The organism is Hymenobacter sp. 5516J-16 (assembly GCF_022919335.1).
Lineage (GTDB): Bacteria > Bacteroidota > Bacteroidia > Cytophagales > Hymenobacteraceae > Hymenobacter > Hymenobacter sublimis.
This window is the reverse complement of sequence record NZ_CP095058.1, coordinates 2,089,050-2,202,475: the sequence shown is the minus strand read 5'-3', so window position 1 is coordinate 2,202,475 and position 113,426 is coordinate 2,089,050. Positions and strand designations below refer to the sequence as shown.

The 113,426-nt window shown below is 59.5% G+C and carries 107 protein-coding genes, 1 tRNA gene, 12 pseudogenes and 1 riboswitch (1 of these 121 only partly in view); of the genes and pseudogenes, 53 read left to right on the top strand and 67 right to left on the bottom strand.

Features of this window, described 5'->3' with window-relative positions:
* Window positions 1-211 precede the first annotated feature (211 nt).
* From MUN84_RS10965 to MUN84_RS10950, 4 genes are all read left to right on the top strand, one after another.
* Window positions 212-652, top strand: coding sequence for a hypothetical protein (locus tag MUN84_RS10965; protein WP_244698422.1), 441 nt, complete (start codon window positions 212-214; stop codon window positions 650-652).
* A 530-nt stretch (window positions 653-1,182) separates the two neighbouring features.
* The gene (locus MUN84_RS10960) at window positions 1,183-1,509 is read left to right on the top strand and encodes a hypothetical protein (protein ID WP_244698420.1); all 327 of its coding nucleotides are present in this window, start codon (window positions 1,183-1,185) and stop codon (window positions 1,507-1,509) included.
* A 165-nt stretch (window positions 1,510-1,674) separates the two neighbouring features.
* Entirely contained in the window at window positions 1,675-2,076 is a 402-nt protein-coding gene (locus MUN84_RS10955; protein ID WP_244698417.1) for a nuclear transport factor 2 family protein, read from the top strand.
* Window positions 2,077-2,234: 158 nt separating this feature from the next.
* Window positions 2,235-2,498 carry a hypothetical protein gene (locus MUN84_RS10950; RefSeq protein WP_244698414.1) on the top strand — a complete coding sequence of 88 codons (264 nt, stop codon included), beginning with the start codon at window positions 2,235-2,237 and terminating at the stop codon, window positions 2,496-2,498.
* A gap of 117 nt (window positions 2,499-2,615) precedes the next feature.
* Here the strand turns inward: MUN84_RS10950 and MUN84_RS10945 are convergent, their stop codons facing one another.
* From MUN84_RS10945 to MUN84_RS10915, 7 genes are all read right to left on the bottom strand, one after another.
* Window positions 2,616-3,308: a haloacid dehalogenase type II gene (locus tag MUN84_RS10945; protein ID WP_244698403.1), complete on the bottom strand. Its 693-nt coding sequence runs from the start codon at window positions 3,306-3,308 to the stop codon at window positions 2,616-2,618.
* A gap of 214 nt (window positions 3,309-3,522) precedes the next feature.
* The gene (locus tag MUN84_RS10940) at window positions 3,523-3,840 is read right to left on the bottom strand and encodes a hypothetical protein (protein WP_244698400.1); all 318 of its coding nucleotides are present in this window, start codon (window positions 3,838-3,840) and stop codon (window positions 3,523-3,525) included.
* A gap of 32 nt (window positions 3,841-3,872) precedes the next feature.
* Window positions 3,873-4,082, bottom strand: coding sequence for a hypothetical protein (locus MUN84_RS10935; RefSeq protein ID WP_244698399.1), 210 nt, complete (start codon window positions 4,080-4,082; stop codon window positions 3,873-3,875).
* A gap of 221 nt (window positions 4,083-4,303) precedes the next feature.
* Window positions 4,304-4,906, bottom strand: a complete 603-nt coding sequence (locus MUN84_RS10930) for a hypothetical protein (RefSeq protein ID WP_244698396.1) — start codon at window positions 4,904-4,906, stop codon at window positions 4,304-4,306.
* Between the two features lie 1,167 nt (window positions 4,907-6,073).
* Entirely contained in the window at window positions 6,074-8,455 is a 2,382-nt protein-coding gene (locus MUN84_RS10925) for a ribonucleoside-diphosphate reductase subunit alpha (RefSeq protein WP_244698393.1), read from the bottom strand.
* A gap of 412 nt (window positions 8,456-8,867) precedes the next feature.
* Window positions 8,868-9,797, bottom strand: coding sequence for a DUF6624 domain-containing protein (locus tag MUN84_RS10920; RefSeq protein WP_244698390.1), 930 nt, complete (start codon window positions 9,795-9,797; stop codon window positions 8,868-8,870).
* 150 nt (window positions 9,798-9,947) lie between these two features.
* Window positions 9,948-10,910, bottom strand: coding sequence for a ribonucleoside-diphosphate reductase small subunit (locus tag MUN84_RS10915; protein WP_244698387.1), 963 nt, complete (start codon window positions 10,908-10,910; stop codon window positions 9,948-9,950).
* 466 nt (window positions 10,911-11,376) lie between these two features.
* On the opposite strand from MUN84_RS10915, the gene rplU reads away from it, so the two are divergent.
* Window positions 11,377-11,682: a 50S ribosomal protein L21 gene (rplU, locus tag MUN84_RS10910; protein ID WP_244698385.1), complete on the top strand. Its 306-nt coding sequence runs from the start codon at window positions 11,377-11,379 to the stop codon at window positions 11,680-11,682.
* A gap of 116 nt (window positions 11,683-11,798) precedes the next feature.
* Complete coding sequence (rpmA, locus tag MUN84_RS10905) at window positions 11,799-12,116, top strand: 50S ribosomal protein L27 (protein ID WP_244698374.1); 318 nt, start codon at window positions 11,799-11,801, stop codon at window positions 12,114-12,116.
* A 432-nt stretch (window positions 12,117-12,548) separates the two neighbouring features.
* Here the strand turns inward: rpmA and MUN84_RS10900 are convergent.
* A tRNA-Met gene (locus MUN84_RS10900) sits at window positions 12,549-12,621 on the bottom strand.
* A gap of 430 nt (window positions 12,622-13,051) precedes the next feature.
* Here MUN84_RS10900 and MUN84_RS10895 point away from each other — a divergent pair.
* Window positions 13,052-13,336 carry a hypothetical protein gene (locus MUN84_RS10895; RefSeq protein ID WP_244698372.1) on the top strand — a complete coding sequence of 95 codons (285 nt, stop codon included), beginning with the start codon at window positions 13,052-13,054 and terminating at the stop codon, window positions 13,334-13,336.
* Entirely contained in the window at window positions 13,303-14,001 is a 699-nt protein-coding gene (locus MUN84_RS10890; protein WP_244698370.1) for an alpha/beta hydrolase, read from the top strand. Before MUN84_RS10895 ends, MUN84_RS10890 begins: the two co-directional genes overlap by 34 nt.
* 159 nt (window positions 14,002-14,160) lie before the next feature.
* Here the strand turns inward: MUN84_RS10890 and MUN84_RS10885 are convergent, their stop codons facing one another.
* A complete protein-coding gene (locus MUN84_RS10885; protein ID WP_244698367.1) occupies window positions 14,161-15,840 on the bottom strand; it encodes a BamA/TamA family outer membrane protein in 1,680 nt (559 codons plus the stop codon).
* A 553-nt stretch (window positions 15,841-16,393) separates the two neighbouring features.
* On the opposite strand from MUN84_RS10885, the gene MUN84_RS23780 reads away from it, so the two are divergent.
* From MUN84_RS23780 to MUN84_RS10860, 7 genes are all read left to right on the top strand, one after another.
* On the top strand, window positions 16,394-16,615 hold the full coding sequence (locus tag MUN84_RS23780) for a hypothetical protein (protein WP_317239181.1): 222 nt from the start codon (window positions 16,394-16,396) through the stop codon (window positions 16,613-16,615).
* Window positions 16,567-17,151, top strand: coding sequence for a radical SAM protein (locus tag MUN84_RS23775; protein WP_317239180.1), 585 nt, complete (start codon window positions 16,567-16,569; stop codon window positions 17,149-17,151). Before MUN84_RS23780 ends, MUN84_RS23775 begins: the two co-directional genes overlap by 49 nt.
* A 92-nt stretch (window positions 17,152-17,243) precedes the next feature.
* Window positions 17,244-17,447, top strand: coding sequence for a hypothetical protein (locus tag MUN84_RS23770; protein WP_317239179.1), 204 nt, complete (start codon window positions 17,244-17,246; stop codon window positions 17,445-17,447).
* Window positions 17,448-17,630: 183 nt separating this feature from the next.
* Window positions 17,631-18,122: a hypothetical protein gene (locus tag MUN84_RS10875; RefSeq protein WP_244698364.1), complete on the top strand. Its 492-nt coding sequence runs from the start codon at window positions 17,631-17,633 to the stop codon at window positions 18,120-18,122.
* A gap of 160 nt (window positions 18,123-18,282) precedes the next feature.
* Complete coding sequence (locus tag MUN84_RS10870; RefSeq protein ID WP_244698359.1) at window positions 18,283-18,540, top strand: hypothetical protein; 258 nt, start codon at window positions 18,283-18,285, stop codon at window positions 18,538-18,540.
* A gap of 14 nt (window positions 18,541-18,554) precedes the next feature.
* The gene (locus MUN84_RS10865; protein ID WP_244698356.1) at window positions 18,555-18,938 is read left to right on the top strand and encodes a hypothetical protein; all 384 of its coding nucleotides are present in this window, start codon (window positions 18,555-18,557) and stop codon (window positions 18,936-18,938) included.
* A 320-nt stretch (window positions 18,939-19,258) separates the two neighbouring features.
* Window positions 19,259-19,864, top strand: coding sequence for a cyclase family protein (locus MUN84_RS10860; protein WP_244698353.1), 606 nt, complete (start codon window positions 19,259-19,261; stop codon window positions 19,862-19,864).
* Between the two features lie 255 nt (window positions 19,865-20,119).
* On the opposite strand, the gene MUN84_RS10855 is transcribed toward MUN84_RS10860, so the two are convergent.
* The 20 genes and pseudogenes from MUN84_RS10855 to MUN84_RS10765 all read right to left on the bottom strand — a co-directional run bounded on the left by MUN84_RS10855 (window position 20,120) and on the right by MUN84_RS10765 (window position 39,762).
* Window positions 20,120-20,395 (bottom strand): hypothetical protein, encoded by a 276-nt coding sequence (locus tag MUN84_RS10855; RefSeq protein WP_244698351.1) that lies wholly within the window; start codon window positions 20,393-20,395, stop codon window positions 20,120-20,122.
* Window positions 20,396-20,835: 440 nt separating this feature from the next.
* Window positions 20,836-21,012: a hypothetical protein gene (locus MUN84_RS10850; RefSeq protein WP_244698348.1), complete on the bottom strand. Its 177-nt coding sequence runs from the start codon at window positions 21,010-21,012 to the stop codon at window positions 20,836-20,838.
* Window positions 21,009-21,251, bottom strand: a complete 243-nt coding sequence (locus tag MUN84_RS10845; protein WP_244698332.1) for a hypothetical protein — start codon at window positions 21,249-21,251, stop codon at window positions 21,009-21,011. The genes MUN84_RS10850 and MUN84_RS10845 overlap by 4 nt, the downstream gene beginning before the upstream one ends.
* A 26-nt stretch (window positions 21,252-21,277) precedes the next feature.
* The gene (locus MUN84_RS10840) at window positions 21,278-22,003 is read right to left on the bottom strand and encodes a galactokinase (protein ID WP_244698329.1); all 726 of its coding nucleotides are present in this window, start codon (window positions 22,001-22,003) and stop codon (window positions 21,278-21,280) included.
* A gap of 183 nt (window positions 22,004-22,186) precedes the next feature.
* The gene (locus tag MUN84_RS10835; protein WP_244698327.1) at window positions 22,187-22,342 is read right to left on the bottom strand and encodes a hypothetical protein; all 156 of its coding nucleotides are present in this window, start codon (window positions 22,340-22,342) and stop codon (window positions 22,187-22,189) included.
* Entirely contained in the window at window positions 22,339-22,743 is a 405-nt protein-coding gene (locus MUN84_RS10830; RefSeq protein ID WP_244698828.1) for a DUF5686 family protein, read from the bottom strand. Before MUN84_RS10830 ends, MUN84_RS10835 begins: the two co-directional genes overlap by 4 nt.
* A 965-nt stretch (window positions 22,744-23,708) precedes the next feature.
* Window positions 23,709-24,296, bottom strand: coding sequence for a DUF5686 family protein (locus tag MUN84_RS10825; protein ID WP_244698324.1), 588 nt, complete (start codon window positions 24,294-24,296; stop codon window positions 23,709-23,711).
* Between the two features lie 50 nt (window positions 24,297-24,346).
* Window positions 24,347-24,670: pseudogene (locus tag MUN84_RS10820) on the bottom strand (carboxypeptidase-like regulatory domain-containing protein); the annotation flags it as partial.
* Window positions 24,671-24,901: 231 nt separating this feature from the next.
* Window positions 24,902-25,774 carry an NAD(P)/FAD-dependent oxidoreductase gene (locus MUN84_RS10815; protein WP_244698322.1) on the bottom strand — a complete coding sequence of 291 codons (873 nt, stop codon included), beginning with the start codon at window positions 25,772-25,774 and terminating at the stop codon, window positions 24,902-24,904.
* 209 nt (window positions 25,775-25,983) lie between these two features.
* Window positions 25,984-26,346, bottom strand: coding sequence for a T9SS type A sorting domain-containing protein (locus MUN84_RS10810; protein WP_244698319.1), 363 nt, complete (start codon window positions 26,344-26,346; stop codon window positions 25,984-25,986).
* 178 nt (window positions 26,347-26,524) lie between these two features.
* The gene (locus MUN84_RS10805; RefSeq protein ID WP_244698316.1) at window positions 26,525-28,990 is read right to left on the bottom strand and encodes a beta strand repeat-containing protein; all 2,466 of its coding nucleotides are present in this window, start codon (window positions 28,988-28,990) and stop codon (window positions 26,525-26,527) included.
* Window positions 28,991-29,548: 558 nt separating this feature from the next.
* Window positions 29,549-29,914: a T9SS type A sorting domain-containing protein gene (locus MUN84_RS10800; RefSeq protein ID WP_244698313.1), complete on the bottom strand. Its 366-nt coding sequence runs from the start codon at window positions 29,912-29,914 to the stop codon at window positions 29,549-29,551.
* A complete protein-coding gene (locus MUN84_RS10795) occupies window positions 29,899-32,124 on the bottom strand; it encodes a beta strand repeat-containing protein (RefSeq protein ID WP_244698310.1) in 2,226 nt (741 codons plus the stop codon). The genes MUN84_RS10800 and MUN84_RS10795 overlap by 16 nt, the downstream gene beginning before the upstream one ends.
* 104 nt (window positions 32,125-32,228) lie before the next feature.
* The gene (locus tag MUN84_RS10790) at window positions 32,229-32,402 is read right to left on the bottom strand and encodes a hypothetical protein (RefSeq protein WP_244698307.1); all 174 of its coding nucleotides are present in this window, start codon (window positions 32,400-32,402) and stop codon (window positions 32,229-32,231) included.
* A 121-nt stretch (window positions 32,403-32,523) separates the two neighbouring features.
* Entirely contained in the window at window positions 32,524-33,636 is a 1,113-nt protein-coding gene (locus tag MUN84_RS10785; protein ID WP_244698306.1) for a hypothetical protein, read from the bottom strand.
* On the bottom strand, window positions 33,630-35,351 hold the full coding sequence (locus MUN84_RS10780; RefSeq protein ID WP_244698303.1) for a beta strand repeat-containing protein: 1,722 nt from the start codon (window positions 35,349-35,351) through the stop codon (window positions 33,630-33,632). Before MUN84_RS10780 ends, MUN84_RS10785 begins: the two co-directional genes overlap by 7 nt.
* A gap of 1,023 nt (window positions 35,352-36,374) precedes the next feature.
* Complete coding sequence (locus tag MUN84_RS10775; RefSeq protein WP_244698302.1) at window positions 36,375-36,587, bottom strand: hypothetical protein; 213 nt, start codon at window positions 36,585-36,587, stop codon at window positions 36,375-36,377.
* A pseudogene (locus MUN84_RS22960) lies at window positions 36,551-37,878 on the bottom strand (4-alpha-glucanotransferase). The gene MUN84_RS10775 and the pseudogene MUN84_RS22960 overlap by 37 nt, the downstream one beginning before the upstream one ends.
* Complete coding sequence (locus MUN84_RS22955; RefSeq protein ID WP_262920689.1) at window positions 37,845-39,107, bottom strand: 4-alpha-glucanotransferase; 1,263 nt, start codon at window positions 39,105-39,107, stop codon at window positions 37,845-37,847. The pseudogene MUN84_RS22960 and the gene MUN84_RS22955 overlap by 34 nt, the downstream one beginning before the upstream one ends.
* A gap of 289 nt (window positions 39,108-39,396) precedes the next feature.
* Window positions 39,397-39,762 carry a carboxypeptidase-like regulatory domain-containing protein gene (locus MUN84_RS10765; protein ID WP_244698299.1) on the bottom strand — a complete coding sequence of 122 codons (366 nt, stop codon included), beginning with the start codon at window positions 39,760-39,762 and terminating at the stop codon, window positions 39,397-39,399.
* Between the two features lie 209 nt (window positions 39,763-39,971).
* Between MUN84_RS10765 and MUN84_RS10760 the strand changes: the two genes are divergently transcribed.
* The 5 genes from MUN84_RS10760 (at window position 39,972) to MUN84_RS10740 (ending at window position 47,985) form a co-directional block, all read left to right on the top strand.
* Window positions 39,972-43,511, top strand: coding sequence for a hypothetical protein (locus tag MUN84_RS10760; protein WP_244698297.1), 3,540 nt, complete (start codon window positions 39,972-39,974; stop codon window positions 43,509-43,511).
* 26 nt (window positions 43,512-43,537) lie between these two features.
* Window positions 43,538-45,469, top strand: coding sequence for a translocation/assembly module TamB domain-containing protein (locus MUN84_RS10755; protein ID WP_244698295.1), 1,932 nt, complete (start codon window positions 43,538-43,540; stop codon window positions 45,467-45,469).
* A 64-nt stretch (window positions 45,470-45,533) separates the two neighbouring features.
* Window positions 45,534-46,787, top strand: coding sequence for a hypothetical protein (locus tag MUN84_RS10750; protein WP_244698294.1), 1,254 nt, complete (start codon window positions 45,534-45,536; stop codon window positions 46,785-46,787).
* A complete protein-coding gene (locus MUN84_RS10745; protein ID WP_244698293.1) occupies window positions 46,760-46,972 on the top strand; it encodes a hypothetical protein in 213 nt (70 codons plus the stop codon). Before MUN84_RS10750 ends, MUN84_RS10745 begins: the two co-directional genes overlap by 28 nt.
* Entirely contained in the window at window positions 46,969-47,985 is a 1,017-nt protein-coding gene (locus MUN84_RS10740; RefSeq protein WP_244698292.1) for a BamA/TamA family outer membrane protein, read from the top strand. The genes MUN84_RS10745 and MUN84_RS10740 overlap by 4 nt, the downstream gene beginning before the upstream one ends.
* 95 nt (window positions 47,986-48,080) lie before the next feature.
* Here the strand turns inward: MUN84_RS10740 and MUN84_RS24545 are convergent.
* The 8 genes and pseudogenes from MUN84_RS24545 to fdhD form a co-directional block, all read right to left on the bottom strand.
* Window positions 48,081-50,636: pseudogene (locus MUN84_RS24545) on the bottom strand (FdhF/YdeP family oxidoreductase).
* 230 nt (window positions 50,637-50,866) lie between these two features.
* Window positions 50,867-51,259 (bottom strand): molybdopterin dinucleotide binding domain-containing protein, encoded by a 393-nt coding sequence (locus MUN84_RS23755; protein WP_317239213.1) that lies wholly within the window; start codon window positions 51,257-51,259, stop codon window positions 50,867-50,869.
* A complete protein-coding gene (locus MUN84_RS23750) occupies window positions 51,259-52,383 on the bottom strand; it encodes a molybdopterin-dependent oxidoreductase (protein ID WP_317239175.1) in 1,125 nt (374 codons plus the stop codon). Before MUN84_RS23750 ends, MUN84_RS23755 begins: the two co-directional genes overlap by 1 nt.
* A gap of 11 nt (window positions 52,384-52,394) precedes the next feature.
* Complete coding sequence (locus MUN84_RS23745; protein ID WP_317239174.1) at window positions 52,395-53,138, bottom strand: molybdopterin-dependent oxidoreductase; 744 nt, start codon at window positions 53,136-53,138, stop codon at window positions 52,395-52,397.
* A 17-nt stretch (window positions 53,139-53,155) separates the two neighbouring features.
* The gene (locus MUN84_RS23740) at window positions 53,156-53,422 is read right to left on the bottom strand and encodes a hypothetical protein (protein ID WP_317239173.1); all 267 of its coding nucleotides are present in this window, start codon (window positions 53,420-53,422) and stop codon (window positions 53,156-53,158) included.
* Between the two features lie 44 nt (window positions 53,423-53,466).
* Window positions 53,467-53,631 (bottom strand): DUF7009 family protein, encoded by a 165-nt coding sequence (locus MUN84_RS22950; RefSeq protein ID WP_410780098.1) that lies wholly within the window; start codon window positions 53,629-53,631, stop codon window positions 53,467-53,469.
* On the bottom strand, window positions 53,622-53,789 hold the full coding sequence (locus MUN84_RS10720; RefSeq protein WP_244698288.1) for a DUF7009 family protein: 168 nt from the start codon (window positions 53,787-53,789) through the stop codon (window positions 53,622-53,624). Before MUN84_RS10720 ends, MUN84_RS22950 begins: the two co-directional genes overlap by 10 nt.
* A gap of 234 nt (window positions 53,790-54,023) precedes the next feature.
* A complete protein-coding gene (fdhD, locus tag MUN84_RS10715; protein ID WP_244698285.1) occupies window positions 54,024-54,899 on the bottom strand; it encodes a formate dehydrogenase accessory sulfurtransferase FdhD in 876 nt (291 codons plus the stop codon).
* A gap of 175 nt (window positions 54,900-55,074) precedes the next feature.
* Between fdhD and moeB the strand changes: the two genes are divergently transcribed.
* Genes moeB through MUN84_RS10690 form a run of 5 tightly spaced genes read left to right on the top strand, consistent with a single transcriptional unit; the run spans window position 55,075 to window position 58,412 of the window.
* The gene (moeB, locus tag MUN84_RS10710; protein WP_244698284.1) at window positions 55,075-56,190 is read left to right on the top strand and encodes a molybdopterin-synthase adenylyltransferase MoeB; all 1,116 of its coding nucleotides are present in this window, start codon (window positions 55,075-55,077) and stop codon (window positions 56,188-56,190) included.
* A gap of 35 nt (window positions 56,191-56,225) precedes the next feature.
* Window positions 56,226-56,864, top strand: coding sequence for a hypothetical protein (locus tag MUN84_RS10705; RefSeq protein WP_244698281.1), 639 nt, complete (start codon window positions 56,226-56,228; stop codon window positions 56,862-56,864).
* 40 nt (window positions 56,865-56,904) lie between these two features.
* The gene (locus MUN84_RS10700; RefSeq protein ID WP_244698278.1) at window positions 56,905-57,186 is read left to right on the top strand and encodes a putative sulfate/molybdate transporter; all 282 of its coding nucleotides are present in this window, start codon (window positions 56,905-56,907) and stop codon (window positions 57,184-57,186) included.
* Between the two features lie 14 nt (window positions 57,187-57,200).
* Window positions 57,201-58,067, top strand: coding sequence for a putative sulfate/molybdate transporter (locus MUN84_RS10695; protein WP_244698277.1), 867 nt, complete (start codon window positions 57,201-57,203; stop codon window positions 58,065-58,067).
* A gap of 6 nt (window positions 58,068-58,073) precedes the next feature.
* Window positions 58,074-58,412: a hypothetical protein gene (locus tag MUN84_RS10690; RefSeq protein ID WP_244698274.1), complete on the top strand. Its 339-nt coding sequence runs from the start codon at window positions 58,074-58,076 to the stop codon at window positions 58,410-58,412.
* Here MUN84_RS10690 and MUN84_RS10685 read toward each other — a convergent pair.
* From MUN84_RS10685 to MUN84_RS10675, 3 genes are all read right to left on the bottom strand, one after another.
* Window positions 58,409-58,918: a DUF2490 domain-containing protein gene (locus tag MUN84_RS10685; protein ID WP_244698272.1), complete on the bottom strand. Its 510-nt coding sequence runs from the start codon at window positions 58,916-58,918 to the stop codon at window positions 58,409-58,411. The genes MUN84_RS10690 and MUN84_RS10685 overlap by 4 nt on opposite strands.
* Window positions 58,870-59,226, bottom strand: a complete 357-nt coding sequence (locus MUN84_RS10680) for a DUF2490 domain-containing protein (RefSeq protein ID WP_244698269.1) — start codon at window positions 59,224-59,226, stop codon at window positions 58,870-58,872. Before MUN84_RS10680 ends, MUN84_RS10685 begins: the two co-directional genes overlap by 49 nt.
* A gap of 80 nt (window positions 59,227-59,306) precedes the next feature.
* Window positions 59,307-60,290, bottom strand: a complete 984-nt coding sequence (locus MUN84_RS10675; RefSeq protein WP_244698266.1) for a glycoside hydrolase family 88 protein — start codon at window positions 60,288-60,290, stop codon at window positions 59,307-59,309.
* A gap of 53 nt (window positions 60,291-60,343) precedes the next feature.
* On the opposite strand from MUN84_RS10675, the gene MUN84_RS10670 reads away from it, so the two are divergent.
* A complete protein-coding gene (locus MUN84_RS10670; RefSeq protein ID WP_244698264.1) occupies window positions 60,344-60,505 on the top strand; it encodes a hypothetical protein in 162 nt (53 codons plus the stop codon).
* 78 nt (window positions 60,506-60,583) lie between these two features.
* Here the strand turns inward: MUN84_RS10670 and MUN84_RS10665 are convergent, their stop codons facing one another.
* The 5 genes and pseudogenes from MUN84_RS10665 to moaA all read right to left on the bottom strand — a co-directional run bounded on the left by MUN84_RS10665 (window position 60,584) and on the right by moaA (window position 64,662).
* Complete coding sequence (locus MUN84_RS10665; protein WP_244698261.1) at window positions 60,584-61,282, bottom strand: ClpP family protease; 699 nt, start codon at window positions 61,280-61,282, stop codon at window positions 60,584-60,586.
* Between the two features lie 97 nt (window positions 61,283-61,379).
* Window positions 61,380-61,673 carry a hypothetical protein gene (locus MUN84_RS10660; protein WP_244698258.1) on the bottom strand — a complete coding sequence of 98 codons (294 nt, stop codon included), beginning with the start codon at window positions 61,671-61,673 and terminating at the stop codon, window positions 61,380-61,382.
* A 3-nt stretch (window positions 61,674-61,676) separates the two neighbouring features.
* Window positions 61,677-62,231, bottom strand: a complete 555-nt coding sequence (locus MUN84_RS10655) for an RNA polymerase sigma factor (RefSeq protein ID WP_244698256.1) — start codon at window positions 62,229-62,231, stop codon at window positions 61,677-61,679.
* Between the two features lie 104 nt (window positions 62,232-62,335).
* A complete protein-coding gene (locus tag MUN84_RS10650) occupies window positions 62,336-63,142 on the bottom strand; it encodes an alpha/beta hydrolase (protein ID WP_244698253.1) in 807 nt (268 codons plus the stop codon).
* A gap of 515 nt (window positions 63,143-63,657) precedes the next feature.
* A pseudogene (gene moaA / locus MUN84_RS24540) lies at window positions 63,658-64,662 on the bottom strand (GTP 3',8-cyclase MoaA).
* Window positions 64,663-64,823: 161 nt separating this feature from the next.
* Between moaA and moaD the strand changes: the two are divergent.
* Window positions 64,824-65,066: a molybdopterin converting factor subunit 1 gene (moaD, locus tag MUN84_RS10635; RefSeq protein ID WP_244698247.1), complete on the top strand. Its 243-nt coding sequence runs from the start codon at window positions 64,824-64,826 to the stop codon at window positions 65,064-65,066.
* 195 nt (window positions 65,067-65,261) lie between these two features.
* Window positions 65,262-65,681 (top strand): molybdenum cofactor biosynthesis protein MoaE, encoded by a 420-nt coding sequence (locus MUN84_RS10630; RefSeq protein ID WP_244698244.1) that lies wholly within the window; start codon window positions 65,262-65,264, stop codon window positions 65,679-65,681.
* 7 nt (window positions 65,682-65,688) lie between these two features.
* Here the strand turns inward: MUN84_RS10630 and MUN84_RS10625 are convergent, their stop codons facing one another.
* On the bottom strand, window positions 65,689-66,450 hold the full coding sequence (locus MUN84_RS10625; RefSeq protein WP_244698242.1) for a S41 family peptidase: 762 nt from the start codon (window positions 66,448-66,450) through the stop codon (window positions 65,689-65,691).
* Complete coding sequence (locus MUN84_RS10620; RefSeq protein WP_244698239.1) at window positions 66,402-67,445, bottom strand: hypothetical protein; 1,044 nt, start codon at window positions 67,443-67,445, stop codon at window positions 66,402-66,404. The genes MUN84_RS10625 and MUN84_RS10620 overlap by 49 nt, the downstream gene beginning before the upstream one ends.
* 95 nt (window positions 67,446-67,540) lie before the next feature.
* Between MUN84_RS10620 and MUN84_RS10615 the strand changes: the two genes are divergently transcribed.
* Entirely contained in the window at window positions 67,541-67,870 is a 330-nt protein-coding gene (locus MUN84_RS10615) for a hypothetical protein (protein ID WP_244698236.1), read from the top strand.
* 155 nt (window positions 67,871-68,025) lie between these two features.
* On the opposite strand, the gene MUN84_RS10610 is transcribed toward MUN84_RS10615, so the two are convergent.
* Together MUN84_RS10610 and moaC are read right to left on the bottom strand one after the other, a co-directional pair.
* Window positions 68,026-69,225, bottom strand: coding sequence for an NTP transferase domain-containing protein (locus MUN84_RS10610; protein ID WP_244698233.1), 1,200 nt, complete (start codon window positions 69,223-69,225; stop codon window positions 68,026-68,028).
* A complete protein-coding gene (gene moaC, locus MUN84_RS10605) occupies window positions 69,215-69,703 on the bottom strand; it encodes a cyclic pyranopterin monophosphate synthase MoaC (protein ID WP_244698230.1) in 489 nt (162 codons plus the stop codon). Before moaC ends, MUN84_RS10610 begins: the two co-directional genes overlap by 11 nt.
* A gap of 227 nt (window positions 69,704-69,930) precedes the next feature.
* Between moaC and MUN84_RS10600 the strand changes: the two genes are divergently transcribed.
* The 4 genes from MUN84_RS10600 (at window position 69,931) to MUN84_RS10585 (ending at window position 71,170) form a co-directional block, all read left to right on the top strand.
* Window positions 69,931-70,413, top strand: a complete 483-nt coding sequence (locus MUN84_RS10600; RefSeq protein ID WP_244698227.1) for a hypothetical protein — start codon at window positions 69,931-69,933, stop codon at window positions 70,411-70,413.
* Window positions 70,377-70,736 carry a molybdopterin-binding protein gene (locus tag MUN84_RS10595; RefSeq protein WP_244698213.1) on the top strand — a complete coding sequence of 120 codons (360 nt, stop codon included), beginning with the start codon at window positions 70,377-70,379 and terminating at the stop codon, window positions 70,734-70,736. Before MUN84_RS10600 ends, MUN84_RS10595 begins: the two co-directional genes overlap by 37 nt.
* A 207-nt stretch (window positions 70,737-70,943) precedes the next feature.
* Window positions 70,944-71,087 (top strand): hypothetical protein, encoded by a 144-nt coding sequence (locus tag MUN84_RS10590; protein ID WP_244698210.1) that lies wholly within the window; start codon window positions 70,944-70,946, stop codon window positions 71,085-71,087.
* The gene (locus MUN84_RS10585) at window positions 71,072-71,170 is read left to right on the top strand and encodes a hypothetical protein (RefSeq protein ID WP_244698208.1); all 99 of its coding nucleotides are present in this window, start codon (window positions 71,072-71,074) and stop codon (window positions 71,168-71,170) included. Before MUN84_RS10590 ends, MUN84_RS10585 begins: the two co-directional genes overlap by 16 nt.
* Before the next feature lie 83 nt (window positions 71,171-71,253).
* On the opposite strand, the gene MUN84_RS10580 is transcribed toward MUN84_RS10585, so the two are convergent.
* Complete coding sequence (locus MUN84_RS10580; protein ID WP_244698206.1) at window positions 71,254-72,339, bottom strand: response regulator; 1,086 nt, start codon at window positions 72,337-72,339, stop codon at window positions 71,254-71,256.
* Window positions 72,318-73,847 (bottom strand): PAS domain-containing protein, encoded by a 1,530-nt coding sequence (locus tag MUN84_RS10575; protein WP_244698203.1) that lies wholly within the window; start codon window positions 73,845-73,847, stop codon window positions 72,318-72,320. The genes MUN84_RS10580 and MUN84_RS10575 overlap by 22 nt, the downstream gene beginning before the upstream one ends.
* A gap of 503 nt (window positions 73,848-74,350) precedes the next feature.
* Between MUN84_RS10575 and MUN84_RS23735 the strand changes: the two genes are divergently transcribed.
* Together MUN84_RS23735 and MUN84_RS10570 are read left to right on the top strand one after the other, a co-directional pair.
* Window positions 74,351-74,776: a hypothetical protein gene (locus MUN84_RS23735; protein ID WP_317239171.1), complete on the top strand. Its 426-nt coding sequence runs from the start codon at window positions 74,351-74,353 to the stop codon at window positions 74,774-74,776.
* A complete protein-coding gene (locus tag MUN84_RS10570; protein WP_317239170.1) occupies window positions 74,725-75,432 on the top strand; it encodes an acyl-CoA desaturase in 708 nt (235 codons plus the stop codon). The genes MUN84_RS23735 and MUN84_RS10570 overlap by 52 nt, the downstream gene beginning before the upstream one ends.
* 222 nt (window positions 75,433-75,654) lie before the next feature.
* Here MUN84_RS10570 and MUN84_RS10565 read toward each other — a convergent pair whose 3' ends face one another.
* The 9 genes and pseudogenes from MUN84_RS10565 to metH all read right to left on the bottom strand — a co-directional run bounded on the left by MUN84_RS10565 (window position 75,655) and on the right by metH (window position 87,044).
* Entirely contained in the window at window positions 75,655-75,960 is a 306-nt protein-coding gene (locus MUN84_RS10565; RefSeq protein ID WP_244698200.1) for a DUF2007 domain-containing protein, read from the bottom strand.
* A 288-nt stretch (window positions 75,961-76,248) separates the two neighbouring features.
* Window positions 76,249-77,648, bottom strand: a pseudogene (locus MUN84_RS10560) (OFA family MFS transporter).
* A 265-nt stretch (window positions 77,649-77,913) separates the two neighbouring features.
* Entirely contained in the window at window positions 77,914-79,461 is a 1,548-nt protein-coding gene (locus MUN84_RS10555) for an N-acetylmuramoyl-L-alanine amidase (RefSeq protein ID WP_244698197.1), read from the bottom strand.
* Window positions 79,462-79,597: 136 nt separating this feature from the next.
* Window positions 79,598-80,125 (bottom strand): hypothetical protein, encoded by a 528-nt coding sequence (locus tag MUN84_RS10550; RefSeq protein WP_244698194.1) that lies wholly within the window; start codon window positions 80,123-80,125, stop codon window positions 79,598-79,600.
* A 130-nt stretch (window positions 80,126-80,255) separates the two neighbouring features.
* The gene (locus MUN84_RS10545) at window positions 80,256-80,825 is read right to left on the bottom strand and encodes an energy transducer TonB (protein ID WP_244698192.1); all 570 of its coding nucleotides are present in this window, start codon (window positions 80,823-80,825) and stop codon (window positions 80,256-80,258) included.
* A 311-nt stretch (window positions 80,826-81,136) separates the two neighbouring features.
* Complete coding sequence (locus MUN84_RS10540) at window positions 81,137-81,607, bottom strand: tetratricopeptide repeat protein (protein ID WP_244698190.1); 471 nt, start codon at window positions 81,605-81,607, stop codon at window positions 81,137-81,139.
* A 107-nt stretch (window positions 81,608-81,714) separates the two neighbouring features.
* Window positions 81,715-82,669: pseudogene (gene metF, locus MUN84_RS10535) on the bottom strand (methylenetetrahydrofolate reductase [NAD(P)H]).
* A gap of 103 nt (window positions 82,670-82,772) precedes the next feature.
* Window positions 82,773-83,144 (bottom strand): endonuclease domain-containing protein, encoded by a 372-nt coding sequence (locus MUN84_RS10530; RefSeq protein WP_262920710.1) that lies wholly within the window; start codon window positions 83,142-83,144, stop codon window positions 82,773-82,775.
* Window positions 83,145-83,313: 169 nt separating this feature from the next.
* Window positions 83,314-87,044 (bottom strand): annotated as a pseudogene (metH, locus tag MUN84_RS10525) (methionine synthase).
* A 150-nt stretch (window positions 87,045-87,194) separates the two neighbouring features.
* Window positions 87,195-87,308, bottom strand: a riboswitch (SAM riboswitch).
* A 363-nt stretch (window positions 87,309-87,671) separates the two neighbouring features.
* On the opposite strand from metH, the gene MUN84_RS10520 reads away from it, so the two are divergent.
* From MUN84_RS10520 to MUN84_RS10445, 16 genes and pseudogenes are all read left to right on the top strand, one after another.
* Window positions 87,672-88,784, top strand: a complete 1,113-nt coding sequence (locus MUN84_RS10520) for an OmpA family protein (protein ID WP_244698187.1) — start codon at window positions 87,672-87,674, stop codon at window positions 88,782-88,784.
* Between the two features lie 164 nt (window positions 88,785-88,948).
* Window positions 88,949-90,132: pseudogene (locus tag MUN84_RS10515) on the top strand (alkene reductase).
* Window positions 90,133-90,745: 613 nt separating this feature from the next.
* Window positions 90,746-91,590: pseudogene (locus MUN84_RS10510) on the top strand (SDR family oxidoreductase).
* A gap of 460 nt (window positions 91,591-92,050) precedes the next feature.
* A complete protein-coding gene (locus tag MUN84_RS10505) occupies window positions 92,051-92,401 on the top strand; it encodes a gluconate 2-dehydrogenase subunit 3 family protein (RefSeq protein WP_317239212.1) in 351 nt (116 codons plus the stop codon).
* A 132-nt stretch (window positions 92,402-92,533) separates the two neighbouring features.
* Window positions 92,534-94,224: pseudogene (locus MUN84_RS10500) on the top strand (GMC family oxidoreductase).
* A gap of 93 nt (window positions 94,225-94,317) precedes the next feature.
* Window positions 94,318-95,655, top strand: a complete 1,338-nt coding sequence (locus MUN84_RS10495; protein WP_244698185.1) for a family 1 glycosylhydrolase — start codon at window positions 94,318-94,320, stop codon at window positions 95,653-95,655.
* Between the two features lie 266 nt (window positions 95,656-95,921).
* A complete protein-coding gene (locus tag MUN84_RS10490; RefSeq protein ID WP_244698172.1) occupies window positions 95,922-96,071 on the top strand; it encodes a hypothetical protein in 150 nt (49 codons plus the stop codon).
* A pseudogene (locus MUN84_RS10485) lies at window positions 96,068-96,421 on the top strand (M16 family metallopeptidase); the annotation flags it as partial. The gene MUN84_RS10490 and the pseudogene MUN84_RS10485, both read left to right, overlap by 4 nt.
* Window positions 96,422-96,648: 227 nt before the next feature.
* On the top strand, window positions 96,649-96,957 hold the full coding sequence (locus tag MUN84_RS10480) for an insulinase family protein (protein WP_244698822.1): 309 nt from the start codon (window positions 96,649-96,651) through the stop codon (window positions 96,955-96,957).
* The gene (locus tag MUN84_RS10475; RefSeq protein ID WP_317239211.1) at window positions 96,870-97,361 is read left to right on the top strand and encodes a M16 family metallopeptidase; all 492 of its coding nucleotides are present in this window, start codon (window positions 96,870-96,872) and stop codon (window positions 97,359-97,361) included. The genes MUN84_RS10480 and MUN84_RS10475 overlap by 88 nt, the downstream gene beginning before the upstream one ends.
* An 8-nt stretch (window positions 97,362-97,369) precedes the next feature.
* Window positions 97,370-98,554, top strand: a complete 1,185-nt coding sequence (locus tag MUN84_RS10470; RefSeq protein ID WP_244698170.1) for a M16 family metallopeptidase — start codon at window positions 97,370-97,372, stop codon at window positions 98,552-98,554.
* 26 nt (window positions 98,555-98,580) lie between these two features.
* Window positions 98,581-98,832: a hypothetical protein gene (locus MUN84_RS10465; protein WP_244698168.1), complete on the top strand. Its 252-nt coding sequence runs from the start codon at window positions 98,581-98,583 to the stop codon at window positions 98,830-98,832.
* Window positions 98,833-99,141: 309 nt separating this feature from the next.
* Window positions 99,142-99,693 (top strand): TlpA family protein disulfide reductase, encoded by a 552-nt coding sequence (locus tag MUN84_RS10460; protein ID WP_244698165.1) that lies wholly within the window; start codon window positions 99,142-99,144, stop codon window positions 99,691-99,693.
* An 83-nt stretch (window positions 99,694-99,776) separates the two neighbouring features.
* Window positions 99,777-100,520, top strand: coding sequence for an alpha/beta fold hydrolase (locus MUN84_RS10455; RefSeq protein WP_244698163.1), 744 nt, complete (start codon window positions 99,777-99,779; stop codon window positions 100,518-100,520).
* Window positions 100,521-100,570: 50 nt separating this feature from the next.
* A complete protein-coding gene (gene pulA / locus MUN84_RS10450) occupies window positions 100,571-102,580 on the top strand; it encodes a type I pullulanase (RefSeq protein WP_244698153.1) in 2,010 nt (669 codons plus the stop codon).
* Between the two features lie 87 nt (window positions 102,581-102,667).
* Window positions 102,668-103,516 (top strand): MIP/aquaporin family protein, encoded by an 849-nt coding sequence (locus MUN84_RS10445; RefSeq protein WP_244698152.1) that lies wholly within the window; start codon window positions 102,668-102,670, stop codon window positions 103,514-103,516.
* Between the two features lie 206 nt (window positions 103,517-103,722).
* On the opposite strand, the gene MUN84_RS10440 is transcribed toward MUN84_RS10445, so the two are convergent.
* The 6 genes and pseudogenes from MUN84_RS10440 to ruvX all read right to left on the bottom strand — a co-directional run bounded on the left by MUN84_RS10440 (window position 103,723) and on the right by ruvX (window position 109,061).
* Window positions 103,723-106,059: a patatin-like phospholipase family protein gene (locus MUN84_RS10440; RefSeq protein ID WP_244698149.1), complete on the bottom strand. Its 2,337-nt coding sequence runs from the start codon at window positions 106,057-106,059 to the stop codon at window positions 103,723-103,725.
* Between the two features lie 203 nt (window positions 106,060-106,262).
* A complete protein-coding gene (locus MUN84_RS10435; protein WP_244698146.1) occupies window positions 106,263-106,634 on the bottom strand; it encodes a DMT family protein in 372 nt (123 codons plus the stop codon).
* 256 nt (window positions 106,635-106,890) lie between these two features.
* Window positions 106,891-107,250 (bottom strand): hypothetical protein, encoded by a 360-nt coding sequence (locus MUN84_RS10430; protein WP_244698144.1) that lies wholly within the window; start codon window positions 107,248-107,250, stop codon window positions 106,891-106,893.
* The gene (locus MUN84_RS10425) at window positions 107,196-107,882 is read right to left on the bottom strand and encodes a zinc dependent phospholipase C family protein (RefSeq protein WP_244698141.1); all 687 of its coding nucleotides are present in this window, start codon (window positions 107,880-107,882) and stop codon (window positions 107,196-107,198) included. The genes MUN84_RS10430 and MUN84_RS10425 overlap by 55 nt, the downstream gene beginning before the upstream one ends.
* Window positions 107,883-108,055: 173 nt before the next feature.
* Window positions 108,056-108,655 carry a peptide deformylase gene (gene def / locus MUN84_RS10420; RefSeq protein WP_244698139.1) on the bottom strand — a complete coding sequence of 200 codons (600 nt, stop codon included), beginning with the start codon at window positions 108,653-108,655 and terminating at the stop codon, window positions 108,056-108,058.
* Window positions 108,652-109,061, bottom strand: a pseudogene (gene ruvX / locus MUN84_RS10415) (Holliday junction resolvase RuvX). Before ruvX ends, def begins: the two are co-directional and overlap by 4 nt.
* A gap of 422 nt (window positions 109,062-109,483) precedes the next feature.
* Here ruvX and MUN84_RS10410 point away from each other — a divergent pair.
* Window positions 109,484-111,166, top strand: a complete 1,683-nt coding sequence (locus MUN84_RS10410) for a S41 family peptidase (RefSeq protein WP_244698137.1) — start codon at window positions 109,484-109,486, stop codon at window positions 111,164-111,166.
* Window positions 111,167-111,338: 172 nt separating this feature from the next.
* Here the strand turns inward: MUN84_RS10410 and MUN84_RS10405 are convergent, their stop codons facing one another.
* Window positions 111,339-112,319: a transglutaminase-like domain-containing protein gene (locus MUN84_RS10405; protein WP_244698134.1), complete on the bottom strand. Its 981-nt coding sequence runs from the start codon at window positions 112,317-112,319 to the stop codon at window positions 111,339-111,341.
* Window positions 112,320-112,559: 240 nt separating this feature from the next.
* Between MUN84_RS10405 and MUN84_RS10400 the strand changes: the two genes are divergently transcribed.
* Window positions 112,560-113,426 carry the 5' portion of a homogentisate 1,2-dioxygenase gene (locus tag MUN84_RS10400; protein WP_244698131.1) on the top strand. 342 nt of this gene lie beyond the right edge of the window, so the window shows 867 of its 1,209 coding nt (coding positions 1-867); it begins with the start codon at window positions 112,560-112,562; its stop codon lies beyond the right edge, outside the window.

The following is a 113,426-nucleotide window of genomic DNA, read 5'->3' as shown; positions in this document are numbered from 1 at the left end:
CCAGCATGCCGGCTTCGTGTGTTACATTTCCTGGAAAAGGAACGATTCGCCGCTTCGCCGCCGCTGCCGGGCAGGTAGGCACTGTCGGTGTAATAATGGGCAATATGGGCCTTGCTACCCAAGCAGGGCGGTTCTGGTTCTGAATGTCACTTCATATAGAAACCGTGCTTGGCTGCTAGCAGACCCGGCGTAAAGGCGTACTTTAGGCCCAATGAAACCCACCGAGCAGCAGCCCTTGGTATATTTTGAGAATGCAGCGGGCCGCCTGCTAGAGGATCCGGCTGGTTTCATTCGGGCCAATTGGAGCGGCAGTACCTACGGCTTGGCCGATGTGCGCGGCTTGTTCACCCACATGATGCTGGGCTTGCAGCGGCGGGGCTGGAGCCGGATCCTAATCAACCAGCTTACCATGCGCCCGTTCACGCATCAGGAGCAGGAATGGATAGCGCAGAAATGGCTGCCGCAGGCCGTAAGTGAGGGCGGCTACCGCCACGGCGCCGTGGTAGTTTCGCCGGAAGTAATGGTGCGTCTGGCTACGGCTTACATCACCACCCAAAGCCAGAGCCTCGCCATCACCTACCGTTCTTTCGAAACCGACGCCGCCGCGCAAGCCTGGCTCTTGCAACAGCCCAGCTCCCCGCTGAAATATTAGCCTGACGAGCCTGGCCCCACGCCCCTAGCTAAATGCGCCAGCAAGCGAGAGGCCGTTCCAACCCCTGCACGTTGCCCCGCTGGAAGCACCAAATGGTATGTGTTGTAGCAAGTATTGTAGAGAATAAATTAAATGCTACTTACTTGTGTCATAAGTCGTAGAAGTATTAAAATACGACACAGCGAAGGTGCATCCTGATTTTCCCCAGCTGGCTCTACCTGCCTACCCAAGGAAAGTGCGGGGAGTAGCGTGGCGTTAGTCAGCGTGGTGCTGTTGAAAGTCAGGTAATGATACTGAGACGCGGGTGAGGACGCCAGTGGCAAAAAGCGTAAGTCTAGAAGCCGTGGAAGCCGATAGGTTAGGCTGGTAAAGCGCTGCTTGGTGAAGCCAAGCTTGCCTGAACTTGCGGTGGTAGCGCGCCGTACTGCTACCAGCTGGTTCTGCGTGAGGCTGCTGACCGAAGCAGAACTGTTGCCGGGTGTTGTCGCCCGTTGCCCTACCCTTCATTTAATGCTGCGTGCTCTTGCCATATGCTCCGCTTCCTGTCGATTACTCTGCTAACCTTGAGCCTAGCTGCTGAGGCTGCCCAGGCCCAAAACCGGCCACCCGTGCAGTCTGTCCGGCGCCACCCTACTGAGCGCGTAAGCCCCGTGCCCGGTGTGACTCTGCCCGCCGGCGTGGGGCAAGACAAGGCCGAACCCGTTCCGGTCCCTACCCAGGTGCTGCCCAATCATCCGCTGCCGCTGCCCTCTGTGCCAAGCGGACAAGTAACCGTAGGTCCCCTCGACTCGGCCCAGGTGCAACCCGCCCCACGCCGCCGCGCCACGCCTGCCCGCTCGCCGAAGCGCCGCCCCTAACTCTGGGGTGCAACTCCGGGAGTATAGGCAGTGGGTGGGGCTGCCGGTAGGGTAGGAGCGCACTGGGGCGCTGGGCGGCGTGTGCGGGTTGGGCCAAGACCGACAGTATCCTTTGCTTCCTTTATATTAGGCTTCCCTTACACTGCTTTCCCTATTGCCCCTCTCATGAACGAGCAACTTGACGTCATCAACTCGTATTTCGACCTGGTTCAAGCGTTCAACACCGACCCCGCCGCTTACGCCGCCGTGCTGCATCCGGAGGTAGAGCAAACGGAATATCCTAACCTGCTGTACCGCAGCATCCAACGCCGCTCCTTCACGGATATCCTTGACAACCTGCGCGCCGGCCGGGAGCTGCTCCGCGACCCGCAGTTTGAGGTGCAACGCACCCAGGTAACCCCCGACGGTAGCGTACTGGTAGAAGGCCTCTGGCAAGCTACCACCACCAGCGACATTGGGCCCCTCTTGCGCGGGCAGCGCCTGCTCGGGCAGCTATGCCTAATTTTCGAGTTCAAAGACGGGAAGATTTTCCGGCAGCGACGCTACCCCTGCTACGAACTAGCGTAGCCGTTGCGCCACTACCGGCAGCCTGCTCATTCGGCGGCAAGAGGAGTTCTGCCGGGGCAATAAGCAGCTGATGTACGTGGCCTCATATTTGCCCGCGCTACTGCGCTGAAACTGGTTGCACTGGTTTTAGGAGCTGTATTCTTTCTACTCTCTCCCACATGATGAAATCTTTTCTCGCTGCCGCCTTGCTCACCCTAGCGGCCCTGGCCCTTAGCCCTACCTCGGCCCAAGCCCAGGTCACCATCAACATCGGCCGGCCCGCGCCCCAGTACGTGGTAGTGCGGGAGGCCCGGCCCGTAAAGAAGTACAAGGCTCCCAAATACAAGAAAGGCACCGTTCTGCTCGTGCCCGCGGGGCCGGCCTACTACGCCCCCCGCGGCGGCCACGGGCACGGCCACGGTCGAGGCAAAGGGCGCCACTAAGCAGCAGGTGTTACAATCAAAAAAGGCTTCTAATATCCGTGGAAGCCTTTTCTACTTTATGCAGGACCGCGCTGGAAGGTCGTTTGCGGTCAGGCCGTCATCAGCAGGGAGCTGTCGCTAGCCGATAATCTGGCGAGCTAGGGAGGGCAGATCTTTCCCCTGATAAGTGGGCGGCGTGGCTAGGGGGTAGAGGGTTTGGCCCGGGCGGGCAATAAAGCCACTGCGCAGTCCGGCGTCCTGGGCCCCGGCTACATCCCAGCCGTGGGCGGCTATGAGCAGGGCCTCCGTGGGAGCTACGCCCAGGGTTTGCACGGCCGCTTGGTAGGTATGGAAGTGAGGTTTGTACAGCTCCACCGCCTCCACGCTCAGGCCTTGCTCGAAGTAGTGAATGATGCCGGCGTAGCGTAGTTGGGCATCCAGGGTTAGCTGGGGAGAGTTGGTGAAGGCCACCAGCCGAAAACCAGCATCGAGTAGCATTTCCAGGCCGCGGGGCACGTCGGGGTGGGCGGGCAGCTGGGTGAGCAGACCCACCAGCTCCTTTTTGGTGGTGGGCGAGAGGCGCTTTTCCTCCAGCATGTCGGCCGTCATGTCCAGGGCCGCTTCCGCAATGTGGCCGAAGGGGTGGTAGGTGCCCGTTACGGTATCCACCAGCGAGTAGTGGAGTTGCAGCCCAAACCACTGCTTGAAGGCGTATTTATTGCCGAAAGCTTTCGGCACGGCCCGCTTGAGCTTGCCCATGTCGAGCAAGGTCTCGTTCACGTCGAAGAGCAGCACCTTCGGCAGCGGGCGGTAAATGGACGTATCAGGCATAGAGAGTAGCAGCTAAAGCCGGCACGCGCCGGACTACCCAGTGGTACGCAGCCGCCCCCGCCGCGGCGGTACAGGATGATGGGGTTACGGCTAGTCCTACCCCACTTAATAGCTCCGACCCTCACGCCTCAGTAGCTTCTCGGCGGCCCCACGGCCCTTACTACCAGGCAAGCGCCCTCAACCAGTCCCACCCGGCCACCTCGCAACGGGCTGCCTACCCCAATGGCTTGCCGGCCGAAGCGGCCAGGCGCAACCGCAGGTATTGTTGCAACCAAATGGGATACAGGTTATAGCCTATGTTGAGCACCGTCAGCAACCCGGCCCAGCCCCAGTAGCCCTGCGCGGCGGCATACGCACCGGCCCATAGAAAGACCAGCAGCGCCGCCACGTGAAACCGCTCCATGTGGTAGCTGTTGCCCACTAGTGCCGCCACCGACCGGCGGCCCCGTACCCGGCGGTACTGCGGATAGCGCCGCCGGATAAGCGCATTAACAACGGCTCCGTGCTGGGCCAGACGATTAACCCAGGGCACACCTAACCGCCGATAAACGGACGGCAACTCGCTCAGCTGCCAGTACCGAAACCAGGCGCGGGCACAACATACCCCAGCAAACTCACCCCCAGTAGCCCGTACAGCCACGGCCGCGCCATGTGCTGGTAGCAGAACACCGTCAGCGGCCCCCAGCTTAGCCCCGACCATACCACCGACGGCACGGCATTATAAAACGCCAGCCGGCCAGCCAGCGAAGCATCAGCATTTCCGGGAGGGGCCATAGCAGCAAAGTACGCACCAACGCGCAGGTAATACAACCAGCCTCAACCACCCCAAGCGCCCCTGCGCCCGCGCTCCACCAGCTTCTTAGATGTACGAGCAATTTCCTGCACCAACGGCACCAGCTAGGGAATTAATGGGGTACAGTTTTACGCACAACATACTTCCACGAAGTTTAATCCTACTCTACCGCTAGTCCAGTGTATGTGGCCTAGCGGGCGCGCTATTCTACCCGCTTCAGCGGCACGTTGGCGAAGGTGCCCGTAATAGTAATGTCGCACTTTCTCTTCGGGAAGGTGCTATAGGCCACTGTTGGGTCGCTGGACCCAGTTAAGGTGGCGGTGTAGGTGCCACTCAGGAGTTGGCGCTTGGCATTGTAGCTGCTGATGGTGAAGCTGCCCGTAACGTGTTGCATGCTGCTGAAGTACAGAATGGTACCGCCGCCCAGGCTTTCGGGTTGGTCGTAATAGTAGCGCACATCCGCATGAAGCGTTTGGTCGCGGAGGGTTTTAAGGGTGTAGGTGCCAGTAAGAGCAGCGGTCAGTTTCGTGCGGTCTAGCGCGAAGCCGATGCCCTCGGTACCGGTAATGGGCTTCACGCCTACCGATAAGCTCTGGGCAGTCTGCGTGACATAGCCCTTCAATTGTGGCGCATGAAAGGTGGTATCCCGGTGCTGGCCATTGTCCTGGTACACAATAGAGCGACTATAGGTAACGGTGGGCTCCGGTAGTGGCTCGGGCGTTTCTTTCCGATCATCTTTATCACAGCCAGCGGTAAAGGCCAGCGTCAGGCCCAGCAATAGCGAGAGAGTAGCGTTGTATTTCACTAAGGGATAGAGCAGTGTAAAAACACTATATAGAAAATTCTGCCAAGTGGGGTGGGTAGTGACCTAGCAGTAGGTGTTGCACTTGCTGTCGGAGAAGTCACCGCAGGAGCGGTCTAGAGCATGAGCAAAAGTTGCTAGTGTACATCTTGTCTGGTGAATATCTTCCCCCAACTGTCGCCACCCATGACACGCTGAAATATCCAGTAGTCAGGCAGTGGTATTTGCGCCGAATACATTAGCTGGATAAGATCTAGAATGTACTGTAAACTCCTTTCGCCGCCATTCATGATTGTCTCATACATGTGAGTCGTACCAATCATGAAAATGGTATCTATAAATTTCCCAATGCATGGGTTAGCCTTTCCGTAAAGCTCAGCTAGTAGTGCATCTAATTCCACAGTGACGTATTCGCAGTCCTTGTCATTGAATGGCCGCTTATCTAATACAGAATCAGGTAAATATTCAGCGGTTGAGTATAACCAGGTGTCTAAATTCCGTTCTAGCTCAGTGAATTGCCATAGCTGCTTTAACACTACCTCCCACTCTTTTAGAGAGTAACCAAAGTGGATTAAAGCATTCTCCAAGCAACAGATTCCAAAAGCTACACGACCTCGGATCGGTAGGCTGATAAAGAACTTTCTGTCACTGTTCATTATATGCTTAAGTGAAGAGTGTAATTATGAGTGAAATGATATCAAACAAAAAGCCCCAGCCGGAAGGGCTGGGGCTTTTATATAAGTTAAGAAGCTAACTGCCAGTTGGCGTTAGGCGGAAGCTTGCCAGTTTTGCGTAGATAAGTTATGAACTCCTGCGTCGTAAGCGGGCCACTTATTCTGCCTTGCTCATACACTTCTACCGTTTTACCGGTCATCGAAAGACTCGTTGCCGGCTGAGAGTTGGCGGAGGATGACGTCTCGGATGGTTTCATAGCTCGGCAAAATTACGTCTTCGACGACAAGTTGGTCATCCTGTAACGTGAAAGTAACCGAAATAAATTTCCGATGTTTCGTATACCCGACAACTTCATATGCACCGGCTGCTCTAGGATAAAGTCCACTGCGAGGAGGAAAGGTCAGAAGCACTTCCATTTCCTCCCGCAGAATACTAAGACTGTGACACCAGTTCCAGTTGACTTTACCGAAGTCAACACTATAGCCGTCAAACACCTTACGAACCGCAGGCCTCGCAGGCGTCTGGGTTATCCAGGGAGCAGGCCATGTCGGAGGCGTTCTGGGCCGATACGTTTAGCGGCTCCAGGGTCTCGGCGGCTTGCTTCTGCACCGTGAACTTGATGGCATCCACGGCGGCTTTGGTGCGCAGGTAGTACATGCCGGTTTTCAGGCCCTTCTTCCAGCTGTGGAAGTGCATGCTGGTGAGCTTGCCGAAGTTCACGTTCAGCACGTGCAGGTTCAGGCTCTGGCTCTGGCAGATGTAGGCGCCCCGGTCAGCCGACATGTCAATGATGCGGCGCTGCGAAATCTCCCACACCGTCTTGTACAGGTCCTTGATGTTCTGCGGAATGTTGGGGATGTCCTGCACCGAGCCGTTGGCGGCAATGATGGCGTTCTTCATCTGGTCGTTCCACAGGCCCAGCTTCACCAGGTCCTTGAGCAGGTGCTTGTTCACCACCATGAACTCCCCGCTCAGCACGCGGCGCACATAAATGTTGGAGGTGTAGGGCTCAAACGACTCGTTATTACCCAGAATCTGGGCCGTGCTGGCCGTAGGCATGGGGGCAACCAGCAGAGAGTTGCGCACGCCGTGCTCCATTACCTGAGCGCGCAGCGTTTCCCAATCCCAGCGGCCCGACTCGGGCGTTACGCCCCACATATCGAACTGGAACTGGCCCTTGCTCAGGGGCGAGCCGGGGAAGGTCTCGTAGTGCCCGTCGCGGATGGCGAGGTCTTTAGAGGCCGTCATGGCCGCGAAGTAGATGGTTTCGAAGATGTCCTTGTTCAGGCCGCTGGCTTCGTCGCTCTCGAAGGGCATGCGCAGGGCAATGAACGTATCGGCGAGGCCCTGCACGCCCAGTCCGATGGGGCGGTGGCGGCGGTTGCTGCGTTCGGCTTCGGCTACGGGGTAGTAGTTGATGTCGATGACCTTGTTCAGGTTCATCGTAGCGTGGTAGGTTACCTCATAGAGCTTCTGGTGGTCGAAGATGAGGTTGCCGGCCTCGTCGGGGCGCACGTAGCGGGGTAGGGCCAGGGAGGCCAGGTTGCATACCGCTACCTCGTCCTTGTCGGTGTACTCCATAATCTCGGTGCAGAGGTTGGAGCTCTTGATGGTACCGAGGTTTTTCTGGTTGCTCTTGTTGTTGGCCGCGTCCTTGAACAGCATGTAGGGCGTGCCGGTCTCGGTCTGGCTTTCCAAAATGGCAAACCACAGGTCCTGGGCCTTGATGGTTTTGCGGCCGCGGCCTTCACGCTCATACTTCTGGTAGAGGCGCTCAAACTCCTCGCCGTAGCACTCATCGAGGCCGGGGCACTCGTTGGGGCACATCAGGGTCCAGTCGCCGTTGGCTTCCACGCGCTTCATGAACAGGTCGGGCGTCCAGAGGGCGTAGAACAGGTCGCGGGCGCGCATCTCCTCCTTGCCGTGGTTCTTTTTCAGGTCCAGGAAGTCGAAGATGTCGGCGTGCCAGGGCTCCAGGTAAATAGCGAAAGCGCCTTTGCGCTTGCCGCCGCCCTGGTCCACGTAGCGGGCCGTGTCGTTGAACACCTTCAGCATGGGCGTCAGGCCGTTGGAGGTGCCATTGGTGCCTTTGATGTAGGAACCCGTAGCGCGCACGTTGTGCACAGCCAGGCCAATACCGCCGGCGCTCTGCGAAATCAGGGCGCAGTTCTTCAGCGTGTCGTAGATGCCCTCAATGGAGTCATCCTTCATCGTGAGCAGGAAGCAGGAGCTGAGCTGGGGCTTGGGCGTGCCGGCGTTGAAGAGGGTAGGGGTAGCGTGCGTAAACCACCGCTCCGACATCAGGTTGTAGGTCTCGATGGCGGCGGCAATGTCTTCCTTGTGAATGCCCACGGCCACGCGCATCAGCATGTGCTGGGGGCGCTCCACCACCCGGCCATCCAAACGCAGCAAATAGCTCCGCTCCAGGGTCTTGAAGCCGAAGTAATCGTAGTTATAGTCCCGGTCGTAGATGATGGCCGAGTCAAGGGTAGCGGCGTGGGCGTGCACGATTTCCCACACGTCCTGGGCAATCAGGGAGGCGTTTTCGCCCGTCTTGGGGTCCTCGTAGGTGTGCAGCCGCTTCATGGTGCTGCTAAACGACTTGCTGGTGACCTTGTGCAGGTTGCTCACGGCAATGCGCGCGGCCAGAATGGCGTAGTCGGGGTGCTTGGTGGTGAGCGAGGCGGCGGTTTCGGCCGCCAGGTTGTCCAGCTCAATCGTGGTTACGCCGTCGTAAATGCCGTCGATAACCTTCTTGGCCACCTCAATCGGGGAGATGAAATTCTGGTTGAGCCCGTAGCAGAGCTTCTCGATGCGGGCCGTTACTTTATCGAATTTCACGGACTCGCGGCGGCCGTCGCGTTTGATTACCAACATAGGCGTAGCAGGTTGATGTGGTAGTAGAAGTATGAGTACAGCCGGAGCAGGCCGGCCAAACAGTTCAGGTAAACACTCGGGCGCCAACCGCGCGCCAAGGCAAGGTCAACGGTTCCGAATATATCCGTCCTGAAAGGTCAGGACAAACCTATTCTTTGGAAGTTTTCCACATACTGCTAAAACGCTAACGCTTAGGCCTTTTTTTACCATCTGAGCGCGCCTATATAGTCGGCTAATAAGGTTAGAAATCAGGTTGCTGATTTCCGCCAGAAGTGGTATTGTCGGTGCCGCGAAACAGAAAAGGTAAGGCCAGCACCCTCCGAAAAGATGCTGGCCCTCTAAGGAAATAGCAGGTGAAGCGGCGAACTACAACGTGGCCGCTATCCGCCCTACCTGTTGTGGCGTAGAGTAATCACTTCACTGGTGGTTTATACTCCAGCCCAAACCGCTTGGCGTAGCTGGCCAGCGGCTCCATACCAAGGGCGGCGCGGCGCTCATCCACGTGAGCCTCGTCTTCGATGGGCGAAAACGCAGTTTTGCCGGTTGTAGGGTCCGTGTGAAGCTGGCTACCGTATAGCTGGGGCTTACCCTGCCCAATGAGAATACGGTCTTGCAGCAGCGCCAGCGCCGACTTCGACAAGTCGCCCCGCTCGGCGGCCTGTTTGGCCATGGGGAAGTATTTCTGCTGCGTGGCCAAATCAGAGTGCTGAATTACCAGAAACACGGTAGTAGTGCCCGTATTTCCAACCGCTGCTTTCGTAGGCCACCCGTGCGTATCCAGCAGCGTGGTGATGCGCTGCAGGTTGCGGGCGTCCGTGGCTTCAATGTCCTTCCAGAGCGTCGTCATCTCCGGCGAGTGTTGGCCGTATTGCTTTTCAACGGCTTCGTGCTTCATCCGCCCGCTCTGGTCCGAGGCGTAAATAGAATCCAGCTGTTGCTTCAGGGGCTTGTTGTAGTTGGCTTCTGTTTTGGCCAGGGCAGCTTGCATCTTGGTGAGCATGGGCTGCCAGCGTTTATCGGTATGCAGGGCGGTGAGGTCGGTATCCTGTTGTGTGTGAGCCACGTTTTCCCAGCCGGCCAGGGTAGCGCGGTCTAGGTACTGGAAGGCTTTGGTGGCGTCGCCGGCTAGCGCCCAGCTGCAGGCCGCGTTATAGTAGTCGCCGCTGGTAAGCTGGGCCTTACTTTGTTTAAGCGCCTGATCATAGTACTGGCCCGAAGCCTTGTAGTCTTTGGTGGCATAGGCGTCGCTGGCGCGTTGCTTGAGTTTGCCAAAATCGGCCTGAGCCAGCAGCGTGCTGCTACTGATCAGCAAGGCCCCGAGCAGAAGGAAGGTTTTTTTCATAAAACGAGAAAATAGGGTAGGTAATAAAATGTAGGCCAGAAGCCTGCGGCTTTGCTCAGTACCTAAATATCGCAGGTTTGCTATAAACGAGCAACAGGGTGCCAATCGTATGATTGACACCCCGTTGGCATGGTTGCAATGGGCTACCGCTTAAAAATCCTCGTCGAGAGAAAAAGCATTGGAAGTCCGCTCGCTCAGCACGCCGGCCTTCTGGTACTCGCCTACCCGCTTCTCGAAGAAGTTGGTTTTGCCCTGCAGCGAAATCATTTCCATGAAGTCGAAGGGGTTGGTAGCGCCGTAAATCTTGCTGTAGCCCAGGGAGTCAAGCAGGCGGTCGGCCACAAACTCAATATACTGGCTCATGAGCTGGGCGTTCATCCCAATCAGGTTCACGGGTAGGGCATCCGTCACGAACTCCTGCTCAATCTGCACGGCGTCGCGGATGATTTCGTGCACCCGCGACTCGGGTAGCTTGTTCTGCAGGTGGTCTTTGTAGAGCAAGCAGGCGAAGTCACAGTGCAGGCCTTCGTCGCGGGAAATCAGCTCGTTGCTGAAGGTCAGGCCGGGCATCAGGCCCCGCTTCTTGAGCCAGAAGATGGAGCAGAACGAGCCGGAGAAGAAGATGCCCTCCACGGCGGCAAAGGCAATCAGGCGCTCGGTGAAGTTCTCGGAGTTAATCCATTTGATGGCCCACTCACCCTTCTTCTTCACGCAGGGCACGGTTTCCAGGGCGTTGAAGAGGTGGTCTTTCTGCTTGGGGTCTTTGATGTAGGTGTCAATCAGCAGGGAGTAGGTTTCCGAGTGAATGTTTTCCATCATCACCTGAAAGCCATAGAAGCAGCGGGCCTCGGCCATCTGCACTTCCTGCATGAAGTTCACGGCCAGGTTTTCGTTCACAATGCCATCGGAGGCGGCGAAGAAGGCCAGTACGTGCGAAATGAAGTGCCGCTCGCCGTCATTTAGGTTTTCCCAGTCTTTCTGGTCCTGGCCCAAATCAATTTCCTCGGCCGTCCAGAAAGAGGCCTCGGCCTTCTTGTACATCTGCCATACATCATCGTGCTGAATGGGGAAGAGGACGAAGCGGTTGGGGTTCTCGGTGAGCAGAGGTTCCATGGCAACAGGAAGTAGAATGGATAAATGGGTGCCAGACGAGCCGTCTGGGCAAGTGAGGTGCTAACTCCTGCCGCGCCGGTTTGTTTCAGGTAGTATGGGTAGGCGGCTAGCGAGTCAGGATGCCAAAGATAAACCCCACTTCCGGGAAGGAAGGTGGCGTTCGGGCATTTTTTGTGTGTTAATTTTTGCGTATGCCACTAAGCTGCTGGCTGTTGCAAAGCCCCTGAAATTCATGGAATAAGGTTCGTACGGAAGGACCGTTGTCAAGAAGTTATCCACATTTGGCTTGTGGACAATCATAGTTATCCACAAAATTCTATTCGCGTACCCGCCAGCGCGTTCCTGCATAAGAGAAGGTAAGGCTGCTATTCTGCGGGGGCAATGAGGTTTAGTGAGTTAGGGTTTGGATTTGTAAAACCATCCTTCTACTTTTGCCTTCCATTTTTCAGAAACCGCGAAGACGCCGATGTACGCAATTGTCAACATAGCCGGGAAGCAGACCAAGGTCGAAGCCAATAAATTTGTATACGCCCACCGTTTGGCTGGCAACGTCGGCGACACTGTGGAGCTGGGCAAAGCCCTGCTGACCGATGATAACGGAACCCTCACCATTGGCGCCCCTGAGCTGGACGTGACCGTAAGCGGCACCATCCTGGCTCACGTGAAGGGCGACAAAGTGTTGGTATTTAAGAAGAAGCGCCGCAAGGGCTACAAGAAGCTGAACGGTCACCGTCAGCAGTTCACCAAAGTAATGATCAACAGCATCGGCTAGTTTACTTGAGCTGTGAGCTGATGGCAATTAGCTGTTAGCTTTCGGTTTGACTGGCTTGCTCTTTTACACAAAAAAGCTAACAGCCACCAGCTAGTAGCTAAAAGCTAAATAATACCATGGCACACAAGAAAGGCGTAGGTAGCTCCAACAACGGCCGCGAATCAGAAGCAAAGCGTCTGGGCGTGAAAATCTTCGGCGGGCAAAGCATCATTGCCGGCAACATCATCGTGCGTCAGCGCGGCACCAAGCACCACCCCGGCCAGAACGTAGGTATCGGTAAAGACCACACCCTGTTCGCTATGATCGACGGTACGGTGCAGTTCCGCAAGGGCCGCAAAGACCGTTCATTTGTATCGGTACTGCCTGGTGTTGCTGAAGCCGCTGAGGTACACACGTCGGCTCCAGCTTCGGCTGAAGCGCACGACAACGCGTAACTTTCGGGATTAACTCGGAATTTTGAGCGAAGGGGACTGTCCGCAAGGGCTGTCCCTTTTTGCATTGTGCTAGCTGCAATCAAGGGCAACCCCAAGGAGTATAGGCTAAACCAACCTTGAGTAACTTGCAGATTACTACCCCACTAGCAGGGTAGGAACACTACCTGTGCGAGCTTCTCACGCTTAAGTAGGTGCGCCAAGCAGAACAGTACGTTCTATGAGTCCAACCGGCAGAAAACTCCAGGCGTCTAGAATTGCGTGACGGCGGAGTAGTTGAACTAAGAACGCAGCGGCTGTGGCTGCGGTAGCGTTAACAGGCAGTGCCTGTAGTGCAGCCCCGTACAGGTTCAAGAGGCAAATGGCTGCTCCAGTTACAGGTACGGACAAAAAGAAGCGTCCCGGCTGCCGTGGTGGCAACCGGGACGCTGTAGGTAGCGGGGACTGGACTCGAACCAGTGACCTTTGGGTTATGAGCCCAACGAGCTACCAACTGCTCCACCCCGCACTGTTTGGTAATACAAATGTACTAGGGTTTTTCGGATATGCCAGCCCAGGAAGTAGAATTAGCCCTAGTGGAGCTTCTTATAGTTGATAATCAGGGAGAAAAATTTATTTGGTAAGGCGACGAACTCCTGTGTAGGTACAGAATTTAGGCATATTCAACACTTCGTAGTAGCTCTACCGTACGGGTATCTGTTTTGTTCTACTTTCTCTTACCCTAATACTATGGCTCTTTTGTCATTACTCCCCTCCCTGCGGTGGGTGGCTCCGGTAGTAGCCGCCAGCGTTGCACTCGCGTCTTGCAATTCCTCCCAAACCTCTGAGTCAACCAATGCTGCCGCCACGGCCACTGACTCGATGAGTACCGCTCCGGCTACCGCCAACCCAGCTACGGCCGGGCCGCAGCCAGTGAAGCCTACGGGGCCGAAACCCGCGTGGGGCCCACTATTGCGCCAGAAATGCAGGCTGTTATTGAAACGTTGGCTAGCCTCGGTGGAAAACCTATCGAAACCTTATCGGCCCAGGAAGCCCGGCAGCAGCCTACCCCCGCTGATGCGGTAATGAAGCTGATGCGCGACAACAACATGCCAACGCCGCCCGTTACGGCCGACACGATGAGCCGGATGGTGATGCCGGGAGTGAAAGTGCGCATTTATACCCCCGCAATGCCAGCGGTACATTGCCGGTGGTGGTGTACTACCACGGCGGCGGCTGGGTAATTGCCAACCTCGATACTTACGATGCTTCCGTGCGGGGTCTCGTGGAAAAAACTGGTGCCATCTTCGTATCAGTGGCGTATCGGCAGGGGCCGGAGCATAAGTATCCCACTGCCCACAACGATTCCTTTGCGGCCTATCAGTGGGTGCTGAAAAATGCTGCCTCTTTCAAAGGCGACCCGCAGAAGGTGGCCGTAGTAGGCGAAAGCGCCGGTGGCAACCTGGCCGCGACCGTGAGTATGATGGCTCGCGATAAGAAAGTAATGCTGCCCAAGCATGAAGTGCTGGTGTACCCCATTGCTGGCTACGACCTAAACACACCTTCTTACCAGAAATATGCCCAGGCTAAGCCGCTAAACAAGCCCATGATGGCGTGGTTCTTTGAGAACTACCTGCGCGGGGCCGCCGACGGCAAGAGCCCCATGATTTCGCTGGTGAATGCTAATTTGAAGGGTCTGCCACCTACCACCATTATTACAGCCGAAATCGACCCGCTGATGAGCGATGGTAGCATGCTGGCTGATAAGATGAAGGCGGCGGGCGTACCCACCAAATACCAGAACTACGATGGCGTGACTCACGAGTTCTTTGGAATGGCTGCCGTAGTGCCCCAAGCGGGCCAGGCCCAGGATATGGCCGCCGCGGAACTAAAGAAAGCTCTGCAATAGGCAGGTAGCTTTAGAAATAAAAAGGCCCTTCGCTGCACGTAGTGAAGGGCCTTTTTATTTCATATAAATTTAGATCGGGCTCCACACGTTACTTGCTAAAGAACCCCAACTTCTTCTGCGCTCGAGTGATAAGGAGCTTGAGTTGTTAGAGTTAGCAGCTTAGAAACGACTGGTGATGCCGAAATGGATCTTGCCAGAGTTTAGGGCGAAGCGCTGCTGCTGGTCGCGGCCGAGGGCGTACACGAACTGAAACTGGCCGGCCCCTGTGCGAAAGCTCAGGCCGGCCCCAAGGCCCGTGGGCGTATCGTGGGGTAGGCGGGTAGCGGGTAGGTCGCGGCGCAGGTAGGCTTGGTCCACGAACAGAAACACGTAGGCATCGGGGCCGGTGAACTGGCGGAACTCGGCGGTACCCACCGCGTACTGGCTGGCATAATAGTTCAGCTCGTTGAAGCCCCGCAAGGTTGCCAGCCCGCCCAGCCTGAATAAGTCGTTGAGAAACAGGCGCTGGTTGACGAGGGCCTCGCCCCGCAGGCGGGTCAGCAGCACGCCGCCCTGCCCCACCCGGAAGTATCGCTCAACCCGCAGGCCGAGGCTTACCTGAGTGGAGCGCAGGGCCAACCCCGCATACAGGGCCTCATTAACATCAGGATTTTTGCTGATGCGCTTGGTACCGATGGAGGCCTGTCCGCTGGCTAGCAACCCGCGCCGCGGGAAATAAGGGTCGTCGAGGGTATTCCAGGAGTAGTCGAGGCCGTAAGAGGTGAAGCGGGAATCGATGTTTTCGGGTAATACCGTGGCCCGTTTGAGGGTAGTGTCAATCAGGCGGGAGCTACGCCACTCCACGAAAAAGGCGAGGCGGCCGGCCTGGGCCATGGGGTACACCAGCTGCAGGCGCGGCCGGGCCGTCAGGAACAAGTCGTTCTGCTTAAGTAAGTTAAACGATCCGTTCAGCTCCAGGGGCGTGCCGAAGAAAGCAGGATGCACGTACTGCGCATCCAGTAGCTGGGAGCTGGCATCGAGCTTGCGCCACTGCACGCCTACTCCCTTACCACCCCCGCCAATGTTGCGCAGGTTAATGGTCACGTCGCCGGTAACCTGGATGCGCTTCTGACCGATGCCGGGGTTGGGGTTCGGCAATACCCCCACAATGGCGTCAAATTGGTTGGCGGTCCGGTCTTCGAGCAGGAAAAAGACCCGCGCCCGCCCGCGAGCAAACCGCACCTCGGGCTCGGCTCTCAGGCGCAGGTAGGACAGCTGGCGTAGGCGGCGGGCGGCCTCCTGGATGCGCTGCTGGCTGAAAGGCTGGTTGGGCTCAATCTGCAGGTATTTGGTCAGGAAGCGGGCGCGGGTTTTGTTTTTGCCCACAATCTGCAAGGAGTCGAACACGATGGCAGGGCCGCGCCGCAGCACTACCCGGCCTTCCACATCAACGCCCCGCAAGGCCACCGAGTCGAGGCCGATGGTGGCAAAGGGGTAGCCCTGGTTTTCCGCCTCGTGCAGTACGTTTTCCTGGAGTTTGGCCCACTCCTGAGGCCGTAGCGGTTGCTCGTAAAATAGTTTCTCGCGGTAGCCGGCTCGGGTCAGGAGTCCGTCGCCGAGGTTGCCGTTGCGCAGGCGGGCCCAGCGGAATTTCTCGCCCACGTACAGCTGCACGCGCAGCGTATCGTGGTGCCAGCGCAGTTCATCGGCCGAGGCCGTCAGGTAGGAGTTGGCCTGCAGGGCTAGCACCAGGGTGCGCACCTCGCGCAGGGCGGCCAGCGAATCGGGAAGGGCGGAGCGGTAGCGGTAGGGGCGCACCACGGGGCGGTCGGCGGCTTCTACTGCCAGTTGCAGCACCACGGGCCGGGCCGGGCGGAGCGGGCCGGGGCAGCGCGCCGGCCAGAATCGGGGAGCAGGGCCGGCGGCGCGGCTTGCAGAGGGGGGCGGCCGGATTGAGCGGGGCCGTCTGCTGAGCCCACGCAGCCGCACCCGACCCGAGAGCCAGCAGTAGCAGCCAGAAAACCAAGACGCGGGCGTACATTTGCAGTTAGAAACGCGAAACGCCGCGTTTAATTTCCCGAAAGTACGGTAGCCCCGGGGTTAGTTCCGAAGGCTCTCATTTCCCGCGGGTTTTCAGCGGCTTTCTGCTTTGCGCCACTGTTGAGTCAGCCTATTGGGGTAGCAGCCTAGGTAGCATACGGCAAAGGCTGCCGCGCCGGAATGGAACGCGCGCCGGCTGGCATCCTGTTTTCACCTCACCGCCCTCTTCCTCGGCCTGCCCGGCACTACCGTTAGGGGCTGGGAGGTAGCCGCCGCTGGTGGGTTTCGTTTCTCATTCATGTCTGGTCTGTACCTTCATATACCGTTCTGCAAGCAAGCCTGCCACTACTGCGACTTCCATTTCAGTACGTCCATGGCCCTGAAAAGCCGCTTGGTGGAAGCCCTGACGCGGGAGCTGGCGTTGCGGCAGGACTATCTCGGGCCGGCGGCCGAACTCACGACTATTTACTTTGGTGGCGGTACTCCTTCTCTGCTGACGGCGGCTGAGCTAGACACGATTTTCGGGCTATTCACCAGCATTTCCGGGTGGCTTCCGATGCGGAAATTACCCTGGAGGCCAACCCTGATGACTTAACTTCGGCCAAGGTGCGGGAGTTGGCGGCCTCCCCCGTAAACCGCCTGAGCATTGGCCTGCAGAGCTTCCACGAGCCTCACCTGCGCCTCATGAACCGGGCTCATTCGGCCCAGGAGTCGAGGGCGGGCGTGCTGCGGGCCCAGGATGCTGGCTTCGAAAACATTTCCGTGGATTTAATTTACGGGGTGCCCGCGCCTACCCATGCGCTGTGGGAAGCGGATATGGCGGCGGCCTTTGCCCTGAACGTGCCCCATCTGTCCTGCTACGCCCTTACCATTGAGCCCGATACGGTGTTCGGGCGGCAGTTGAAGAAGGGCAAGTTCGCGGCCCCCCCGATGAGTTCGTGGCCCGGCAATTTGAAATGCTGCTTCTGGAAATGGCGCGCTATGGCTACCAACAGTACGAAATCAGCAACTTCTGCCGGCCCGGCCGCGAGTCGCGCCACAACTCGGCCTACTGGCGCGGGGTGCCCTACCTGGGCTGGGCCCGAGCGCCCACTCCTTCAACGGCTACAGCCGGCAGTACACGGTAGCTAATAATCCGCAGTACGTGGCGGCGGTGCTGGAACGAGGGAGGTGCCCGCCACCGTAGAAACGCTCAGCCCCAGGACCGCGCCAACGAGTACCTGATGACCAGCCTGCGCACAGCCCGGGGCTGCGACCTAGGCTACCTGCGCGACGACCTTGGCGTGGATGTGCTAACCCAACGCGCTGGCTACTTGCAGGAGTTGCAGGCCACTGGCCTCGCCACCCTAACCGGCACCGTACTACGCCTGACCGATGCTGGTAAGCTCCTAGCCGACCACATTACCCTGGAGCTATTTCAGGGGTAGGGCTGCCCCGGGCCGCATGAGGAAAGTGAGGAAGTAGCCGCGCCAGTGATACACTCCGGCCGGAAATCTGCTAATTTCCCGGCCTGCCCACTCTTTTTACAGTGACTGGTTTGCCGCCGTCCGCTGCAGCCGCGGTGCTGTTTGCTGCCGGGCCGGCGGCTGCCTTTGCTTAACTTCGTGATTATGAGAAGACTGATTGATGCCCTGGCCGACGACACGGATTTTTTTATCGAACAGGTGCAGATAACAGCCATTGTGTTCGATAACTCCGACGACGTTACTATCTGGGCTACCACCTACTTCGACCAGGAATCCCACTTTTTCCATTTGGGCCTACCTTTCCAGCAGCTCGACCTGTTGCTGCGCCTGGCTGGCGCCCGGGCCGAGGCCTTGCAGGAAGACGTGGCCGATGCCCTGGCTACCGTGCACGAGTGGCCCTGCCTGCTGGAATACACCACCGACGCCGACCCGCCCGTGCCCCTGCCCAACGTGGCCCTGAAGCTCTCCTGCACCTACCCAGCCGATGAGCCCTACGAGGAGGGCGAGGAAGGCGAAGAGGAAGAAACCTTCGACATCAGCATGGACGCCGAGAGCGAGGAAGCCGCCGAATACGAAGCCGGTCAGCCCCACAACATCTTTTACCTGGAAGGCGTGTTCCTGCGCGTGGAGCCGTAAAAGTGAACCAGTGCCTGAGTGCATTAGCTGTTCGAGCTGTGCGGAGCCGCGCTACAAGAAGGCATGACGCACCCAGTCACTCAGGCACCAACTCACCATCTCACCATCCCACCACTCCCCATATGTTCTACCTTTTGCCCGGGCTAGGGCCGATGAGCGGGTGTTCCGGAATCTGCTACCGCTCTTGCACGGGCCGGCGCAGGTGCTGCTCTGGCCCACGCCGGAACCCGACGAAACCCTACCCCACTACGCGGCCCGCATGGCGGCCCGTATCCCGCTGGAAGCGGAGGGGCTGTTGGTGGGAGTTTCCTTCGGTGGGGTAGTAGGTCTGGAAATCAACCGGTTGCGGCCCCGGTTGCGCACCGTGCTGATCAGCAGTATTCCCGATGCTAGCTGCTTGCCCCGCTGCTGCGCCTAATTCGGGCAACGCGGGTGTACCGGCTGTTTCCGCCGCAGTGGCTGAAGCTGTTTCCACGGGCCGGACAGTGGTATTTTGGCGTGAGAAATGGGGAAGAGTACCGTCTGTTCAAGCAGATTCTGCGCGACATGGAGCCCGTGTACACCCGCTGGGCCATTCACCGCCTCCTGCACTGGGACAGTACCCACGTCGGGCGCAGCGTCCAAATCCTGGGCACTCACGACCGGGTGTTTCCGCCCGGACCTACCCCCGTGGAGTACCTGATTCGCGGCGGCGGACACTTCATGGTGCTTAGTCACGCCGAGGAAATCAGCCGCATCCTGAACCGGTTGCTAGAGGAAAACAGGGCGCAAGTGTGCCCGTCGGCTGAGTTTCGCCCATTTCACTTGGCCCGCTGACGGTAGCTAAAGAAAGCCTCCCGTTGTCATGCCCAGTGCAGCAAGGAATCTGAATCAAGCAGGTCGAATGATTACCCTAGATGCCTCGCTACACCCGGAACGACGGCGGGAGGTGGCCGGCTCTTACCTGCATTTCTGTTCACTTTATTACGTTCCTTCATGCTAGCCACCTATCCTTACCAAGGCCGCTCGTTCGCCTTCGATCCGGCCGCGCCCCTGGATATTTCCCTGCCGCTGGCTCCGGGGAGCAGCAGGTAAACTGCTTCTGGGCCGAGCCGGTAGCGTTTGATATAATTCGGGTTGGGAATTTCGTGGGCAGCGTGGCCGAAGGAGGCAGCACCAACTACAAGCGGGTGCACCTCACGCCCCACGGCAACGGCACGCACACGGAGTGCTACGGCCATATTTCCCCTGACCCCCGCGCCACGCTGAACCGTTGCCTGCGCCACTTTCTGTTCGTAGCCCGGCTAGTATCGGTGCAGCCCCGCCCCCAGGCCAACGGCGACGAGGTAGTGCTGCTAGAAGATGTGCGCCGGGAGCTGGAGGGCGGGCCCGATGCCGCTGTACGTCCCGAAGCCCTAATTCTGCGCACCCTGCCCAACCACAAAAGCAAGCGTACCCGCCACTACTCCGGCACCAACCCCACTTACCTAGAGCCCGCCCTGGCCCACTACTTGGCTGGGCACCACATCGAGCACCTGCTACTGGATTTGCCCAGCGTGGACCGGGAAGAAGACGGCGGACAACTTCTGGCCCACCACGCCTTTTGGCAGTACCCCCACGCCACGCGCCAGGCAGCCACCATCACAGAACTGATTTTTGTGCCCGATGAGCTAGAAGACGGACTGTATCTGTTGAACCTGCAAGTCACGAGCTTGGAGCTAGATGCCAGCCCCAGCAAACCCATTCTCTACGCCCTGCGCTAGAGTAGATGGGCAGTGAAAGAACAGTAACAGCTTTTAATTCCAAGAAGGCCGTCATGCAGAGCGCAGCGAAGTATCTGGTGTGCTCAGGTTGCTAGGCTACCCCAACGATTCGAGCGAGATGCTTCGCTGCGCTCTGCATGACGGCCTTTCCATGTACTCGTCTACAGCCTACCAAAGCTAGTTACAAGCACTTCAAAACGTAAAACGGCTCCTGCTGAGGTAGCAGGAGCCGTTTTACGTTTTGAGCAACAAAGATTAGTTCAGCCACACGGTTAGCAGCATTTCAAAGCGGTGCGGGCCGTAGGCGTTGTAATAAGGAGCTTCGCCCTCAAAGCCGAGCACGTGCACCAGCGGTATGCCTTCCGTGCGCGAGTCAACTACGCGCACGGGGTAGAGGCGGCCTTCTTCAGGCCAGTCGCCAACGTGGTTGTAGGGGCGTTGGCCGGCATCAATGCAGCGGGCGTAATCAATGAAGGGCGCGTGACGCGTGGCTTCCGCCAGCGTTAGGTTGGCAACTTCGTACTTAGGCATAGATAAGTCAGTCTACGAAAAAACGGCCCCTAGGCAGCGTCAATTACGAGGTAACTGCCTGGGCTATTTAATGATAAGAGCTGCAACAACCAGCTCATGTGCTCTCAAAGGTACGGGCTCCGAGCGAGTTCCGCTACCAGTGTGGGGTTGTCTATCCAACGCCTACCACCCGCGGATTGTTCTGTGACGGGGTTGAAATACGGCGCCGGGCCGCAGAACCTTGCCATCATCCAAAAAGCTCTTTGATGAACTCAAAAAAGCAGGAACAGACCCGGGATTGGGCGATGAAAAACCGCTCCAAAAAAAGAGAAAAGGTTCTGACTTTTTTAAGTTTGGGAGCTATTGTTCAGGTTATTAGCGTATAGAAACAGCTTCGATAAGAAGCGGGTAGCAAGCAGCTTGATTTTTGTCGGCAAGTCTGCTGTATGAGTTATCGGAACCTACGATTCTACTACTGGTTCAAGGGCGCTAACTCCCGCCACGATGGTGGCCGTGTAGGTTTCCAGGGGTAAGCCCAACTGCTGTTGATAAGCGGCGGTTTGGTGGGCAATGAACTGCTCTACCTGGTCCGGGGCTACCAGGTTGATGGTGCAGCCACCGAAGCCGCCGCCCATCATGCGGGCCCGAACACGCCCGGCGCCTGCTGGGCCGCGGCCACCAGCACGTCCAACTCGCGGCAGCTTACCTGGTAATCGTCGCGCAGCCCGGCGTGAGAGGCGTACATCTGCTGGCCGAAGGCACGCAGGTCGCCGGCCAGTAAGTGCTGGCAGGCCGCTTCTACCCGTAGGTTTTCTTCTATTACGTAGCGGCAGCGCCGGTACACCACGTCGCCCAACGCAGCCCGGTGGGTTTGCACGTGCGCTAGCGTGGCATCGCGCAGGCTCAGCAGCTGGGGTAGTGCTCCCGCAGTACGGCCACGCCCTGCTCGCACTCCTGGCGGCGGGTGTTATACTCGGAGCTGGCCAACGAGTGCTTCACGCCGGAGTTACAGAGCACGACCTGGGCCGCGCGGGTATCGAAGGGGAAGTATTCGTAGTCCAGGGAGCGGCAGTCCAGGCGCACTACCTGCCCGTCTTGGCCGAACAAGCTAGCAAACTGGTCCATCAGCCCACACTGTACCAGGGCAAACTCGTGCTCGGCTTTCTGGGCCATGTGCGCCAGCGTCATCCGGTCCAGGTGGGTGTGCAGCAGCGTGTTCAGGGCAAAGGCCAGCCCGCACTCCACCGCCGCCGACGAGGACATGCCCGCCCCCATCGGAATAGTGCCCCCAAATACGCAGTCGAAGCCGGGCACGTCGACGCCCCGCTTCTGAAACTGCGCCACCACGCCTAGCAAGTAGTTGGCCCAGGGCGTATTGCTGCGCTGCACGTTGGCCGCCGCCACCGAAAACGTCTTCTGCAAGTCGTGAGCTACCAGCCGGATGGTATCAGTCTGGTTGAGCCCCACGGCAAAGCAAATTTCCTTGTCAACGGCCGCCGGCAGCACGTAGCCCGCGTTGTAGTCGGTGTGCTCCCCAATCAGGTTTACCCGACCAGGCGCGCGCACCAGCAGCGGCTCGTGCTGAAAATGTTGACGGAAAGAAGCGGCAATAGCGGAGGCTAAGAGCATGACGAAGAACAGCTTAAGTAGAAGTTCGGAGAAACATAGGCGTCGGCTGCCGGCAACGTGGCGGCGCGACGTAGGGTAGTGGTACGAGAGATAGTCAACTTTCGCTGTTCCGTAGGGCGCCTCGGCTGTACCCACCTAAACGCAAACCTTCGCTGGCCTAGAGCTTAAACTGAAAGCTAACTTTCACCCGAAGGTGCGGGCCCCAGGCGAGTTGCGGTAGGTGAGACGGTGCAGAAAATCAACCCGAGCAACCTTGAAGATATTCTCGACCCCGTAGCCCACCTCCGCGTAAGGCAGGCGACCCAGGGGCCGGAAGGAGGGCAGGGGGCCGCCGTTCACTGGGTCTTCCTGGGGATAATGCGCCGGTTAGCCTCCCGGACGCTACCCCACAGCACGTTGCCGGTGGCTACCAACCGCCAGTTCAGCTGCTTTACGGCCGGAATGGAGTTGAGTAGAAACCCTTCGAAATGGTTCTCGGCCCGGAAGGATACGTACTGGTCGCTCACGAACTCAAAGTAGCGCATCAGGTTAAAAGCCCCCGCGTTGTAGAACGGCGACTGATTACCAAGGTGGGTTTTGAGCACCGGATACGGCACCGTGCTAGGGATGTAGCCCGCATCGAGGCGGTAATCGGTGCGGCCGAGCTGGCCCAGCCGGATGCTCTGGTCGACGAGCAGGTTGAGCTTGTGGTAGCGAAAGTCGGAGCCCAGCACTTTGTCAACACCCAGGGTATAGCGCACCGTAAACACCGGCCACCGCTTGAGCCCGATGGCCGTGCGGCGGTTCTGGTTGTTTTCCACCAGCACCTCGTCGCGGGCGTAGCGTGACTCCAGCACAATCTCCGACAGGTCGAAGTGGTCGTTGGTGGGGGCGCCGGGCCGGGGCTCCTGGGTGTAGTAGGCAAATGGGTACAGGGCCGGAACTGCTGGTGGCGCAGCAGCACGCGCTGGGTAAAGCCCCGAAACAGGTCTGATTGCAGGGCTACCGTGGTCAGGTCGCGGCGCAGCGGCCGGCTGCTGCTGATGTCGCCCAGGCGGGCCGAGGCCTCAAACAGCGGATTTTCTAGGGCGTAGTCGTTGTCGAGCAGGGCTACCTGGTCCAGGTCTTGGCGATGCTCAAAGTTGGCTACCGTCCAGTGGCGGCGGTCCAGTACCCGCTGCACCCGCAGGCCATACTTGAAGCGCCCGTCGCGGGTGCCGTAGGCCAGGTAGGTGCGCAGCAGCCAGTCGCGGCTCAGCTCCGGCGTCGTCCGGAACCCTACCCGGAAGCGGTGGCCTTCAATGCTGTTAAAGCTGTACGCCGTCAGAATTGGCCCTAAGTCTACCTTGCCCGCCCGGTAGTACCCATTCACGGCCACATCCGCCACTTCCAGCAGGGAACGAACCGCCGGCAGCTGGCGCACGGAGTCCAGCACCTGCAGGGTGGCAGCTTCCTCCCGGCTCAGCGAGTCGGGCCGGTTCTGCTCGAAAAAGTTCTTGGGCACATCGAAGGCCGAAGCCAGGGTTTCCAGGGGCCGGTCGTAGAAGGGGAGGGCTTGGGCTGATTCACCACGAAGCCGGAGTTGACCGTGACAAAGCGGGCCATTACCCCAGTGCTGCCCTTGGTCGGCTTAATGCCGATAACTACGCGGGTGCGGCGGGGCAGCTCCGGACCCCCGGCGGGGTAGGCGTCATTTCCTGGTACACCCGCACCTGCTCCACAAAGTTTAGGTTGGCTTCGGGGCTAACGGCCAGGTCCAGTTGGCGCAGGGCGTAGGTGGAGGAGCTGATCCAGATGGTGCCGGTAAACGCCAGGTCCTGGGGCGGCGGGGCGCTACCCCAATCTTATAGCAGAAGTCCTGGCCCACCATCACCGAGTCCTGCAGCTCATACTCGTAGGTGAACTTCCAACCATCGGCAATGGGCGAAATAAAGTCCTTGCCTAGGAGCTGCTGCCAGTTGCGGTAAAAGTCCCAGTCCTGAAACGAAGAGCCCATAATCTGCGACACCACCGAGCCCTCGCGCGGGGCCGCGCCCCGCATTTGGGTCTGGCGAATTTCCTCGCGCCTCCGCAGGGGTTCGTTGTTCTGGTAAAAGCGCGACAACACCTCGGAGGCGAAGATGGGCACCACCGGCTTGCCGTTAGCATCCCGGGCCACGCCCAGGCTGTCGGCTACCTGGGTCATCTGGCGCAGCAGCTTACGGCGGCTGAGCTGGCTGGGTAGGTTATTGAGCGATACTTCGGTGCGGTTGTAGCTTTCGAATTCGAAAGAACGAAGGAAACGTTTGTCGTTCTGAGGTTTATGCTGCTGCACCCGGCGCAGAATAGCGTAGGCCGGATTTTCCCGGGCCGCACCACTACCTCACCCAACGACACGCTACCGTTACCCAAACTGAAGTTGATGGTCTGGTGGTCGGGGCTAGCGGCCGCCTTTTTTTTCTGGGGCGCAAAGCCAATGGCGGAGGCTATCAGCGTGTCGACTGGCCCGGTTAAGGTGAGCTGGTAGCGGCCGTTGTCATCGGCGGTAGCGCCCTGGCTGGTGCCCCGCACAAACACCGAGGCAAACGGCACGGGCTGGCCCGTAGCCGCCTCCGTGACCCGCCCGCTGAATATCACCCGCTGGGCCCAGGCCACCGGTGCCCCCACCAGAAGCAGGAGCAGACAGAGCAGCGAAGACACGACTTTCATACGATACACTATATACGGGCAGTTGGACGCAGGTTCGGTAACAAGATACTGGTTAGCCGCTCAGCAAAAGCCACTCGCCCCAGAAACTTACCCAACCAGCGCCCCGGCTACCCCAAACAGAAGGGCACCTAGCTATAAGCCAGATGCCCGCAGTGCTAGTTCAGGCAGAATGAAAAAAGAGCAGAGCGGCCCCGGTGGGCTACCCCTGCTACTTCGGGCATTCTTCCCGGGTCAGGGTTTCGTTGATGCTGATGGCGGCGGCGCTACCCTCCGCGGCAGCCAGAATAGCTTGTTGCGTGCCTGGGTAGTGTCGCCGGCTGCGTAGAGGCCCCGCACGGTGGTCTGCTGCTTTTTATCCACCCAAATGGCGCCTTTGCTCGTGAGCCGGCAGCCGATTTTTTCGGCCAGCGGGGTGCGTTGGTGCTGGTGAGCATGCACGAATACGGCCGCCCGCGCCAGCTTCTCCCCCGACGCAAACACAATGTGCTGCAACTCTCCTGTAGGCGTGCCTTCCAGCCGCACGACGGGCTCCTCGCGCACCTGAATTTTCTGCTGGCGCAGGCGGCGGCGGGCGTTTTCCGTCAAGAACCCCGGCCCGTCGATGCAGGCCACCACGTCCTTGCTCCAGCGGCTGACCAGCAACGCCAAGCCGGTTACCATTTTGGCCCGGCCGTACACGGCCAGAGGCTGGTCGCGCACTTCCCAGCCGTGGCAGTAGGGGCAGTGTAGCACGCCCCGGCCCCACAACTCACGCATACCGTCGATGGGCGGCAGTTCGTCCTCCACGCCGGTAGCCAGCAGCACCTTGCGCGCCGTCAGGGTAGACTTACGCCCGGTTGGGCCTTCCAGGGTCAACTCAAACACGTGTTCCAGGGCCACTATTTCCACCACGCGGGCCTCCCTGATTTCTACTGAGTTGTAAGGGGTCAACTGCTCTCGTCCCAGCCCAAGTAGGTCGGCGGGTAGGGTACCGTCGCGGGTGAAGAAGCCCTGGACGGCGGGCGAAGGAGCATTGCGCGGAGAGCCCCCATCCAGCACGACTACCTTGCGCAGGCAGCGGCCCAGCACCAGCGCAGCGCTGAGGCCCGCGCTGCCCGCCCCCACAATAGCAACGTCGACGTCAGTAAGTGGTTGGGCAAGGGGCGGTGGCGGGCAGGACGAGGGGTTGGCATAGTTAACTGGGTTTTCCGTCTGCCTATACCAAGAATCCCCATCAGAAGTTAGGTTGAGCCTACTACTGCTACCTCACCAATAAGCAAAAAGCCGCTTCCCAACAGGGAAGCGGCTTTTCATGGTTGTAAGGCGAAGCTAGATTACTCTTTCACTAGACGCTTAGTGAAGCTCTGGCCGTTGCCTTTAATGGTAATAAAGTAGCTACCCTGGGGCAGGCCGTGGAGGTTAATAACCTCCGTAGTGCCACCTTGCTGGGAAAGCGTCCGTACCGTGCGGCCCGCCAAGTCGGTTACGATTACCTGATAAGTGCCCGCAGCCAGCGTAGACAGGTTCAGGCGGGTAGGCGTAGCGGCCGAAGTTGGGTTCGGGAACACTGTTACTTCCGTGATAGCGCCAAAGCGAACCAGTTGTACTGCCGTGAGCGAGGCGGTACCATCGGTATCCACCTGACGCAGGCGGTAGTACACCGTGCCCTGGGCTTTGTTGCCTGCCTTGGCATCCACGAAGCTATAGGTGTGCGCCGTGGGGTAGTGCCGTGGCCTTTGACCGTGCCAATGGCCTCAAAGTTGGTACCATCGAAGCTACGCTCCACCGTGAAGTGGTCGTTGTTCAACTCCTGAGCCGTAGCCCAGGTCAGCTTAGCATCTTGGCCAGCCGCTTGGGCTGTGAAGCTTACCAGTGTTACGGGCAAGGGTATTGCTTAATAACAATGTTAACTATTTGCGTGGTCAAGCCGCCGGTAGCATCCGCCGTTCTTACTTCCACCGGATAGGTACCGCTGCGCAACAAGAGTCGATTGGTCACGGTAAACTGGCCAGTGCTGCTGTTCAGGCCCACCCCTGCGGGCAACGTAGAGTTATTCAGGACGGCATTGGAAATAGGACCATCAACGTCAGTTACATTGGCTAGGGCATAGCCATCCGAGTAAGTTCCGCTCGGTTCGGGAGTGGTAGCATATACCGATTCTGTTTCGAACAGAGTAACACCTACGTTAAGAGTCGATTTGCCACCGGTTGCGTCTAATGTGTTTACCGTGAAGGAGTAGTTGCCAAGTGTTAAAGCGCTAGTATTACTAACCATGAATTGGCCAGTAATAGAATTCAGCGTGGTGCCTGCGGGCAAACTGCCGGAGGAAAGCGCCGCCGATGTGAGGGCTCCATCTTGGTCTGTTACTGTCGCCAGAGAGCTGTTAGCAGTCAAAGCATCTACGTTGTAGGCTTGCACGTTCGAATAAGCGGCCTCTATGTCATCCCTAACCGTAATAGTTACGGGAACATTAGTTGAACTACCTCCAACTGCGTCGGTGGTAGTTACGGTATATGTGTAGGTGCCAGCGAAAGGAACGGAGGTAGAAGTAGTGGTAAACTGACCAGTGGTGGTATTGAAATTCATGCCGGTCCCCAATGTGCCCGTTACACGGGCGGCACTGGTAATGGCTGCATCGGGGTCAGTTACCGTAGCCAGCGTAGCACCGGCAGTAAGTGCATCTCGGTTGTAAACGTTGTTGGTAGAGTAAACAGCGACAGCATCAGTACCTATAATCTTAATGGTCACAGGGATGCTGTTGGTAGTGCCGCTACCGTTAGCAGCGCCCGAAGTAGTAACCGTAAAAGTATAAGTGCCAGCTGCTGGCGGCGAGTTCTTATTGTCGTTTAGGGCTACGAAGCTTCCAGCTGGGAAAGTAATCTGATTGCTGCCGTTTCCGACAGTAGTTGTGGTTGAGTAAAATACTAGTCCGGCTGGCAAAGCGCCCGTTAGCGTAGCGTTAGTAATTGTACCATCAGGGTCAGTAACGGATGCTAATATCTGGTTATTGGTTACGGCACCGCGCTGATACGTATTGGGTGAGGAGTACACTGCCGGCCGGTCGCCCACCGTAATGGTATAGTTAGCTAAGGCACTAACACCACCGAACCCGTCGGCAGCCGTATAGCGCAAAGTTCCTGAGTTACCAGTTGCCGCTCCCGTAGCTACTGCTTTAAATTCCAGGCTGGCTGCTTCTGCGCCATTCAGCGTCACGTTGTCAGTGCCACTTAGGTTCGTGCGAATACCATCCCGTACAAACGATACGGTTCCGAAACCGATATTAGCAATGCTGGATCCGTCAATTGTATAGGTGAGGGCATCATTATCCGGGTCAGTGCCAGTTAGGGCTGGCAGAGCAGTAAATACGGCCGAATTGCGGGTTACTGTAGCCGATTTGGCTTGGGCTGTAGGTGCTTGATTTGTAGTTGTGGTTACCCGGGCCGCTAGCAGAGAGCCGTTGTTATCCGATGGGTCCGAATCGTCCGTATCAATGGTGCTGCTTGCTGTGCCTGCTATAGTAGTAGAAGGCATATTGAACCGAATAGTGGAGGTGCTGATAGCGCCTACGGCCAAATTAGGAATTGTAGCCAGCGTGAGCAGGCCTGTAGTATTATCGTAGCTGCTGCCAGCTGGAAACACGGGGTTTTGCGAGTTTAGGCCTGCGCTCAGTTGCACCTGTGGGCGCACCCCAGTGGCGGCGTAGTCGCCGGAGGCAGTAGTAGTTACCGTATAAGTTACCTGGGAGCCCGGAAGAGCCCGGGCCGGCCCGCTGAGGGTAGTAGCAACGTTAGCCTGTGTGCACCAAGTAATATAATCAATACCAATGTATTGAATTCCTGGATCCGCAATTGCAAAGCGGTTCTCATAGGTAATAACGAAGCGAGTGATGGGTTTGTTGAAAGTAACGGTGACGGTACCATTCTGCTCAACATCTGGGTTTTGCCGAGCGCCCAGAATCGTATTATTGGTCCGGGAAGTGTAATCAGGGTTGTTTAGCAGCACAGTAGCATCCGCCGTAGCGTTCATGTTTAACAGAACACCGTTGGCTTGATATGCGTCGAAGGTTACCGCGTCAATAAAGTCTGTGGTATTGCGGTCAACATCATTCAGGCGAATGGAGAGGTTATTTACTGGCCGGTTGAAATAGTACGTAATCTGGGTGGTGGTATTGCTCTGGGTCGTATAGTTCGTAGACCAGAACAACTGCTGCCCCGCGCCGCCTACGTTATTGGCTGCTCCAACAGCCAACGTAGTTTCCGCTCCGCCAGTCGGCTCCACGTAAGTGCCGGCCGTGCTGATAGTAGTGTTGTTAGGTGCTCCCCCAATAATTACTGGATTCAAATTCTTCCAGTTTTCGCCAGCCGTTCTTTGGCCAAAATCCAGCGTGGTAGTTACTGCACACGTAGCCGTCGGTCGAGCAAATATCGGACGGACAGCCGGCTTATTTACTACAGGTAGTTGAGGAGTATCCACTGTTTCCTCAATGCGTACCTCTTGAGCAGTAGCGGTGAAGCTACCCAAGGGTAACAGCGCTAACCCAAGAAGCAGTAGGTGTAGTCGTGTTTTCATTTATGAAAGAAAGAATGTAACTATTGAGTAAGAAAACTTGCCGATGGGTAGGTTAAAGTCCTATTAACTGAATGGCAAACGTCTCAAAATTACATCTTTCTATTCCCTAATTGAAAAATTGTACAAACAAACACGTAAAGATAACATAAGATGCAAGTAGGATATTAATCATAATACTGATAATCAGGTGTTTGCTTATAAATGTAGATGAAACCCAATTTGAGACAGGCATCTAGTATAGCACAAAATAGCTGCGTGCTAACAGCCATACACAACAACAGGCCGCCCCGAATACCGGAACGGCCTGCTATTATGAAAAGAGCCTACTTGCTATTCCTTGCTAAACCGCAGGGTAGTAACAGCGCCTTGAGTTGATTGCACACGTACGAAGTAGACCCCAGTGGGCCAGTTTTGTACAGGCAGTTCCAGTGTTTGTTTACCAAGAGCCGTTGTTGTGTAGACTAAGCGGCCTGTGGCATCTAATACCTGCACCTGGTAGCTACCTTCAGTCTGATTGCGCAGATCAAGGGTAGCTCGAGTAGTGGCCGGGCTGGGATATACGGCCACGTCAACTGACGCTTTCGGGAAGGTAACGATCCGTACCTCCGTGCGGGTTGCGGTGCCATCAGTATCTACCTGCCGCAGGCGGTAGTAGCCAACTGAGCTAGTAGCCACTCGGCTTACGCCGCGGTCCATGAAGCTATAGGTGTGCGCCTGGCAGTAGTACCCTGGCCCTTCACTTCCCCAATTGCCTGGAAGTTCACCGCATCAAAACTGCGCTCCACCACGAAGTGGTCGTTATTCAGCTCCTGCGACGTAGCCCAAGTGATTTTAGCATCCTGACCAGCCGCCTGGGCCGTGAAGCTTACCAGCGTTACAGGCAGCGGACGGGCACCAATGGTGAAGGTAACCGGGGCCGTGTTAGTACCGCCATTGATGTCGGTAGTGGTTACGTTTACCGTGTACGACTGGGCCGAGGTAACGGGCAGCAGCAGACGAGCGTTGCTCACGAAGATGCGGCCCGTAATCGGGTCTAGGCTTACCCCCGCCGGCAGAGTGCCGGAAGCTAGGACTGCATTAGTACCCGTGGTAGGCAGACCGTTAACTGCACCGGTTTGCAGCAAGCCGGTCGCTGGGTCATAGATAACGCCGGCACTGTTGTATACAGCTGTATTCAGGTCCGTAATCTGCGCCAGCACATCACCATTGACGTAAGGATTCGCGCCGCCTTTGCTGTCATTGAAGACAGTATAGGCTGAACTGAGATCCTGAGCTACCGGGATGGTATACAAAGCTGCCGGGGATACCAAACCACCATTGTCGGTGGCCGTGTACGTGAAGAATGCATTACCCACAAAGTTGGGAGCCGGTACGTAGCTGAGCTTCGTGGGGTCCGTAACTAGACCAGCCGCGGTGGTAGCAACTACGCCGTTGTAGTACAGGGTGCCCGAAGTCGGAAGCGACGTGATGGTGTACGAGACAATAGATCCGCCTGCATCCGTGGCGTTCAGCGGGGAAATAGCCAGCGGCGTGGCCGAGGTGTTGCCCCGAACGCTTTGCAAGGTGTTCCACACGTTTTGAGCTACCGGCGCAATGTTGAGCGGAGTAGTGGTCAACTGGTCCGTGTTGGGCAGCGAGTTAGCGTCTTCACCAGCCGAAGTTACCGATGCAGAAAGCAGCAGGTTGCCCGTCGCAGGCATCGGCAGCGAGAAGGAGTGCACTACTGCATTCGCCACCCCAGCCGGCAGGCTAGTAATAGCGCTGAAGGTTAGAGTACCCGAACCAGTGTTATAGGTAGCTACCGGCGTCGAGCCGCTCGTGAACGTGATAGTCGAGCCTGAGAGCGTGCCCGTCAGACCATCTACCTGCAGGTTGGCAACCGTTAGGGCCGAGGGCAAGATAACCGTCTGGGTAGTGGGAGTCGAAGCAGCCGACGGACCATTGTTAAGCGTAGTTACCGAGTACGTGTTGATAGTGCCGGGAGTAGCCGTGGTGGGGCCTTCCAGGCTGGTCGTCACGTCGAAGCTGTTGTTAACGGTAACGCTGCTGTTAGCGCGGTTGACGCCCGCGCCGCTTTCGGAAGTAGCCGAAGCTATTTCGGAAATTACTACCAACTGACCGCTGCCCACCGGAGCCGGGAACGACACGGTGTAGCTGTCACTAGCAGCATTCACGGCCAAGCTAGCGAGCGGAGCGAAGGTCAAGAGGCCCGTTGTTACGTCGTAGGTGGCGCCGGAAGCCGGGCCGCTGCTGAACGTAATTACGTTACCGGACAAAGTACCCGTTACCCCGCCTACCTGGAGCGTACCAGCCGACAGACCGGTGGGCAGGTTAACCGTACGTACTACGCTAGTGGCTGTGCTGCCCGCCTGGTTTCGGTAAGCAACAATGTACGTGACGGTGGAACCCGCAAGCACCGAGGTAGGTGCACCATTCAGGGAAACGCTGGTTACCAAATCTGCCGTTTCCGTTGTAGTGGGAGCAATGCTGGTAGTCAGAGCCACTCTGTTATTGCTAGCTACTACATCGGTGGTGGCGCTGCTCACGCTAGCAACTGGCGTGAGCGAGCCACCCGTGGGGTTGGGCATGGTAAAAGTCACGTAGTTTACTACGCTGCCACCTGTGGCCAGCGTAGGCGCCGTGGCGAAGGTGAGCAGGCCTGATCCAGTGTCATAGCTGGCAGTGCTGGTGCCAATGCCGGGACCTACTTGCACGTTGGTTAGGTTAGCGGGCAGCTGCAGGGTAGCGAAGGCGTTGCTGGCCGTGGTGGGGCCGTTGTTCGTCATCGTCACAACGTAGGTGACCGGGTTGCCGATTACAGCCGTTTCTGGACCGTTGATGCTCACAGTCAAGTCAGCATTAGCCGTTACCGCCGTCAGTAGGTTGGCTGAGTTGTTGGTGCTCACGCCATCAGCGGTTACGCTGTTAATGGCGCTAATAACCGGGAAGTTCTGGCCAGGAGCCGTGAACGTTACGGTGTACGCTTGTACCGCGCCGGCGGCGTCGAAGGCTACGTCGGGAAGGTTACCAGGCCCGTCGTGCTGTTGTAGGTCGCGCCAGTTACGGCAGCGCCGTTCGCGTCCGTAACGATTACGCCGTTGAGGCCGGCAGGCAGCTGGGCAGTTTCCTTCACCGTGGTAGCAGTAGTAGCGCCGGTGTTGGCGAACCGTACTACATAGGACACTGGTAGGCCGGCCACCGTCGTGCTGGGGCCGCTGATGGTCGTAGTTACCTCGGGGTAGTACGCACCTTCACGGTTACCGAAGCTACGTTATCAGCCGGTACGTTGTCGCTCAGGTTTGATGTCACCGAAGCCGTAGCCACCATCTGGCCATCGTTGCCAACGGTAGGGGGGTAACCACGGTGAAGGTGGGGAACGTGTTTGTGTTACCGCTGGCTTGGTTGGTCAGCGTGCCGTAGGTCAACACACCCGTCGCTACACTATAGGTAGCCGTGCTACCAAAGGTGATAATAGCTGTTGCTCCCGAACCTGATGCAACGCCGTTGGCACCGGTAACGCTCAGGTTGGCCGTGGTCAGACCGGGCAGCAACTGCACGCGCTGTACTACGCCCGTGGTTGAGGTGGGGCCATTGTTAGTAGCCGTTACGGTGTACGTAACCGCCGTTCCAGCTGCCACTACCGTCTGGTTCGCCGTGATAGTCGTCGATTCGTTGGCGAGCGAAGTGGTAGCGCCCGTCAACGTCAGGTTGGTGCTTGTGGCGCTGTTCAGGTACGCGACGTTGTTGTTCGTAACAGTTTCCGTACCGGAGGTGGTGCTCACCGTGGCCGAAGGCGCAAACGGGGTAGTTGGGGCCAGGAAGCTGATGCTATTGGTTACCGTCTGGCTGGCGGGCAGGTTGTTCAGGGTCGGGAAAGTAACCACCCCGTTGCCGCTGTTGTAGGTGCCGCCGTTGGTGATGTACAGGCCACTCAGGCCGGTAGGGAGCTGCACCACTTGCGCGGCCGTAGCAGCCGTGTTGGCGCCGTTGTTAGTCGTCGTGACGTAAAACGTAACTGGTGAGCCAGCAATGGCCGAAGTCGGACCGCTGAGCGTCGTTGTCAGGTCGAAGGCCGTACCTATCGTGGCGTAATCCACGTTGTTGGCCGTGCGGCCTGCTTCGTTGGTCGTCGTCGTCACCCGAGCCGTAGCTGTTACCGGCGCCGAGGAACTGCTCAGAGTGTACGTGATGGTAGGAGCAAAAGAGCCGCCGTTAGCCAAGGTGGTAGCGGCCGCAGGGAAGGTCACCAGACCCGTTGCGTTATCGTAGCTGCCGCTGTTGCTGGGGGTTACCGTGTTCCCGGTACCAGTAGTCAGGCCGGCCGGCAACTGTACGGTGTACACTACTCCGGCCGCATCTTGCGGACCGTTGTTGCTGAAGCTCACGTTAAACGTGCCGGTAGTGGCACCAGCTACCACGGGGCAGCCGTAATGCTGGCCGTTACATCGGCAGCCGTTACCGTGCTCAGTGTCAGCGAAGCGTTGTTAGGTGCAGCATTCGCGCCCTCCGCCGTGGCGGCGCTGGTGCTGGCCGTTACAGCCAGGGTGGTGCTGATGGCAGTTGGAGCCGTGAAGGCAAACGATACGGTGCTCGTGGCGTTATCGGCTAGTGAAGCAACCGAGCCGAAGTTGATGACGCGCGTTGTGGGGTCGTAGCTGGCAGTTGAGTAAGCATTCTGGATGGCTGTCAGCTGATCGGAAGAAAGCGAGGCCCCAACCGGTAAGGTTACCGTGCGGCCTACCGTGGTAGCAGTGCTGGGGCCGAGGTTGGTAAAGGTAGCCGTGTACGCGCCCGTGGGCTGGCCGGCGTAAAGCGTGGTCGGACCAGTGATGCTCACCGTGACGTCGGCAATCGGCGTCACCGTATACGACACGCTAGCTGCATCCAGCGCCGAGTTAGCTCCTTGGCTGGTAGTAGTGGATGTGTTGCTGGTTACAGCCAGAGTGTTGCCGCTGGCGGCTGCCGAAGGCGTAATGGTGAAGTTGTAGCTCACCGTACCAGTTGAACCGGCCGCCACGTTGGTACCGGCTGGGAAAGTAATCGTCCAACCGGCCGCCTCATTACCGCTCACGGTACCAGTCGGAGCCGATACCGCCGAAACCGTGTTAGCTGGAATCGTGACGGTGCGCGTGGTGCTAGCTGCTACGGAAGGACCATTGTTGGTAAACGTAGCCGTGTAGTTGCCCGACACCTGGCCGGTAGCCAAGCTACCTGGACCGGTAATCGTAGTAGTTACATCCGCAACAGGGGTAACAGCAGTGGTTTCCGTATCAGTATCAGCTGCAACGTTGAGGCCTTGGCTGGTGGGGGTGCTGGTATTGCTGGTAACAACAACGTTAGCCACGGGTAATGGCGTTAGGTTGAAGCTGTAGCTAACCGAGCTGCCCGAAGCTACGTCACTTCCGGCTGGGAAGGTAATCGTCCAGCCGCCCGTTTGGCTACCAGTTACGGTACCACTTGGAGTCGACACCGCCGAAGCCGTATTACCCGGAATCGTGACGGTGCGCGTGGTGCTAACCGCCGCCGAAGGACCGTTGTTGGTGAACGTGGCCGTGTAGTTGCCGGATACTTGACCAGCTGCCAAACTAGCTGGCGCCGTCAGGGTTGTTGTTACGTCGGCTACTGCACCGACGGTGCGAGTTACAGTAGCGGTGTTGGCAGCGGTATTAGCGCCTTCATTAGTGGTGGTGCTCGTGCTGCTAGTTACAGCTATGTCCTGACCGCTGGTAAGCGGGCCGGGCGTCAGGGTAAAGTTGTAGCTTACTGCGCCACCTGCGCCAGCTGCCACGTTAGTGCCGGCCGGATAAGTAATCGTCCAGCCTGCCGCTTGGCTGCCAGTTACGGCACCAGTTGGGGCCGATACAGCCGAGGCCCGGTTAGCCGGAATGCTAACCGTACGCGTGGTGCTGGCGGCTACATCGGGGCCGTTGTTAGTGAACGTGGCCGTGTAGTTACCCGAAACCTGACCAGCGCTCAACGAGCCAGGAGCAGTGATTGAGGTCGTTACATCGGCTTGAGTGCACCAGGAAATCTGTTCAATACCAATGGTTTGCAGGCGCGTGGGGTTGGCAGCTCCAGTGGCCGTAAGATTAGACGTATTAAGGTTACGAAAGAACATCGTGACCGTACGCACAGGTTCAGCAAACGTGACAGTTACGTTACCGGCTCTGTTTGGTGTAGTAGTAGTACCGTTCAGGGCAGTGCCCCGCACGCCTTGTGTAGAGTAAGTACCAACACTGGTGGTAATAGCTACTCCACTAACGAAACTGTTTGTGTTGTTGCTTCCTAGCGTAACATTGCTGCCAGCTAACGGAACCGCTTGGTTGCTGCCGTTTAAGGCGCTGAAAGTCAGTTCGTCTGTGTACTCGCTGCCACCATTCGTAGCAGCATCTGCTGTTTGCCGGCCTTTATCAATATCCTGTACCACAAAGGACAGGTTTGATACCTCACGAGTAAACGTGAGCGTAACCTGAGTTACATAAGGTGTGTTCAGGTTAATATCTGTAGAAGCAGTGCCAGCCGGTAATGCTGACGCCCGCTGCTGACGCCAGATAAGAGCTCGTCCATCTATCTGAGCAGTGTAAGTGCTGCTTAGATCAAAAATATCGAGCGTGGAAGTACCTGGGTTACCTACCGTATAGGTACCATAGGTGAAATTAGTACCGCCAACTGTTTCAGTGGCCGTCCTTTTAGCTACATCCGTAGTTCCGGCATTCGTTCGGTAACCAACGGTACTGGTTTGAGCACAGGTCTGCGCCCGGGCTTGCGGTATTTCAACCGCCCCCCATGCCAACAGCAGGACTGCTGATCGTAAGAGTGTTTTCATGTGTAAGTAAGTGTGTGAAAAGTGTCAGTGCAAAGTGCCGTGTTAAGCGGCGTCTTAAGGAGTAGGTATAAGCTCAAAACTACTTCGCTCGTGTAGTACAGAGGAGTTGTTCTCGCTCAATAGTCCTGTGTTCTCGGTGAATACACAATTTTATTAAGCTAAGCTTAGGTATAAGAATCATCCTATATGCTTCAACATTCACATTCAAATACAATTATACTTTTCCTTCTACGAAATAGAAATACCAATTGGATTTACCGGAAGTGTTAACAAAAAAGAAGCCTTGCTATGCCAGCAAGGCTTCCATATATGAGATAAAAAGAAGAAAGGCTAGTACACCTGTATTCTGCCGCTCTGGTGTACTGTTTTTTTGATTTCGTGGTTAAAATCAACTTCTTCCAGCAACTCTTCAATTGGAAGGTGGAGCCGGTATTTCCAAAAATGGGTCGGGTTGGCGGGCACGTTAATTTGTTCGGCCAGTGGGTCCTGCCGGCGTAGTGGTTCGCTCATGGCCAGCAAATCCTGCAGGGGAAGATGGCCCACATGGCGGGGGAGTGCAGGTGCTGCTCCGTGATTTCGCGGGCTACCCAGGGCTCGCAGTACTGCGGCGCCTGCTGGCCCCAGTGCCCGAGCAGATGCTCGAAGAAGCGCTGAGTTTGCTCCCGGTCTTCTTCCCACCAGCCCCGTACCGTGCTCATGTCGTGGGAGCCGGGGCTGACGACGGAGAGGTAAGGTGCCACGGCCGGGTTACCGAACTCCACGCTTGGATCAGAGGGCATGCGCTGAATGTTCAGGCCCAGAATGCCGAGGGCTTTCATCACGCCGGGCACCGATTCGGGTACCATTCCTAGGTCTTCGCCGCAGATCAGCATGTCGGTGGCCCAGCGTACGGCGGGGAGCTTTACTAGGCCCTGGCGGCGCCAGAAATCCTCGTGGCGGCGGTAGAAGAAGTCGAAGTACAGCTCCTGCAGGCGCGGACGGGTCTGGTCGTCCAGCTCCCGGAACGAGCGGCTCAGGTGCAGGGTAATGCGCGGGTGGTAGAAGCCGGGCTGCTGATCATCGGGCACGAATAGCACCTCGTTGATGAGCCGGTACAGGCCAGTGCGCAGCCAGGTGTAGTGGTCGGTATTAGCTGGGTCTTGCTGCATCTTTTCGCCCATGACCGCCTCTACCTGCCGCTGGGTCTGGACAAACTCCTTCAGGCGGATAGCCCCGTAGCCGGCATCCTCCATGAACTCATCGAACACGGCCTGGGCCTGCCCGTGGAAGGTTTCCTGCAGCACGTGCCAGCGGATGTAGGGCTCGCACAGGCGGCCGTAATCAAACCACCCAATGCGCTGCTCAATTTCGTGCTGGGGTAGGGGTAGAGCCGGTGAGAAGTGACCCAACAAGCCCTCAACCGAGTGGCCAGGAATCTCCCAGATGCGGAAAAAACCCAGGATATGGTCTATGCGCAGGGCGTCGAAGTAGCGGGCCAAGTGGCCCATGCGCTGCTGCCACCACTGGTAGCCGTCTTCGGCCATCCGCTCCCAGTTATACGTTGGGAAGCGCCAGTTCTGACCCGTCACTGAAAAGTCGTCTGGGGGGCGCCGGCCTGCTGGTGCATGTGGTAAAGCTCGGGCTGGGTCCAGGCGTCCACGGAGTGACGGTAGATGCCAATAGGCAAATCACCTTTCACCACTACGCCGTGCTGGCGGGCGTAGTCTACGGCCTCGCGCAACTGCTTGTCGAGGTAGTACTGGGTGAAGAAATGGATGCCGAACTCGTCAAAGCCTGGTCTGTCTTCGCGGGTTAGCTCGGCTACCTGGGCGGGGTGCGGAACTCCTCGGGCCACTGGCTGAAATCGGCGGTGTTGAACCGGTCGCGCAGACCCGAGAAGGCCGCGTAGGGTACCAGCCACGCCTGCTGCTCCCGGCGGAACTGCTGGTAGTCGGCATCGGCCAGAAAGCGGTTTTTTTCCTGCTGATACAGCTGCTTAATGAACTTCCACTTGGTGTTCATCACGGGCTCGTAATCCACGAAGTCCTTGGCATTCAGATCCTTGCGCAGCTGGGCTAGCTCCTGGCGGGCGGCCTCGTCCTGTAGCTCGGCAATGGCCTCCAGGTTCAGGTATTGAGGGTGCAGGGCAAACACCGAAATGGCCGCGTAGGGGTAGCTGTCAACCCAGGTGTGAGTGGCTACGGTGTCGTTGATGGGTAGTACCTGCACCAGCTTCAGGCCGGTGGCTACGGCCCAGTCAACCAGTAGCTTGAGGTCGGGAAACTCACCCACACCCAGGCCGCGGCGGCTGCGCAGGGCAAACACCGGCAGGGCTACGCCCGCCCCGCGCCAGTTGCCGGTAGGGTAGCGGAAGTGGTCATCGGCCTTTACCCGCAGGGTACGCTTATCCTCGGCGGCGTAAATCAGGCGGTCCTCGCCGGCCTCCAGGTGCACGATTTTCTGCTCGCGCGGGTCCCAGATGCCGTACTTGTACCGGACCATTTGCTCCGGATCAACTAGCGCCACTTCGGCTTGCCAGGTGGGGTAGACGGCATCGGAGAGGATAACGGCCCGCTGGGCGTCCCAGCTACCCAAAGCCGGGTCGGAGCCCAGCACGCACAGGAGGTGGTCAGAGTCTACGCGGGGGGCTGAGAGCTGGAAGCGCACCACGGAGCTGGCTGAGCCTGGGAGGGAAGCCACCGGGGTAGGCGGGCCGGGACGGCGCATCAGGGCCTTGGTGAAGGCAGCCGTGTGCAGCTCGTTTTCGGGCAGGGCCGGAGCCCGCCAGAAGTCCTCCAGCACAATACGCGTGAAGCGGCCGGCCTCGTTGGTGATGGCACGGTTGGGGCCCCATTCCCAGTGCTTGCCCCCGTCGCCTTCGTCCAGCAGCACGTATTTGTACTCCACCACACTCAATTGGTCATCGGGCAAACTAATTTCTTGCGCCCAGGTGCCAGAATCAGGGTGATAGTGCAGGTTCAGAGCGTGGTCGAGGTTCCACTGGCCCAAGCTGGGTAGGGAGCCGCAAACTACCAGGCGCTGACCCCAGGTCGTGCGGAAGGGTAGCGTAAAGCGAAGAATCATCGGGGACTGATTTACTTAGAAATGGGTCCGAAAGATAACTCTTAAAGCGCTGAAGAAAAGCCGCCGGAGCGGGCACAGCTTGGCCTAGAAGGGCTTATTTACGCCGCCTAATGCTTCGTTGATAAGTGGTTGATGCCTGGTTGATTTCTCCCTTGCCGAAGCGCCAGAATAGCCCCGTCACTCAGGCGAAATAAAATCCGGCAGCCAGCCCAGGAGCGCCCTGCAAATTAGTTGCGCCGGGACTTGCTGCGGCCGCGGCCGGCCTTGTCTGCCTGAGTCTGGAGAGTAACTACCAGGTTTTTCTCTTTTTCGGGGCGCGTAGCTCTACCTGCTCGGGCGTGTGACCGGGAAAAGCCACCAGAAAGCGCACGGGCTGCCCCGCGGTCAGCGGCATAATAAAGAAGCCCTCAGAGTTAGTGGTTACGGTGCTGGCCGCCCGCCCGACTACCGTAACGGTGGCCCCAGCCAGAGGGTGTCCACTGTCGCTGAACACGGCTCCTGTGAAGGAAATGGTACGCGTAGGGGCGGCTACCGCGCCGGGGGCAGACTGAGCGGCAGCCGGCGTCAGGGCAACCCCTAAAACCAGCGCTACTACCCCAATGGCTCGCCGACAGCAGCCAATGATGTGGGCGTGAGAGTGGGCGGAAAAGAGCAAAGGCGAGGGCGTAGAAGAGCGAAGTGGGAGAACCTGAAATTCTGGAGTGGAAAGTACGAGGTTTCCGGCCGGGCGCGGCGTGTTCTTCGATGGGAAGAATCTTCTGGTCGATATAAGCGGCAAACAGGTCGGTAAAAGCCGGACAGAGCCAACCTGCGCACGGGTTTTCCCGTTTGGCTGACTGAGTTTCATTTCTACTTGTCTGCCCTTTGCCTGTCTATCTGCGTCGTATTCTCTACGCCCTGTTGGGGCTGGTTGCGTTAGTGCTGCTCCTGGTGGCCGGGGTTTTTGTGTACCTGCAAACCGATTCGGGGCAGGATTTTGCCGCCCGGAAAGCCGAGAGTTATCTACGGGACAAACTGCAAACCGACGTACGAATCGCCAAATTTCGTACAGATTTCAAGCACGCCATCAGCCTGGATGGGGTCTACCTTGAGGATCAGAAGGGCGACACATTGCTGTCCGTGGGCCATCTGGGCATTGATCTTGACCTCTGGGCTCTGACCAAGTCGCAGATCAACCTAAAAAGCCTGGAGCTGAACGACGGCCGCTTGGCCATTACCCGCACTGAGCCGGACAGCATCTCTAACTACGACTTTATCGTTAAGGCCTTTGCTACCGGCGACACCACGACCGTAGCCACTACCCCCGCCGATACCACTGGCGCAGGCTTCCAATACAACATCGGCGACCTGCGCCTGACCAACATCCTGCTTACGTATAACGACCAGGTGGACGGTATGAACGTGCGCACCCGGGTCGGCGAGCTGGCCGTGAGCATGGATGAGGTAGACGTGGATGGCTCCACCTACCGCGTGGATCAAGCCGCCCTGCGCAACACCGGCATCAACATCCGGCAAACCAAGGTGCCGCCGGATACGCCCCAGGACACGGCGGCCCTAAAGCTGGAGTTCGGCCTGAACCGGGCCCAGTTGCAGAACGTGAGCCTGACGTACCGCAACGACCCCTCGGCCCAGTTTATCAACACCCGCATCGGGGAGGCGGATGTAACCGCCGACAACATTGACCTGGTGAACAGCCAGGTGACTCTGAATACACTGAAGCTGCGCAACACCAGCTTCGCCTACGCCCAGAACGAAAACGTGCCAGTGGAGCAGCGGGTAGTAAACCCCGCCGAAGCCGTGCGCGACCTGAACGCCGCCGTGGAAAATGCTACCGGTCAGGAAGCCAGTTGGGTAGTAAGCTTGAAGCAGTCCGACATCACCGGGGTAGATGTGGCCTTCGACAATTTCAACGAGCCTCGGCAGCGCACCAAAGTACGGGGCATGGACTACAACCACCTGAAGTTCACGAACCTGACGCTCAATACCGAGAACCTGCGCTACTCCGCCGACAGCACCACCGGTCGCATTACCCAGCTGGCGGGCCAGGAGCAGAGCGGTTTTGCCATTACCCGCGCCGCCGCTCAAGTGCACTACGACGACCACCGCATTCAGCTCAATGATCTGGACCTGGTGACGCCCCACAGCCACCTGAAGCGGCGCATTGGCATTGGCTACAAGGACCTTGCCGGCATTGCCGACGACTTGCCCAACCTGAAACTGAACGGTGACCTGCGCGAGGCGCGCCTGGGCTTCCGCGACGTGCTGTACATCACGCCTACCCTCATTGATACGCCGCCCTTCAGCAGCGGCCCCAACCAGTCCTTCCTGATTAGCGGGCTGGTAAGCGGCCGCTTGGGCGACCTGCGCGTGCAAAACCTCGATTTCGTGGGCTTCCGCAATACCGTGGTGCGCGGGGGCGGCCGTATTCAGGGCCTGCCGAACACCGACGACCGGCTGATTCTGGATTTGAACCTGGGCTACGTGCGCACCACCGAGGCCGACATGCGCAGCCTGCTACCCGCTGGCACCCTGCCCGAGCTGGGCATCAACCCCAACGCTCCACTCGTGATGAGCGGGCAGATACAGGGCCGCATCAGCAATCTGGCCCTGACCAATATTGACTTCCGCGGCCTCCAGGGCACCCGCATCCGAACCACAGGCCGCTTGGTAGGCCTTCCCAACACGGACCGCCGCCTCTACGCCGATTTCAACATTCGGGAGTTTACCTCTACCGCCACCGATATCAAGGGGTTGCTACCCGCTGGCACGCTGCCGGCCGGCTACCAGCTGCCGCCCCGCCTGACGGTGAGCGGCACCTTCCGCGGCCGACCCACGGCTTTGATCTTCGATACCAATCTGCGGGCTACCACCAGCTTCGGCAACCTGACTGCCAAGGTAAACGTGGGCGAAGGTCCGCAGGGGCAGGAGCCAGTGCAGGCCACCTTTAGCACCCAGGGCCTCGACGTAGGCAAGTTCCTCGGCGACCCGACCATTGGCAAGGTAACGGCCAGCGGCACCCTGAACGGTCGCGGTGGCCTCGACCCCAACCAGCTGCGCGGCCAACTGAACGCCACCGTGCAGCAGGCTACCTACAATGGCTACACCTACCGCGGCATCACGGCGAAAGTAGACATTGACCGCAACCGCTACGTGGTGGACGCCAGCAGTAAGGATGACCCCAACCTCAACCTTGACCTGCTGGCTACCATTGACCTGCGTAATGCCTCCAACCCCACCTACACCGTGGACCGGCTGAACCTGCGCGGGGCCAACCTGACGGCCCTGGGCTTTTACACTGGCGGCGACCTGCGCGTGCAGGGCGACCTGACGGCCAACATCAGCGGCTCCGATTTGAACACCATTAATGGCACGTTCTCCGGCAACCGCATCGTCATTGTGAACAACAACCGGCCATTTGCCCTGGACTCCGTGAGTGGCCGCATTGTGCAGCGTACGGGTCGCACCGAGGTTGACTTTGCTTCTAGTGTGGCCGACCTGACCCTGCGCGGCAACACCCGCCTCGGCGACCTGGCCCTGGAGCTGCAGCGCCACATTGATCGGTATTTTGACCTGCCGGGCGTGCAGTTCCGGCCCAGCTCGGAATACCGGCAGTTTACCTTCGAGGCCAACCTGAAGCAGCCACGCTTGGTGCAGCAGTTGGTGCCCGACCTCAAGCGCCTCACGCCGTTCAAGCTCACGGGTTCCTACGACAGCCGCGCCGCCGACCTGCGCCTGAACACCCGCATCGGCCGCATCGTGTACATGGGGTATGCCCTGGACTCGCTGAAGCTAGCGGTGCAGTCGGACCCGCAGAAGCTGGATTACGCCCTGGGCCTGCGGCAGATCAGCCAGGACACCACCCTGCAGATTCCGAACCCCAGCCTTCAGGGTAGCGTGCAGAACAACGAAATCGGGACGCGGCTGCGCATAGCAGAGTCAGACAGCGCCGAGAAGCTGAACCTGGCCGGCGCCCTGCGGGTGTTGAACCAAGGTACTACCTACGCCTTCCGCTTCGACCCCAAGCTCATGCTGGATGAAAAGCAGTGGGACATCACGCCCAACAACGAAATCCGCTACACCACTTCCTCCGGTGCCTTGTTTGCCCAAAACTTAGTTATCAGCCGAAACCAGCGTCGCCTAAGCCTGCAAACCCTGGCGGGGCCGCAGTACCCACTGCAGGTGAACATGGTGAATCTGGACATTAACGGGCTGGGCCGGGCCGCGGGCTTCCAGGATTCCCTGATTGCGGGCACGCTGAACGGGCAGGCCATTGCCTATAGCTTGGGCCAGCCCCGGCAGGCCTTCACGGCCAATGCCAACCTGGCTGGCTTCGTGTATAACAAAGCAACCATCGGCGACCTGGCCGTGCAAGCCACCAACCCTACCCCGACCGCTACAACGTAGATGCCCGCCTGACCAACCAGCAGGGCATGGACGTGCGGGCCGTGGGTTACTACCTCGCTACCCCGCCCTCGCCCATCCAGTTTGATGTGAACGTAAACCGCCTGGACCTGCGCATCATTGAGCCGTTCTCCCTGGGGCAGTTGCAGCAGATGGGCGGCGGCGTGAGCGGGCAGCTGGCCGTGACGGGCAGCGTGAGCCAGCCCAACATCAACGGCACGCTGACCACTACCCCCGACGCCACATTTACCCTGACTCAGCTGGGAGCCCCTTACTTCTTGGCTTCCCAGGACATCGACTTCACCAACCAGGGCATTGGCTTCGATAATTTCGTGGTGAAGGATTCGGTGGGCAACCAGGCTGTTATCAACGGGGCCATTCGCACGCGGGACTACGTGTCGGATTTCCGCTTCGATTTGCAGGCCACGACTACGAACTTCCTGGCCATCCAGAGCTCCCGGCGCGAGAACAACTTGTTCTGGGGCAAGCTGCTGGTTGACTCCGACTCGCGCATCACGGGCACCCTGAACTTGCCAGTAGTTCGGACCCGGGCCCGGGTGGCCGATGGCTCTAACTTCTTCGTGGGCATTCCGAACGACGACCCGGTGAAAGTAGAGCGGGACGGCATTGTGGAGTTCGTGGACAAGAGCGCGCCCATTGACACCATGCTGACCCGGCAAGTAGCCATCGACTCGGCCGAAACCGCCGCCGGCTACGACATTCAGGCCTTGGTGACGGTAACGGACAACACGCCCTTTACCATTGTAGTCGATGAGGCTTCCGGCGACAACCTCCGCGTGCAGGCCAATGGTACCCTGAATACGGCCATCGACCCCACCGGCAACATCACCCTCACCGGCCGCCTCGATGTAACCCAGGGCAAGTACCAAATGTCGCTGTATGACTTGGCCTCGCGGGAGTTTGATATTGCCCGGGGCTCGTCCATCACCTGGAGCGGGGACCCCTACAACGGGCAAGCTAACGTAACGGCCGTTTACAAGGTGCGCGCGGCTCCCGCCGAGCTGATTTCCTCCCAAGGGGGCACCGATGAAACCCAGAACGCCCTGGCCCGCAATCAGCTGCCCTTCGAGGTGGACCTGAAAGTAACGGGGCAGCTGCTGAAGCCGCTAATTAGCTTTGACATTCGCTTGCCTGAAGAAGCCCGCTCCGATTTGCGTGGCCCCATTGAAGCTCGCCTAACCCAGTTGCGCCAGCCCTCCCAGGAAAGTGAGCTAAACAAGCAGGTATTCTCCTTGCTGGTGCTAAACCGCTTCCTGGCTGATGACCCCTTCAAGAGCAGCAGCGGCAACTTGGTGGCTGAGCAATTGCGTGGCTCAGCTAGCCAGGTGCTCACCCAGCAGCTCAACAACCTCACCGGCTCCTACCTCTCCAACCTGGGCGTGGAGTTGGGCGTGAACTCCTACGCCGACTTCAGCAGCGGGGCCGAGAAAACTCGCACCGACCTGAACGTGGCCGTGCGCCGCCAACTGCTCAACAACCGCCTCACCGTGCGCCTGGGTACCGACGTGCCCCTGGGTGGCGGCAACCAAAGCAGCACGGGCCCTGGGCAGTCTAGCGTGAGTGCCTTCGCCGGTGATGTGAGCGTGGAATACAACGTGCTGGCGAACGGCCGCATCCGCCTCCAGGCCTTCCGCAACAACGCCTACGGCGACATTGACGGGCAATTTGTGCGGACCGGGGCCTCCCTCATCTTCCAGCGCGACTACCGCGACCTAGCCGATCTGTTCAAGGGCATCGACGAGACGGTGAAGGAGGAAGTGAAGCTGGAAAATCGCCGCCGCCGCCAGGACCGCCGCGCCAACCGAGACTCCACCAACGCGGCTCCCAATACGCCCCGCCGAGATTCTACCCGTCTCCGTCCCGTAACCGCCCGCCCCGATTCGGCGCGGCGCACGGCGGCCCGGTCGGCCGCTACCCGCCCCGACTCTACCCGCCGCTAATCTGCCGGTTTCTGCCACCACACGCGGAGCCTAGTACTCTACCGTCTTTCTGAATTACGCTTTCATGTTGCAGCATCAGCCCTTCTTTCCGCAAACTAAGGACGCCGCCGAGACTAATCGTCAGGCTCCTCCCTCTCCTCCTGGAGAGAGAGGCCGGGGGAGGGAGGCGCTCCGTTGGCCCCTGCTGCTGAGCGTTGCGCTGCTGGCTTCTTGTTCCGGGCTTAAATACATTCCGGAGGGTAGCAAGCTCTACACGGGTAGCACCGTGAAAGTGAAATCAACTAGCCCTATTCCGCGCGAAGCGGAACTGACCACCGAGCTTGAATCGGTGATTACGCCCAAGCCGAACACGTCCTTCCTAGGCATTCGGCCCAAGCTTTACTTCTGGCACCTGGGCGAGGGCAAAACCAAGGGTTTGGGGCACTGGCTGGCTAACAAGTACGGCGAGAAACCCGTGCTGCTCAGCCAAGTAGATACCCAAAAGGTGAAGGGGCTGATGACCAACCGCCTCTACAACAACGGCTACTTCCAGCCCGTGGTGCACAGCCGCGTGACGGTGAAAGGCCAGGCTGCCAGCGTTAATTACACGGCCACGGTAAACAAGCCCTACACCATCAAGGAAATTTTCTTTCCCGAGGGTGACTCCCTGCTGCCCCGCGCCGTGCGGGCTACCCAGCCGAGCTCCTTGCTGAAAGTTGGCGACCCATACAGCTTGCAAACATTCACCAATGAGCGGTTGCGGATTGATGGCGAGCTGAAAAACCAAGGCTTTTATTACTTCACTCCCGACTATATTCTGTTTCAGGTAGATAGCACCCTGAATAACCAGGTGAACGTGTACCTGAAAATCAAGGAGAAGACTCCTGAGCAGGCCGCCAAACCCTACGTGCTTAACCGCATCCGGCTGAATACCAGCTACTCCCTCAGCGACACCACCCTCAGCGAGCGGCCCATGCGGTACCGGGGCTACATCTACTACCCCGATGAAAAGATGTTCAAGGCCAAGGCCATTACTAATGCCACCTTCATCTACCCCGACAGCCTGTACCGCCGCCGCCGCCAGGATCAGACCCTGAGCCGCCTGATGAGTTTGGGTACGTTTAAGTACGTGGACGTGGGCTTCCGGCCCGCCCGCCAAAAGCCCGACTCTGCCGGCTACGGCTTCCTGAACTCCTATGTGCGCATGACCCAGCTGCCCAAGAAAAGCCTGCGGGCCGAGGTGCTGCTCGTGAGCAAATCCAATGGCTTTGTGGGCCGGGCTTCCGCATCCAGTTCCGTAACCGTTCGGCGTTGCGCGGGGCCGAGCAGCTGTTGGTAAACCTGACCGGCTCCTTCGAAAACCAGCGGCGCAGCAACACCAACACCATCGGGCTAACCAGCTACGAAATTGGCGCCGACGCCCAGCTGCTGGTGCCCCGCCTGATTACGCCGCCCTTCGACATCCGGCTGGTAAACTCCGACTTCCAACCCCGCACCACCTTCGGGCCGGCATCCGGTCGGTGACGCGGGTAGATGCCTTTACCCAGCAGGGCTTCAACCTGAACTACGGCTATACCTGGAAAACCAAGCTCACCAACGAGCAGGAGCTGCGCCCCATTGACATTCAGTACTTGCGCCTTTCCGATACTAGCCGAACCTTCAGCCGTCTGCTACGCGACCGGCCGTTTCTTAATAACTCCTTCCGCCAGCAGTTCATACTGGCCAGCTCCTACCGTTACACCTATAATCAACAGTCACTGGAGCAGCGCCGCAACCAGATTTACTTTAGTGGCGGGGTGGAAGTGGCCGGCAATCTGGCCTACCTCGTTAGTTCGCTCACGGGCCAGCAGAAGATAACTAATCCGGACGGCAGCCAGTCGTATACCATTCTTAATCAGCCGTTCTCACAGTACACGAAGGTTGATCTGGAGTTGCGCAATTACTTCCGCACCAGCGCCAACCCAACGAGCGGTAACAAGTTTGCTACCCGCTTGCTAGTGGGCCTGGGCCTGCCCTACCAGAACGCTCGGGTGCTACCCTACCTTCGGCAGTACGGCATTGGCGGCCCCAACAGCGTGCGGGCCTTTGCTGCCCGCGGCCTGGGGCCCGGCACCTACCGCACCCCAGAATCCAACGAAACCAGCGCTTTCTACGACCAGGTGGGCGACATGCGCATTGAAGCCAATGCTGAGTACCGCCAAGATCTATTCCCGTACGTGAAGGGAGCTTTGTTCGTGGATGCCGGCAATATCTGGCTGATCAATGATGACCCCAGCCGCCGAACCGTCGATGAAAATGGCAACCCCGATGGTAAGAATGGGCAGTTTGCCTTCAATACTTTCCTCAAGGAGTTGGCTGTAGGCGCGGGGGCCGGCCTGCGCATTGATGTGCAGTTCTTCGTTATTCGCTTCGACTATGCCTACCCCCTGCGCCTGCCGTACAGCAACACCCAAATCAAGGGCCTGACTAGCGAAACCACCTACAACAAAACCTCTGATACCGGCCGCTTTAATATTGCTATTGGCTATCCGTTCTAGAGAGTAACCTCCCAAACTAAAAGGGCCCGACCGTGTAATACGGTCGGGCCCTTTTATCAGCGTTATTGTTCGGAACGGTGCGGTTCCGCGCGGTGCTACGCTTCCGCCGCCATCCGAACCTCAACGGGGGCGCCTACCGTTTTGCGGGCTGGCACCACGGTTACTACCACGTACTTGGAGGTAGGCGTATTGCTGGTTTTGGCTACGCTGCCTACGGGCACCAGGGGGTTGGCTTCGGGGAAGTAGGCGGCCACGTTGCCCGCGGAATGTCGTAAGGAACAGCAATGAACTTTTCCACCGTGCGTTTCTCACCCTTGTAGTGGCTGGTAATGTCGATGAGGTCCTTGGGCTGCAGACCGCGGTCGGCAATGTCCTGGGGGTTCATGAACAGGACGCGCCGCTCGTTGTGTACGCCCCGGTACCGGTCGTTGTAGTCGTAGATGGTGGTGTTGAACTGGTCGTGGCTGCGCACCGTCATCAGGATGAGCTGGTCGGGCTCCAGCTCCCGCTGGTAGTGCTGCAGCTCCGTGGTGGTGAAGTTGGCCATGCCGTTTTTGGTGGTGAACTTCCGCTCCCGGGGGCCGTTGGGCAGGTAGAACCCGCCGGGCCGGCGCAGCTTCTCATTGAAGCCCTCAAAGCCCGGAATCACGCGGCTGATATGGTCCCGAATGACGTCGTAGTTTTCCGTCATGGCCACCCAGTCGGCAATGTTGATTTTGTCGCCGAAGGTAGCAATGGCAATGCCGGCCAGAATAGCCACTTCGCTCATCATCTGGCCTGCCAGCGGCACCAGTACGCCCTTGTTCTGGCTCACTACCCCATGGAGTTCTCGCAGGAAGTCATCTGGTGCCCCGACTTCTGCATGTCCACATCGAGGTGGGTGAAGCAGGGTAGGAGCAGGCTGGTTTCGCCCGTTACGAGGTGGCCGCGGTTGAGCTTGGTGCCCACAAATACCGTCAGCTTCTGCTTGCGCATGCCCTCGGCAATAACTTCGGTGTCGGGGCCAGCGGCCAGCAGGTTGCCACCGAGGCTGAAGAACACCTTGGTTTTGCCTTTGTACATGGCCTTGATGGCTTCCACTGTGTCGTAGCCGTGCTCATAGGGCGGCTGGAAGTTAAATTCCTTGGCCAGCGCATCCTGAAACTGCTTGGTGGGCTGCTCCCAGATACCCATGGTCCGGTCGCCTTGCACGTTGGAGTGGCCACGCACCGGGCAGGTGCCCGCGCCAGGCTTGCCGATGGCGCCTTTCATCAGCTGCAGGTTTACAATTTCCTGGATGGTTTGCACGCCCTGGCGCTGCTGCGTAACGCCCATGGCCCAGCAGGTAATGATCTTCTGCTTGGTAGCCAACATGTTGGCCGCCTCCAGCAGCTGAGCCCGTGAAATGCCACTCAGCTCCTCAATGTCTTCCCAGGAAGTATTGCGCACGTTCTGCTCGAACGACTCAAAACCCGTGGTGTACTTATCGATGAACGGCCGGTCGACCACCGCGCCGGGGTTCAGGTCCTCGGCCTCGAATAGGTGCTTCATGATGCCGCGCAGCAGGGCCATGTCGCCATCCACGCGTACCTGCAGAAACAGGTCGGTAATTTGGGTGCCGTCGCCGAGCAGGGCGCCCAAGGCCCGCAGCGGATTCATAAAATCCTGGGGGTTCTTGAAGGCCAGCAGACCCGCCTCAGGTAGCGGATTCACGGCAATAATCTTGGCCCCATTGCGCTTAGCTTTCTGCAAAGCTGAGAGCATGCGCGGGTGGTTGGTGCCCGGGTTCTGGCCAATGATAAGAATCACTTCGGCCTCGTGAATATCATTGAGCGTGACGGAGCCTTTGCCCAGGCCCAAGGTAGGGCTCAGGGCGGCGCCGCTGCTCTCGTGGCACATGTTGGAGCAGTCGGGCAGGTTGTTGGTGCCCAACAACTTGGCAAATAGCTGGAACAGGAAAGCCGGCTCATTCGGCACCTTGCCGGAGGTGTAGAACACCGCTTCGTGGGGCGAATCCAGGGCGTTCAGGTTATCGGCTACCAGTTGGAAGGCATCCTGCCACTTGATGGGGGAGTAGTGGTTGTCGCCGGGGCGCTTCACCAGGGGGTGAGTCAGGCGGCCGGCGTTGTTCTGGTCCCGGTCGGTCATGCGGGAAAGCTCGGCCAGGCTGTGCTTGGCGAAAAACTCCGGGCCGGCGGCTTTATCGTCGGCATCGGAAGCGGTGGCCTTGGCTCCGTTCTCGCAGAACTCGGCCACGGAGCGGTGGTCGTCGGGGTCGGGCCAGGCGCAGGAGGAGCAGTCGAAACCGTCCTTCTGGTTCATCTTCAGCAGGCCTCGGGTGCCGCGGTTTACGCCGCCCTCACCCCAGCTAAACTCCATTGATTTGATTACGGCCGTAACACCGGCCGCTACCCGGGCGCGTTCCTCCAGCTTTAGGCCGGTAAAAGCTTCCGGGGGCTGGGCCAGGATGGGGTGGTGATACTTGGCGTTGGCTACGTCGGGGCGGGAATCACGCTTTCGTCACGTTCGTGTTGAGGATCGGGGCGGTAGTGGTCGGGAGCCGGAGCCGCGCCCTGGTCGGGCCGCTCACCGCTTTTGGGTACGTTAGCTTCAGCACCTTGCTGCTGAGTTTTACCAGCTTGGCTGGGGTCTTCGGCGGGGGATTTTTCCATGATAAGCAAAACAAGTAGAGACCGGAAAAGATAGCGAAACCCAACCAAAAAGTGCGGCCGGCTTGGCTATCATTTCTATAAGCGCTGGACTGAACAATAGTTTGAGATTCAGACGCAAAACTGGTCGCTTGGGTTGTCGAGCTAACCCCACGGAACGCAACGGGCCAGGCCTAAAAAAGTCAGCCCAACCGTGGAGACGGTCGGGCTGGCTGGCATAGGCTGGGGAAGGGTTAAGCGGGTACCGTCACGCGCTGGGAGGTAGGAATCTGGGTGCCAATGGGCAGCTCCACGGGCGCTACCGTCACAATGACGAACTTGGAAGTAGGCGTGTTGCTTTTGTACGCCACCGAACCAATGGGAACCAGCACGTTGCCCTCCGGGAAGTAGGTAGCGCAGTCACCCCGCGGAATGTCGTAGGGAATGGCAATGAACTTCTCGGCGTGGCGCTGCTGGCCCTGGAAGTGGCTGGTAATGTTTACCAAGCCTTTTTCCTTGATGCCGCGCTCGGCCATGTCCTGGGGGTTGAGGAAAATAACCCGCCGCTCGTTGTGCACGCCCCGGTACCGGTCGTTGTAATCATACACGGTAGTATTGAACTGGTCATGGCTGCGGATGGTCATCATCACCAGCTGGCCGGGCTCGAAGGTGTGCTTTTCCAGGGGCGTACTGGTGAAGTTGGCCTTGGCGTTTTCGGTGGTGAAGTTTCGCTCCCGGGGCCGTTGGGCAGGTAGAACCCGCCGGGGTGACGCACTTTCTGGTTGAAGTCCTCGAAGCCCGGAATGGTGCGCGCCACGTACTCCCGGATGAGGTCGTAGTTTTCGGTGCAGCCCACCCAATCTACGGTGCTTCGCTCGCCCAGGGTGGCCAGGGCAATACCACAGACAATGGCTACTTCGCTCAGCATCTGGTCGGAAATGGGCTCGAGCACCCCTTTGCTCATGCTCACTACCCCCATGGAGTTCTCGCAGGTCATGAACTGCTGCCCCGATTTCTGCATGTCGATATCGATGCGGGTTTTGCAGGGCAGCAACAGGGCCATTTCGCCATTCACGAGGTGGCCGCGGTTGAGCTTGGGCGTAACGTGAACGGAGAGGCGCAGCTTGCGCATGCCTTCGGCCACAAACTCGGTATCGGAGCAGGCCGAAAGCAGGTTGCCGCCCATGGCCATGAACACCTTCACGCGGCCGTCGTGCAGGGCCTTCACGGCTTCCACTACGTCGAAGCCATACTCGCGCGGGGGCTCAAAGTTGAACTCCTTGGCCAGCGAGTCGAGGAAGGTATCCGTGGGCCGCTCCCAAATGCCCATGGTCCGGTCGCCCTGCACGTTGGAGTGGCCGCGCACCGGGCACAGGCCTGCCCCGGGGATACCCACGGCGCCCTTCATAAAGTGCAGGTTCACAATCTCCTGAATCGTGTACACGCCGTTTTTTTGCTGGGTTAGGCCCATGGCCCAGCAGGTAATAATCTTCTTATGGCGGGCTACCAAGCTGGCGGCTTCCTGAATTTGGGCTTTGGTTACGCCGCTGGCTTCCTCAATATCGGCCCAGCTGGTTTTATTCAGAGTTTCTACTAATTCAGGGTAGCCCGTGGTAAAGTCTCGAATAAATCCTTGGTCGAGGACCTGGCCGGGGTTTAAGGCTTCGGCTTCCAAGAGGCACTTCATTAGCCCGCGCATCACCAACTGGTCGCTGTTTATGCGGACTTGCAAGTACACGTCGGTGATGGGCGTCCCGTCGCCGAGTAGCACGCCCAGGGCCTTCAGGGGTTCATGAAGTCCTGGGGGTTCTTGAAGTGCAGCAAGCCAGCCTCGTGCAAGGGGTTGATGCTGATGATTTTGGCTCCGTTTTTCTTGGCTTTCTGCAGGGCCGTAAGCATGCGCGGGTGGTTGGTGCCCGGGTTCTGGCCAATGATAAGAATCACCTCCGCCTCATAGAAGTCGTTGAGCGTCACGGAGCCTTTGCCCAGGCCGGTGGTGTTACTCAGGGCCGCCCCGCTGCTCTCGTGGCACATGTTGGAGCAGTCAGGCAAGTTGTTGGTGCCGAACTGCCTAACGAACAGCTGGTAGAGGTAAGCCGGCTCGTTGGGCACCTTGCCGGAGGTGTAGAAAATAGCCTCGTCGGGCGACTTCAGCGCGTTCAGCTCCTGGCCCACCAACTCAAATGCCTCGGGCCAGGAAATAGGTGTGTAGTGCGTAGCGCCCGGCCGCAGCACCATGGGGTGCGTGATACGGCCGGCGTTGTTCAGGTCGCGGTCCGTCATGCGGGAAAGCTCGGCCAGGCTGTGCTGGGCAAAAAACTCCGGCCCCACCGGATCCGACTGCGCATCGGAAGCAGTAGCCTTGGCTCCGTTCTCGCAGAACTCGGCCACGGAGCGGTGGTCGTCGGGGTCGGGCCAAGCGCAGGAGGAGCAGTCAAAACCGTCCTTCTGGTTCATCTTCAGCAGGGCGTGGGTACCGCGCACCGGCCCCTCGTAATCAAGGGCAAAAGCTCCCGATTTCAGCACCGCCGTAATGCCGGCCGCTACCGTGGCGGGCTTGGTGAGCTTGAGGCCGGTAAACTCTTCCGGGGCTGGGCCAGAATGGGGTGTTTGTGCTTAGCACCCAGGGTATCAGGCGCTTCCATGAGCCGGTCATCGAGGGTTTCCCGCTCGGGCGAGGTGCTCCAGTTGTCACTGGTGGGCGCCGTGCCCTGGTCGGGTCGCTCGCCGCTTTTTGGCACGTTGTTGCCAGCCGTCTGCTGCTCGGTTTTGCCAGCTTGGCTAGGGTCGTAGGCGGGAGATTTATCCATGACGCGGAAGGGAAGAAGCGGTAAGGGGAAGGCGGAAGTGGACGCTAATGGCGGCAGTCCAGGTCCTTTTCAATCAGTATTTTCAGGGGTTGATCCTCAGCCACCATCAGAGTAGCGGAGAAGCCGTTTTGGTCGGTTGTGGTCCAGTGAGAAGCCAGGGCAGCCGGTACTTTCACGGTGAGGGCGCCGGCCCCGTAGCTTACTCGCAGCTCTTCGGATTCGGCACGTTCCAGGGCGTAGGTGAGGCTTTCTTCGGGGCAGGGCCTAGTGAAACTACCGCCGCTACCCGGCCAGAGCTGGCAAACTGCTGTACTTCTTCCTCGGAAAGGCGCAGGCGGAGCGAGTTATCTTCAATGCGAAGCTTCATGAGAAACAGGGTGTAAGAGTCAGACGCAGCCAGGCAGCAAGATGTTGCGGTGGCGCTTGCGTATTAGGGTAGTAGGTAGTTGAAAGACTGAGTGTTATTCTGAAATCATTGCGCCGCCTTGCTTGTGCGAGTTATCCGCTGGACAACCCGCCGAACTATTCTGTGTGTTCAAGCAAGTGTAGAGACGCGAAGGGCCGCGTCTCTACTGATTCGCGCGACACAAGTACAATTGGCTTACTCCGCTGGCTGTTGCAGGCGCCACTCGTGGCAGTACACGTTGTAGCGGCCCTGGCGCACGAAACCGCAGACGGTCATGCCGAAGTCGCGGGCGGCGGAAACGGCCAGGGAGCTGGGGGCACCCACGGCGGCTAGCACCGGAATGCCCGCCACAGCCGCCTTCTGCACCAACTCAAACGAGGCCCGGCCGCTCACCAGCAACACCGCGTTGTGCAGGGGCAGCAGTTCCTGAAATAGGGCCGCCCCAATGACTTTGTCCAGGGCGTTGTGCCGGCCCACATCCTCACGCAGCAAGAGCAGTTCACCTGCTGGCGAAAACAGAGCTGCGGCGTGCAGACCGCCGGTTTGCTCAAACAGGGCCTGGGCCGCCCGCTGCCGCTCCGGCAACTGATGAATAACGGCGGGGTCAAGGTAGGGGCCGGCCTTGGGCAGCACCGGGCAGGCCGCGGCGTGCACGGCCTCGATGCTGGTTTTACCGCACACGCCGCAGCTGCTGCTGGTGTAAAAGTGACGTTCTAGCCGGGGTAAATCGGGGGTAGCAGTGGGGGCCAACTCGGCGCGCACCACGTTTTCGCGCTCCTCCTCTTTCTCCACATCGGGACAGTAGATGACGCCGTGCAGGTCCTGGCGGCTCCGGATGATGCCCTCCGTCAGCAAAAAACCGGCGGCCAGCTCAAAGTCGTGGCCGGGCGTGCGCATGGTGATGGACAAGGTACGGTGCTCCCGCTGGCCCGTCGGGCCGTAGCCCACCCGAATTTCCAGGGGTTCTTCGGCCGCCAGCACATCGGAGGCGGTAGTCACGTCGGTGCCCTGCACTTTGTGCACGGTAACGTAGTCGTAGCTGGTAGGCGGCAGAAAAACGGGGGCTGACATAAGGCAAATTGCAGGTAGGTACGCGGGTGGTTAACCTTATGGCCCAGAAGTAAGTTTGAGCTAGACAACGGGTGCGGGTCAGGTGCCGGGTGGGTACGAGGAAAGCCCCTCGCTACGTTGCCGTTTTGCCGCCGTTTGCCCACTTGCCTCTGGTACCCGTTACCCTGCTCCAACTATGCTTACCACCGAAGAACGCCAGATTTACCGCCGCCACCTGCAGCTACCCGAAATTGGAGAAGCCGGGCAACTGCGCCTGAAAAATGCCCGGGTGCTGGTGGTAGGGGCCGGCGGCCTGGGCTGCCCCATTCTGCAGTATCTGGCCGCCGCTGGGGTAGGCACCCTGGGCATTGTGGATGCCGACCAGGTAGAGCGAAGCAACCTGCAGCGCCAGATTCTGTACGGCCCCGCCGACCTGGGCCAGCCCAAGGCCGAAGCCGCCGCCCGCGCCGTAAAGCGCATCAACCCGCTGGTACACACCGAGGTGCATAGCTGCCGCGCTACCCTGGGCAATGTGCGCGAGCTGGTTAGCCGCTACGATGTGGTGGTAGACGGCTCCGACAACTTCCCAACCCGCTACCTGCTCAACGACGCCTGCGTGAGCTTCAACCGGCCGCTGGTGTCGGGGGCCATTTACAAGTTCGAAGGGCAGGTATCGGTGTTCAACTACCAGGGCGGGCCCACCTACCGCTGCCTGTTTCCGCAGCCGCCTTCCGCCCAGGAAGCGCCCAACTGTGATGCTACCGGGGTGCTGGGCGTGCTGCCCGGCCTGGTGGGTACGGCCCAGGCCACGGAGGCCCTGAAGGTAATTTTGGGTATCGGCGAGGTGCTGTCGGGTAGGCTATGGATGTTCGACGCCCTCGCCTTCCAGACCCGCACCCTCAAGTTTGCCCGCCGCCCGGAGCAAGCCACCATTAACCTGGACACCGCCAACACCCGCGACTACGCCGACCTGTGCGGGGTAGGGGTGCGTAGCATTTCCGTGGCCGAGCTGCACGAGCAATTGGAGTCGGGGCACCCGCCCTTCCTGCTGGACGTGCGCGAGCCCCACGAGTATGCCGCCGGTCACCTGCCCGGCGCTACCCTGCTTCCCCTGAGCAGCCTGGAGAAAGGCGTGGCAACCCTACCCAAGCAGCACCCGGTAGTGGTGTACTGCCGCTCCGGCCGCCGCAGCGCCCAGGCCGTGGAGCGCCTCCAAACCGAGTTCGGCCTGACCAACCTGCTCAACCTCGATGGTGGCATTTTGGCCTGGGAAGACACGATGACGGACGCTGAAAACAATGTGAGCAGGTAACGTCGGCAAAGGGTGTTTATCTTGCTGAGCAAGAAGTGATACGGTATACTCTATTCATCCTGGGGCGCTATGATCTGGAAACTCCTACGCATGTTGTTGCTGCTCATATTTCTGGGGTAGTGCCCATGGCCTGTTGCAAAGAAGAGCTGCGCGAATACGCCAACGTGCAGGCCATTCGGCTGTTTTTGTCGGAGTCGGTTAATGGTCCGGCCATTACCAATGGCACGCGCACTACGGCGGCCCAGCTACGTGCCACCGTGCAACTGGAGTATCATTACGTGGCGGTAGCGCCCTCAGGAAGCTGGTTTAGCGGCAACGCCATGGCGTTGCAGTGCCCGGAACCAGGAGGAAAGGGACTGAAGGACAAGGTAGAGTCCGTGTCCTTTACCAGCACCGGCTTGTTCAATGGGATAGCGGCCGGCCAGTCCCTGGAGCAGTTTGTCCGGTGCAGTGCCGGCAACAGCCGTTACCAAGGCGTAACGTTCCCACTTGCCCAGCTAGCCGACTCGCTCAATACCTGGAAATCGGGGAAGTACGGTGAGCTGAATTATCCACTAGAGCTGGTTATAAGCCCCAAGCCCACCGACAACGCCCAACAGCAGTTTCTTTTGCGTATCCGGCTGCAAAGCGGCAAGCAACTAGAGCAAACCACTCCAACCTTTGTCTGGGAATAAACAAGAGCCCCACCAGCTGCTCTTCTCACTACTTTACTGCATGCCGCTTACCGCTACCCCTCCACCTCGTCCGCGTATTCGTTTCGATAGAAATGAGCTAGCGGGAGCCTTCGGGGATTTGGGCACCGATTTGCCTTTGCTGATCGGCATTATTGCCGCCTCGGGCGTCGACAGCGCCGGGGTGCTCATCATGTTCGGGCTGATGCAGGTGTTTTCGGGGCTGTGGTACGGCATGCCCATGCCGGTGCAGCCCCTGAAAGCCTTTGCGGCCCTGGTTATTGCCCAGAAAATTCCCGGCCGGGTCATCTTCGGGGCGGACTAGCCATTGGCGTGAGCATGCTGGTGTTGTCGGTGTCGGGGCTGATTGACGGGCTGGCCCGGCTGGTGCCCAAGCCGGTTATTCGGGGCATTCAGTTCGGGCTGGCCCTGCAACTGGCTACCCTGGCCCTGAAGGAGTACGTGCCCGCCGATGGCCTGCCCGGCTACGCCCTGGCGGCAGCGGCTTTTCTGGTAACGGCCGTGCTGCTGGGCAACCGCCGCTGGCCCGCCGCCCTGTTCGTGCTGGCGCTGGGCGTGGCCTACGGGCTCCTGTTCAAGCTGGACCTAACCACCGCCCACCGGGCCGTGGGCCTGCACCTACCCGGCTGGCAGGTGCCTACCTGGGAGAACATAAAGTACGGCGCCATTCTGCTGGCCCTACCCCAAATTCCGCTGTCGTTGGGCAATTCAGTGCTGGCTACCAAGCAGGTAGTAGAAGATTATTTTCCGGAGCGCCCGCTCACGGTGCGGCAAATCAGTTTTACCTACGGCCTGATGAACCTGGTTAATCCCTTCCTGGGCGGCTTTCCGGTGTGCCACGGCTCGGGCGGCATGGTAGGGCACTATACCTTCGGCGGGCGAACGGGCGGCTCGGTGGTGCTTTACGGGCTGCTGTTCCTGACGCTGGGCCTGGTCTTCAGCCAAGGCTTTCAGCAGGTGGTGCAGATTTTTCCGCTGCCGGTTTTAGGGGTACTGTTGCTGTTTGAGGCCCTGAGTCTGGCTACCTTGCTGCGCGATGTAAGCGGGGCCCGCTCCGAGCTGCTCTTGGCGTTGCTGGTGGGGCTACTGTGCAGCGGCCTACCCTACGGCTACTTGCTGGGGTTGGTCGTGGGCACTAGCTTGTACTACGCCATGCAGCGCGGCTGGGTGGGTTTAGGAAAATAACTGCGTATGGAAGAACCTATACTTTATCAGGTCTGGAAAACGGTACGGGTCGAGGCCGGGCCGCAGCCGTTTCAGGGCTACTACAGCATCGGCGACAGTATGCTGTTCGACTTCCGCTTTCTGGACAACCCAGAGCAAAGTCGGCCGGAATACCCCCTGGGCAGCTGGACCCGCCACGCCGAAAAAATCAAGCATCCCGGCAACGAAGCCACGCTGTATCTGCTGGTTCAGGTAGTGACGGAAGACTACCTGGTGCTGGAGCTGCACATGGTGTACGCGGGCCAGCCCCGGCACACGCTTACCCTTTCCCTGGTGCCTAACCGGGCCGAGGTAACGGCGGCTTAATCCGGCTGGGAAGGCACGTACTCCGGGGCCGGGACCTCCGTGTTGCGGCGACTGATGCGGTAGATAACCGACAAAACCAGGTTGTTCTTGCTGGCCGTGGTTTGGGGCGTGAGAACGTTCTGCTGGTAGCTGGCCGGCGTAAAGTTCGACTGGCGCACGCAGCCTGCCTGCACCGTCCAGTGCGGATCAAACTGGTAGCCCAGCCCGCCGTACACCCGGTTTCGCTCGAAAAATGGGCCTTTGGGGTTGAAGAACACCTCGTCGTAAAGTGAGAGGAAGACCGTTTTGTTGGTGACCGTTTTTTGGTTGAGTGGAATGAAGCCATTGAGGCGGTAGCGGATCCGGTTGCGGTAGCGCACGGCGCCGGCCGGCACTACCCCGTCGCGGAAGGAAAACCAGCGCTGCTCCACCCGGTAGCGGTGCTCCACTTTCAGGCGGGCGTTGTAGTGCGTAAACGTCACCTGCTCCCAGAGGCGCTTTTCCACGTTGAGCGGGCCTTCGCCCAAGTTGCGGTAATCGGCGGTGGCGTAGCGGCCCCAGCCACCATGAAGGTGAAGTTCTTGGCTACCTCGTGGCTGATGCCGGCCTTGAGCTCATGATAGAAATACTGCCGAAACAAGCCGTTGCTACGCGCCTGCACCTCCGCATAGCCGCCCCAATGCTTGGGTCCCGCCGGCAGCACCACCGTCCCAATCAGCCAGCTGCCCCACCGCGGGTCAGGCACCGAGTTGGTCTGGCCGTGAGCAAGGAAGCTGCCAGCACCACACAAGGTGGCCGCGAGCAGCAAGCGAAAGAAACGGGGGAAAGCGGACATAGGGAAGCGGCAAAACAAGGCGCGAAAGTAGGCAAGGCTGGCTAGAACCGGCCTACTGCATCTGGGCCACCCACTCCAACTTACTTTACTTGGTTATAGCGCAGCAAGGCTTCCAGGTAGTAATAATCGGCGTAAGTGAGCGGGGCGTCCACCTCCGTTTTGGCGGGCTTGTGGGCCACGCAGTGCTTGATGAGGAAGTTGTTGTTCTCGCCTACAGCAGCGCGGTAAGCGGGGCTACTCAAACTCACCAGCATCTGCTCGGCGGCCTGGCGGTAACGCTTGGCATCCGGGGCCGGGCAGTACTGCTGCAACTCCAGCAGCGCCGAGGCCACAATGGCCGCGGCGGAAGCGTCGCGTTCCTCCCGCGGGATGCCGGGCGCGTTGAAGTCCCAGTACGGAATCTTGTCGGCGGGCAGGTCGGGGTGGTTGAGGAAAAAGTCGGCGGTTCTGCGGGCCTGTTCCCGGTAGCGGGCCAGCTTGGTGTCGCGGTACATGGTAGTATAGCCGTAAATGGCCCAGGCCTGCCCCCGCGCCCACGCCGAGTTGTCGGCCGCGCCCTGGGCGGTTTTTTTGGCCAGGGGCTGCCCCTTTTCATCGTAGCAAACCACGTGGTAGGTGCTACCATCGGGGCGGAAGTGGTGGCGCAAGGTGTTGTCGGCGTGGGTGATGCTGAGGCGGCGCAGGGTGGTGTCGCCGGAGGTGCGGGCGGCCCAGTTCAGCAACTCCAGATTCATCATGTTGTCGATGATAACCGGGTACTGGTAGCCCGCAAACTCATTCCATGACTTAATCAGGCCCACCGCCGGGGTAAAGCGCGTAGCCAGAGACTTCGCCCCCGTGAGCAGAATAGGCCGGTAGGCCGGGTTCTGGGTCAGGCGCAAGCCGTTGCCGAAGGGGCAATACAGCATAAAGCCTAAATCGTGGGTGCCGGTGTTGTGCTGCTCTTGGGCCATGGCCATGGTCCACCGCTCCGCGGCCTGCTGCCACTGGGGCTGCTTGGTGTACTCGTACATGTACCAGAGCGTGCCCCCGAAAAAGCCGCTGGTCCACCACTCCGAGGGCATGTCCTTGAGCGAGCCATCGGGCCGGCTGGAGTAGGGAAATTTCGTGACATCGGGTGGGTCTGGAGCAGGCGCGTGAGCTGCTGCCCGGCGCGGGCAAACTCCTGCTGCACATTGACGTTGCGCTGCTGGGCCTGGCTAGAAAAGCTGGCGGCGAAGGTAAGCAGCAAGGCGGCCAGGAAATGGGGAAGGGAAGTTGGACGGAGCATGAAGGTTAAGCTACAGCAAAAATCGTGGGTTGCGCCGCCTGCTGCCAGCAAAAGTAAGCCGCACCCGCGCCCAGGTTCCCCGCAGCACTACCCCACCTTGCGCTCCAGCACTTCGTCAATGAGCCCGTACTCTTTAGCTTCATTGGCCCGGAGCCAGTAGTCCCGGTCGGAGTCGTCGTGGATTTGCTGGGCGGTTTTGCCGGTGCGCTCGGCATAGATGCCGTAGAGTTCCTGGCGCAGCTTCACTACCTCACGGGCCGTAATCTCAATATCGGCCGAGGGGCCCTGCACCCCGCCGCTGGGTTGGTGAATCATGACGCGCGCGTGGGGCAGGGCCGAGCGTTTGCCCAGGGCCCCGCCGCACAACAAAAAAGCGCCCATGCTCGCGGCTAGTCCAGTGCACATGGTAGCCACATCGGGCCTCACGTACTGCATGGTGTCGTACATGCCCAGCCCCGCGTACACCGAGCCGCCCGGCGAGTTGATGTAGAGCAGGATATCCTTGCGGTTATCCACCGATTCCAGGAAAAGCAGTTGGGCATTGATGATGTTGGCTATCTGGTCATCGACCGCCTGGCCCAGAAAGATGATGCGGTCCATGATCAGCCGCGAAAACACGTCGATTTCGGCAAAACGGGTCGGTCGCTCCTCAATTACGGAGCGGGTCATGGCCGTCACGTTGGGGTAGGCTTGCCCGGCTGCGTGGCGCAGGTAATCATCAACCACGGAGGCGCGGAGGCCCTGGCCCTGCACGGCAAACTTGCGAAATTCTTGAGAGGTGAGCATAAAGGAAACGAGGGTAAGAAATGGACGTAGGAGTTCCGGCTTGCCCTGAACAGGGGCAAGGGAAGAGGTGGAAAAGCCAGAAAATCAAGGGAAAAGACTACCGCCGAAGGGTGCGTGGCAGCACGCGTCGCAGCCCATGTACAGCAGCTTGAAGCCAGCGGTGGCGCCGGGCGGTGCCAGCAAGTTGGGCATGAATCAGGTTCAGCTCCCGCCGAAGCTGCTGGCGGCCGGCCAGTTGCAGGCCCTGGTAGAGTAGGCGCTGGGCTTCGGTGTCGGTGGCCAGCTCGGGGTCGGTGAGCAGCTGCACTTGCCACTCAGCTGCTTCCGCGGCGCAGTGGTGGCCCAGGAGGTGGCGCTCAATGAGTTGCAGGCGTTTCAGGGCGGGGCGCATGGGTTACCGGTCGAAATCGTGAGCGAATACGGCTCGCACGGAAGCGCGCAGACGCTCCAGGCACTTAAACTTCTGCACCGTTGCTGAGCGCACACTGCGGTAGTCATGGGTGCGGGCAATCTGCTCCAGGGGCTGCTGGAAATAGTAGAACGCCAGCAGCACACTCTTGCACCGCTCGCCCAGCTGCTCCACGTAGTCCAGCACCGAAAGCGCGGCCGGGGTTTCGGCCGTCTCTGGGTCTTCCGGCAACTCGCCGTGTTCCTCCATAAGGCCGGTAAGGGGTTGCTGACTGCGGCGGCTCAGCTCGCGGCGCCAGAGGTTGCGGCACACGCCCACCAGGTAGGTGCTCACCGAGGCCGACAGCACCAAGGTTTCGCCAACGGCTTTTTCATAGAAAATGACCAGCGCATCCTGAAACACATCCTTGGCATCTTGGGCTGAGCCGCCGCGCTGCTGCACGTGCCGCCGCACCATCGGGAACGTGCGCTGGTAGATGCCGGTGAGCGTCTGGTGCCGGTCGGTGAGCAGGGCGTGCCGAAGGGAGGCAATGGTTTCCATAGCAAACAGGGTAGTGGGTGAGGGCCCGCAGGCCGTTCTGCAGGTTAATCTTCTTTTAGGCCAACTATCACCCTTCGAGCCCAGAAAAAAAGTTACCGCCCAGGTCAAAGAGTAGCCAGAATCTGCTGGATGGCCCGCTGGTACTCCGGGTTGTCGGTCATGCCATTGTGCCCGGCGCCAGTCAGGGTAATGAACTGATCCTGAGGTTTGAGCAACGGCTTAAGCTGCAGAGCTTGCTCGTAGCTGATTATCTCGTCGCGGGTGCCGTGGAAGATGACGATGGGCGCTTTCACCTGCGGCAACACTCGGTCGGTGTGCAAGGGGTAGCGCACCAGTAGGCCCAGCACCCAGGGGTAGTGCTGCCGGGCCACGGCGCGCATACTCCGGTAGGGTGTCTGCAGAATCAGCAGCCGGGGCTGGTGCCGGGCCGCCAGCCACGCCGCCGGACCAGTGCCCAAGGAGTAACCCAGCACAACGATGCGGTTTTCGGGGTACTGAGTCAGTAGCTGTTGATAAGCTGTTTCCACATCGGCAAGCAATTGCTGCTCACTGCTCAGGCGGCCCTGGCTTTTGCCGTAGCCCCGGTAATCGAGCAGGAATACGTCGTAGCCGAGGCGGGTGTAGGTAGGCGCCACATCGCCCCAACTGTCCAGGGCCCCACCGTTGCCGTGCAGATAGAAAACGAGGCCCCTGGCCTGAGCAGCATCAGCTTGGAATAGCAACCCATGGAGACGGGTACCATCTGGAGCCGTAACCCAGCGCTCCTCAAACCGATCGGGAAACCGAAAGCGGTAGTCCGGGGCTAGCCGGGTCGGGAAGAACAGTAGCCGCTCCTGCTGAAAATACAGCAGCAAACACACGCCAATGTACAGCGCGGCCCCTAGCCCGAATATCCAGAATACAGCCTTCATGGTAAGCTAGGAGCTAAGTGAAAGTCAACGCCTTTCTTTTTTGCACGTCATCCTGAGCAGCGCGAAGAATCTTCTCGCGCTGAAACGACTAGGGCAGAACGACACCCGCAACCACGACCCGCTCAGCCGTAATAAGGTCCTTCGTAAGCTCAGGATGACGTGGTGGGGTAGAGGAACAGTACAGGTTCTAGTTCAGTACAGTGCAGTTCGTCATGCAGTTAGGTAAATTGAGTCGGTTGCGTCGGCTAGTTCAGTACAGCCCGTCATGCCGAGGCGCCGCCAAAGCATCCCGCATGCTGACTCAAGACTACTAACTCACTGATGCGAGCCAGATGGTTCCTTTGTCAGCCTGACAATACTATGGCAACATCAGCACGCGGGATGCTTCGGCGGCGCCTCTGCAGGACGTTCTTTTTGCAGCCTCCCCATTATTCCAGAGGTAGAATTACAACCCGACAGAAGAAATTGTGACGTGTTGTAATAACTCACCATTTCACCACTTCACAATTTCACCACTAGCCCCCAATCGTGCTCATGGACTCGAAGCTGAGTTGGTGCAGGGGCGCTGGCGCTCAGCCTCGAAGCCGTTGGCGGCGCGGTGGCGGAAGGCGGAGGTGAGGGCGGCCACGATGTCGGCGTCGGAGGCGCCGCCGCGCAGCAGGGCCCGGATGTCGAGCACGCCTTGGTCGTAGAGACAGGTTTTGAGGCCGCCTTCGGCCGTGAGGCGGATGCGGTTGCAGGTGCCGCAGAAGGTGCGCGAGTAGGCCGCAATGATGCCCAGGCGGCCCTGGTGACCAGCCACGGTGTAGTGCGAGGCCGTGTCGCCGGGGCGGGTAGCTACCGGCGTCAGCGTGCCCAGGTTCAATTCTAGATGCTCCCGGATGCGGGTGTGATTCCAGGGTAGGGTAGCGGCGTGGCTACCCCGTTGAAGGGCATTTCTTCAATAAAACGCACATCCACGGGCAACTCGCGGGTTAGCTCGGCCAGGGGGAGCAAGTCCTGGGTGTTTTGCCCGTCCATTACCACGGCGTTGATTTTCACCCGAATACCGGCGGCTAACAGGGCGTAGAACGTATCCAGCACCCGCGGCAGCTCGTCGCGGCGGGTGATACTGGCGAAACGGGCTCGGTCGAGGGTGTCGAGGCTCAGGTTGACGGCCTTTACGCCCATGCGGGCCAGCTCCGGCACGTGGGGGCCGTGAGCACGCCGTTGGTGGTGAGGGTTAGTTCCTCAATGCCAGGAATTTGGCTGAGCCGGCTCATAAATGGCACCAGGTCGCGGCGCACGAAGGGCTCCCCGCCCGTCAGGCGTACTTTGCGCACGCCTAGCCCGGCCATAATAGCTACCAGACGCTCCATTTCTTCGTAGGTCAGCAGCTCTTGCTTGGGCAGGTACTGAATGCCTTCTTCGGGCATGCAGTAGAAGCAGCGCAGATTGCACCGGTCCGTGACGGCCAGTCGCAGGTATTCCAGCGGGCGGCCGTGGTTATCAAACAAAACAGATGGGACAGCAACGGACATACTCAACAGAAAAACACCTCGCCCAGGTAGAGCAGTGAAACAAACAACGTAAATCAGACTTTTCCGTTCGGGGAGTGACTTTCGTCCTCACGCAAACCGCGCGGCACCGGCAAGGGTTTCCGCTCCGGCCCCAATCAGCTTTACGAACACCTAGATAACCAATGAACTTGAAAATTGCTTTGTTCGGCATTGCCCGCGAAATCGTGGGACAATCGTCGCTGGAGGTTTCGGCGCCGGAAGGCCAGTCGGTGCAGGCGCTGCTGGCCGGGCTACAGCAGCAGTATCCGGGGCTTAGCCGCCTTTCCAGCCTAGCGGTAGCCGTAAATAATGAGTATGCCGAGGACAATGCTACCCTGTCGGAACGCGACGAAATTGCCCTAATTCCACCGGTAAGCGGAGGGTAATACTGGTAAAACAACGTCATGCTGAGCTGGTCGAAGCATCTCTACCGCTTCGTCCTCACAAGAGAAGTTAGCCAGCAGTAGAGATGCTTCGACCAGCTCAACATGACAACGCTTTTTTTACAGTGCTACCAGGATAACCATTGCCAATAAGAGCAACCTACCTGTCACCATTTACCCCATCACCTCCTCACTCCCTTGATTCACATCGACCTGACCGACCAGCCCATCGACTTAGCCGCCGCCCTGCGCACGGTGGAAGACGATGGGGCCGGGGCCATTAATACGTTTATTGGGGCCGTGCGCAATAAAAGCACTGGCCGCCCCGTGGTGCGCCTCGAATACGAAGCCTACGACAGCATGGCCCTGCACCAGCTCCGCAAAGTAGCCGAACAGGCCGTAGAGCAGTGGCCGATGCTGAAAAAAGTCACCGTCATTCACCGCAAAGGCACCCTCCACATCGGCGACGTGGCCGTGGTCGTGGCCGTGTCCACGCCCCACCGCGCCGAGAGCTTCGCCGCCTGCCAGTACATCATCGATACGCTGAAACAGGTAGTAACTATCTGGAAAAAGGAGTTCTACGAGGATGGTGACGTGTGGGTAGCCGCTCACCCGTAGCACCTGACTATTTCGCCGCGCTGTTCTCCAGCAACGTTACGGCGCGTTCCAGCACTTGGTCCCGACCTTCCCGAATTCCCTGGATGGTAGGTTTTACCTCAATGTCGGGCACAATACCAACGCGCTGGGTTTCGCGGCCATTGGGGTAATACACGCCAATGCCCGAAATGTAGGTGTTAATGTTGCCGGGTAGCGTGATGGCCGAAACGTTGCCGTCGGCTCCGGCCGTGGTGCTGCCTAGCACCGTGGCCCCCGGTACCGCCCGCAGGGCCATGGCCGTGTATTCGGAGTTGCTCTGGGAAAGCTCATTTACCAGAATAACCACCTTCCCGGAGTACGCTGACTTCTTACCTGGCGCTATTTGTAGCGGTGAACTTCGCAGAAACAGCCCCGGATACGTAGTCATGGGTGCACTAAACCGCACAAAGTCAGCTGGTTTACTTAGTAGGTAGCTGGTGAGCGTAAACACCACAAAGTCAGAGGGGTAGTTGCGGATATCGATAATGAGCCCTTTAGTGCCCTGGGCTTCCTGCATGATGGCGGGCAAGTCCTGGTTTTTGATGGTGCCCAGTGAGAGGTAGCCAATGTTGCCGGGGAGCACGCGCCACGCGGGAGCTTTGGGGTCGGGAGTGCCGCTTTCAAGGCCCAGGTTCAGCTTGCTGAACAGGTAGCGGTTGAGGGTGAAAGGCAGCTCCTGGCCGTTGCGCCGGACGAGCACCGCTACCTGTTCGGTGGGGCCGCGCAGCAAGCCGCGGGCGATGTTGCGCAACTGGGTAGGCTCGTTGGACGCCGGCGTGAGGGCCGCCGCTCGGCTACCAGGTCCGCTACTTTGCGGCCGTCAACCTGCAGCACCACGTCGCCTTTCTGCAGGCCGGTGGCCGAACCCAGTTGCTGATCAAAGTAGTCCGTTACCACGGCCTGGCCCTCCACAAACCGAACTTGCACGGGCGCATGATACTTGCCCTTGTAGGCAGTCAGAATTTTATTTGGCTCATAAATAGTAGCGTGGGTGTCGTGGATGCGGGCAATGAGGGCCAGGGCCGTGAGCTGGTACTGCTCGGGGGTGCGGGCGGCCACAAACTGCGGCAGAAAATCCGGTAGCACCTGCTGCCAATCTTCCCCAATGGCGTAGCGGTAGGGAAAAAAGTAGGCAATCATGTTCCAGTAGCGGTACAAAGCCAGCAGCCGCAAGCCGTCATCGGGCAAGTCGGTTTTTAGCAGGGCGTATTTTTCCTCGTGCTGAAATATGGGGTTGCCCACTCCGGGCACAGTACTCACGTAATAGTGCGGACCCTGGTTGCGGTTGCGACGCAGGTACTCCAACTGCTGGCTCAGGGCCGGGCTCAGCTGGCGATTGTCGGTAAGCCAGGCTAGGTCGGGTTGGAGGCGGATGCTTTCCGGGGCTGGCTCCCGGCAGGTAGGGCAGGGAGGCACCAGCCCCAGGCTGGTCACCCAATTGCTCAGTAGTTGGCTGCGGGCCGCGGTGGAAGAGCTAGCTAGCACCTGCGGCAGCACCCGAAACAGCGCGGCATCCAGGTTATGCTCGCCAGTGGCCACGGCTGGGTGGTAGTATTTCACGAAGCCCCACACCCGCCCCAGTACCGCCAGGTTTTCAAGTTGTTGCGGGTTGAGGGAGCCCAAGTTGATGCCCGACCCCGAGTAAAACGCCGTGTCCTGCTCGGCCTTGTAATGCTTGATAGGGCGCAGCAACGCCCGCGCCAGCGGCTTGCCGTCGACGGTAAGTTCCAGCTGGTCGAGCCACATGGTGCCGGTTCCCGGCAGCAGGCCCCCAGCACCACGGACTCCGCGGCTTCAGCGAGGGGTAGCGTGATGGAGTAAGCCTGCCACGCGGTGGTGCCGTGCACATTCTGCTTCGACATGTTGTCAAGCTGGAGCGTGCCCTGCGGTCCATCAACGCGAAGCCACAGGCCCGCGTAGCCATTCTGCACATTCTCGGTTTTGAGAAAACCGGTCAGCGTTATGGTTTTGCCCTGAAAGTTGACGGGCAGCTTAACCGAGGCGACGCCAAACCCACCGGCCTTCGCACCAGCGGACTGAATCCGCAGGGCGTAGCGCCCGTGGTGTTTTACCAGAGAGTCGGCAGTTACCGTGTACTCGTTGTCCGCGGGCGCCCACCAGCCGACGGGCAGATGGGTTTTGGGGTTTACCTGTTCAACATCCAGGTTTAGATTGGGCGTTACCCGCTGGGCCTGGGTAGCAAGGGTAGCGCTCAGGAGCGCCCATAATAAATAATAGCGTTTCATAGTAGTAGCTAGAGTCAGGAACGTGCTTGAAGGTAGCAGCATATTCCTGACTCTGACCACAACACGTTTTTAGAGCAACGCTACCCCAGTTCCTGTCGGGCTTGCTCGGCTTCTTCCGGCGTGTTCACGTTGCGCAGCTCCGCGGGTGCGGGCGGGGGGAGTAGCTCTATGTCGGAGTTGATCAGGGACTTGCGGGGGCAGCTGTAGCCCAGGCTCAGGAAGCGCAGGAGCGTGCCGTAGCTGCTGGGCTCCCAGATGGTTATGAGCGGTTCGGGCCATTCATTTTCGGGGCTTTGGTAGGCGGTGGCCATCCGGGCCGGCTGCCGATGCTCTACCAGATGGCTCAGCGTAGTTTCCGAGAGGAAAGGTAGGTCGCAGGCAACAACCAGCCAAGCAGCATTGGGGTCGAGGCGGAAGGCGGACAGCAAGCCGCTCAGCGGACCTAGGTCGGCGAAGGTATCGGGGAGGGGGCGCAGGCCGGCGTATTCCAGCTCCACTACCTGGTCGGGGCGGCAGGAAACGTGCACGTCTTGGCAGAAGCCGGCCAGCAGCTCGGCGGCGCGGGCGCGCTGCTCCTGGCCTTGGTGGTAACTAAGCTTGCCTTTGTCCTGGCCCATGCGTTGGCTGCGGCCCCCGGCCAGCACCAGGCCCCGCAGCGGCGGCGCGGCGGCGTGCCACTCCTGCAGAATCAGCTCGGCTAGGGTTTCTAAGTCGTGAAGGGGAATGATGGGAACATTCGCCTCTCCTAGGTGCGCGCGCAGGTAGGCTGGTACTTCGGTTACGCCTTCGGGTAGGAGTAGGGCCCGCACGTCCGTCAGGCGGTCCAGCTTTTTCTCCACGGGTTTGGCTGGATCCAGTATTACCAACTGCTGGCGGGCCCGGAAATGGTTGCCGTTCACTAGCACCAGGCTCTGGTGGTGCAGCCACTCCGGCTGGCTGAATTTGTCGAAGCCGCGCTTCGTGTCTAGCCGAGCGAAGGTGATTTTATCGGTTAGCTCGGCGGTGGCGCCGGCTTGCAGAATGGCATCTTGGCCGCCATTGCCACCCTGGGCTGCATCGTCGCCGGCGGCGTGGTCGGCATCCACGTAGGCCACCCGTAGGGTAGGGGTAAGCAAGGGCAGCAGGCGGGCCGTCAACTGCTTGATGCTGCCACAGGGCGCCCCCAGAATGGCTAGTTCGTGGCGGTTAAACTCGCCTAAATCAGGACGGGCCAGCTGGGCGTGCTTGGTGCGCGGCGCCGGGGCAGGGCTGGCCGAGGCGTCAGTGGGCTTATCCGGCATGATAAAAATCTTGTTTACCGCCGGTTTTTTCCAGCAGTCGAGTTTCCTGAATGACAATGTGATGCGACAGGGCTTTGCACATGTCGTAAATAGTGAGGGCGGCCACCGAAGCGCCGGTGAGGGCTTCCATTTCTACCCCGGTTTTACCCGTTACGGTGGCGGTGCACTCAATAACTACCGCGTCTTCCCCGTCTACCTCAATGCGCACCTGGCAGTCGTCGAGGCCTAAGGGGTGACAGAGCGGAATCAACTCCGAAGTGCGCTTAGCCCCCATAATGCCGGCCAGAATGGCGGTTTGGAACACGGGGCCTTTGCGGGTGGGCAAGTCACCTTCTTTTACCAGGGCCATAATATCGGGGCCGAGCACCACGCGGCTTCGGGCCCGGGCCACGCGGCGGGTAGGCGTCTTCGGGCCGACATCGACCATGGCCGGCTGCCCGGCAGCATTCAGGTGGGTGAGTTTGGGAGAGTCAGGCATAGTAGCAGTAGAGACGGATCTTTGCGCGTAGTCGTTGCGAATGGTAAACAAACCGGCAAGGCCGGTACTTTGCTTTTTCGTTGTGGTAAGGTGTTATTCCGAGCAGCAGCGAGGAATCTGGGTTCCGGCCACGAGGCTAACTCAGATTCCTCGCTGCACTCGGAATGACACTATACCGTAACGCTGCGGCGCAAAAATGCGTCTCTACACCCGTTCTATTTCCTGCCATGCTCTCCGTCGAAGAAGCTACCCGTTTGGTTACCGCTACCGTTCGTTCCCTGTCCGTTGAGTACCTGTCGCTACCCCTGGCGGCGGGCCGCGTACTGCGCGAAGACCTGTGCGCCGACCGGGACTTTCCGCCCTTCAATCGGGTAGCCATGGATGGCATTGCCCTGCGCTTTGCGGCCCTGGAAGCGGGACAAACAGAGTTTCGCATCGACAGCACGCAGTTTGCCGGCCAGCCACCCCAGCCCCTGCACGACCCGCAGGCAGCCGTAGAAATTATGACCGGTGCGGCCCTGCCGGTGGGCGTTGATACGGTTATTCGCTACGAAGACCTCACGTTCCGAACCGATGCGGCCGGCCAACGCTACGCCACCGTGCAGGCCCACCCCCACGCCCGGGCCACAACGTGCACGCCCAAGCCGCCGACCGCCGCCGGGGCGACTTGCTGGTGCCCGCTGGCACCCGCCTGGAGCCGGCCGAAATAGCCGTAGCCGCCACCATCGGGGCCGCTACGGTGGCCGTTACACGCCGGCCACGAGTGGCCGTGGTAAGTACTGGCGACGAGTTAGTACCCATCACGGAGAAGCCGGCGGCCCACCAGATTCGGCGCTCCAACGCTCTGATGCTGCAAGCCGCCGCCTGGCAAACCGGAGCGGCCGCCGATACCTTTCACATGAACGACGACCCCGAAGCCCTGCGGCAGCAACTACCGGCTTTACTGCACGGCTACGACGCAGTGGTGCTCAGCGGCGGCGTGTCAAAAGGCAAAGCTGATTTTCTACCCGAAACCTTGCGCGAGCTAGGGTAGAGCAGATTTTTCATGAGGTGCAGCAGCGGCCGGGCAAGCCGTTCTGGTTTGGGCAGCAGCCCGGCGGCGCGGTGGTGTTTGCCCTGCCGGCAACCCGGTTTCCACCTTCGTGAACTTCTACCGCTACGCCCGCCCCTGGCTGCTAGCGGTGCAGCAACCCGAGGCCGAAGCAACTCCAAGCCCGCGCAGGCCCCGCCCGGCGGCCCCGTGTCGGCCATCCTGACCGAAGACGTGCAGTTTCGGCCTCGCCTCACGCACTTTCTGCTGGTAAGCCTGGAGCCCGGCCCGATGGCCGCCTGCTGGCTACCCCCGAGCGGGCCGGTGGCTCCGGCGACATGGCCAGCTTGCTGACTTCGGCGGGTTTTCTGGAGCTGCCACCGGAGCAGGAGCAGTTCCCGGCCGGATCGATGCTGCCCGCGTGGCGGTTTCGGTAAGCACCTGTTGCAGAGCTTGCGGCAAGGCCGAGGCTAATAACTGCCGCGCCAGGAGAAGGCAGCAGGCAGACCGACTACTTAGCTTACTCCGCCGTGGAGCTTGCGGTGGAAGCGGGAGCATTAGCCAACGACTCCTGAATTTGGATGATGACCTCCCGCAGCTGCTGGGTAATGCGAGCTACCAGCGTGGTTAAAGGCTCAGGCTGAAATTCGCCTGGCCACTGGTCGAGCTCCGTAACTACTGGCAGCAGGTGCAGCACGTGCAGGTGAGCCAGGCCGGGCTTGAGCGTATGGGCCGCGCTTTTCAGCCGAACTACGTTGCCGTCCTGCAGGGCTTGCGCCATTTCCAGTAGCAGTTCCTCGCTGCTTTCCACGAAGGTTTCTAGCATAAAAGTCACGAAGCTTTGGTCGCCTTGGCCAACTTTCAGCAAGTCGTCAATTTGGTAAAGCGCGGCACTTGCAGGCGTAACCGAAGGGGTAGGCACTGGCGTAACTGATTGCGTCTGTGGTACTACCCACTCGCTTACTACCTGCAGCAACTCGGCTTCTTGGAATGGCTTGGCCAGGTAGGCGTTCATGCCCGCGGCTAGGCACTTCTCCCGCTCGCCTTTGATGGCGTTGGCGGTCAGGGCCACAATGGGCGTAGTGAGTTTCAACTGCTGACGCAACGCGGCAGTAGCGCCGTAGCCATCGAGAATGGGCATCTGAATGTCCATCAAGATCAGGTCGAACACTTGCTCTTGAGCCAGGGCTACGGCTTGCTCGCCGTGCTCGGCTTCGGTCACCTGTACTTGGGCCTGCTGCAGGAACGTCTTGGCAATCTGGCGGTTGAAACGGTTGTCTTCCACCAGCAGCACGTGCTTGTGGCGCAAGTGCTGGCGTAGCGGGCTGTCCTCAGTCAGCAGCACTTGGGGCAGCAGGTCCTGGGCTGTGCCCACGGGTAGGCGCAGAATAAACCGCGTAATCGTGCCCCGGTGCTTCTCGCTTTCCAGCTGCACGTCGCCGCCCATGAGTTTGACTAGGTTGCGGCAAATGGGCAGGCCCAGCCCAGTGCCGCCAAACTTGCGCGTGACGGAGGCATCTTCCTGGCTGAACTCCTGGAAGATGTGGGCCAGAAACTCCGGCTCAATGCCTACGCCCGTATCGGCTACCTGAAATAGAACATCCACGGCTCCGATAGGGCATTTGCCGCCTCCACCGCTTCGCAGGAAATGACTACTTGTCCTTTCTCCGTGAACTTGATGGCATTGCCGGCCAAATTCAGCAGCACTTGCGTGATGCGGTACGGGTCGCCGAGCAGGACGGCCGGAATGCCTGCCCCAATTCGGGTGCTCAGGCAGAGGCCTTTTTCGGCGGCTTTGTAGTGCAGGGTTTGCTCTACCTGAGCCAGTAACTGGGTAGGGCCAAAGCCCACCTGCTCTAGCACCATCTTGCCCGCTTCCAGCTTCGAAAGGTCCAGAATGTCATTGATGATGACCAGCAGGTTGTCGGCGGAGGTGGTAATGGCTTGCTGGTAACTGCTTTGAGTTGGTGTGAGCGGGGTTTTGGCCAGCAACTGGCTCATGCCCAAAATGGCGTTCATGGGCGTGCGAATTTCGTGGCTCATGTTGGCCAGGAAAATTTCCCGGGCCCGCACCGCCGACTCCGCCGCCAGCTTGGCGTGGCGCAGGGCCTGCTCCGTCACTACCCGCTCCGTCACGTCGAGGCCGTAGCCCAGAATCATGTGCAGGGAGCCATCAGGGTGAAATACGGGCTGCAGGCAGCGGTACTGGTGGCGGCTGCCCTCGGGCCGCAGAAAGGTTTCTTCGTAGGTCACGAGGCTGCGCTGCTGCACCACTTGCTCCAGCTGGGCGTGCCGCTCGTGGGCCATGGAAGCCGGGTAATTGGTCCGGGAAAAGTAGTCGAAGTTGTTTTTGCCGATAATCCACTTCCGCGTTTCTGGGTCCTTGATGCCGCTGGCATTCACGAACAGGTAGCGGAACTGGTCGTCGAAAACGCCCACGTCGCAGGGCAACTGATCCAGCACAAACTCATAAAAGGCCCGCTGCTCGGCCAGTTGTTTTTCTACTTGGCGGCGCTCGGTAATATCTACGCCCATGCCCACCATCATGCGCAGGGAGCCATCGGTTGCAAACACGGGTAGGAAATGTCGCCGGATGTGCTGGGGGCCGGCCGCCGTTTCCTGCACTTCCTCCCACGAAACGACGGTGCGGCCTTGCACGGCCTGCTCAAAGCACTGGCGGCGCTGCTCGGCTAGCTCCCGGGGGCGCTGGAAGTGGGCGCAATAGGCAAAATCGTCCTGTCCAATAACCCAGCTCCGGGTAGCCGCGTCCAGAATGCCGTTGGCATTAACAAAGCGGTAGCGGTGCTCGGCGTCGAAAACGGCAACCTCCACGGGTAGCTGCTGCAGAATGGCTTCGTAGAAATTCTGTGGGGCGTCGGGGCCTGCTTCGGCGGCGGGCTCAGAGGTGGTGTCGCTGCCGGGAATGGGCCCGCAGTTGTTGGCTGGCGCTTTCGGCTGGCTCGGCCGCTGGGCCGCGGCCAGTTGGGCCTGCGTAGCGGCCAGCGCCTGCTGCAAAGTTGCAATGCGGTCCTCGGCCCAGGTGCGCCACGCTGTTTCGTCAGTAGGCGGGGCGGCTACATGATCAGAAAAGCCAAGAGACGAAACAGCAGACATCTACGACAGATAGGAAAAGTGATAAAGTAGCAAATATAGTCAATACATGTAGTGTAATATACTTATTAGTAGATGACTAGTTAAGGAATAAGTAGGATGATTTTGATAAATACTCATGTTCAGCAGTCAAGTATCATTCGTGCTGCCTTGCGTACAGAGCTGAACCCAAGCAAACAACTTATACCAGCCTGACTCGGCGCAGATTTCCCGATTACCTGCCTCACAGGCGCTGGCCGAGTCGTTCTGCTGCGGGCCTTGGCTTCCCCGATTACCAGAGCAGTAGGCCACATCAGCAGCTACCCGTTCGGCGCACCTCAGTACTACTTGGATGGCACTTTTGGGCTGGGGCGGGGTGCGGCCGGCTGGGTACCCCTTGCGCGGGTAGGGGCCGCGCCTCCGTGTTTCGGTGGCACTTTTGTCGTACTCTTGTGGTTGCCTATACTTACAACAACATTTCTGGCCGAAGCGGTGTGGACTGCTCTTGCGCAGTTTTCCCTTTGTCTATGAGTGCTTCGCTTAAATTCACGAACGCCAACCGTTCACTTTTCTTTGCCACAGTTCGCCAGCGGGTGGATGCTTACTTTCAGCTTCACCAGCTTTCCCGGCATGCCAACCGGGCCATGTGGGGAAAAACCATTCTGTTTCTGGTCAGCTTTGTGGGGCTGTACGCACTCATTCTATCCGGCTTGCTAGGCCCCTGGGGCATGCTGGTTGCGGCCGGACTGTTGGGAGCCACCAATGCCTTCATCGGCTTCAATATCTGCCACGATGCCCTGCACGGGGCTTTTTCAGCTAACAAGCGCATAAACAAGGGCTTAGGCCTGCTCTTCAATTTGCTGGGGCCAGCCCCTACGTGTGGGGCATTACCCACAACCTGGTGCACCATACTTACACCAACATTCCCGGCCACGACGAAGATATTGAGGTAGCGCCCGGTCTGGTGCGTTTGTCGGAGGATGAGCCCGTACGCCCTTGGCAACGGTTTCAGCACTTCTACGCCTTTGCCCTCTACGGGCTGGCGTCGTTGTCGTGGGTGCTGCGCAAGGACTACGTTAAGTTTTTTCAGGCAAAGATTGGGGAGCATGTCGCCAATCATCCCCGCAAGGAATACGTGAACCTGTTCCTGTATAAGGCCCTGTACTACGTCTTGTTCATTGTTCTGCCGCTGGTGTTTCTCCCCATTACCTGGTGGCAGTTTCTGCTGGGCTTTCTAACCATGCACTTCGTGGAAGGGCTGGTGCTGGGCCTGGTTTTTCAGCTGGCGCACGTGGTAGAAGGTACCGCTTTCCCGCTGCCCGACGCGCAAGGCGAAATGCAGGAAGCGTGGGCCGTGCACCAGCTCCAAACCACGGCCAACTTTTCGCCTACCAGCAAGCTGGCCAGTTTTTTCTGCGGGGGCCTGAACCGGCAAATTGAGCATCACCTATTTCCGCGCATTTGTCACATTCACTACCCTGCCCTGTCGGTGATTGTTCGCAACACGGCCCAGGAATTCGGCTTGCCCTACCTGGAAAACGCTTCGTTTTGGGGCGCGCTTCAGTCCCACTACCGCATCCTGTACAAGTTGGGCCGGGCCAGTGCCTAGCCGCTACCTTCTCGGCAAGCAGAAGGGGTAGCGCGTTTTCTGAATATAACGACTAAATGAAAGAAAGCCCGCGCGAAGCTATTTCCCGCGGGCTTTCGTGTTATTCTGCCTCGAACTCCAGCCCGCAGGTAAAGCAATGACATTGGGGCTTTTCGGGGGCCTGTAGCCAGAGGCGCAGCTTCACGAAAAGGTTGTCGGTGGGTTGAGGCTGGTGGCGGCAGACTACGTCGGCATGGTGGCAGCGGGGGCAGCGCCGGGTGCCGGCGGCTGGCTCTTCCGCTGGCTCGGGGGCATGGCATGCATGGGGGCCCGTTGGGCGTGCAGTACTTCGTGGGCAGCCGCCACATCAGGGGCCCGCACGAATAGGCGCACCGCTCCCAGCACGGGCCCATAGGGCCGGTTTTCGTTGCCCAGAAAGCAAGGGATGCCAGCGGCATCAAGCTGATTTTTAGCTAAATGCGCGGTAATAACATCCCGAAACGATTCGAGCAGGACAATGTTGGCAGGAGCGGAAGAATCCGGGGGCATACAGAAAAGGCGGGGCTGAGGAGCCGTACAAGCCAAAAACAACAGAAGCACCCCATTGGGTGCTTCTGAAGAGGAAAAAATGCGGGCAGGTCTGCTACTTGAACAGCGCCAGGGCTTTGATAAACGTTTGGGCAACGCCCCAGGCCAGCGGGATGCCCACAAATAGCCAGGCAATGGCCAGGGCTGCTCCCGAAGAAGGCTCGGGGTAGCGGTACGATTTACGGTAGGTTCCATGGGAAAGATGAAGAAGATGAGAGCTGAGCCGTGGCCAACTAAACGAACAAACTGCTAGGCCACAGCCTTTTGCGGGGCTGCTTCCTTTTCGAAATACTTCTCCGCAACGGGCCGCACCAGGAAGTTGGCAATCAGACCGATAACCAGCACGCCGGCCATGGTATAGAACACCGACTGATAGGCGGCGGCGCCTTCCAAGTTCTGCTCTTTGGCGCTGCTATGCAGGTAGTTAACAATCAGAGGGCCCAGCACGCCGGCGGTGCTCCAGGCGGTAAGCAACCGGCCATGAATAGCGCCTACCTGCATTTTACCGAACAAGTCGGATAAGTAAGCCGGGATGGTAGCAAACCCGCCGCCATACATGCTCAGAATAACGCAGCACACAACCACAAACAGCGCCAGTGAGGCGCTGGCGCCCAACGTGGGCACCAGGGCATACAGTAAAATCCCCAGCCCAAAATAAATAGCGTACGTGGTTTTGCGGCCTAGCTTATCAGAAGCCGACGACCAGAAAAAGCGGCCCAGCAGGTTAAACAGGCTCAGTAGACCCACAAAGCCGGCCGCTGCCGCCGCCGTTACGCCCCGGCCAGCGCCCAGGTTTTTATCGGAAAAGGCTTCCTGAATAAGAGGAGACGCCGATTCCAGCACGCCAATGCCAGCGGTTACGTTCATGCACAGCACCACCCACAGCAGCCAGAACTGCGGCGTTTTAATGGCGTTGTCGGCCGTGACGTTGCCGCTGGTAATGAGGGCGTTATGTTCCGTAGACGGCGTGTAGCCAGCCGGCTTCCAGTCGTCGGCGGGCACCCGAATGGTCCAGACGCCAAACTGCATGAACAGCAGGTAGATAAGGCCCATAACGATGAAAGTGGGAGCTACGCCCTGGGGTGCCGAGTCCTTGAAACGGTCCATCAAGGCCACGGCTAGAGGAGAGCCAATCATAGCTCCGCCGCCAAAGCCCATAATGGCCATGCCGGTAGCTACCCCCGCCGGTCGGGAAACCATTTGATAAGCGTGCTCACCGGCGAAATGTAGCCGATGCCAAGGCCAATACCGCCCACGAATCCATACCCGAAATACACCAGCCAGAGGCTGTGCAGATGCACACCCAACGCCGCAATGAAAAAGCCGCCGCCAAAGCACAAGGCCGACGCCAGCATGGCTTTGCGAGGACCAACCCGCTCCAGCCATTTCCCAAATACAGCTGCCGATAAGCCCAGCAGCACGATGGCAATGGAGAAGATGATGCCAAGCTGCGCCGGGGTCCAGTCGGTCGGGGCTGGGGCATCCGGATTGCCGCTGATGAGGGAGCCCAGCGGCTTTTTAAACACGCTGAACGCATACGCCTGCCCAATAGCAAGGTGAATGGCCAGGGCTGCCGGCGGCACTAGCCACCGATTGTAGCCAGGGCCAGCAACAGTGCGGCTGCGGTCAAGTAAAGAATTGTTTGCCATGCGGGAACGGGTGTTTTTTAGGTAGGTGAAAGAGCGGATTTGCCAACTGGCATCCCGAATAATGCTCGGCTGTACGCGTTGGGTGCCAATAAGGTAGGAGGCTTTAGGAGGCTTTTTTAGTGATTAACTCAACTATTTTTTGCTAAACAGCTATAGCTAAGCTTGTCTGCTCGCGCGGCATTTCCGGGGCTATACGGCAGGCACGCGTGTAGGTACATACCAGCAAGCCAGCTTCCGGCACGAATGGCGCCTACCAGTCGGCCGCCTATTTACTCCGTAGCCGATTGGCCCAGCAGCCACCCCGCGGCCCCCGCGCTCGGCAGCGCCGTAGAAACTCCGTTAGCCCCTGCTTCATGGCCTGAGCCATGCGCTGCTGAAACTGCGGGTCCGTCAGGCGCTTCTCATCCTCGGGGTTAGACACAAAGGCTGTTTCGACGAGGGCATTTGGGTATTCAGTAGGGCCGTTCAGCCCGAAGTTGAAGCCGCCTACGTTGCCGAAGCCCGCCAGCCCCGTGGCCCGCATCTGCTCGTACAGCGCCACCGATAGGGGCCGAAACGCCACGTAGCGGTAGTAAGTGCTGGTGCCCTGTGCCGCGGCGCTACCCGAAGAGTTGACGTGGATACTGACCAGCACATCGGGGTTGAGGCGACGCAGGAGCAGCACCCGGTTGCCGTTGTCCACGGTAGCATCGGTTTCGCGGGTCATGAGCACGCGGGCCCCGGCTTGCTCCAGCTCCCGGCGCAGCTTCAGGGCAATAGCCAGGGTCAGGTCTTTCTCGCGGGCGCCGCTGGCGCCGGTGGCCCCCACATTGGTACCGCCGTGGCCCGGGTCTAGGGCCACCGTCAGGCCGCGCAGGCGTAGCTTCTGGGGCGGACGCTTCACCTTAATTTCCAGGGTGTTACCTCGGTAGCCGATGTGGTAGCCCCAGCTCTGGCGGTGGCGCAGGGGGAGCACCAGCCGGAACACATCGGGCTGTACTTGCTCGTAGCTCACGTCGCCCAGCTCCCGTAGGCCGTCGCGCTGGGTTATCCAGTTGGTGTTCGAGGTAGCCCCAAACACATCCACCACCAGCCGACTGGGTTCAGTGAGCAGCTGGGAGCGGTAGGGCAGGCGCTGACCAAGCGACATACGCACGTAGTCATAGACCGAGTCGCCCTGCACGCTCCAGGAACCCGTTAGGGCGGCGGGCACGAAGCCACCCGGCGGCAGCAGGCGCACTACCTCCTGGGGCACCCAGGCTAGTTGGGTAGCACTCAGCTGCACGCGGTACTGGTTGCCTACCCTCCCCGTCAGGTGCAATACCACCGCCGAATCGAGGTAGCCGAGTTTGGCCCCGCCTAGCCGGTCTTCGCCCAGACCGTAATTGAGGTAGGCCAGCTCGCCCTTGGTGAGAGCTAGTTGGGGCTCATTCGGGTTCAGAAACCGGACGGTATGCCGGCTGAAAGCCGTGGCCATAAGGCTGTCCGGAGTGAGCAGTTGAAAGCTGATGCGCCGATTGAGAAGGGTGTCGCCGGGCTGCACTACGTAGGTGCCTTGGTACACCCCACGCCTGCCCTGGGCCTGCGCGGGCGGCAGTTCCGTGAGCGGTAGCCCACGCAGAAAGGTGGCCCGCAAGCCCGCAGTGCCGGTCAGGCGCACGTGCAGCCGGTCGCCGGGGCTAAGCCACTGGTCGGCGGCGGGTATGATTTCGGCGGTAGAAATTACTGGCAGGCGGGTGGCTGAGGCAGGTTGCTGGGTCTGCGCCGTAAAGCTACCCAGCACCGTCAGCAGCAGGCTGGCCCAGAGCAGGCGGGAAAGAGGAAAGGAGGACATAGGTGAAACATACAGACGAGGAAGCTGCCCGGCTCGTTGCGGTGGCGCTGGTTGGCACATGTTTACTGCTACCCCTAAACGCCAGCTAAAAAGCCCCGCCGGGAGGGCGAGGCTCAGAAGCAGAACGTGCGCAGGGTTAGGGTTGCTTTACGGCTTGGCCCAAATCCTTCACGTCGCGGCCGGTTTCCAGGGCCGTGAATTCGGTTTGCAGGGCCCGGATGTGCAGCTCGTCGCGGCCCTTGATGTCGAGGCGAATAGCCCGGAACCGCTCATTGAGGCGCCGGCTGATGGCGGTAGCATAGTCCCAGTCGCGCTGGGTCCACTCCCGGCGGTTGGCCCGCACCTGCTGCATGAATTGCACGAAAGCCGGCTCAATGGTTTGGGGCGTAAGCTGTTCAACTTCCGTGTACGTGCCCAGCAACTGGCTGGCAAAGGTGGCTTCCGCCGCTCTGTCTAGGGGCTGGCGGCTACGGGCGCGGGAGGCAGAATCGAAGCGGGCCGCCCGGCGGCCGGCCACGCGCAGTTTGGCCGCGGCCCGGTCGGCGACGGTATCCAGCTTGCGGGCTTCTTGTTTTACCATTTCCTGTCGCTCACGCGGGGTAGTGTCGCAGGCGGCCAGCAGCAATCCGACGGCGGGCAGCAAAAACAAACGGAGAGATTTCATATCGGCAAGGTATTGATTGTTGAGGTGGGAGAGTAAACGCAAGTAGGCACTATACGCAACACAGCCCACTTCTTTACGAAGCGGGCTGTGTTTGTGGGGTAGTACCGTAGTTGAAAGCGGTGCGCAAGCCCTATTGAGGCCGCAGCCGAAACGTGAAAGGCATTTCATATTTGGAAACCACGGCATGGCTGCCAATGCGAGCCGGAATCCACTGGGCCGGAATGCTGCGAGCCACCCGCAGGGCCTCTTCGTCGCAGCCGGAGCCTATACCCAGCAGCACCTGGTGGTTGGAGGCCTGGCCCAGGGTGTCCACCACGAATGAGACCAGCACCCGGCCCTGCACGTTCTTGGTTTGGGCCGCCACCGGGTAATTAAGCTTGGTCATGTAGGTAGCCAGCGCCGCATCGCCCCCGATGAAAAAGACGGGATGGGTTACGCGCTGGCGGGTCCATTCGCCGGCGGCGTTCTGCACAGAGTAGGGTACATCATCGAAGGGACGATTGAATACCAACTTCTTAGCGGTGTGGTCGTACTTTTGGGTTACTACCTGACTCCCGTCGCGGGTGTAGGCGTAGTACTCCCAAACCCCAACTTTTTGACCTTTCTCCAGCAGTCCGCTTTCTAGTTCAGACTTGCGCATTTTTTGGGCCGATGCCGCCACGGAGGAGAATACTAGAAGAGGGAGTATGAGTTGTTTCATAGAAGAGAAATGGGGGTGGGAAAAGGGGAATGCGCGCGCAGAAATGCCCGGCAGCCCCTGGCAATACCAGCGGGCTACGGGCAAAAGGGTAAGAAATAAATCTTGGTTAAGTTCTATAAGGCTCCCAGGAGCCGCGGGGCTGGGGTAGAAGGGTGGGACCATGAACGCTGGGCCAACACGGCGCAGCGCGGCTATACACGGCTGGGGGGAGTAACCGTAGGTAGAGCCTGGTCCGGGAAATCTACAAATTTCCTCCTAGTTCAGCAACTCAAGAATAGGGAAGCACTGTCAGGCTCAGCTGCTTAGCAGATTTACTCTTCCATCCGGTCGCGCAGGTCGCGCAGCTGGCTCTGCAGGCCCGGCCAGGCCGGACAAATTTTCTCTAGCCGGCCGAGTACGCGCAGGGCGCCCCGGTCGTCGCCGAGCATCCGGAGCATGGTGGCCCACCCCGACAGCGCCCCGAAGTGGCGGGGTTCCCGGCGCAGGGTTTCGCGTACATCGCGCAGGGAGGCGTTGTACTCGCCCCGCATGTAGTAGGCCGTGGCCCGCTTGTTCCAGCCCTCGGCGTAGTCGGGGCTGGCTTCCGTCAGGGAAGTAAACTCGTGAATAGCAAGGGTATAGTCGCCGGCTGAGAGGGCGCGCATCCCCGCCTCCAGGTGCTTGTCGAGCACGGGGTGGCCGGCCGTCAGCCAGATGTGCCAGATGCCATCCTGCAAGGCCTCAATTTCGGCCGGGGCCGTGGCTTCCCGCAGGCGCACAAACAGGTCGTTGAGGGTATCCAAGCGGTGAGATAGTGAAAAGGTGAGATGGTGAGTTCTACGTTCCATGGGCGCAAGTGGCGCAGTTAAAACCAAAAACTCACCATTTCACCATTGCACTATCTCACCGCTTAAAATAGAGCTGCCGCTACCCGCCGGATGCTTTCTGACTTGCCCATGCTGTAGTAGTGCAGGCAGGGCACGCCGTGGGCCATCAGCTCCTTGCTTTGGTTGATGCACCACTCAATCCCGATTTCCCGGGCCGCGGCGTTGTCGGGGGCATGGTGCACGGCGTCGGCCAGCTCTTCCGGAATGTTGAGGTAGAAGGCCCGGGGTAGCATGGTGAGCTGGCTCTTGGTGGTCAGGGGCTTGAGGCCGGGGATGATGGGTACCGTGATGCCCGCCTCCCGGCAGCGCTTCTCGAAGTTGAAGAACTGCTCGTTGTCGAAAAACATCTGGGTCACGATGTACTCGGCGCCGCGGTCCACCTTGTGCTTGAGGTAGCGCAGGTCGGCCCCGTAGTTTGGCGACTCAAAGTGCTTCTCGGGGTAGCCGGCCGTGCCGATACAGAAGTTCGTAGCCCACGTATCATCCTGTTCCTCATCCAGATACTCGCCCTTGTTCAGGTTGGCTACCTGCCCAATCAGGTCGGCGGCGTAGGCGTGCCCATCCGGGTCGGGCTTGAAATGGCCTTCCGATTTGATAGGGTCGCCGCGCAACGCCAGCACGTTATCAATGCCGAGGAAGTGCAGGTCGATGAGGGCGTTTTCTGTTTCCTCCTTCGAGAAGCCCCGCAGATCAGGTGGGGCACGGTATCCACATCGAAGCGGTTCTTGATGGCGGCGCAAATGCCCACCGTGCCGGGCCGTTTACGCACGGTTTTCTTCTCCAGAAACCCGTTGGGGTGCTGGCGGTACACGTACTCCTCGCGGTGGTAGGTTACGTCAATAAACGGCGGCTTGAACTCCATCAGAGGCTCAATATTCGAGAACAGGTTCTGGATGTTCTCGCCCTTTTTGGGGGTAGCACCTCGAAGGAAAACAGCGTCTTGCCGTCGGCGCGGGTTAGGTGTTCGGTTACTTTCATATAGGTTGGTGGTCCCGGCTCGTTCTAGTGGTTGCCTCACCCCCGGCCCCTCTCCCGTGGAGAGGGGGAGCCTGGCGACTTTTGGGAGGGGGCTGTGGTTTGGTTACAGGGCAGATTTGATAGTTGCTAGCACCTGATCTGGTTCGTGCAGTACTTGGTCGTTGGAGAAGCGTAGAATTCGGTAGCCGAGTTCCTGCAGTACTGTAGAGCGGCCCGCATCATAGTCCTGCTGGTCAGGCTGGTTGTGGATTTCTCCGTCTACCTCTACAATTAGTCTGGCTTCAAGACTCACAAAATCAACAATGTAGCGGTCGATGCTGTGCTGGCGCAGGAACTTGACGTTAGCAAGTTGTCGGTTACGCAGAGCTTGCCAAAGCTTGTTTCCAGCCTCGGTTGGGTTCCGGCGCATTTCGGCGCTGAAGCCTTTTAGGTGTTGGTGCCATTTTGATCTGTCAGCGGTTAGGCGGGCGTCGATTGCCTGATGGGTTGCCTCACCCCCTAGCCCCTCTCCGGGGGAGGGGGACTAGTTTCTAGTTTTAGACTCTGCTTAGAATCAGCTTCCCGACTCATGTAGTTGAAATCTTAGAATTAAAAGCTAGAAGCTAGTCCCCTCTCCCCGGAGAGGGGGCTAGGGGGTGAGGCCACTACAGCGCCGTTACGGGCACGCTGGCCGGGTCGTAGTTCAGGTTGGGGGCCAGCCAGCGTTCCAACTCGGCAAGTGGCATGTTCTTGCGCTCGGCAATGTCTGCTACCTGGTCCTTGCCGATGCGGCCGAGGCCGAAGTAGCGGCTTTCGGGGTGGGCGTAGTAGAGCCCGCTCACGGAGGAGGCGGGGTACATGGCCAGGTTCTCGGTGAGGCGGATGCCGGTTTTGTTCTCGGCGTCGAGCAGCTCGAACAAGGTAATTTTCTCGGTGTGGTCGGGGCAACCGGGGTAGCCGGGGCGGGGCGCACACCTTTATATTTCTCCTGAATGAGGTCCTCGTTCGTGAGATTTTCGGCCGGGTCGTAGCCCCAGAATTCCTCGCGTACGCGCTGGTGCAGGCGCTCGGCAAAGGCCTCAGCGAGGCGGTCGGCCAGGGCTTTCACCATGATGCTGGAGTAGTCGTCGTGCTCCTGCTCGTACTTCTCCAGCAGTTTCTCAATGCCCAAGCCCGCCGTCACGGCAAAGCCCCCGATGTAGTCCGCGCGGCCGGTTTCGCGCGGGGCCACAAAGTCGGAAAAGGCCAGGTTGGGCACGCCGGGGCCTTCTCGCTCTGCTGGCGCAGGGTGAAGAACTCCGTCTGGATTTCCTCGCGGCTGTCATCCTTGAAAATCTGGATGGTATCGTGGGCGACGGTGTTGGCGGGCCAGAAACCCACTACGGCGCGGGCCGTGAGCAACTTCTCGTCAATGATTTGCTTGAGCAGCTTCTGGGCGTCGTGGAAGAGCTGGGTGGCGGCTTCGCCCACATTCTCATCGGTGAGGATGCGGGGGTAGCGGCCCTTCAATTCCCAGGTCTGGAAGAAGGGCGTCCAGTCGATGTACTCCGCTAGCTCAGCCAGGGGTAGTCTTCCAGTGTTTTGGTGCCCAGGAAACTCGGCTTCACAATACGGGCAGTATCCCAGTCGGCCTGGAAGCCGTTTTCGCGGGCGACTTCAATGGGCAAATAGCTTTTCTCGCGCTGACGGCCGGCGTAGTCTTCGCGGAGCTGGCGGTACTCCTCGCGCACGGTGCGGGCGTATTCCACATCGGCGGAGCCCAGCAAAGCCGCCGCCACGCCTACCGAGCGGGAAGCGTCGTTGACGTGCACCACCGGGCCGGAGTAGTTGGGCGCAATTTTCACGGCCGCGTGCAGGCGGGAGGTAGTGGCACCCCCAATGAGCAGCGGCGTGTTGAGGCCGCGCTTTTCCATTTCCTGGGCCACGTACACCATTTCATCTAAGCTCGGGGTGATGAGGCCACTCAGGCCGATGACGTCCACCTGTTGCTTCTGGGCTTCGTCCAGAATCTTTTCCAGGGGCACCATCACGCCCAGGTCCACGATGTCGAAGTTATTGCAGGCCAGCACTACACCCACGATGTTCTTGCCGATGTCGTGCACGTCGCCTTTCACTGTGGCCAGCAATATTTTACCGGCCGTTTGCCGGTCGCCGCTTTGCTTGTCGGCCAGTAGGTAGGGCTCCAGGTAGGCCACGGCTTTCTTCATCACGCGTGCCGATTTCACGACCTGGGGCAGGAACATTTTGCCCGCGCCAAACAAGTCACCCACTACGTTCATGCCGGCCATCAGCGGGCCTTCAATCACCTCCAGTGGCCTGGCTACTTGCTGGCGCACCTGCTCGGTGTCCTCGTCAATAAACTCCGTAATACCTTTTACCAGGGCGTGCTGCAGGCGCTCGGCTACGGGCAGGCTACGCCAGGCGTCGGCTACTACCTCCGTTTTGTCCTTCTGCTTTACCGTGTCGGCGAAGTCTACGAGGCGCTCGGTGGCGTCGGGGCGACGGTTCAGGAGCACGTCTTCCACCAATTCCAGCAGGTCCTTCGGCACTTCGTCGTACACGGCCAGCTGGCTGGGGTTCACAATGCCCATATCCAAGCCGGCCCGGATGGCGTGGTAGAGGAAGGCCGAATGCATGGCCTCGCGCACTACATCGTTGCCGCGGAAGGAGAAGCTGATGTTGCTGACGCCGCCGCTGGTGAGGGCGCCGGGCAGGTTCTGCTTGATCCACCGCACGGCCTCGATGAAGTCTAGGGCGTAGTTGCGGTGCTCCTCCATGCCGGTGCCCACCGTCAGGATGTTGGGGTCGAAGATGATGTCCTCGGCCGGGAAGCCGACTTCATTTACCAGAATATCGTAGCTGCGCCGGCAGATGTCGATGCGCTTTTCCAGGGTATCGGCCTGGCCGTTCTCATCGAAGGCCATGACCACCATGGCGGCGCCGTAAGCTCGCACGGTGCGGGCCCGCTCCTTGAAGGTTTCCTCGCCTTCTTTCAAGGAAATGGAGTTGACGATGCTCTTGCCTTGCACACACTTAAGGCCGGCTTCCAGCACGCTCCACTTCGAAGAGTCCAGCATAATCGGCACCCGCGAAATGTCGGGCTCCGAGGCAATTAGGTGCAGGAAGGTGGTCATGGCCTGCTCCGAGTCGAGCATGCCTTCGTCCATGTTCACGTCGATGACCTGGGCACCGCCTTCCACCTGGTCGCGGGCTACTTGCAGGGCGGCCTCGTAGTTACCGGTCCGGATAAGGCGGGCAAAGGCGCGGGAGCCGGTCACGTTGCACCGCTCGCCCACGTTCACAAACAGGCTGTCGGGGGTGATGTTGAACGGTTCGAGGCCGGCGAGGCGGGTTACCCCACCCCGGCCCCTCCCCGGTGGGGAGGGGTGCCAGACATGTTGGTTATCCTATCAGCAGAAGCTAATCTAAGCTCCTCCCCACCGGGGAGGGGTTGGGGTGAGGCCAACCTCCGCGGTTCGTACCGCTCCGCCAGCTTGCTTAGCTCGCCGATGTGCTGGGGCGTGGTGCCGCAACATCCACCTACCACCGTCACGAGGCCTTCCTTGAGGTAGTTTTCCACCACGCCCGCAAATTCCTGGGCCGACTCGTCGTAGCCGCCGAAGGCATTCGGGAGGCCAGCGTTGGGGTAGGCGGAAATGTGCACGTCGGCAATGCGGCTCAGCTCCTTGATGTACACCTGCAGCTGGTCGGCGCCGAGGGCGCAGTTCAAACCCACGCTCAGCAGAGGCAAGTGGCGAATGGAGTTCCAGAAAGCCTCCACCGTCTGGCCAGAAAGGGTGCGGCCGGAAGCGTCGGTGATGGTACCGGAAATCATGATGGGCACTACCCGGCCACCTTCGTCGAAGAACTTCTGCACCGCGTACAGCGCCGCCTTGGCGTTCAGGGTGTCGAAGATGGTTTCAATGAGCAGGGCGTCGGAGCCGCCTTCCACGAGGCCGCGCACTTGCTCATGGTAGGCGGTAGCCAGCTCATCGAAGGTCACGGCCCGGAAGCCGGGACGGTTTACGTCGGGTGACAGGGAGGCAGTGCGGTTGGTGGGCCCGATGGCGCCGGCCACGAAGCGAGGTTTGGCGGGGTTCTGAGCTGTAAATTCGTCGGCTACCTCCCGGGCTATGCGCGCCGACTCATAGTTCAACTCATACACGATGTCCTCCAGGCCGTAGTCGGCCTGGGCGATGGTGGTGCCGCTGAACGTGTTGGTTTCCACCATGTCGGCCCCGGCCGCAAAGTAATCGGCGTGAATGCCCCTGATGATGTCGGGGCGGGTGAGGCTGAGCAGGTCGTTGTTGCCGCGCAGGGGTTTGGGATGATTCGCGAAGCGGGTGCCCCGGAAATCAGCCTCTTCCAGCTTGTGACGCTGAATCATGGTGCCCATGGCGCCGTCCAGAATCAGGACGCGCTGGGCCAGGATGTCGTGCAGCGGGAGTGGGGGCGGTGGAGGGTCGTCGACATATCGGCTCTTCTAAGAAAATCGGCAGCAAAAAAGTGCCTATCCAGAAAGAGCCGCGTGGGGGCGCGAGTCCTGTTCTTATCTTCTTCCAAACCGCCCAAGCGGCCTGGAAAGGGAATTAGCACCTTGTTTTATTTCAGGTTGCTAAGACGTCGTTGGGCCCAATCCCTCGGTCTTTCTGGATAAGTAACAGGGCGAAGATACAACTGGAATCTTCGAAATTCAATCCGGGAAGTTTTGGGAGGGAGGTAGAGGCATTCGCTTTCAGGCTGCACGCCTGCAGAAGACGCGACGCTTCGCGTCTCAGTCGTTGCTGAAGTTGTTTAACTCACATCGTCCAATGCTTACTGCTCACCGACACGACGTGGAGTGTCGCGTTTCTACAGGCGGGTAGCAACAGCAAGTTGGTGGCTTGCTGCACGGTTTGCTTCGCAGAAGTATATAGGCTTAGCTGAATGGTTCGTTGTACGGAATGGGCCTGCTCATTGAATAAAGTTCGTGCGGCCTGGCATTTTGTTCATTTTGTGGTCAATACGTTAGATGTCTGCGACTATGATGCTATCCTCTCTGTGTCAGAAATTGTTAGCGGGCTGCTTATGCCTGCTGAGCAGCTGGACGCTGGCTCAACACCAGGCCGGCTCGGGCTTGCGTGGACAGTACTACGAGGGTAAAAAGTTTGAGAAGCTAGTGCTGACTCGCACCGATGCAGCAATCGACTTCAATTGGACTGTTGGGCCCAGCGGCAACCACTTTGTGTCGCCGGGACCGGGCGTGCCGGGCGAGTACTTCTCGGTGCGTTGGGCAGGCCACGTATATGCCCCGGTAACGGGGGTGTACACCTTCCAGATTGCTACCGACGACGGGATGCGCGTCTGGATCGGCGGGAAGAAAGTGCTGGATTCCTGGCACGATCAGCCCGTAACGGTTTCCACAACCCACCTGAAAATGAAAGCTGGGAGCTACTACGCCTTGCGGGTGGAATACTACCAGAGCGACCGGGACTCGCGGGCACTACTAGCCTGGCAGCTACCCGATTTCAACACGTTCAACGAACCGCAGCCCATTCCAGCGGCTAATCTGTACTCCACTCTGCCCACCAATATTTTACTTCTCGTGGAGGCTACGCCGCCCCAGCCCAAGGCCGCGGCCTCCGTTCCGGCGGCTGCTTCCGGCGGCAAGCCGAAGCCGATTGCAAAGCCGGCCCGCGCAGCTAGCAGCCCAGCGCCCGTAGCTGCGGCCAAACCTAAATCAGCCGTGGTGCCGGTAGTGACCAGAGCAGCGCCCGCAAAAGCCGACACCGCCACCGCCCAGCTACCCGACCTAACGGCGCTGAGCAAAGGCGCGGCCGTAACGCTGCCCAACCTCTACTTTACCCAGAGCACGGCGGCTTTGCTGCCCGGCTCGCGCCCTACCCTGAATGCCCTGGCTCGCACGCTGCGCGCCCAGCCCACCATGCAGCTGGAAATAGCCGGCCACACCGATAACGTAGGCGAAGCCGCCCTGAACCTGCGCCTCTCCGAGCAGCGGGCCCGGGTGGTGCGGCAGTACCTCGTGCAGCAGGGCATCGACCCGGTGCGGCTTACGGCCCGCGGCTACGGCGGCACACGGCCAGTGGCCAATAACCGCGACCCGCAGCAGCGCCCCGCAACCGGCGCGTGGAGGTAGTGGTGCAATAGGTTGAGCAGTAACGCCCTATAGAACTATCCTTGCAAGTGGAACGAGGAGCCTGGGAATTCAGAGGCGAAACTCAGATTCTTCCTTCCACATTGGAAGGACAGTTTTTGCTTTTTGTCAGGACGGTGAAAACATTGGTGTATAGACATTAGTTGATGGGTGCTGAAACGGTACGTCATTGTTTCTCAACCATCGACTTCATCATGAGCCAAACCACCAATCTTTTCACGCCCGTGCAAGTGGGCGCGCTTTCCCTGCCCAACCGCTTTGCCATGGCGCCCATGACGCGCAGCCGGGCCACCAACGAAGGCAACGTGCCCACCGACTCCGTTGTGACCTATTACGTGCAGCGGGCTACGGCTGGCCTCATCATTTCGGAAGGCTCGCAGGTGTCGCCCCAGGGCGTGGGCTACATCAACACGCCCGGTATTTACTCCGAGGAGCAGGTAGCGGGCTGGAAGAAAGTAACCGACGCCGTGCACGCCGCCGGGGGCGCATTTTCATCCAGCTCTGGCACGTAGGCCGGGTGTCGCACCCCTTCTTCCATAAGGGTGAGCTGCCGGTAGCTCCCTCGGCCATCAAGCCGGAAGGCGCAAAAGCCTTTACCGGCCAGGGTTTCGAGGATGTGCCCACGCCGCGCGCCCTAGAGCTCAGCGAAATTCCGGGGGTAATCGACCAGTTTCGCCAAGCAGCCCGCAACGCCAAGCTGGCCGGCTTCGACGGGGCTGAAATTCACGGCGCCAACGGCTACCTGCTCGACCAGTTCATCCAGGACGGCTCCAACCAGCGCACCGACGAGTACGGCGGCAGCTTGGAAAACCGCACCCGTTTCGTGCTGGAAGTAGTGCAAGCGGTAGTCGACGAACTGGGCGCCGACCGGGTGGGCATCCGCCTCTCGCCCCAGGGCAGCGCCAGCATCCACGACTCGGACCCAGTACGCACTTTTAGCTACGTAACCGAGCAGCTCAACCAGTTCAACCTGGCCTACCTGCACGTCATTGAGGCCCTGCCTGGTCACCCGATGGCAGCCAAGCCCGGCACTCCGGCCGTAGCCGCGCACCTACGCCAGATTTTCAACGGCACCTTCATCCTCAACGGTGGCTACACCCACGACACCGCCGACAAGGCCCTGGCTAACAACGAGGCCGACCTAATTGCCTTCGGAGTACCCTTCATTGCCAACCCCGACCTGGTGGAGCGCTTCCGCGTTGGGGCGGCCCTCAACACCCCTGACCCCAGCACCTTCTACGTGCCCGGCGATAAGGGCTACATCGACTACCCCGCCCTCCAAGACCAGGGCGCGGACGTGAAAGAGCCCGTTGATTACCAGAATAACTAAGCACTAACCTGCTCGTAATCTGCTATATAAAACCCGTCTCGGCGCAAGCAGGGGCGGGTTTTTATTTGAGCAATTAGCCTCGGCCCATTCCGGTTTGCCTTCAGTGTCATCCTGAGCAGCGCGCAAATGATTGACGTAACAACGCCCTGTTCCTACGTGATAAGGTCCTTGGCAAGCGCAGGATAACACTGGAGGCGGAGCGGGTTTTCGGTTTTGGGCTCAACGCACTGTAGGCCCGGCTGTCCGGAACTGCTTAACCTAGCTTTCCAGCCGCTATTGCCCCGATTTCTTGCTAACGTGTCACTTATTACCGCTTACCGCCGTGGCTTCCCTTCTCCTGAGGAGAGGGGGCTGGGGGTGAGGCCCCGCCAGAACGACTGTTCCAACCAAGGGCATACCGGTTAGCTGTTGAGGTCGGAATCTGCGTAAGCAGAAACCTCAACTATACTTTGCTACCCAAATGGCTGCCAAGAAAACTTCTGCCTCATCTACTCCCGCTCCGTCGGCTGCTAAGGCCGCTCCGGGTAAAAAGTCGGCTGCCACGCCCGCCGCCACGAAAGCGGCCGCCGCTACCGAAGCACCCCAACCCGTGAAGCGGCCGACGGCCCAGGAAATGAAGGCGCACGCGCAGAAGCTGCCCTACCCTGCCCGGCAAGCCGATATGAAGCTGCAGCCGGCCATGGATTTCTCTACCTACCGGGCCGCGGGCAAGCTTCAAGACAAGATTGCGCTGGTGACCGGCGCTGATTCCGGCATCGGGCGGGCCGTGGCCGTGGCCTTTGCCATGGAAGGCGCCCACGTAGCGGTGCTCTACAACGAAAACACCCTGGACGCCGAAGAAACCAAGCGCCTCGTGGAAGCGCAACACCGCCAGTGCCTGCTGCTACAGCTAGATGTGCGCGACCCAGAGCAGTGCAAGCAGGCCGTGCGCCTGACCCGCAAAGAGCTGGGCGGCCTGAACATCCTGGTCAACAATGCGGCCTTTCAGATGAGCGCCGAGAAGTTCGAGGATATATCCGAAGAGCAAATCCGGCGCACCTTCGATACCAACATTCTGGGCTACATCTGGATGGCGCAGGCCGCTATACCCCACCTTAAGCAGCACGACTGCATCATCAACACCGGCAGCATTGTGGGGCTTACTGGCATCCCGATTCTGGTGGATTACGCCTGTACCAAATCGGCCATTCATGCCCTTACCAAAAGCCTGGCAACCTACCTCGGCGAGAAAGGCATTCGGGTAAACTGCGTGGTGCCCGGCCCGGTCTGGACGCCCAACATCCCCGGCACCATGCCGCAGGAAGAAATTGAAAAGTTCGGCTACGAGGTAGCCCTAGCCCGCCCGGTCAGCCCGAAGAGCTGGCTCCCGCCTACGTGCTGCTGGCCTCCCAGGACGGCTCGTTCATGACTGGCTCCTTGGTGCACGTCACGGGTGGTAAAATGAGCAGCGACCAGTAACGCCTGTCAACAGCCGCATGGTAGCCTTGCCGGCTTGTTGGGCGAGGCTTGGTGGGCCTAACGGGTTGGCGGCAAACGGGCCTTACGCGCAAAAGCATCTCATTTTTAAGTCAAAGAGGAGCTTTTATTGTTGAGTAGAAACCTTGCGCCAACCTAGCTCGTCAGGTAGGGCTACGTTCTTCTTGCTCACCGGCTGATTTCCGACCCGAATGGCTTCCCCTCACTACCCCGATGGCACCGTGCGTGCCCTGCTCCAGACCGACCTCGTGACGGAAGCTACCCGCGCCGCCCTGCTGCCCCGCCTGGATACCTCCGAATACACGCCCCAGTTTTTTGATGAGGCTACGTACGAGCTCCTGCGGGCGGTAGCGGCGCGCATTTATCCTCAGCCGGAGCGCCCCGAGCCTATTGAACTAGCCCCGGTGGTAGACAAGCGCTTGGCCCAGGGCGACTCCGATGGCTGGCGCTACGATGCCATGCCGCCCGACCGGGAAGCCTACCGTCTGGGCCTGGGGGCATCAATCAGGCGGCTCAGGTTCTGTTTCAACGGCCTTTCGGGCACCTGTCTGAACCTCAGCAAGATCAGGTTGTGGCGGCCGTGGCTAACGGCACTGCTCCCGGCGAAAATTGGCAGCACCTGCCCATCGACCGGTTCTTTGAGGAATTGCTGGCTGAGCTGGCCGAGGCCTACTATTCCCATCCGCTGGCCCAGGAAGAAATTGGGTACGTGGGCATGGCCGACGTGCCCGGCTGGCACCGCATCGAACCCAACCAGCTGGAGGCCCGCGAGCCGGAGGAGGTGAAACCGTAAGCGGTTGAACAGTTGAGTTTTCCGTGCCACGAACCTAGGCAGTGTCAGTGGCGCAGCACACGCCGTTAGCCCAGAAAAACCACTAGCTCACGAGCTTACCATTCCACCGTTTCATAATCTTACCTCTCCCTTATGCCCGACGAAGAAGTTCTGGAGGAAGGCGTTCTGAATCCCGCGAAACCAGAAATACAGGATCCGTTGCTGAAAAGCATCCTGGCGGAAAACGATGGTTTGCTCGCCCAGGCACCCGTTGAGCAGGAGCAGCCGGCCCCGCTGCCCGACCCCGTGGACGAAGTGGACTGCGTGGTGATTGGTACCGGAGCCGGCGGTGCGCCGCTACTGGCCCGCCTGGCCATGGCCGGCCTGAAGGTAGTAGCCCTGGAAGCCGGCCCCCGCCGCGACCCTACCCGCGACTACGCCACCGACGAAAAAGCCCAGCACTTCCTGTTCTGGAACGATGAACGCCTGTCGGCGGGCCAGAACCCGGTAGCCTTTGGCAACAACAACTCCGGCACCGGCGTGGGCGGCTCTACTCTGCACTACACTGCCTACACGCCCCGCGCCCACCGCGGCGACCTGCGCCTGTTCACCGACTTCGGCAAGGGGGTTGATTGGCCTTTTGGTGTGGAGGAGCTGGAGCCGTATTACGAGGAGCTGGAGCGCTTTCTGGGCGTTAGTGGACCCACGCCCTACCCCTGGGACCCGCCGCGTCGCACGGGCTACCCGCTGGCGCCGCTTCCTCTGAACGGGGCCGCCTTACTCATGCAGAAAGCCTGCGCAGGCCTAGGCATCCAAACGTCGCCGGCTGCTAATGCGGCGCTGTCGGCGCGCTACTACCAGGAGGGGGTGGGCTGGCGCGAGGCTTGCACCAACCGGGGCTTCTGCCAGGCTGGCTGCAACCGCGGGGCCAAGGCCAGCATGGACGTCACCTTCCTACCCTTAGCCGAGGCCCACGGCGCCGAAATCAGGGCGGATGCTTTTGTAACCGAAATTGAGCGAGACGCCAAGGGCCGCGTGACGGCGGTAGTCTACACCCAATACGGGGAGCAAAAACGCCAGCGCTGCCGCCACTTGTTTCTGTGCGCCGGGGCCGTAGAAACGCCCCGCTTGTTGCTGCTCAACGAGCTGGCCCTGACTAGCGGGCAGGTCGGCAAAAACTTCATGGCCCACCCTGGTATGCAAGTCTGGGGCACGTTCGAGGAGGACATCCGGCCCTACAAGGGTATTCCGGGCGGGCTGATTTCAGAGGATACCCACCGGCCACCAGATGCCGATTTTGTGGGTGGCTACCTGCTGCAAAGCATTGGCGTGATGCCCGTTACGTTTGCCTCTCAAATGGCCCGCAAGCGCAAGCTCTGGGGCCAGCCCCTGCGCGACTACATGCGCAGCTATAACCATACCGCCGGTATCAACATCCTCGGCGACTGTTTGCCCCACGAGAACAACTTTCTGGAACTGGCCGACGAAAAAGACGTGCGTGGCTTGCCCAAGCCGCGCGTGCATTTCACGGCCCAGGAAAACGAGCAGCGCATGAACGCCCACGCTGAAAAGCTCATGCGCCAGATTTGGGAGGCCGCCGGCGCCCGCGACATCTGGGCCTATGAGCGCTACGCCCACACCATCGGCACGGCCCGCATGGGCCTCTCCGGCGACGATGCAGTAGTTAACCCGAAGGCCGTGCCTTCGACGTGCCCAACCTCTACATCTGCGACAATTCCGTGTTTCCCAGCGCCCTCAGCGTTAATCCGGCCCTTACCATCATGGCCCTGAGCCTACGCACCGCCGACAAATTCCTGGCCGCCCAGCAGCGGCTGGATAGGTGATTTCTGTTGTCGGGTGCCAGCTGTCAGTTGTCAGCATATGCCCATTTTCAACGCACTCTGTACTAACATCTGCCACCTGACCCCTATTGCCCAATGGCCAAAAGCTTCTTAACCCACATCAAAGACAACTTCGGCGACGGCCTATATGAGGGCGACGAGCATGGCGGCGCGGCGGGGCATGATGGCAGCGGCCTACCTACTGGCAACGCGGGTAACTTCATGTTTGCCACCGGCATTGAGTGCTCGTACCCCACCATTGCCAACGGCACCATTCGGCGCGATTTGCTGGCCGAAACTGACCACTACACTCGGTATAAGGAAGATCTGGCCCTAGTTAAGGAATTGGGGCTCAAAGTGCTGCGTTACAACCTGCCCTACTACCTAATTCATAAGGCGCCGGGCCGGTTCGACTGGGACTTTGCCGACAAGGCCATGGCCGAAATCAAGCGCCTGGGCATCACGCCCATTCTGGACCTGATGCACTTCGGCGTGCCCGACTGGATTGGCAACTTTCAGAACCCGGAGTTGCCGGTACACTTCGCGGAGTACTGCGGAGCCGTGGCCCGCCGCTACCCCTGGGTGCGCTTTTATACTCCCGTCAACGAGATTTACGTCACGGCCCGGGCCTCCGCCAAGGATGGTATCTGGAACGAGCAGCTCCGCGACGACCGTGCCTTTATTACGGCCATGAAGCACATTGCGGCGGCCAGCATCATGGGCAACCAGCAGATTGCCAAGTACCGCCCCGACTGTATTATCGTGCAAAGTGAATCGGCGGAGTATGTGCACGAGATGCGCGCCGTGCCAACCCCGGAAATCTGCCTGCTTAATAAGCTGCGGTTTCTGTCCTTGGACTTGCTTTACGCCCACCCCATCGACTCGGAAGTGCTGATATACTGCCTCGATAATGGCCTGACCCGCCAGGAGTTGGACTGGTTTATGGCCGGGGAGCCGCCCGGCTACCAAATCATGGGCAACGACTACTACGGGCGTAACGAGCGGATTATCAAGCCCAACGGCGACTGGTGCGCGGCCGAAGACGTGCTGGGTTGGTACACCATGACGCGCCAATACTACGAGCGGTACCGCAAGCCCGTGATGCACACCGAAACCAACACCTTCAACGCCAAAGACGCCGAATGCTGGCTCTGGAAGCAATGGGTGAACGTGCAGCGCATCCGTCAAGATGGCGTGCCCGTGGTTGGTTTCACCTGGTACAGCCTCCTCGACCAACTCGATTGGGACATCAGTCTGGCCGAGAAGCGCCTGAGCGTCAATGCCTGCGGCCTTTATGACCTCGACCGGAAGATCAGGCCCGTGGGGAAGAGCTACAAAATGATGATCCGCGAATTTGGCCAAATCACCATCATGCCCCACGGCGAAATGTTTGAATTCACCACTCGCCCCGCCACGCTGAAAGTGGAGAAATAAGGTTAACTGGTAGAAGGATAGCTGGGCGTTCGTTTCCGGAGGCAACGAGCCAGGCCCTTCTTGCTGGAATACAGGCAAGCCACCGATAGGAAGTTATCGGGCTTACCCTGGCTGGGTATTCATTGACGAAAACCGGCCGCCAATACCCGGCTGCGCCCGGTTCGTTGATTATTTGTTTTCCTTATATAGAGTAGGATTAATTCTTTGCGGCAGATTGTGTAGGTTGTGGCCAACCCCGGATACTTCACCACTCCTACCTGTTGATTATGAAACCACTACCCCCGATAGGTTATGCCCTGAGTTGGGGCACGGCCTTCCTGCTGACCCTTGGTGCCTGCAGCCCCAAGGCTACCTCCGTGGCTACGACCAGCACTACCCCGTCGCCTACCGCTGAGGCCGCCCCACCCAGGCAATGACGTCGTCCTTTCAGATTCCGGTGGAGTACTACACCCTGCCGAACGGGCTGAAAGTCGTTCTTTCTCCTGACCACACCGCCCCAACGGCCACGGTAGCGGCGTACTATAACATTGGGTTTCGCAACGAGCCCCGTAACCGTACCGGCTTTGCGCATTTGTTTGAGCACCTGATGTTTCAGGGCTCCCAGAACCTGGGCAAGATGGAATTTATTCAGCTGATTCAGAAAAACGGCGGCATTCTGAACGGCTCTACCCGCTTCGACTTTACCAACTATTTTGAGGTAGTGCCCGCCCACAAGCTGGAAACCATGCTGTGGGCCGAGGCCGACCGCATGCGCGGGCTGGCCATCACGCAAGCCAACCTGACCAACCAGCAGGGGGTAGTGAAAAACGAGGTGCGCGTGAACGTGCTCAACCAGCCCTACGGCGGCTTTCCGTGGCTGGACATGCCCCAGTACGCCAACAAAAATTGGAACAACGCCCACAACTTCTACGGCGACCTGAAAGACCTCGACGCCGCTACCCTCGAGGACGCCCAGCAGTTCTTTAAAACCTATTACGCCCCAACAACGCCGCCCTGGCCGTCGTCGGCGACTTTGAACCGACCGAAGCCAAAGCCTGGGTGCAGAAGTACTTCGGGGGGATTCCGGCCGTGGCCCAGCCGCCCAAGCCCGACCTCACGGAGCCCCGCCAGGAAAAGGAACAGCGCTTCACCAAGGACGATAAGCTGGCCACCAAGCCTGCCCTGGCCTTTGCCTACCACATGCCCGAGCGCAACACCCCGAGTATTACGCCCTCATCCTGCTCGACCAGATTCTGCTGCAGGGCAAAGACTCCCGCCTCTACCAGGCTATGGTGCAGAAGCGCGGCCTCACCGACGACGTGAGCGGAGGCATCAACTACCTCGGCAATGCCTTCAACTATGCCGGCCCCATGCTCTGGATGGGCAACCTGACCTACGACCAGACCGTGAAGTCGGACTCCGTAGTGAGTGTGCTGGACCAGGAAATCAACCGCTTGGCCAAAGGCGGCATCGACCAATCGACCCTGGATTTGGCGGTAGTCAAGCTCCGCTCTACCCTCTACGACCAGCTTTCCGGCTCCGACAACTTCGGGCGGGCCGACATGCTAGCGGCCTTTGCCTTGTTTGATAACAATCCGGCCCGCATCAATACGCTCGAAGGCGAGTTCCGCAAAATCACGCCCGAGGTCATGCAGCACACCATTCAGGAGTACCTGCGGCCCACCAACCGGACCATTGTTGTTGTAAACCCACTGGCTAAAAGTTAACCCGACTTATGAAAACGCTCTATTTCGGGTTGCTCAGCGCCGCCCTCCTAACGAGTACCGCACCTGCAGTTCTCGCCCAAACCAAACCAGCCGCCAAAGCCACGACGGCAGCCAAGCCAGTTGCCGCCCCGGCCCCGGCAACGCCCAAGGAAACCCCGCCGCCCGGTGGCACGCCCCGTGATTTTGCCCTGCCAGCCAAGGAAGAGTTTGAGCTACCCAATGGGCTTTCGGCCAAGCTAGTACCCTACGGCCAGGTGCCCAAAGTGACGATGATGGTAGCTATTCAGGCCGGTAACGTGCACGAAGCCCCTGACCAAGTAGGCATTGCCGACGTGCTGGGCAAGCTCCTGAACGAAGGCACCAACACGCTCAACGCCACCCAGCTAGCCGATAAGGTAGCGCGCATGGGCGGCTCCCTCAACGTTTCAGTGGGCCAAGACCAAACCATGCTGTGGGCTTCCTGCCTCTCGGAGTACGCGCCTGAGCTGGCTACGCTGCTAGCCGATGTGGTGCAGCACCCCGCCCTGCCGGCCAGTGAGCTGCCCCGCATCAAGGCGGACTTTAAGCGCCAGATGAACCTGGCCCGCGCTCAGCCCGGCACTCAGGCCCGCCAAAAGTTCACCGCCTCCCTCTACGGTAGCCACCCCTACGGCCGCCCCCTGCCCACGGATGCCGCCATTGATGCCCTGACCCTGGAGCAGGTAAAAGCCTTCTACCAGAACCAGTACGGGGCCCAGCGCACCAGCGTGTACGTGGCCGGTAAGTTCGACCAGGGTGCTCTGCGCCAGGCCATTACCAAAAGCTGGAGCGAGTGGGCAAAAGGCCCGGTGCCCCACATTGAAATTGCCAAAGCCCAAATCCGGCCCGATGTGCTGACCCTGGACCGGCCCAGCGCGCCCCAGTCTACCATCGTCATTGGGATGCCCGTCGTGGACCCCTCGCACCCCGACTACATGAAGGTGCGGGTAATGAATTCCTTGCTTGGCGGCTCGTTCGGCTCGCGCATTACGCGCAATATCCGTGAGGACAAGGGCTATACTTACTCGCCCTACAGCTTCGTAGAAACCCATTACCGTGCCGGCAACTGGAGCCAAAACGCCGACGTGACCACCCAGGAAACCGGCAACTCGCTCAAGGAAATCGTGTACGAGATTGAGCGCCTGCAGAAAACCCGCCCACTACTGAGGAGCTGAAAGGCATCCAGAACTACGAGTCGGGTTTGTTTGTACTGCGCAACTCCACGCCGGGCGGCATCATCGGCCAGCTTAACACCCTGGACCTGCACGGCCTCCCCGATTCCTACCTCACGGAGCAGGTCAAGAACATCAACGCCGTGACGCCCCAGCAAGTCAGCGAAACCGCCCGCAAATACGTGCGCCCCGAAGCCATGACTATCGTGGTAGTCGGCGACAAGAAAATCATCGACCCCCAAATCAAAAAATTCCAGGCCACGCGGAAGAAAGCCATGTAAAGCCCTCTAGGCGCAGGCCTGCGGGCAACTAGGAGCATCCCAGGCGGCAGTGCCCAGCCGCCACCGCTCTTCGTCAAACTACCTACTACACACGGCCGCCCCAGGCATCAGGAGCGGCCGTGTGTAGTTTTACCCGCCAAACTTTCTTCTCCGGTCACGCTTTACCCGAACCGGTAGCGCCGGTCGGTGGCAGGGTAGGCGGCAGTAGCGCTATCTTGCCGCACCCAGCACCCGACAACCCATCCTATGCAATTTTCAAAGCCGACAGCAAGTACGCTAATCCAGTGGATGGGGCTTATTGCCTTGCTGGTGGTTCTCTTTACTGATTTGCGCACGCCAGTACTCGGTGGGGTGCAGCGGGGGCTACTGGCTACCGGCTTGTGGCGGCCAACCCTGCCTGCGCCCGCGCCTATGCCCCGCGCCCAACCCACGGCCGGCACCTACCCGCACAACGTGCCCCTGCTGACCTTGGATGGCAAGCCGGCCAACCTGCGCGACTTGCAGGGCAAGGTACTTCTGGTGAACCTGTGGGCCAGCTGGTGCCCGCCCTGCGTGGCCGAAATGCCTGGTTTGCAGAAGCTTTACAACCAAGTAGATAAGCGAAAAGTGGCGTTCGTGATGATTTCGTTTGACCAGAATCCGGAGAAGGCGCGCCGCCTGATGGCTCGCAAGGGCTACACCTTTTCTGCCTATTTTCCCGCCGCCCCGCTACCCCCGGCCTTCGAGTCTGAATCCATTCCGACCACCATTATCGTGGGGCCTGATGGACAGATTGCGGCCCGTCACGAGGGCATGGCCGACTATGACACACCCGAGTTCCGGGCGGCCCTGGAGAAACTTGCGGGTTCAGCCCGGCTGTAACCCAGTACGCCTACGTACAGCAGCTACCCCGTTTGCGGCCCGCAAGCTCAGCCGTGCGGGCCACCTACTTTGCTGCTTCAACTATGCCTGCTGTTCTTCCCGCGCTTACTTTTATTGGCCTGCACTACTGGGCCGGCTCCGGCCGCGCCTTTCAACCAGTGGCCGATTTGCTAGCCCCCGACTACCCCTTGTTAGCGCCTGATCTGCTGGGCTTTGGTGCGGCGCCGGAGCCTGCCGTCAGTAGCTATTCGGTGGGGGCGTATGCCCGGCAGGTGGAAAGCTTCATTGCCGAGAATGAGGTAGGGCGCTACGTGCTGGTGGGCCACAGCATGGGTGGCAAAATTGCCCTGGCCCTGGCCGCCCACCAACCCGCCGGCCTAGTTGGAGTGGCCCTGCTGAGCCCCTCGCCGCCCAGCCCGGAGCCCATGACCGATGCCGACCGAATGGCCAGCCTGCGGGCCTATGGCAAGCGCCCAGAAGCCGAAAAAACATTCCAGAAAATAACCGCCCGCACCCTGCCCGAACCTCTGCACCAGCAAATTCTGGACGATAATCTGCGCAGCACCCGCCTGGCCTGGGATGCCTGGCTACTACACGGCAGCCGCGAGGACCTCAGCGCCCAGATGGGCAACGTGCGCGTGCCCTGCACCATCATCGTCGGCGACCAGGATGATGTGATGTCACCGTCGGTGCACGGGCTGGAAACACTACCCCTGCTGCCAGTGGGCACGCCCCTGGAAATTATTGGCGGTGCCGGCCATCTGCTACCCTACGAAGCACCCGAGGAAGTTGCCGAGCTGCTGCGGGCCTTTGCCCACCGGTTGTAGCCCCGCACCGGCGCTTCGCGCTCCACGCCAAAATGCCGAACTTGGGGCCTATGAAGTTTCGGTCTTTCCTTACCCTAGTGCTTGCCGTGAGCACCCTCACCACCTGCCGCACCGCCCGCGTCGCGGATACTTACGCCTTGCTGCCTACCTACGAGGGGCCCGACCTCGGCCTGACCTTTACCCGGGGCCAGGCCCGCTTGCGGGTGTGGGCGCCCACGGCCGAAAAGCTCCAATTGAAGCTGTATGCCGAGGGCACTGGCGGCGCGCCCGTAGCCGAGTACGCCATGCAAAAATCGACGGGCGGCACCTGGCTGTACACCTTGCCGGCCCAGCCGGCGGGGCAATTCTACGTGGTGCAAGCCACCATCAAGGGCCGGCAAATGGCGGAGGTGCCCGACCCCTACGTGCACGCCGTGGGTCTGAACGGGCAACGCGGCGCCCTGCTCGACCCCGCCACTGTGAGTCCGGCCCGGTGGGAAGAGGACCTGCGCCCCCAGCTGAAACAAGCCACCGACATCGTCATCGGAGAAGCCCACGTGCGCGACCTGTCCATGCACCCGCAATCCGGCATTCAGCACAAGGGCAAGTACCTGGGCGTAGCGGAGGCCGGTACCCGCGGCCCCGCCGGCGTGAAGACGGGCCTCGACCACCTCACGGAGCTGGGCATCACCCACCTGCACCTACTGCCCGTCAATGATTTTGCTTCCATTGATGAAAGCAAGCTGAGCGAAAACCGCTACAACTGGGGCTACGAGCCGCTGCACTACTCCGTGCCGGAAGGCTCCTACGCCACCAACCCTGCCGACCCCGCCGCCCGCATCCGGGAGTTAAAGCAAGTAACCCAAGCCCTGCACGGGCGGGGCCTGCGGCTGATTCTGGATGTAGTGTACAACCACACCACCGACGTTGCCCGCACTTCCTTTGAGCAGCTTGTGCCCGGCTACTACTACCGCCATAACCCCGACGGCTCCTTATCTGATGCGGCGGCCTGCGGCAACGAAATTGCCTCCGAGCGGCCCATGGTGCGCAAGCTCATTGTGGAGTCGGTGGTGTACTGGGCCCGCGAGTACCACGTCGATGGGTTTCGGTTTGACTTGATGGGCATCCTGGATTTGCGCACCATGCGGGCCCTGCGTGTGGCCCTCGACCAGATTGACCACAGCATCTTCCTGTACGGGGAGGGCTGGACGGCCCGCCCGAGCCCATTGCCCGAAGCCGAGCGGGCCCTGAAAGCCAACGTAGGCAAGCTGGACCGCATTGCCGCTTTCGGCGACGAGCTGCGCGACGGGGTGAAAGGTGGCGTGTCGCGCCCCGCCGACCCAGGCTTTGTGGGCGGACAACCGGGGCAGGAGGAAAGCGTGAAGTTTGGCATTGTGGGCGCTACCCAGCATCCGCAGCTCGACTACAACAAGGTAAATTACGCCAAAGCGCCCTGGGCCACTACCCCCGCCCAAGCCATCAACTACGTGGCCTGCCACGATGACCGCCTACTCTGGGACGAGCTGACCGTGGGTAACCCCGGCGCCTCGGAAGCCGAGCTCATCAAGCTGGATTTGCTTAGCAACACCATTGTATTTACCTCCCAAGGTGTGCCCTTCCTGCCCATCGGCGACGAGTTTCTGCGTACCAAAGGCGGCTCCCATAACTCCTACAACCAGCCCGACAGCGTCAACCAACTCGACTGGGCCCGCAAGGCGCAGTACTCGCGCGTCTATGAATTTTACCGCCAGCTACTTGCCCTGCGCCGCGCTCATCCGGCCTTCCGGCTACCTACCCAGGCCTTGGTTCAGCAACATCTGGAGTTCCTGCCCAACCTGCCGGCCACTACCATCGGCTACCAACTGAAAGATCATGCCGGCGGCGACGCGTGGCGTACCATTGTGGTGCTGTTCAACGGCAACCGCCAGGCCGCCCGCCTACCCATTCCGGGTGGCCGCTACTCCGTGGTAGTGGCTGAAGACCAAATCAATCCCCAGGGAATAAGGACGGTAGAGGGCGCCGGCGAAACCATGACGGTAGAAGTGCCCGCCTCCTCGGCCCTGATTCTGGTGCAACCCTAGGCCCTGACCGCCCCGCTAGCTCAGCTCGACGGTAGTAACCGCGCGGGGCTGGCGGCGTTTCACTAGGCTAGTCCCACTTCCCACTGCATGTCCGTATCGTTTGCTGCCCGCCTGCTTGCCGCCCTGCGCCGTCATTGGGCGCATTACCTGGCGGAAGCGGCGGGCATTGCCTTTTTCATGACCTGCGCCGCCCTGCTGACAACTGGGCTGGAGCACCCGGCCTCCCCGTTGCACCAAGCATTGCGCAGCCAGGAGCAGGTGCGGCACTGGTTGCTAGGTCTGAGCATGGGCCTGGTGGTAGTACTGATTGTCTACAGCCCCTGGGGTAAGCGTTCCGGAGCCCACATCAACCCCGCCGTTACGCTGGGTTTCTGGCAGTTAGGCAAGCTGCGCACCCCCGATGCCATCTGGTACGTGCTATTTCAGGTGGCCGGCGCGCTAGGAGCGGGGCAATTCCTGAAAGGGGCGTTGGGCTCCCTCTACGCCCACCCAAGCGTCAACTTCACCGTAACCCAGCCCGGACCGCAGGGGGATTTCCTGGCCTTTACCGCCGAGTTCATCATCTCCTTTATCTTGATGGTTGTGCTGCTGTCCGCCTTGCACTCGGCCACCTGGAAAAAGCGGGCCGGCTGGCTGATCGGGGCTCTACTGGCGCTTTACATTGTTTTTGAAACGCCCTACTCCGGAATGAGCCTGAACCCCGCGCGCACCCTGGGCTCGGCGGTAGCCGCCGGAAGTTACCGGGGCCTGTGGCTGTACTGGGTAGCGCCGCCCCTGGCCATGTGGCTGGCCACGGTGCTGTTCCGCCGCTTGTACCACGGTGAAGACCTCGACTGCGCCATCCTGGCCGGCTGCACGCCCGGCCCCTCCTCGCCCCACACCCCGGCGAAGAGCCGCCAGTTTATCCGGAAGAGAAGTGAAATGGTGAGGTGGTGAGTTCGTGCATGAGTGATTGAAGTACCGTGTCATGGCGAGGAGGCACGACGACGCCATCCTTTCTCTCCTTGTGACAAGCCTGATAATGCAACAAGCCCTTACTTCCAGCACGGAGGTAGGGCTTGTCACTTCTTAAGGGTAACCCATTGGCCAGGACAGATGGCGTCGTCGTGCTTCCTCGCCATGACGACTCACCATTTCACTATTTACTCCAATGACCGGTCGCGGAAGAGAACGTAGCCGATGTGGGCGAAGACACCGAAACGGTGGTTTGGGTCGTCGTAGTGGATGGCTTGTACGGAGAGCGGGCCGACGGGCGTCTGGTAGACGAGGCCGGTCATGAAGGTGAGGTAGGGGCGGCTCACGCTGTTGGAACGGCGTACCAGCACGGGATTGTCGTAGGCTTGTTTCCAAGGGCGCACTAGCACGTGTGCAAACGCCTCAGAGCGCCATTCTACGCCCCGGAAAACGCCTTTCACGTAGCGCAGGCCGGCACCAGCATAGGCTGTGCCCCGGTAATTGTCCAGGAACAAGGTGCGGGAGTCGGGCAGGGGGAGGAAAGCGGCGGAGGTTGTGAGGGAAGAGCGGTAGGTAGCAAACGCGCCCTGGGTACTGGCTACAGCATCGAGCAGGTAGCCCCAGGCGTTGGTTTTGGCCCCCACGGAATCCGTTTTGCTTAGCGAGAAATACTGCTCCACAAACAAGGAGCCCTTCACCCAGCGCTGGTTTTTGGTCCGGCCCTCTACCTCGTTGGCGGTAGTACCGGGGTCGTATTTTTCCTGGCCCGTGATGCCACGCAGCGCAAACTCGGCCCGGCGGCCTTTGGTAGCGTACTGGCGGGCATTCAAGGAGTTGCGCTCGAAGCGGAGGCCGGCCGTAATGCCCTGAAACCGGTTCAGGTCCAACTCATCGGTGCTGCTTACCTCGCTGGTGTTAGCAAACCGGTCGCGGTTGGTGAAGGCGCCAATGTCCAGCACGTAGCGGCTGCGGTAGTTGGGGCTGATGCCAATGTTAAGGGCCGTTTTCAGGTCACGCTGCACTAGCTGGCTGGTTTCGGCATTCTGCCCTAGTAGGCCGCCGGTATCCTGGTAGTTCAGGTTGTTGAAGGTGACAATGGGCTCAAAATACAGCGGAATCTGGCCGGGCACACTTACCCGGAACGAGCCCTGCACTGCGTTGTAAAAGCGACCCACCGTGGCATTGGCCCGCACGGTATAGAGGTAGCGACTAAGGTAGCGGTAGGCGCCGCCCAGGTAAAAGTTGCTCATGGAGCGTGAGGAAAGCAGCACACCTAGGTCGGCGGTGAGGTTGTTGGCCTGGCGCGCGTCAATGCTCAGTCCGTAGCCTTTCTGCTCCTCCGAGTACCGGATGCGCGGGTACACGTTGGTAAAGAAGTCGTTGCTGACAAGGCGGAAGTAGCCTTCTTCCACGTCGCTGGGGGTGTAGGTAGAGCCGCTACGCTGGAAAAAACGGCGCACAAACTCCTGCTGCTGCCGGGGCAGGCCCTGCACGGTAATGCGGGTGAAATCGGGTTTGGGGGCGCGCTGCTGGAACGCAAGGCGGCGCTGCTGCAAGGCTACGGTGTCTTCGCGGCGCTGAATACGCTGCAGGGTAAGGGCCAGCTTTTCTTCAGTGGCTTGCTCGCCCAAGGCAATCAGGCGCTTCACCCGCCCAAAGTCGGCGGCGGTGTAATCTGTTATGTCCGGCTGAATAAAAATGCCATTCGGGCCCACCGAAAGGGTGTCAGCGGCATTAGAACCTAAAAAGACGAGGGTGCTGGTTAACAACTGGTCGTCCTTTTCCTTGGGGTATTTGCGGTAGGCCACGTCGCCCACGTTCACCCCAATGATGATGTCGGGCTTGAATTCCTGCCGAATAACGCCGGTCGGGAAGTTGTCGACTACGGCCCCGTCGAAGAGGTAGCGCCCGTCTTCCTGGCGAATGGGGCGGAAAGCCAGCGGAAACGCCATGGAGTTACGCACGGCATCGGAGAGGGAGCCACTGCGCTGTACCACCTTTTGACGGGTAAACACCTCGGAGGCCACGGCCCGGTAGGGCACGAATAGGTTATCGAAGTTGTAATTGGATATGGCGCCGGCCGGGGCCAGCATGGTTGCCAGCACGTAGTTCAGGGTAGCGTCGTTGATGATGCGCGGCGTAACGCGGGTGCGAAACGCCGTATCGATGGACAAGCCCAGGTGCAGAGCCGCTGGTGAGGGGTCAGCATCGTAGAAGTTGAACACTTTGCCTTCGAGGGGGCGGTTGGCCACCCAGTCCTGAAACTCGGGCTTAAGCACAATTTCCTCGATTTCGCGGGGCGAGTAACCGGCCGCGTACATGCCGCCCACAATGGCGCCCATGCTGGTGCCCACAATGTAGTCAATCGGGATTCGGTTCTTCTCCAGCACCTTCAGCACGCCCACGTGGGCCAGGCCCTTAGCCCCGCCTCCGCTGAGCACGAGGCCCACCTTCTGGGCCTGAACGGCGTGTATGCTCAGCAACCACAGGAAAAGCAACGCTACAGCATTGTATTTTTTCGACATAAAGTCAGGGAAATAAAACGTGAAAGGCCCCAGCTACGGGGCGCGTTTCCTACGCATACGCAGAAGCGGAGTTGCCGACAGCCCGGCGAAAAGCAGCGGCTGCCCGCTCAACCGTGCCTGGGGCTGGCTGGAGTGGCAAGCTCCGCCTTACGGTGGTGGCTTCGGCTCCTACTTAGCTGCTTGGTGCTACCCCCGCCTCCGGCTTACCACTTTTTAAAAATGACGTACACGGCTGCCACTAGTAAGGCAAAGCCAACTAGGTGGTTCCAGGCGAGTTTGTCGGTTTTGAAGATGAAAACGGCGCAGAGCGTAAACACCGTCAGGGAAACTACCTCCTGAATGACTTTGAGCTGAAACAGGCTGAAGGGCCCTCCGTTTTCCTCAAACCCGATGCGGTTGGCCGGCACCTGAAACACATACTCAAAGAAAGCTAGCCCCCAGCTAATCAGGATAGCGCCCACCAGCCCCAGCCCATGCAACCAGCTGATTTTCTTGAACTGCAGGTGTCCGTACCAAGCAAACGTCATGAACAAGTTGGAAATCAGCAGCAAGGCAATGGTGGCAAAGCTTTTCATGAGGCGCGGCAGAAGCAGTTGGTCAGGCAAAGGAAACAGCTACGCAAACATCTACTCCTTTGCACTAAGAATCGTTTTTGAGCATGTCAAGCCCTAAGAGCCGTCAGCCCAAAGCACGCGTCCTGCTGAGGCGTGGCCGAAGCATCTTGCACGAACTGTTGAGTTACTGCTACCACATCAGCACGCAAGACGCTTCGGCTGCGCCCCGGCAGGACGCGTGCTTTTTGCATTTAAACGTTCTTACCGGTCACATGCCCTAGTCCTCGTGGCCTGCTACGGCAGTTTTAGGTGGCTGCTCAGCCTGCTTTGCTTCCAAGGCCAAGCGCTGTTGCTCTTTCTCGGAGGGCGTGCGGGGTAGCGCGTTAAGGTCCGGCTGACCGGCATCTACCCAGGCCGTGTACCAGAAAGCGCCCACCAGGCGCAGGGCTAGGCGCATCTGCCGCTCCACTTGCCCGTTCAGGCGCTGGTGGTAGGCCCGGGCAAAGTCGCGGGAATAGGTGCGCACGGTTAGGTTGCCACGCTGCTCAAAGCCGTACTTCCGGTCGTCGGGCAGCTTTTGGCTTAACTCCCGCTCCAGGCGCAGCACTGAGTCGACGGCGGCGTGGGAGCGGCCCACAGCGCCCCAGATAGTTTCCGTGGGTCGGTCGAGGTAGGGGCGGGACCGGTAAAGAAGTCGTAGCCGCTGCTGAGCAGCTCCGGCAGCCGGCTTTCCCAAAGGGCATGAATGCCCCGCTGCCCAGTTAGTTGTCCGTTGTAGTTGTGGGTAGTGTGCAGGGGCACGCAGGCATCGGCAATGTAGTGGCCCATATCGGCCGAGAGATGCAGAATTCGGTCGGTATCATGAGCCTGGAAAGCGGCCGTGAGCTGGCCCTTCATGCGCGCCACCTGCCAGGGCACGATGCCGTGCCGGAGCAGGGAATCTTCGCCGAGTTGGGCCACGGCATCGGGGTAGGAGCGGGGCAGCTTGTAGATGGCCGAGTCGCCGTACACATCCACATCGAGGAAATGGCGCGGCGCCTCACCTGGCACTACCGTGCGCCGGGAGTCCGGTCGGGTGGCGTTATCAGTGAGGTAGTCGATGTTGGCCTTATAGAACCCAATCATTTCGGGCGGCAACGTGTACACTGCCAGCCGGTTAATCAGCCGATGCCCGAAAAATCCCCAGGCCCACGCCGTTCCAGGAAGCGTGTTAATCAGAATGATAATAATGGCATATCGAATCAGGGCTGAATAAGAACACGTTGTCATAAGCAATGCAGCACCCAAATAGGCATAAGTAGAGAAGGATAAACTTTAGTAAAGCTGCGAAATACTTCGCGAAAGTAGAACACAGCGAAGCCAGCGCAACCAAAAAGAGGAAGAGCAGAAGCTCCAGCATCTGGAACCACTGCTCTTCCTCTTTTTAGTTGTGCTACCTGAGCCTACCGCCGGCCCTGGCCTACGAAACGCATCCGGTAGTCGGCACTTACGTCGCCCTTGCTGATGCGCGCTAGCTTGCCCTTGAGCAGTTGCTTTTTCAGGCCCGAAGCGTAGTCGGTGAACAAGATGCCTTCCAGGTGGTCGTACTCGTGCTGAATCACGCGGGCCGTCATGCCCGAAAAGGTTTCCTCGTGCTGCTGACGGTTTTCGTCCTCGTAGCGTAGCACAATGGTGGAGTGGCGCACTACCTTCTCCCGAATGCCCGGAATGCTCAGGCAGCCCTCTTCAAAACCCCACTCCTCACCGGTTTCGCTTACCATGCGGGGGTTAATAAAAGCCCGCTTCACCGGGGCCGCCGTGGGCTCCTCCACAATGGGGTTGCCGTCCTCGTCTTCGTCCAGCATTGGCTCGGAGTCAATCACAAACAAGCGGATGCTCTTGCCTACCTGCGGCGCGGCTAGCCCCACGCCGTGGGCGTGGTACATGGTATCATACATGTCGGCAATAATTTGCTTTAGCTCCGCGGCCGGAAAGTCGGCAGGAATGTCTTTAGCCGGCGTTTTCAGTACCGGGTCGCCGAAGGCAACAATGGGGTAAATCATCGGGATTCGAGGAAAGATTGCAGAATAATGGTGGCCGACACCCGGTCGACGGTGGCTTTGTCGCGGCGGTCCTTTTTGCTCAGGCCCCCGGCCAGCATGGCCGCGTGGGCCATGCGCGAGGTAAACCGCTCATCTATTTCGTGCACGGGCACCTCCGGAAATTCCTTTCGCAGGCGGCGCACTACCCCACCACGGCCGGCGTCGAATCGGTGGCCTCATTGTTGAGGTTTTTGGGCATGCCAATGACCAGTGCCGCCAGGGGCTCGCGCAGGTGGTAAGCCTTCAGGTAGGCCAGCAAATCCTGGCTATGCACCGTGTCAAGAGGGGTAGCAATAAGCTGAAGCGGGTCCGTAACGGCCAGCCCCACGCGCTTGTGCCCGTAGTCGATGGCAAGAATTCGGCCCATCGCGAAGAGAAAAAATAGAAAGCCAAACAGCAACGGGTCAGTTTATTACCTCGCGCCGCGCTTCAAAGATACGACACCAGCCCGGAAAGGTGAAGCCCACGGGTGCCACCGGGCAATCCGGTCGGGGGTAGTGGCGTACGTTTATCGTCGAAACTTACTGCTTAGCCGAAACCAGTTCGTCTTTCTAAAGTCATAAAACAATCTTTGCACTAAGTTCACCATCAGGGGCTTCCGAGCCGGGAATATGAACTGAGAAATCTGATACATTAGAGTTTAAGTAATAAAAAATTGCATTGTTATTCGAAAATGCCTATCCCTCTATGTTCGGGGTGGTATTCTTGGAATAGTTTCAATAGTTTTGAAGACCTGCTCGTATTGAAATTCGCTACGTATCGCCTAAACTACTACTCTCTCAACGCTTTATGAACATCGAGCCGACCGACTCGCCACGTCCCGCGTTGGAGTCTGCCCCGCAAAATTCCCGGCGGCAGGTGCGTCAGCCGTGGCTGTTAGCCCTGGCCTTGGCGTGTGGAGTGTTACTGGGCGCTAACCCCTTCCGGCCTTCTGATCAGAACCCCGACCTCACGGCTCGTGGCTATCTAAAGTTCAAAGAAATCCTGAGCTACGTTGACCGCGACTACGTAGACTCCGTTAACGCCGAAGAGCTTTCCGATTACGCTATTAGCCGCATGCTGGAGCGCCTTGATCCGCACTCCGTGTTCATTCCGGCCAAGCAGCAGCAGCAAGCCTCTTCCTTTTTGCAGAGCGACTACGACGGTATCGGGGTAGAGTTCAACCTCTTCCGTGACACGGTAACCGTAGTGGCTCCCCTCAGCGACGGCCCGGCCGAACGCGCTGGCTTGCAGCCCGGCGACCGTATTCTGGCCGTGAACGGGCAGCGTGTGTCGGGCATGCACCTGACGACGGAGCAGATGTTTGGCAAACTGCGCGGTCCGCGCGGTAGTAATGTGCTGCTGCAGGTGCTGCGCCGCGGGCAGGCCCGCCCGCTCAGCGTGCAGGTAACCCGCAACCGCATTCCTAACTCCTCGGTGGATGTGGCTTACATGGTAGATAACCAGACGGGCTACATCAAGGTCAGCCGCTTTGCCAGTGGTACGTACGATGAGTTTAAGTCGGCCTTGGGCGACTTGCGCCGGCAGGGCCTCTCCCGCCTCGTGCTAGACTTGCGCGGCAACCCCGGCGGCTACCTCGACCGCGCTACCAAAATGGCCGACGAATTTATCGGAGGTACCAAGAAGATTGTATACACTGACGGCAAGGGCGACCAGTACGATACCCAGACGTTTTCGCGGGTAGTCGGCGACTTCGAAGAAGGCTCCTTAGTCGTGCTCGTAGACGAAGGCAGCGCCTCCGCCGCCGAGGTGCTGGCCGGCGCCCTGCAGGACCACGACCGGGCCCTGCTGGTTGGTCGGCGCACCTTTGGCAAGGGCCTGGTGCAGCAGCCCATTGCCTTGAATGATGGCTCAGAACTCCGCCTAACTATTGCCCGCTACTACACGCCCTCAGGCCGGAGCATTCAGAAGTCCTACCGGGGTGGCCTGGCCGAATACGAGCAGGAGTTGCAGAACCGGCAGCGCCACGGCGAGTTTTTCCACGCCGACAGCATCCATTTTGCTGATTCATTGCGCTACCGCACGGCCCACGGCCGCGCCGTGTACGGCGGTGGTGGCATTATGCCCGACCTGTTTGTGCCCCGGGACACTACGGCCCACTCTGCTTATTACACCCGTCTGCAAAGCCTGAACCTGGTGCGCGAGTTTGCCCTAACCTACTACCAGGAGCACAAAGCCGAGCTAGAAGCCCTGCGGTTCGAACAATTCAACCATAACTTCCACATCAACGACGTGCAGTTGCAGCAGCTGGCTGCCAAAGGCGCCCGCGACGGTGTGCCCCAGAACCCCGCTGATATGCGCCGCAGCGCGGCCCTGCTGCGCAACCAGCTCAAGGCCCTAATTGCCCGCAGCGCCTACGGCAAGTCAGCCTACTACCAGGTTCTAAACCAGGAAGACGCCGAGATGCAGCACGCCCTGCGCGCTATGCAGGAGCCCGGAACTACAGCTATGCTAGGCCTGCTGGGTAAATAAAAGCCTCAAAGCACAGTATAAAGGCCCGCTGCTCTTCTAAAGAGTAGCGGGCCTTTGCTTATAGATGATTCAACCGGTTGTAGTCTCAACCGATGACCACCAGAAGGGTACCCCTTTGAGTTGAGAGTAATATACCTCACGCTGCCTTGAGCACGCGTGACCGGGCCCAAGACTATTTTTTGGCCAGATCCTGCATCCGAAACTCCTGCCTGATGCCGGTTAGCGGCTTGCCATCGGCTTCGGCGTAGGGGTAGATAAAGTAGTTCAGCGCCGGGTTGTTCTGGCGTGGCACCAGCACCAAGTCCCGGCCGCGGGTGAACTCCAGACGGTTTTCGTCGTGGGCCCCGAAGAAGTAGTTGCGACGGTCGGGGTTTTTGGCGGCTTCGGAAGCATCGACGGGTACCCAGCCAGTTTCGGGCGTGTAGAACTCGGCCCAGCAGTGGTAGCCTTTAATTTCAGCCGTGCCGCGCTCGGGTGGCAGGGGAAAGCCAATGCTGAAGCGGGCCGGAATACCCAGGGCCCGGCAGTAGCCAATAAATACGGCGTGGAAATCGGTGCAATTGCCGCGGCGGGCGTCGCAGGCGTAGTAGATGTCGCCGCGGCCCCAGCCCTGGCCGGTCTTGTCGTACTTCACGGTGCTGACCACGTGCTCATACACGGCGCGGGCCTTTTCCAAATTGGTTTTCGCCTGGGCTTTGGTAGCTACCTCCAGCGCCCAGAGCCGAATTTGCGGGTCAAGCGGCACGAGGCTGTCGGCGGCCAGCCAGCGCTGCAAGTTGGGGTCAGCAGCTTCGCGAGGCGGGCGCTGCCCACTCAGGGCCGGAGCCAGGTGTTCGCGCCGGGTAGCGCGCAAGCGCATATCCACCGTGAAGCCCTGCAGTGCTTGGCCAGTAGCGCGCAGGTGCAGAATTCGGTTGCCATACGGGCCAGTCTGAATATCATACGGCACGGGCGAAGTTACCTGCAAGTCGCGGATATCCTGGGATTTATCATCGTGGGGCACGGGCAGCCACAGGTCTACTGCTTTGGTGCCGGCCGGCTGGGCCGGAATGGTGGCGGCATAGTCGAACGTGAACGTGCGGCTACGGGGAGCAGGCATGGGTAGCTGAGCTATTGTCAGCAAGGAAAGCAAGGGGAGCAAAAACGAGAGCATAACGCAGAGGTAGCTGGGTTGTCCCGGCTGATAATCAGAGTGCAAAGAAACGACACGAAAGATTGTTATGGTTCATGCATCCTTTCTGTCCTTCTGAACGCAGGGAGGAATCTGGGTTAGCCTCTTGTTAGTAGCCCAGATTCCTCTAGTGTCGCACTAACACCCAAGCCTCCGGCCAAACTTTGTACCTTCACGTTACGGCATTCTACCCGCAGTTCCCACCCGCTACTTCCTACCCATATGCCCTTCTATCAACGCCTTGGCCAGATTCCGCGCAAGCGGCACACCCAATTTCGGCAGCCCGATGGCTCCCTCTACCACGAGCAGCTGGTAGGTACGCTGGGTTTTCATGGCGTCTCGTCGCTGCTCTACCACCGCCACGCGCCCACCGACATTCGGAAGGTAGGAGAGCCGCGGCCTTACGCGCCCAAGCTGCTAAAAGACCGGCCTTTGGAGCCGGCTCACCTGCGCACCCTGGCCCATACCACCACCGGCGGCGACTACCTGCAGGCCCGCCAAACCCTGCTCGGCAACGCCGACGTGACCATGAGCATCTGCAACCCCACGGAGCAGCACATGGACTATTACTACAAGAATGCCCTGGCCGATGAGGTGATTTTTGTGCATGAGGGCCGGGGCGAGTTGTGGAGCCAGTTGGGCAAGCTGGCCTTCGAGCCCGGCGACTACGTAGTAATTCCGCGCACGATTATTCACCAGCTGCACTTCGAGGAAGGACCAGTACGCCTGCTCATCATCGAGTCGTTCAGTCCCGTGGAAACCTGCCGACGCTACCGCAACCATTTCGGGCAGCTGCTGGAGCACGCGCCCTACTGCGAGCGGGACTTCCGCGGCCCCTCGGAGCTGGTAGAAGGTGACGTGCGCGAGTCGGGCGAGTATGAGGTGCGGGTGAAGAAGGACGGGCTGCTGCACACGCTGGTGTATGGTCACTCGCCCTTCGACGTGGTAGGCTGGGACGGCTACTTTTACCCCTACGCCACCAGCATCCACGATTTCGAGCCCATAACCGGCCGCATCCACCAGCCCCCACCCGTGCACCAGCAGTTCGAGGGCAACAACTTTGTCATCTGCTCCTTCGTGCCGCGCCTA

Bases quoted from the DNA above. Each gene is read 5' to 3' on its own strand.
- MUN84_RS10965 (WP_244698422.1), top strand. From the start codon at position 212: ATGAAACCCACCGAGCAGCAGCCCTTGGTATATTTTGAGAATGCAGCG.
- MUN84_RS10960 (WP_244698420.1), top strand. From the start codon at position 1,183: ATGCTCCGCTTCCTGTCGATTACTCTGCTAACCTTGAGCCTAGCTGCT.
- MUN84_RS10955 (WP_244698417.1), top strand. From the start codon at position 1,675: ATGAACGAGCAACTTGACGTCATCAACTCGTATTTCGACCTGGTTCAA.
- MUN84_RS10950 (WP_244698414.1), top strand. From the start codon at position 2,235: ATGATGAAATCTTTTCTCGCTGCCGCCTTGCTCACCCTAGCGGCCCTG.
- MUN84_RS10945 (WP_244698403.1), bottom strand. From the start codon at position 3,308: ATGCCTGATACGTCCATTTACCGCCCGCTGCCGAAGGTGCTGCTCTTC.
- MUN84_RS10935 (WP_244698399.1), bottom strand. From the start codon at position 4,082: ATGGCCCCTCCCGGAAATGCTGATGCTTCGCTGGCTGGCCGGCTGGCG.
- MUN84_RS10925 (WP_244698393.1), bottom strand. From the start codon at position 8,455: ATGTTGGTAATCAAACGCGACGGCCGCCGCGAGTCCGTGAAATTCGAT.
- MUN84_RS10920 (WP_244698390.1), bottom strand. From the start codon at position 9,797: ATGAAAAAAACCTTCCTTCTGCTCGGGGCCTTGCTGATCAGTAGCAGC.
- MUN84_RS10915 (WP_244698387.1), bottom strand. From the start codon at position 10,910: ATGGAACCTCTGCTCACCGAGAACCCCAACCGCTTCGTCCTCTTCCCC.
- rplU (WP_244698385.1), top strand. From the start codon at position 11,377: ATGTACGCAATTGTCAACATAGCCGGGAAGCAGACCAAGGTCGAAGCC.
- rpmA (WP_244698374.1), top strand. From the start codon at position 11,799: ATGGCACACAAGAAAGGCGTAGGTAGCTCCAACAACGGCCGCGAATCA.
- MUN84_RS23780 (WP_317239181.1), top strand. From the start codon at position 16,394: ATGGCCCTGAAAAGCCGCTTGGTGGAAGCCCTGACGCGGGAGCTGGCG.
- MUN84_RS23770 (WP_317239179.1), top strand. From the start codon at position 17,244: ATGACCAGCCTGCGCACAGCCCGGGGCTGCGACCTAGGCTACCTGCGC.
- MUN84_RS10875 (WP_244698364.1), top strand. From the start codon at position 17,631: ATGAGAAGACTGATTGATGCCCTGGCCGACGACACGGATTTTTTTATC.
- MUN84_RS10855 (WP_244698351.1), bottom strand. From the start codon at position 20,395: ATGCCTAAGTACGAAGTTGCCAACCTAACGCTGGCGGAAGCCACGCGT.
- MUN84_RS10850 (WP_244698348.1), bottom strand. From the start codon at position 21,012: ATGATGGGCGGCGGCTTCGGTGGCTGCACCATCAACCTGGTAGCCCCG.
- MUN84_RS10840 (WP_244698329.1), bottom strand. From the start codon at position 22,003: ATGCTCTTAGCCTCCGCTATTGCCGCTTCTTTCCGTCAACATTTTCAG.
- MUN84_RS10800 (WP_244698313.1), bottom strand. From the start codon at position 29,914: ATGGACCGCGGCGTAAGCCGAGTGGCTACTAGCTCAGTTGGCTACTAC.
- MUN84_RS22955 (WP_262920689.1), bottom strand. From the start codon at position 39,107: ATGATTCTTCGCTTTACGCTACCCTTCCGCACGACCTGGGGTCAGCGC.
- MUN84_RS10755 (WP_244698295.1), top strand. From the start codon at position 43,538: ATGGACGTGCGGGCCGTGGGTTACTACCTCGCTACCCCGCCCTCGCCC.
- MUN84_RS10750 (WP_244698294.1), top strand. From the start codon at position 45,534: ATGTTGCAGCATCAGCCCTTCTTTCCGCAAACTAAGGACGCCGCCGAG.
- MUN84_RS23755 (WP_317239213.1), bottom strand. From the start codon at position 51,259: ATGATGACCATCCGCAGCCATGACCAGTTCAATACTACCGTGTATGAT.
- MUN84_RS23740 (WP_317239173.1), bottom strand. From the start codon at position 53,422: ATGGATAAATCTCCCGCCTACGACCCTAGCCAAGCTGGCAAAACCGAG.
- MUN84_RS10720 (WP_244698288.1), bottom strand. From the start codon at position 53,789: ATGAAGCTTCGCATTGAAGATAACTCGCTCCGCCTGCGCCTTTCCGAG.
- fdhD (WP_244698285.1), bottom strand. From the start codon at position 54,899: ATGTCAGCCCCCGTTTTTCTGCCGCCTACCAGCTACGACTACGTTACC.
- moeB (WP_244698284.1), top strand. From the start codon at position 55,075: ATGCTTACCACCGAAGAACGCCAGATTTACCGCCGCCACCTGCAGCTA.
- MUN84_RS10700 (WP_244698278.1), top strand. From the start codon at position 56,905: ATGCCGCTTACCGCTACCCCTCCACCTCGTCCGCGTATTCGTTTCGAT.
- MUN84_RS10695 (WP_244698277.1), top strand. From the start codon at position 57,201: ATGCTGGTGTTGTCGGTGTCGGGGCTGATTGACGGGCTGGCCCGGCTG.
- MUN84_RS10690 (WP_244698274.1), top strand. From the start codon at position 58,074: ATGGAAGAACCTATACTTTATCAGGTCTGGAAAACGGTACGGGTCGAG.
- MUN84_RS10680 (WP_244698269.1), bottom strand. From the start codon at position 59,226: ATGTCCGCTTTCCCCCGTTTCTTTCGCTTGCTGCTCGCGGCCACCTTG.
- MUN84_RS10675 (WP_244698266.1), bottom strand. From the start codon at position 60,290: ATGCCCTCGGAGTGGTGGACCAGCGGCTTTTTCGGGGGCACGCTCTGG.
- MUN84_RS10665 (WP_244698261.1), bottom strand. From the start codon at position 61,282: ATGCTCACCTCTCAAGAATTTCGCAAGTTTGCCGTGCAGGGCCAGGGC.
- MUN84_RS10660 (WP_244698258.1), bottom strand. From the start codon at position 61,673: ATGCGCCCCGCCCTGAAACGCCTGCAACTCATTGAGCGCCACCTCCTG.
- MUN84_RS10655 (WP_244698256.1), bottom strand. From the start codon at position 62,231: ATGGAAACCATTGCCTCCCTTCGGCACGCCCTGCTCACCGACCGGCAC.
- MUN84_RS10650 (WP_244698253.1), bottom strand. From the start codon at position 63,142: ATGAAGGCTGTATTCTGGATATTCGGGCTAGGGGCCGCGCTGTACATT.
- moaD (WP_244698247.1), top strand. From the start codon at position 64,824: ATGAACTTGAAAATTGCTTTGTTCGGCATTGCCCGCGAAATCGTGGGA.
- MUN84_RS10620 (WP_244698239.1), bottom strand. From the start codon at position 67,445: ATGTGGCTCGACCAGCTGGAACTTACCGTCGACGGCAAGCCGCTGGCG.
- MUN84_RS10610 (WP_244698233.1), bottom strand. From the start codon at position 69,225: ATGCCGGATAAGCCCACTGACGCCTCGGCCAGCCCTGCCCCGGCGCCG.
- moaC (WP_244698230.1), bottom strand. From the start codon at position 69,703: ATGCCTGACTCTCCCAAACTCACCCACCTGAATGCTGCCGGGCAGCCG.
- MUN84_RS10600 (WP_244698227.1), top strand. From the start codon at position 69,931: ATGCTCTCCGTCGAAGAAGCTACCCGTTTGGTTACCGCTACCGTTCGT.
- MUN84_RS10585 (WP_244698208.1), top strand. From the start codon at position 71,072: ATGGCCAGCTTGCTGACTTCGGCGGGTTTTCTGGAGCTGCCACCGGAG.
- MUN84_RS10575 (WP_244698203.1), bottom strand. From the start codon at position 73,847: ATGTCTGCTGTTTCGTCTCTTGGCTTTTCTGATCATGTAGCCGCCCCG.
- MUN84_RS23735 (WP_317239171.1), top strand. From the start codon at position 74,351: ATGAGTGCTTCGCTTAAATTCACGAACGCCAACCGTTCACTTTTCTTT.
- MUN84_RS10565 (WP_244698200.1), bottom strand. From the start codon at position 75,960: ATGCCCCCGGATTCTTCCGCTCCTGCCAACATTGTCCTGCTCGAATCG.
- MUN84_RS10555 (WP_244698197.1), bottom strand. From the start codon at position 79,461: ATGTCCTCCTTTCCTCTTTCCCGCCTGCTCTGGGCCAGCCTGCTGCTG.
- MUN84_RS10550 (WP_244698194.1), bottom strand. From the start codon at position 80,125: ATGAAATCTCTCCGTTTGTTTTTGCTGCCCGCCGTCGGATTGCTGCTG.
- MUN84_RS10545 (WP_244698192.1), bottom strand. From the start codon at position 80,825: ATGAAACAACTCATACTCCCTCTTCTAGTATTCTCCTCCGTGGCGGCA.
- MUN84_RS10520 (WP_244698187.1), top strand. From the start codon at position 87,672: ATGATGCTATCCTCTCTGTGTCAGAAATTGTTAGCGGGCTGCTTATGC.
- MUN84_RS10495 (WP_244698185.1), top strand. From the start codon at position 94,318: ATGGCCAAAAGCTTCTTAACCCACATCAAAGACAACTTCGGCGACGGC.
- MUN84_RS10490 (WP_244698172.1), top strand. From the start codon at position 95,922: ATGAAACCACTACCCCCGATAGGTTATGCCCTGAGTTGGGGCACGGCC.
- MUN84_RS10470 (WP_244698170.1), top strand. From the start codon at position 97,370: ATGAAAACGCTCTATTTCGGGTTGCTCAGCGCCGCCCTCCTAACGAGT.
- MUN84_RS10455 (WP_244698163.1), top strand. From the start codon at position 99,777: ATGCCTGCTGTTCTTCCCGCGCTTACTTTTATTGGCCTGCACTACTGG.
- pulA (WP_244698153.1), top strand. From the start codon at position 100,571: ATGAAGTTTCGGTCTTTCCTTACCCTAGTGCTTGCCGTGAGCACCCTC.
- MUN84_RS10445 (WP_244698152.1), top strand. From the start codon at position 102,668: ATGTCCGTATCGTTTGCTGCCCGCCTGCTTGCCGCCCTGCGCCGTCAT.
- MUN84_RS10440 (WP_244698149.1), bottom strand. From the start codon at position 106,059: ATGTCGAAAAAATACAATGCTGTAGCGTTGCTTTTCCTGTGGTTGCTG.
- MUN84_RS10435 (WP_244698146.1), bottom strand. From the start codon at position 106,634: ATGAAAAGCTTTGCCACCATTGCCTTGCTGCTGATTTCCAACTTGTTC.
- MUN84_RS10425 (WP_244698141.1), bottom strand. From the start codon at position 107,882: ATGACAACGTGTTCTTATTCAGCCCTGATTCGATATGCCATTATTATC.
- def (WP_244698139.1), bottom strand. From the start codon at position 108,655: ATGATTTACCCCATTGTTGCCTTCGGCGACCCGGTACTGAAAACGCCG.
- MUN84_RS10410 (WP_244698137.1), top strand. From the start codon at position 109,484: ATGAACATCGAGCCGACCGACTCGCCACGTCCCGCGTTGGAGTCTGCC.
- MUN84_RS10405 (WP_244698134.1), bottom strand. From the start codon at position 112,319: ATGCTCTCGTTTTTGCTCCCCTTGCTTTCCTTGCTGACAATAGCTCAG.